The organism is Streptomyces sp. NPDC007983, assembly GCF_042958345.1.
Classification (GTDB): Bacteria; Actinomycetota; Actinomycetes; order Streptomycetales; family Streptomycetaceae; genus Streptomyces.
This window is the reverse complement of record NZ_JBIBJI010000002.1, coordinates 787,031-902,373: the sequence shown is the minus strand read 5'-3', so window position 1 is coordinate 902,373 and position 115,343 is coordinate 787,031. Positions and strand designations below refer to the sequence as shown.

Below are 115,343 nucleotides of genomic sequence, written 5' to 3'. Positions count from 1 at the left end.
CTTGGTGAGGACCGCGTGCACCTCGGGGACGACGTCCTCGCCGTCCACCGTGATGACCGCCGAGTGGGGCGCGCGCAGCGCGGTGTGGAGCACCGCGCGGTTCTCGGTCGTGTTGATCTTCTCGCCGCGGAACATCGCGTCCCGCAGCGCGGTCACTCCGGTAGCCCCTGCCAGCTCCCGCAGCAACCGCAGCGTCTCGTCCGTCACCAGGTGCTTGGAGTAGTCGACGTGGAGATCGCCGACCTGGAGCGTGAGCCTGCTCGCGCGCTCGGGGTCGTTCGCGAACAGCTCGCGCAGATGCGCGTCGCCCAGCGCCTTGCGGTGCTCGGCCAGTGCGTTCCACTCCGGCAGCTGATCGAGCCTGGTGCGGCCTTCTGCGTTCATCTCGGACATCAGCCCACTTCTCATCGGTGCCTGGCCCCCGTTGTCCACCAACCTAATTGACCGTAGCCCGCGGCACTGACAACGGCCCGGCCGGGCACCCCCGTAGGGTGCCCGGCCGGGCCGTCGTCACGCGCTGTCGCTGGGGTCCGGGCCGCGGTCCGGCTCAGATCTCGCCACGGAGCTTGGCGAGCGCCTCGGCGAGGATCGCCTCGCCGTCGGCGTCGCTGCGCCGCTCCCGCACATAGGCGAGGTGGGTCTTGTACGGCTCGGTGCGGGGCGGGTCCGGCGGGTTGTCCCGGTCCTTGCCGGCCGGGAAGCCACAGCGGGGGCAGTCCCACGTGTCCGGGATCTGCGCGTCGCTGGCAAAGCTCGGCACGGTCTCGTGCCCGTTCGAGCACCAGAAGGAGATGCGCAGGCGCGGCGCCGATTCGCCTCGCTCGGCTTCTCCCATCGGCCCCGCTCCGACCCGACTTCCACGGATCGCGTTGCCACTTGCCACGGTCGTAACTCCCTGCGTGATGGTGCCGCGAAGCATCGAAATGGCGGCCCCGCTGCCCGGCGCCCCAGTCTACGAAAGGCCCAACGCGCGTCCATCGACAGGAGTTACACCCGCCCTTGAGGACGCCACCCCCATGATAGGCCGCGAATCGGCCGCACTGACGACGGTACGTCAGTTATCGGGCCGGAATCGGGCCTCGACAGCACTTCGGTCGAACGTCAGTCGAGCTTCATCAACAACCCGAGCACGACGATGACGACGAACCACAGCAACCCGACCACGATGGTGATGCGGTCCAGGTTGCGCTCAGCGACCGAAGAGCCACCGACGGAGGACTGCATTCCGCCACCGAACATGTCGGACAGACCCCCGCCCTTCCCCTTGTGCATGAGCACCAGCATCATCATCAAAAGGCTCAAGATGATGAGGGCGATCGAAAACCCCATGATCACAGCTGGACCAACTCTCTCGGGCTCGTTACGGACGGTTTATTACGGGAGACGGGGGCCGGGGAGGCACGAAACGCGCCACCACGACCCCCGACAGAGTACGACGAGGCTCGGCTCAGGGCCTACTCACTGGTCGCGGAAACGAACGATCTTGACGAATTCGTCGGCGTCCAGCGCCGCGCCGCCGATCAGGGCGCCGTCCACGTCCGGCTGCGCCATGATCGCCGCCACGTTCCCGGACTTCACCGAGCCGCCGTACTGGATCCGGACCTTGTCGGCCAGCTCCTGGCTGTACAGCTCGGCCAGCCGGGCGCGGATGGCCCCGCAGACCTCCTGGGCGTCCTCGGGGGTGGCGACCTCGCCGGTGCCGATCGCCCAGACCGGCTCGTACGCGATCACGATGGTCTCGGCCTGCTCGGCCGGGACGTCCTTGAGGGCGCCGTCCAGCTGCGCGAGGGTGTGCGCGACCTGGTTGCCCGCCTTGCGGACGTCCAGGCCCTCGCCCACGCACAGGATGGGGGTGAGGTCGTTCCGGAAGGCCGCCTTGACCTTGCCGTTGCAGATCTCGTCGGTCTCGGCGTGGTACTGGCGGCGCTCCGAGTGGCCGATGGCCACATAGGTGCACTTCAGCTTGGAGAGCATCGGCCCGGAGATCTCGCCGGTGTACGCGCCGGAGTCGTGCGCGGAGAGGTCCTGGGCGCCATACTTGATCTTCAGCTTGTCGCCGTCGACCAGGGTCTGCACCGACCGCAGATCGGTGAAGGGCGGCAGAACCGCGACCTCGACGGCCTCGTAGTCCTTGTCGGCGAGCGCGAAGGCGAGCTTCTGGACGTGGGCGATGGCCTCGAGGTGGTTGAGGTTCATCTTCCAGTTGCCCGCCATCAGCGGGGTGCGGTCACTCACGGTTGTTCAGTCCTCCAGTGCGGCGAGGCCGGGGAGCGTCTTGCCCTCGAGGTATTCGAGGCTTGCACCGCCGCCGGTCGAGATATGGCCGAAAGCGGACTCGTCGAAGCCCAGGATGCGGACGGCCGCGGCGGAGTCGCCGCCGCCCACCACGGTGAAGGCCGGGCTGTCGAGGAGCGCCTGGGCCACGGCCTTGGTGCCGTCGGCGTAGTCGGGGTGCTCGAAGACGCCCATCGGGCCGTTCCAGAAGACGGTGGCCGTGTCGGCGAGCTTCGAGGCGTACAGCTTGCGGGTGTCCGGACCGATGTCCAGCCCCTCCAGATCGGCCGGGATGGCGTCCGCGGAGACGACCTGCGGATGCGCCGGAGCCTTGGTCTTGAGGTCCGGGAAGCCGTCCGCCGCGAGGACGTCGACCGGCAACACGAACTCCACGCCGCGCTCCTCCGCCCGCCGCAGGTAGTCCCGGACGACCGGAACCTGGTCCTCCTGGAGCAGCGACTTGCCGACCTCGTGGCCCTGGGCCTTGAGGAAGGTGTACGCCATGCCGCCGCCGATCAGGATGCGGTCGGCCTTCTCCAGCAGGTGGTCGATGACGCCGAGCTTGTCGGAGACCTTGGCGCCGCCGAGGACCACCGCGTACGGCCGCTGGACGTCCTCGGTGAGCTTCTTGAGGACGCCGACCTCGGTGGCGATCAGCCCGCCCGCGGCGTGCGGCAGCCGCGCCGGGAGGTCGTACACGGAGGCGTGCTTGCGGTGCACCGCGCCGAAGCCGTCGCCCACGTAGAGGTCGGCGAGGGCGGCGAGCCGATCGGCGAACGCGCCGCGCTCGGCGTCGTCCTTGCTCGTCTCACCGGCGTTGAAGCGCAGGTTCTCCAGCAGCGCGACCTCGCCCGCGGCGAGCCCGCCGACGGCGGTCCGGGCGCTGTCGTCCACGGTGTCCGTCGCGAACGCGACCTGCTTGCCGAGGAGTTCGCCGAGCCGCTTGGCGACCGGGGCGAGCGAGAACCGCGGGTCGGGCTCGCCCTCGGGGCGGCCGAGGTGCGAGGCGACGACCACCTTGGCGCCCCGCTCCAGGAGCGTGGCGATGGTCGGCGCGACGGCGCGGATCCGGCCGTCGTCGGTGATCGTCTCGCCGTCGAGCGGGACATTGAGGTCGGCGCGGACGAAGATCCGCTTCCCGTCGACCTGGAGATCGTCAATCGTCTTCACAGAGTGACTCCTTGATCATGGCACGGGGCCCGTTACGACGTGTGCCGTAGCGGGCCCCGTTCCTCGCTCGTTGCGGCAGGGTCAGAGCTTGCCGCCGACGAAGACGGTCAGGTCGACGAGGCGGTTGGAGTAGCCCCACTCGTTGTCGTACCAGCCGACGACCTTGACCTGCTTGCCCTGGACCATGGTCAGGGAGGAGTCGAAGGTGCAGGACGCCGGCCAGTTGACGATGTCCGAGGAGACGATCGGGTCCTCGGTGTACTCCAGGACGCCCTTGAGCTGACCCTGGGCGGCCTTCTGGAAGGCGGTGTTGACCTCGTCCTTGGTGACCTCGCGGTCCAGCTCCAGCACCAGGTCGGTGACCGAGCCGGTCGGGACCGGGACGCGCATCGCGATGCCGTCCAGCTTGCCCTTCAGCTGCGGCAGGACCAGCGCGGTGGCCTTGGCGGCACCGGTGGAGGTCGGGATGATGTTCTCCGCGGCGGCGCGGGCGCGGCGCAGGTCCTTGTGCGGGAAGTCCAGGATGCGCTGGTCGTTGGTGTACGCGTGGACCGTCGTCATCATGCCCTTGACGATGCCGAAGCTCTCGTCGAGGACCTTGGCCATCGGCGCCACACAGTTCGTGGTGCAGGAGGCGTTGGAGATGACGTGGTGCTGGGCCGCGTCGTACTTGTCGTTGTTGACGCCCATCACGATCGTGATGTCCTCGTCCTTGGCGGGCGCGGAGATCAGGACCTTCTTGGCGCCCGCGGCCAGGTGCTTGGCCGCGTCGTCACGCTTGGTGAAGATGCCGGTGGACTCGACGACGATGTCGGCCCCCAGCTCTCCCCACGGAAGGGCGGCCGGGTCACGCTCGGCCATGGTCTTGAAGGTCTGGTTGCCCACCGTGATGGTGTCCTCGGTGTGGCTGACCTCGTGCTTCAGCCGTCCGAGGATGGTGTCGTACTTCAGCAGGTGCACCAGGGTGGCATTGTCGGTCAGGTCGTTGACACCGACGATCTCGATGTCCGCGCCCTGCTCCAGGAGCGCGCGGAAATAGTTGCGACCGATGCGGCCAAAGCCGTTGATGCCTACGCGGATCGTCACGAACCGATCTCCTCGTTGGTGTGCCGGTCTGGACGCCGGCGAGCTGTATGGGATGTCCCCGACCGCCTCCGACCCTACCGCTATCACGGAACGTCCGTGACATTGGCGTCGGTGGCCCAAAGACCCCCGGAAAGGGGCATGGGCCACCGATTCAGTCACGATTCGTCACACTCTGTCAACGGCGCAGCGCACGCAGCGCGCTCCCCACGAGCTTCGCCCGCTGGTCGGCGTCGCGGACGTGTTCCAGGCCGAAGCCGAGCAGCACGGTGTCCCGGGTGGTGACCGCGGCCGCGGCGCGGAACAGCTCCTTGGACCGCGTCCAGTCCGCCGCGTTGCCGGGGCTGCCCTCCGGCGGACCCGGCACCGACCAGGGGCCGAGCGCGGTCTCGAAGCCCTCGCCGTCCCGCGTGTCGCCGCCGATGACGAGCGCGGTGCCGTCGACGAACGCGCCGCGGCCGCCGGTACTCGAATCGGTGACGTAGGAGAGGGCCAGTTCGACCTTCTTGCCCGCGTAGCGGCTGAGGTCCAGGGAGACCGGCTGCCAGCCGCCGGAGGAGCCTGTGAAGCTGTTCCAGGCGCCCGTGCCGCCGCTCGCCCGGCAGCCGTCGTCGGCGGCGGTCAGGTAGTGCTTCAGGAACGGGTGCGTGGTCAGCAGGAAGCCCGCCTCGCATTCGGCCGGGACCCGGTCCGAGCCGCCGCCGTTCGCGTCGGGCAGCGTGGTCCAGTCGTCCGCGCCCGCGGTGTGCGCCTCGGCGATCACATGGTCGTATCCGGGCTCGGTGTCGTAGCTGAGCCGGAAGGTCAGGCCCGGCTTGTCCGCGGCGCTCACCCCGGTCAGGTCGACGGTGCGGGACAGCCGCATCCAGGAGCTGTTCCGGTGGACGGCGGCGGCCATCCACTCGCCCTCGTACGGCTGGTACGGGGAGCGTGCGCCGGAGTACGCGCCCGCGCCCGCGCTGTCGAACTGCGGGAAGTCCTTCGGCGGCAGCACCTCGGAGGTCACGGTGTACGCGCCCGCGGCGTCCAGGGGGTTGCCGGGCGCGTCGCCGAGCGCCGCCGAGGCGCCGTCGAGCGCCCCGCCGCCCTGGTACGCGGGCGGCGACTGCACCGTGATGCGGCCGTCGGCGCCCAGGTAGTACTGGCTGAAGTCATCGGTGTCGGCCGGGCCCACCACGGAGCTGCCGCCCGCCTGCTCACCCGTGGTGATCAGCTTGCCGCCCTCGTTGAGGAAGTCGCGCACCGCGAGCAGGGTGGCGCCGCCGGGCTTCCCGGCGCCGGTGTACCAGAGCACGGTCCTGAAGTGACCGAGCACCCCGAGCGCGGACGGCGCTCCCCTGGTCGCGACGTCCCAGACGGCCGCCTTGACGCCGTTCCGGGCGAGCGCGCCGGTGTACGCGGCGGTGTGCCGGGCCGGGGCGTCGCCGCCCTCCTCGGCGATCACCAGGGTGTCGGCGCGGGGCCGCTCGGCGACGGTGTAGGTGAACGGCTCGCTCGCGGTCCGCTCGCCGTCCTTCGTGCGGCCGGTGAACCAGACCTTCACCGTGTCGCCGGGGTCCGCGCCCCTGACCGCGGCCCGGTACTGGTCGAAGCGGAGGTTGTCCTCGCCGCCGTAGGTCTCACCGCCCTTCCAGGGCCGCAGGGACGCGGTGTGGGTACGGCCGCCGTTCACCCGGTAGTTGAGCCTCTTGCCACGCACGCTCTTGCGGGCGGTGACGGCGACGTCCTGGGCGGCGCCGCGGGCGTAGGAGGTGGTGAAGGCGTCCGGGGTGAAGTCGGGCGCGGTCATGCCGACCGGGGACGACGGCTGGTCGGGGTGCCGGGCGGTCTCGGCGACCGAGAGCGCGAAGGGGATGTTCTTGGCGAACTCCTGCTGGATCAGCTTCTCGTCGTCGGGGAAGGTGAAGACGGACGCGCAGTCGCGCGGCTGCCAGGCGTCGTCGGGGTCGGCATTGGACGCGGTCTGACAGGTCGACATCTCCGGGGTGAACATCATCATCCCGTTGACGTTGGCCGCGTGGCCGTCGGCCTCGCCGTTGGTGGTGTACAGCTCCGAGGACACCTGCGGGTGGTAGCCGGGGATCGCGGAGTGCTCGGGGGTACCGGCGAGCGCCTTGTAGAGCACGTCGTCGGGGGTGGGGGTGGCGACCTGCCAGCCGACGCCGTAGAGCAGCAGTTCGGCGGCCGAGTGGTAGTTGATGCCGTACGCGAAGCCGATGCGCTTTTCGAAGCGGTCCAGCGCCTTGGTCTCGGGCTCGGAACCGGGGGCGGGGCCGCGGTAGGTCTCGTCGGCCGGGTCGGCGGACGAGCCCTCGTTGTCGTAGCCCCACTTGTAGGGGAAGTTGCGGTTGGGGTCGACGCCGTCGCCCGGGGTGATCCTGCCGTCGCCGTTGTTGTCCCGCAGGTTCTTGCGCCACTGCCGGGTCTCGGGCCCCTTGAAGGTGTAGTCGTACCCGTCCGGGTTGGCCGAGAGGACGAACCACAGCTCGGTGCGGTCCACGATCCGGGTGACGCGGTCGTCCTTGCCGTAGCGGTCCAGGTAGTAGTGCATCAGCCGCCGGGTCATCTCCGGGGTGATCCACTCACGGGCGTGCTGGTTGGACATGTACAGCACCGACGGCTTGCTGCCGTCCCGGCTCTTGGCGGCGCCCTTGGTGAGCTTGAGCGCGAGGATGTCCTTGCCCTGGGTGGTCTTGCCGATGCTGACCACCTTGGTGAGACCGGGGTGGGCCCGGCCGGTTTCGACGATCTCCCGCTGGAGCCCTCCGTCGCCGCTGTACGGGCGGAAGACGCCGTCGCCCGCGGCCTCGACGCGGCCCAGGGTCCGCTGCGAGAGCTTCTTCTCGGTGAGCGTGACGCCCTGGCCGCGCAGGGCGGCGGCCTGAGCGCCGGTCAGATACAGCTCGACGGCCCGGGTGCCCTTCCCGGGCACCTGCCTGCCGAGCTCCGTCCCGTCCACGCCCGCCCTCAGCAGCAGCGGGACCTGGGCCCGGGTGACCTGGGCGGTCCATACGGACAGCGCCTCGCCGGCGGTGCCGGGCGCCGGTTGTGCGTGGGCGGCGGGTGTGGCGGCCAGTCCCCCCAGTAACAGTGCGCTCGCCGCGAGGATCGATCTCGCCGTGCGTCTCTTCATAAGCCCCCCTGACTGTCGTTCCGACGTGTGGGTGCAGCGACGCATAAGCCTCATGTCGGCCCATGACCATGTCAACAGCGGCTCGCGGCGATGATCCGACAATGTGACCATCTGTACGCACCGCGCCCCCGGCTCCGCACGGGGAACCGGGGGCGTGAGGCGCGGGACGCGGGGTGTGGGGCGCGGGGCGTGGGACGCGGCGGCCGGTCAGCCGACCATGCCCTCGGCCATCTCGTCGGTCAGGGTCGACTCCGTACCCGGAATGCCCAGGTCCTGGGCCCGCTTGTCGGCCATGGCGAGCAGTCTGCGGATACGGCCGGCGACGGCGTCCTTGGTCAGCGGCGGGTCGGCCAGCGCGCCCAGCTCCTCCAGCGAGGCCTGCTTGTGCTCCATGCGCAGCCGCCCGGCCGCGGCCAGGTGCTCGGGCACCTCCTCGCCCAGGATCTCCAGCGCGCGCTGCACCCGCGCGCCCGCGGCGACGGCGGCCCGCGCCGAGCGGCGCAGATTGGCGTCGTCGAAGTTGGCCAGCCGGTTGGCGGTGGCCCGCACCTCGCGGCGCATCCGCCGCTCCTCCCAGGCGAGCACCGACTCGTGCGCCCCCAGCCGCGTCAACAGCGCGCCGATGGCATCACCGTCCCGGACGACGACCCGGTCCACTCCGCGCACCTCGCGCGCCTTCGCGGCGATCTGCAGCCGGCGGGCGGCGCCGACCAGCGCCAGCGCGGCCTCCGGACCGGGGCAGGTCACCTCCAGGGAGGACGAGCGGCCGGGCTCGGTGAGCGAGCCGTGGGCGAGGAAGGCCCCGCGCCAGGCGGCCTCGGCGTCACAGGTGGCACCGGAGACGACCTGCGGCGGCAGCCCGCGGATCGGCCGGCCGCGGCCGTCGACCAGACCGGTCTGGCGGGCCAGCTGATCACCGCCCGCCACCACCCGCACCACGTACCGACTGCCGCGGCGCAAGCCCCCCGGGGCCATCACCACCAGATCGGATGAGTGCCCGAAGATCTCCAGGATGTCCTTGCGGACCCTGCGGGCCGCGATGCCCGTATCCAGCTCCGCCTCGATCACGATGCGCCCGCTCACCAGGTGCAGGCCGCCCGCGAACCGCAGGATCGCCGAGACCTCCGCTTTCCGGCAGCAGGTGCGGGTGACGGGGAGCCGGGAGATTTCGTCCTTCACCGCTGCCGTCATCGCCATGGGCCGATCCTTCCATGCATCCGAAAAATACGGTCGTACGCGGCCGCCAGAAGCTCCGGGTCGTGCTTCGGGGAACCGTCGGTCGCGGCCACCGGCGCCAGCTCGACCGTGCCGCCCAGTCGCTTCGCGGCATCGCACAGACTGCTCTGGTCGGGGACGGCGGCCTCGTCGGCCAGCACCACGTCGAAGGCGAGTTTAGGGGCGTGTCGGGCCAAAACCTCCAAATGACGCTGCGGAGAGAAGCCATCGGTTTCGCCGGGCTGCGGCGCGAGATTCAGCGAGAGCACCCGACGGGCCTTGGTGTCGGTGAGCGCCCGCAGCAGATCGGGCACCAGGAGATGCGGGATGACGGAGGAGAACCAGGAGCCGGGGCCCAGCACCACCCAGTCCGCGTCCATCACCGCCTCGACCGCCTCGGGGACCGCCGGCGGGTCGTTCGGCACCAGGTGCACCGACTGCACCTCGCCGCGGGTGAGGGCGACCGTGGCCTGCCCGGCGACCGTCGACACCTCGTCCGGGCGCGCCGGGTCATGGCCCTTGACGTACGCCTGCAGCTCCAGCGGCACCGCCGACATCGGCAGCACCCGGCCGTGCGCGCCCAGCAGCTTGCCGACCAGGTCGAGCGCGGCCACATGGTCGCCCAGCTGCTCCCACAGGGCGACGATCAGCACATTGCCGACGGCGTGTCCGTGCAGCTCCCCCTCGCTGATGAAACGGTGCTGGATGACCCGGGCCCACGTCTGGCCCCAGTCGTCGTCGCCGCACAGGGCCGCCAGCGCCTTGCGCAGATCGCCGGGCGGCAGCACCCCCAGCTCGTCCCGCAGCCGCCCGCTGGAGCCGCCGTCGTCGGCCACCGTGACCACGGCGGTCAGATCACCGGTGATCCGGCGCAGCGCGGCGAGCGAGGCGGACAGGCCCATGCCGCCGCCGAGCGCGACCACCTTGGGCTGGGCGCTGCGGCCCGTACGGGCCCCGACGAGCCGCCGCAGCCGCCCGTTACGGATCGTCACTCGCGCCCCATGTCACGGTGGACGATGACGGTCTCGACCCCTTCGGCGCCGAGCCGGGCGGCCAGCCGCTCGGACATCGCGACGCTGCGGTGCTTACCGCCGGTGCAGCCGACGGCGATCGTCACATAGCGCTTGCCCTCGCGGCGGTAGCCCGCGGCGATCAGCTGCAGCAGCTCGGCATAGCGGTCCAGGAACTCCTTGGCGCCGGGCTGGTTGAAGACATAGCCCGACACCTCCTCGTTGAGCCCGGTGAAGGGGCGCAGCTCGGGCACCCAGTGCGGGTTGGGCAGGAAGCGGCAGTCCACCACCAGGTCGGCGTCGACGGGCAGCCCGTACTTGTAGCCGAAGGACATGACGGTGGCGCGCAGCTCCGGCTCCTCCTCGCCGGCGAACTGGGCGTCCATCTTGGCGCGCAGCTCGTGCACGTTGAGGCTGGAGGTGTCGATCACCAGATCGGCGTCGCCGCGCAGCTCGCGCAGCAGATCGCGCTCGGCCGCGATGCCGTCCACGATCCGCCCGTCGCCCTGCAGCGGGTGCGGGCGGCGCACCGACTCGAAGCGGCGCACCAGGGCCTCGTCGGACGCCTCCAGGAACAGCACGCGCCGCTTGACGTTCTTGGCGGCCAGGTCCGCGAGGGATTCGCGGAGGTTGTCGAAGAAGCGGCGGCCGCGGACGTCCACCACCACCGCGATGCGGGCCACGTTGCCCTGGGAGCGGGCGCCGAGGTCCACCATGGTGGGGATCAGCGCGGGCGGCAGGTTGTCCACCACGAACCAGCCGAGGTCCTCCAGACATTTGGCGGCGGTACTGCGGCCCGCGCCGGACATGCCAGAGATGATCACCAGCTCGGGAATGGCTGCCGCCTCGGCGGACTCTCCCGTCGTGCCCGTATTCACCTGCGCTCCGTCTCCGTGGATCTCGTGCTCTGTCATGATCTCGTCCCCCGGTTCGCGGACGGCGCCGACGCTGCGGCCTCGTCCTCAATGATCTCTCCTGTGGCGGTGTTCACCGCGGGCGCGGCCGGAGCCGCCCCGGCGAGCGCCGCCGCGACCGTCTCGGCCGTCTTCCGGCCCACGCCCGGCACCTCGCATATCTGCTCGACCGTGGCGGCGCGCAACCGCTTGACGGAGCCGAAATGCTTGAGCAGGGCCTGCTTACGGCTGTCGCCGAGGCCGGGTACGGAGTCCAGCGGCCCGGCCTTCAGCGACTTGGCGCGCTTGCTGCGCTGGTAGGTGATGGCGAACCGGTGGGCCTCGTCGCGGACCCGCTGCAGCAGATACAGCCCCTCGCTGCTGCGGGGCAGCACCACCGGGTCGTCGTCGTCGGGCAGCCAGACCTCTTCCAGCCGCTTGGCGAGGCCGCAGACGGCCACGTCGTCGACGCCCAGCTCGTCCAGCGCCCGCTTGGCGGCGGCCACCTGCGGCTGCCCGCCGTCGACCACGACGAGCTGGGGCGGATACGCGAACCGCTTGGGCCGGCCGTCGTCGTCGAGGGGATTGCCCCCGCCCTCCACGGCCTCGTCGGGCTCGGCGGGGGCCTGCCGGAGGGGCTCGCCGGGGACCTGCTGGCCGGGCTCCACGGGGGCCTGCTGGGCGGGCTCCACGGGAACGTCCTGGGCGGGCTCCACGGTCTCCTCCCACTCCCCCGTCTTCTGCTTCTCCTGCAGATAGCGGCGGAAGCGGCGGCCGACGACCTCGTGCATGGAGCGGACGTCGTCCTGCCCCGCGAAGCTCTTGATCTGGAAGCGGCGGTACTCGCTCTTCCGCGCCAGCCCGTCTTCGAAGACCACCATGGACGCCACCACGTCATCGCCCTGGAGATGGGAGATGTCGAAGCACTCGATGCGCAGCGGTGCCGAGTCCAGGCCGAGCGCCTCGGCGATCTCCTCCAGGGCACGGGAGCGGGTGGTGAGGTCGGAAGCGCGCTTGGTCTTGTGCAGCGCCAGCGCCTGCTGGGCGTTGCGCTGGACCGTCGCCATCAGGTCCTTCTTGTCGCCGCGCTGCGGGATGCGCAGATCGACCCGGGAGCCCCGGCGCTCACCGAGCCACTGGGCGACCGGCTCGGCCGGGTCCGGTACGGCGGGCACCAGGACCTCCTTGGGCACGGCGTCGCCCCACTCCTCCCCGTACAGCTGCTGCAGGGCGTGCTCGACCAGGTCGGCCGTGTCGACGGCCTCGACCTTGTCGGTGACCCAGCCGCGCTGGCCGCGCACCCGGCCGCCGCGGACGTGGAAGATCTGGACGGCGGCCTCCAGCTCGTCCTCGGCGACCGCTATCAGGTCGGCGTCGGTCGCGTCGGCGAGGACGACCGCGTTCTTCTCCATGGCGCGCTTGAGCGCCCCTATGTCGTCGCGCAGCCGGGCGGCCCTCTCGTACTCCATCTCCTCCGCGGCCTCCCGCATCCGCTGCTCGAGGCGGCGGATGTAGGTGCCGGTGCGACCGGCCATGAAGTCGCAGAACTCCTCGGCGAGTTCGCGGTGCTCCTCGGCGCTGACCCGGCCGACGCAGGGGGCCGAGCACTTGCCGATGTAGCCGAGCAGACAGGGGCGGCCGATCTGGGCGGAGCGCTTGAACACCCCGGCGGAGCAGGTGCGCACGGGGAAGACCCGCAGCATCAGGTCGACGGTCTCGCGGATCGCCCAGGCATGTGCGTACGGACCGAAGTAGCGCACGCCCTTCTTCTTGGGGCCGCGCATGACCTGGACCCGGGGGAACTCCTCGTTGAGGGTCACGGCGAGCGACGGATAGCTCTTGTCGTCGCGGTACTTGACGTTGAACCGGGGATCGAACTCCTTGATCCACGAATACTCGAGCTGCAGCGCCTCCACCTCGGTGGAGACCACGGTCCACTCGACGGCGGCGGCGGTGGTGACCATGGTCCGGGTGCGCGGGTGAAGGTTCGCCAGGTCCTGGAAGTACGAGGAGAGCCGCTGGCGCAGGCTCTTCGCCTTTCCGACATAGATCACCCGGCCGTGCTCATCACGGAACTTGTAGACCCCCGGCGACTCGGGGATCTGTCCCGGCTTGGGGCGGTAGCTGCTCGGGTCGGCCATGGTCACCACCCTACTTGCGGGCGGTGACAGTTCCGGGGTCTCAGGCCTCCGGCCCCGCGATGAGCTTTCCGCCCTTCGTCCTGACCGGCACGGACGGCAGCGGGGCGGTGGCGGGCCCCTGGAGGACCTTGCCGGTGCGGGCGTCGAAGACGCTGCCGTGGCAGGGGCAGCTGATCTTTCCGTCCTCGACGGCGTCCACGACGCAGCCCCGGTGGGTGCAGACCGCGCTGAACGCGGTGTAGCGGCCCCCGGCGGTCCGGGAGACGACCACCCGGTCCTCGCGGTAGATCTTCGCGCCACCGGCCGGGACGGCGTCGGCCGCGCCGAGCTCGACGGGGGCGGTGGGAGTCGGGGACGCCTTCTTGCCCGATCCCGTCGGTGAGCAGGCCGCCGCCCCGAGCCCGGCGGCTCCGGCCAGCGCCGCTCCGCACAGCACGGTTCGTCGGGAGGCGGGCTGGCTGGTCATGGGGGCTCCACGGGGCAGGGCGGTACGGGATGGTGCTGCCATACGACGATACCGGTACGGATCGGTCCGTTCGCGGGCGGATCCAGGGCTCGCGTAAACGTTTGCGTAAGCGTTTACGCGCGCTCGCCGGTGCGATACCTTCCTTCACGTTCCCGCAGCACGCCGAGAAGAGCAGCACACCGAGGAGAGGGGCGGGCGGATGGCGACCATGGTCGATGTGGCCCGGCGCGCGGGCGTCTCCGTGGCCACCGTCTCGCACGTACTCAACGAGACCCGCCGGGTGCGCCCGGACACCCGCCGGGCCGTCCTGGACGCCATCGACGACCTCGGCTACACCCCCAACACGCTCGCCCGCTCCCTCGTCACCGCCCGCACCCGCTCGATCGGGCTGGCCGTCTCGGCGATCAGCAATCCGTACTTCACCGAGATCCTGCAGGGCGTCGAGTCCAGCGCCCTCGAACACGGCTACAGCCTGCTGATCGCCGATCCGCACGACGACCCGGCCCATGAGCGGAAGGTCGTCCAGCTGCTCCATGAGCGGCGGGTGGACGGAGTGATCGTCGCGCCGTCCGCCGAGCCCGCCGAGCTGATCGGCTATCTGACCCGGCACGGGGTCCCGTGCGTCTTCCTCGACCGGCTGATCGGCGACGGGCACGACCATCCGTACGACCAGGTCGGCGCCGAGAACGCGTTCCACCTCGAACAGCTGGTGCGCCACCTCGCCGAGCTGGGCCACACCCGCATCGGCCTGGTCGCGGGTCTGCCGGGGCTGAGCACCACGTTCGAGCGGATCGACGGCTACCGCACCGGACTGCACCACAGCGGGCTGCCGTTCGACCCCGGGCTGCTGGCGGACGGCCACTCCGAGGCGCGCGGCGCGGAGGACGCCACCCACCGGCTGCTGGCCTCCGACGAGCCGCCCACCGCGATCGTCACCGCCAACAACGCGATGACGATCGGCGCGCTGCGCGCCCTGCGCGCGGCGGGCCGCACCGTGCCGGGCGATCTGGCGCTCGTCTGCTTCGACGACTTCTCCTGGGCCGATGTCTTCTCCCCGGGGCTCACCGCGATCTCCCAGCCCAGCCGGGAGATCGGCAGCACCGCGGTCCGGCTGCTGCTGGACCGGCTGGAGCATCCGGAGCGGCCGCCGCGCACCGTGCGGCTGCCCTGTGCCTTCGTCCACCGCACATCCTGCGGCTGCGCCCCCGAAACCGCGCCCGAACCCGCCGACCGCCCAGCACCTGGAAAGGACCCCGTCTCGTGATCGTCGTCGCCGGAGAAGCCCTGATCGATCTCGTGCCCGATCGCGCGGCCCCCGCCGCGACGGGCGACGAGCTGCCCGCGCTGCGTCCCGCACGCGGCGGCGGCCCCTACAACACCGCGATGGCGCTGGGGCGGCTCGGCGTGCCGACCGCGTTCTGCTCACGGGTCTCCACGGACGGCTTCGGCGAGGCGCTGCTGTCCCGGCTGCACCAGGACGGGGTGGACACCGCCCTGGTGCAGCGCGGGCCGGAGCCCACCACCCTCGCCGTCGCGTCGATCGGCGCCGACGGGTCGGCGGGCTTCGGCTTCTATGTGCAGGGCACCGCGGACCGGCTCTTCGAGCTGCCTCCGGCCCTGCCCGAGGGGACCACCGCGCTGTCGCTGGGGACCTGTTCGCTGGTGCTGGAGCCGGGCGCGAGCGCGTACGAGGCGCTGCTGCGGCGCGAGGCCGGGCGCGGCGTCTTCACCGCGCTCGACCCCAACGTCCGCACCGGGCTCATCCCCGACGCGGACGCCTACCGGGCCCGCTTCCGCGGCTGGCTGCCGTATGTCGGGCTGCTCAAGCTGTCGGTCGAGGACGCGCGCTGGCTGGCCGGTTCCGGGGACGCCCCGGCGGAGTCCGACGAGGCCGTCGAGGCGGCGATACGGGAGTGGGCGGCGGCCGGACCGGCGGCCGTGGTCTGCACCCGGGGCGGGGACGGGCTGAGCGTGCTGTGCCAGGACGGATCCCGCTGGGCCGTGCCCGGGGAGCGGGTGGAGATCGTGGACACCATCGGGGCGGGCGACACCGTGAACGCCGCGCTGCTGCACCGGCTGGCGGCGCATGACGCGCTGTCGGCGCCAGCGGTGGCCAAGCTGGGCGAGGCGGCCTGGCGGGACGTCCTGGGCTTCGCCGCCCGGGCCGCCGCGATCACCTGCTCCCGGGCGGGCGCCGAGCCGCCGTACGCCGCTGAGCTGGCGTAAGCATGTCAGCACGCGGTGCGCCGCGCCCGGACCCGGGCGCGGCGCACCGCGGCGTTACTTACCGGCTGTCCGCTTCGAGGCGGACTTCTTGGCCACCGTCTTCTTCGCGGCGGTCTTGTTGGCCGCGGCCTTCTTCGCGGCGGTCTTCTTGGCCGCCGCCTTGGCGGGGGCCTTCTTGGCGGCCGCCTTCGTGCCGCCGCCCGTGCGGGCCGCCGGCACCGTCGCGTCGCTCACCCGGTCGCCCAGCATGTCCCGCAGGAACTTTCCGGTGTGGCTGGTCGGAATCGAGGCCACCTCCTCCGGGGTGCCCTCGGCGATGACCAGACCGCCGCCGCTGCCGCCCTCCGGGCCCATGTCGACGACCCAGTCCGCCGTCTTGATCACATCGAGGTTGTGCTCGATGACGATCACGGTGTTGCCCTTGTCGACCAGTCCGGACAGCACGTTGATCAGCTTGTTGATGTCCTCGAAGTGCAGACCGGTGGTCGGCTCGTCCAGCACGTAGACCGTCCGCCCGGTGGACCGCTTCTGCAGCTCGCTCGCCAGCTTGACCCGCTGCGCCTCACCACCGGAGAGGGTCGGCGCGGGCTGGCCGAGCCGCACATACCCCAGGCCGACCTCGTTGAGGGTGCGCAGGTGGCGGGCGATCGTCGGCACCGCTTCGAAGAAGTCCAGCGCCTCCTCGATGGGCATGTCCAGCACCTCGGCGATGGACTTGCCCTTGTAGTGCACCTCCAGGGTCTCCCGGTTGTAGCGCGCGCCGTGGCAGACCTCGCACGGCACATACACATCCGGCAGGAAGTTCATCTCGATCTTGATGGTGCCGTCACCGGAGCAGTTCTCGCAGCGGCCGCCCTTGACGTTGAAGGAGAAGCGCCCGGGCATATAGCCGCGCACCTTCGCCTCCATCGTCTCGGCGAACAGCTTGCGCACATGATCGAAGACCCCGGTGTACGTGGCCGGGTTGGACCGCGGCGTACGGCCGATGGGCGACTGATCGACATGGACCACCTTGTCGACCAGGTCGTCCCCGGCGACCCGGGTGTGCCGCCCGGGGACGGTCTTCGCCCCGTTCAGCTCGCGGGCCAGATGGGTGTAGAGGATGTCGTTGACCAGCGTGGACTTCCCGGACCCGGAGACGCCGGTGACGGCGGTGAGCACGCCGAGCGGGAAGGACACATCGATGTCCTGGAGGTTGTTCTCCCGGGCGCCGTGCACCGTCAGCCGGCGCGACTGGTCCATGGGCCGCCGTGCCCGCGGCAGCGGGATGACCTTCTTGCCCGACAGATAGTGGCCGGTCGCCGACTCCTCGTTGACCAGCAGCTCGCTCAGCGGCCCGCTGTGCACCACCTTGCCGCCGTGCTCACCCGCGCCCGGGCCGATGTCCACCACCCAGTCCGAGGTCTTGATGGTGTCCTCGTCGTGCTCCACGACGATCAGGGTGTTGCCCAGGTCGCGCAGCCGCACCAGCGTCTCGATCAGCCGGTGGTTGTCGCGCTGGTGCAGGCCGATCGACGGCTCGTCCAGCACGTACAGCACCCCCACCAGACCGGAGCCGATCTGGGTGGCCAGCCGGATGCGCTGGGCCTCACCGCCGGACAGCGTGCCCGCCGCCCGGTTGAGCGAGAGATAGTCCAGGCCGACGTCGACCAGGAACCGCAGTCGCTCGTTGACCTCCTTGAGGACGCGCTCGGCGATGGTCTTCTCGCGGGCGGTCAGCTCCATGTTCCGCAAGAACTCGGCGCATTCGCTGATCGACATCGCGGAGACGTCCGCGATGGACCGCTCCTGCACGGTGACCGCGAGGACGATCGGCTTGAGGCGGGTGCCCTCACACGTGGGGCAGGGCACCTCGCGCATATAACCCTCGAACCGCTCCCGGCTGCTGTCGCTCTCCGCCTCCGAGTGGCGCCGCTTGACGAACGGTACCGCGCCCTCGAACGCGGTGGTGTACGCGCGCTGGCGGCCGTAGCGATTGCGGTAGCGGACGTCGATCTGGGTGCGGTGCCCGTTCAGCAGGGCCTTCTTGGCCCGCTGCGGAAGCCCGGCCCAGGGGATGTCCGTGCGGAAGCCGAGCGCGTCGGCGAGCGCGCCGACCAGCCGCCCGAAGTAGTCCTTGGTGTGACCGTGGGACCAGGGGTGGATGGCGCCCTCGTCCAGCGACTTCTCCTCGTCCGGAACGATCAGCTCCGGGTCGACCTCCATCCGGGTGCCGATCCCGGTGCACTCCGGGCAGGCGCCGAACGGCGAGTTGAAGGAGAAGGAGCGCGGCTCCAGCTCCTCGAAGGACAGGTCGTCGTACGGGCAGTAGAGGTGCTCGGAGAACATCCGCTCGCGCTGCGGATCGTCCTCGTCGAGATCCACGAAGTCCAGGATGATCATGCCGCCGGAGAGGCCGAGCGCGGTCTCCACCGAGTCGGTCAGCCGCCGCTTGGCGCTGTCCTTGACGGTGAGGCGGTCCACGACCACCTCGATGGTGTGCTTCTCCTGCTTCTTCAGCTTCGGCGGGTCGGACAGCTGGATCGTCGTGCCGTCCACCCGGGCCCGGCTGTAGCCCTTGGTCTGCAGATCGGAGAAGAGATCGACGAACTCCCCCTTGCGCTCGCGCACCAGCGGGGAGAGCACCTGGAAGCGGCTGCCCTCGGGCAGCTCCAGCACCCGGTCCACGATCGCCTGCGGCGACTGGCGGGCGATCGGGCGCCCGCACTCCGGGCAGTGCGGCTTGCCGATGCGCGCGAACAGCAGCCGGAGGTAGTCGTAGACCTCGGTGATGGTGCCGACGGTCGAGCGCGGGTTGCGGGACGTCGACTTCTGGTCGATCGACACCGCCGGGGACAGGCCCTCGATGAAGTCCACATCGGGCTTGTCCATCTGGCCCAGGAACTGCCGGGCGTAGGAGGAGAGCGACTCGACGTAGCGGCGCTGGCCCTCGGCGAAGATCGTGTCGAACGCGAGGGACGACTTGCCCGACCCGGACAGCCCGGTGAAGACGATGAGGGAGTCGCGAGGGAGGTCGAGCGAGACGTTCTTGAGGTTGTGCTCGCGAGCCCCACGGACGATGAGACGGTCGGCCACGCCGGTCGGCACCTTTCTTGAGAAGAGGTGGGTGCGCCGGGCCCGCTCCCGAGTCCCCTCCCGACGGACAGGACGGAGCGGAGCGAAGCCCCCGACCCAGGGTATGGGGGCGCCACGGCGATGTCTTAAGGATGCAGCACACCGAGCCTATAGCACGCACATTCGATTTGCGGGACCAGCGTGCCTGGTTCACCCGATCGTGTGGCGGGTGCTACGGGATAAAACGGCGCATCACGCCCCTGGTATTCCCCGCCCGTCGCCTCGCCCCCGAGCCCACGCCGCCCGGCCTCCCGACGCTAGGGTGAGGTCATGACCTACAGCGGAGTGGTGACGGTCGGCGGACCGGCGGACGTGCACGAACTGCCCGATCTGATGATCTCGAAGGTCGCGGTCGGCCCCATGAACAACAACGCGTATCTGCTGCGCTGCCGGGCCACCGACGAGCAGCTGCTGATCGACGCGGCCGCCGATCCGCACACCCTGCTGTCACTGATCGGCGAGAGCGGCATCGCGTCCGTCGTCACCACCCACCGCCACCAGGACCACTGGAACGCGCTGCGCGAGGTGGTGGACGCCACCGGCGCCCGCACCCTGGCGGGCCGGTACGACGCCGAGGGCATCCCGGTCCCCACCGATGTGGCGGTCGATGACGGCGACACGGTGCGAGTCGGCCGGGTCGAGCTGACCGCCCGCCATCTGGTGGGCCACACCCCGGGCAGCATCGCCCTGGTCTACGACGACCCGCACGGCCATCCGCACGTGTTCACCGGCGACTGCCTCTTCCCGGGCGGCGTCGGCAACACCTGGAAGGACCCCGAGGCGTTCGAGAGCCTGATCAACGACGTCGAGACCAAGCTCTTCGACCGGCTCCCGGACGAGACCTGGGTCTACCCCGGCCACGGCGACGACACCACCCTCGGCGCCGAGCGCCCGCACCTCGCCGAATGGCGCAAGCGCGGCTGGTAGCACCGGCTGGCAGCACCCCCTCCGCGCCCGCACCACGACGCCTACGGCCGACCATCCGGCAAGCGGACGGTCGGCCGTAGGGGCGGGCGTCAGACGTCGGCGCCGTCCCTGTCCCGGGCCCGGCCCTCCTCGGCCTCCGCCTCCGCCAGCGCCTGCTTCTTCGAGGCGTAGAGGCTGGTGATCGTCGTGATCGCGAGCACCGCGCAGATCACACCCAGCGACACCGGTATGGAGATCTGCGGGACGTGCACCCCGGACTCGTGCAGGGCGTGCAGCACCAGCTTGACGCCGATGAAGCCGAGGATGACCGACAGCCCGTACGACAGGTGGACCAGCTTCTTCAGCAGCCCGCCGATCAGGAAGTACAGCTGGCGCAAACCCATCAGCGCGAAGGCGTTGGCGGTGAACACGATGTACGGATCCTGGGTCAGGCCGAAGATCGCGGGTATGGAGTCCAGCGCGAAGAGGACGTCCGTGGTGCCGATCGCCAGCATGACGATCAGCATCGGCGTCATCAGCCGCTTGCCGTTCTCCATGATGAACAGCTTGGTGCCGTGGTACTGGTCGGTGGACGGGAAGCGCTTCTCGACCGCCTTGAGCAGGCGGTTCTCCTCGAACTCCTCTTCCTCCTCACCGGCGCGGGCCTCCTGGATGAGCTTCCATGCGGTCCAGATGAGGAACGCGCCGAAGATGTAGAAGACCCAGGCGAAGTTCGCGATGATCGCGGCACCGGCGGCGATGAAGACCGCGCGCAGCACCAGCGCGATCAGCACACCCACCATCAGCACCCGCTGCTGGTAGATCGTCGGCACCGAGAACTTCGCCATGATCAGGACGAAGACGAAGAGGTTGTCGACGCTCAGCGACTTCTCGGTGATGAAGCCCGCGAAGAACTCGCCTGAGGGCTGGCCACCCGCGAAGACCAGCAGCCCCAGACCGAAGAGCCCGGCGAGGGCCATCCAGACGGTGGTCCAGATACCGGCCTCCTTGAGGGAGACCTCGTGCGGCTTGCGGCCGCCGATGAAGAAGTCGACGGCGATAAGGGCGCAGAGACCGACAATCGTCAGCCCCCACATGGCCACGGAAACGTCCACGGATCCTCCGGCATTCGTACGGCAATTTCAGCGTCGTCGCTGCCGGAGGTCTCTTCCGCCCGGGCTCGCGCCACGGACCGGTGCCCCGGGATCGCGCCCGACCCGACTCAAGGTGCTCGGGCGCGACCCGTGGTGACGGGAACACCGCTAAGGAGTACTCCCCTCCGCGTAAAGAAGAGTACAGGAAAACCCATGAAAGAGTAAAGAGAAAGGCAAATGCCCAGCTCAGGCTGGCTTTTGACGGGGTGACGGACGCTTGGTGATCTTCGATCGGACGTAGACGATCTTCAGGATCAGCGTCCGTACGCCTGCCGGGCCCGCCCCACCTGATCCAGCACCTGCCGCAACACGTCGCTGCCGGCCGGGACCAGCGACGGCTCGTACGTCCAGGCGTGGCCGACCCAGGGATCGGCGAGGTGATCGTCGGCGACCGGAGTGATCCGCAGCAGCGAGCGCCACAGCGGGTCCAGCACCGGCCCGTAGACCTGCGCGTCCTCGCGGTCGGCGACCATCATCAGATGCACCCCGGCCGAGGGCCCCTCGTCCGCGAGATAGCGCAGCTGGGTCACGGCCCGGTCGTCGAAGCCGTGCGGGAAGTCGTGGACGATCAGCAGCTGCTGGGCGAGGTCCAGATCGGGCGGCAGCGCGTCGGTGGCCCCGCTGCGGATCGCCATCTGCACCAGGTCGACGCGCCGGGTCAGCGCGGCGAGCACCTGGGACACCCCCGCCGCCCCGGCCGCGGGCGGCTCACGCAGCGCACCGGACGCCAGCAGCGGCGCCAGCGAGGTCGCGGCCGAGCCCGCCGGGTCGATCACCTGCACCGCGAACTCGTCCACCGGATACACCGCCAGCAGCCGCGCCGCGTGCGTCACCGCCGTCTCGGCGGCCAGCCTGCGCAGCTCACCGGAGTCCAGCAGCGCCCCGCGGGCCGAGCCGGTGCGCCCCGCGTCGATCCACAGACCGCGCTCCAGCGGCAGCCGCACCAGCATGGGGATGCGCAGCTCGGTGCGCTCCGGAAGGTGCAGATCGCCCAGGCGCAGTGCCATCGGGATCTCCATCGGCACCTGGTAGCCCTGCCAGACCGGGCTGTCCCATCGGGCGTACGCGGGCGGCAGCGCGGGCTCGACCACCTCGGACTCGGCGACCAGCTGCGCCAGGTCACGGTCGAGGGCGGCCCGGGCCTGCTCGACCAGACCGGCCTGCTTGGCGCGGGCCTGCGCACGGGCGGCGTCGGCCGCGGGGCCGACCCGGGTACGCGGATCGGAGAGCACCTTGTCCAGCTCCTGCTCCATCCGGGATTCGGCGAAGTCGACGGCGCTGCGATAGGCGGCCGCGGTGCGGGCCAGGTCCTCGAACATGCCCCAGACCTGGTTGTAGAGCCGCTCGTCCATGGTCCAGCCGGAGGCGTCACCCGCGACGGGCCGCGCGGGCTGTCCGGGCGGGGCGGGCGGCGCGGTGGGCGGGGGCGTGGGCGGCGCGGCGGTACGGCGCCGGGGGTGCTGGTAGTCGACCCGGCCGCCCGGGGCCGTGTCCCCCGCCGGGGACGGTGGCTGCGCGGCGGCCTGGGGCCCCGCCTGGGCCTGTGGCTGGGGCTGCGGCTGCGGCCGGGTCTGTGGCCGGGCCGGGGGCGGGGCGTCCGGTGCGGGCCCGGCACCCGCCGTGGCCGTCCGCACCCGGCCGTCGTCCCCGGCAGCACGCGGCGGGGGCTGGGCCACCGAACGGGCCATGCCGCGCGCCACCGCGTCGTTGATCTCGGCGGCCAGCTCGGCGGCCTGGGGCAGCCCCTGGTCCCGCAGCATCTCGGCCAGCCCGCCCGCGTACCCCTGGCCCACCGCCCGCACCTTCCAGACGCCCTGCCTGCGGTACAGCTCCAGGGCGATCACCGCGGACTCCGCGTCCAGGTCGGTGATGGTGTAACCGGCCACCCCGGTGCCGTCGAGGCCGGTGACGGCGACGGACGGCGCGGCCATGGCACCGAACCGGGCCGGGCCGCCGGACCCGCTCACCAGGGCGAGCAGCACATGCACCCGGTGGACGCCCTCGGGCAGCGCGTCGAGGTCGACGGCGAGCCGGTGGTCGGCCGCCGCCTGCTTGGACACTTCGACGCCGGGCAGCTGGGGCGAGGCGGGGTGCGCGACCCACTCGGCGCCCCGCACCGTGCCCCGCTCATCCCCGAGTGTCGCCCCGGCCACGATCGGATTGCCCGCCGAGATCCGGATCTCCAAACGGGTCTGCGGCAGCGGGTGGTTCTGCCCACGGACCAGCTCGGCCGTCATCGTGCGTCCCCCTCGTTGTGTTCCGTTGTGCTGCGTTGTACTGCGTGGTGGTGTGCGGACCGTGCCGCGTGAGCGCGTCGGCCCGGTGGGCATGCGCACCACCGGGCCGACGGGAGAACCGCTCCGCTTACAGGTGCGGCACGATGTGCGGCATCAGGTCCTGGAAGGTGCGGCCGTTGGCGGGCTCGCCCACGGCCTTCATCTGCCAGGCGCTGCCCGCGCGCTGCACGATGGCCATGATCTGCGCGGTGTACTGCCCGCCGCCGGTGAGGGTGTAGCGGGCCAGCTCCTGGCCGTTGGTCTCGTCGACGAGCCGGCAGAACGCATTCTGCACCTCGGCGAAGGTCTGGCCGGTGAAGGAGTTCACGGTGAAGACGATCTGGTCGATGTGCACCGGCACCCGCTGCAGGTCGACGAGGACGGCCTCGTCGTCGCCGCCCTGGCCGGCGCCGCCGACCAGGTTGTCGCCGGTGTGGCGCACCGAGCCGTCGTCGCTCACCAGATGACGGAAGAAGACGACGTCGGTCGGCTGCTTGTCGGCGAAGAGCACCGCCGACGCGTCGAGGTCGATCTCACGGGTGCGGGAGCCGAACAGTCCGCGGCGGGGCGCCGCCTGCCAGCCCAGTCCCATCCGCACCGCGGTCAGGGTGCCCCCGTCGGCCTTCTGCAGGCTGATGGCCTGTCCCTTGGACATGTTGACCGTCACGCGCTGTCCCTACTCTCGTCTCTCGGTTTCCCCGTGGCCACCGCCGCGGCGCGGCCGCGGCCGCGCCGTGTGCACGGCCCTCCCGAAACCCTATGCACGGCCGCAGGGGCTCCGGCCAGGCGAGCGGGCTTTTGTGTCGGTGTTGCAACACAGCGGGACCACAGCGGAACCTCAGCGAACCCCACCACCCCAGGGGTCAGGACAGCCCGGCCTCCCTCATCTGCCGCAGCTCCTTCTTCAGCTCCCCGACCTCGTCCCGCAGCCGGGCCGCGACCTCGAACTGGAGCTCCGCCGCCGCGGCCCTCATCCGGGCGGTCATCTCCTCGATCAGCTCGGCCAGTTCGGCGGCCGGACGGTCGGTCAGCGTGCCGTCCCCGGCCCCCTTCGCGGCCTTGCCGCCCGGCTTGTGGGACGCCAGGGCGGGCACCGGCGCCTTCGCCTGCCCCTTGCCCGCTCCCTTGCCCTGGTCCGCCGACTTGCGGTAGCCGGTTTCCAGCAGTTCCTTGGTGTCGATCTCCTCGCGCGCGAGGGTCGCCACGATGTCGCCGATCTTCTTACGGAGGGGCTGCGGGTCGATCCCGTTCTTCTCGTTGAACGCGATCTGCTTCTCCCGGCGGCGGTTGGTCTCGTCGATGGCCTTCTCCATCGCCGGGGTGACCTTGTCGGCGTACATGTGCACCTGGCCCGAGACGTTACGGGCGGCGCGGCCGATGGTCTGGATCAGGGAGGTGCCGGAGCGCAGGAAGCCCTCCTTGTCCGCGTCGAGGATGGCGACCAGGGAGACCTCCGGCAGGTCCAGGCCCTCCCGCAGCAGGTTGATGCCGACCAGGACGTCGTACTCGCCGGCGCGCAGCTCGCGCAGCAGCTCCACCCGGCGCAGGGTGTCCACGTCGCTGTGCAGATAGCGCACCTGGATGCCCAGTTCGAGCATGTAGTCGGTCAGGTCCTCGGCCATCTTCTTGGTGAGGGTGGTGACGAGGACCCGCTCGTCCTTCTCGGTGCGGGTGCGGATCTCATGGATCAGGTCGTCGATCTGGCCGTCGGTGGGCTTGACCACGACCTCGGGGTCGACCAGGCCGGTCGGCCGGATGATCTGCTCCACGAAGCCGTCGCCGCGGGACATCTCGTACGGCCCGGGGGTCGCGGAGAGGTAGACGGTCTGGTCGACCCGCTCCAGGAACTCCTCCCACTTCAGCGGGCGGTTGTCGAGCGCGGAGGGCAGCCGGAAGCCGTGCTCGATCAGCGTGCGCTTGCGGGACGCGTCGCCCTCGTACATCGCGCCGATCTGCGGCACGGTGACATGCGACTCGTCGATGACCAGGAGGAAGTCCTCCGGGAAGTAGTCGAGGAGGGTGTGCGGCGGGGAGCCGGTCTCGCGGCCGTCGATGTGCAGCGAGTAGTTCTCGATGCCCGAGCAGGTGCCGATCTGCCGCATCATCTCGATGTCGTACGTGGTGCGCATCCGCAGGCGCTGGGCCTCCAGCAGCTTGCCCTGCTTCTCCAGCCGGGCCAGGGTCTGCTCCAGCTCGGACTCGATCCCGGCGATGGCCTTCTCCATGCGCTCGGGCCCGGCCACATAGTGGCTGGCCGGGAACACGTACAGCTCCTGGTCGTCGCTGATCACCTCGCCGGTGAGCGGATGGAGCGTCGACAGCGCCTCGATCTCGTCGCCGAACATCTCGATCCGGACGGCCAGCTCCTCGTAGACCGGGAAGATCTCGATGGTGTCGCCGCGGACCCGGAAGGTGCCCCGGGTGAACGCCATGTCGTTGCGGGTGTACTGGATGTCCACGAAGCGGCGCAGCAGCTGGTCGCGGTCGATCTCCTCGCCGACCTTGAGCGGCACCATGCGGTCCACGTACTCCTGCGGGGTGCCCAGGCCGTAGATGCAGGAGACGGATGCCACCACGACCACGTCGCGCCGGGTGAGCAGCGAATTCGTCGCGGAGTGGCGCAGCCGCTCGACCTCCTCGTTGATCGAGGAGTCCTTCTCGATGTAGGTGTCCGACTGCGGTACGTACGCCTCGGGCTGGTAGTAGTCGTAGTACGAGACGAAGTACTCGACGGCGTTGTTCGGCAGCAGCTCGCGGAACTCGTTGGCGAGCTGGGCCGCCAGCGTCTTGTTCGGCGCCATGACGAGCGTGGGCCGCTGCAGCTTCTCGATCATCCACGCGGTGGTCGCGGACTTGCCGGTGCCGGTCGCGCCGAGGAGCACGACATCCTTCTCACCGCCACGGATGCGCCGGTCGAGGTCGGCGATGGCCGTCGGCTGGTCGCCGCTGGGCTGGTACGGGCTGACGACCTCGAAGGGCGCCACCTTGCGTTCGATCTGAGTCACGGGCCGCATGAGACCCACCGTACGACTCGCCACCGACAACGACCGGACGACCGGGTCCCGGGCCCCTCCCCCCTGCCGATCCGCGCCCAGGTCCGGGGCGTGGTCCGCGGTCCGGATCCGGGAGGGGTACGAGATGGATCAATGTACGGCTTTTCTGTGACTGTCCTCCGTACGGCAGGTCTGGCACGCTTCGGCCGTCCGCGAGTCAGACGACGCGAGGAGTCCGTATGCAGATCCGCCCCGCCGCCGCGTTATCCGGCGCTCTCCTGGGGGTCTCCGCGCTCTTGCTCCCCACGGCGGCGCAGGCCGCCCCCGGCATGTCGCACCACCACACCGTCACGGTGGCGCACCGGGGAGCCTCCGGCTACGCCCCCGAGAACACCCTGGCCGCCGTCGACGCCGCCGATGACCTGGGCATCGACTGGGTGGAGAACGATGTGCAGCGCACCCGGGACGGCGAGCTGATCATCATGCACGACACGACACTGAACCGGACCACCGACGTCGAGGAGGTCTTCCCGGACCGCGCCCCCTGGAACATCTCCGACTTCACCCTGGACGAGATCGAGAAACTGGACGCCGGGAGCTGGTTCGGGCCGAAGTTCGCGGGCGAGCCGGTGCCGACCCTGGAGGAGTACCTGGACCGGGTTTCGGACAACCACCAGAAGCTGCTCATGGAGATCAAGGCGCCGGAACTGTACCCGGGCATCGAGCGGCAGGCGCTGCGCGAGCTGCGCCGGGAGGGCTGGCTCGACCGCAAGCACCTCAAGCGGCTGATCGTGCAGAGCTTCAGCGCCGAGTCCGTCCAGACCGTCCACCGGCTGCGGCGGGACGTCAAGACCGGTTTCCTGGGCACCCCGGCCGTCGCCGATCTGCCGCGGTACGCGGAGTTCGCCGACCAGATCAACCCGAGCCACACGACGATCGACGCCTCGTACGTGAAGGAGATCCAGGCGGTGCGCGGTGCGCACGGGCGTCCGCTGGAGGTCTACACCTGGACGGTGAACGACGGCCCGACGGCGGTCAAGGTCGCGGACATGGGGGTGAACGGGGTCATCACCAACAAGCCCGATGTGGTGCGGGAGGCGCTGGACGACACCCGCTGACGCCCACCGACGGCGACGTGACGGCGGGGCGCTGTCGGACCCCCCGCCTACGCTGAGGGTGTGACGAACGAGCAGCGGCAGCCGGAGCGGCAGGAGACCCACGAGTGGTCCTGGGCAGTGTCCGACACGCCCATCGGTCCCCTGCTGCTCGCGGCCACCGGCCAGGGGCTGGTCCACGTGGTCTTCCACGCCGATCGCACGACGGCGGCCAGGGCCGTCGACCGGCTCACCCGCCGCCTCGGCACCGGGCCCGCGCCGGAGCCCGGTGCGCATCTCACCGAGGCGATAGGCCAGGTGGAGAGCTACTTCGCCGAGAAGATCCGCGCGTTCACCCTGCCGCTGGACTGGTCCCTGTCCGCCGGATTCAACCGCCGGGTGCTGCGCGAGCTGGCCGCCCACGTTCCGTACGGCACGGTCGTCGGCTACCAGGACCTGGCCCGCCGGGTCGGCGAGCCGGACGCCGCCCGCGCGGTGGGAGTGGCCATGGGCAGCAATCCGCTGCCGGTGGTGGTTCCCTGCCATCGCGTCGTGGAGAGCGGCGGCGGCATAGGCGGCTTCGGCGGCGGACTGGAGACCAAGCGGACCCTGCTGGCCCTGGAAGGGGTACTTCCGCAACCGCTTTTCTGACCGGACGGGTTCTCCGGTTACCGGGTTGGAAAATATTTTGCCGATGGAATGCGTCGCCACCTTGTCATGGCCACCTTCCCCCCTTACCTTGGGAGCGCTCGCGGGCCCCACCCCGGCGAGAATGTAACGCAAGCACATTCCGGCACGCGGCAAAGCTCTTTCGTTCTTCCGCTCTTCCGCTCTTCCGCTCTTCCTCGCTCGCGCCTTTCCCCGCTCACGCCCGAAAGGCGAACGCGTTCCTTCACGGCTCAACCACGTCCCCCGATGATCGAATTGGAGAGCCATGTCCGGTGTTCTGCTCGCCGGCGGCGCGGCCGCGGCGTTATTCGCCTCGGCCTTTTCCGCTCAAGGTGTTTCCTCGGCCCCCGATGCACCGCCGGAAAAGATCCAGATAAGCGTCAAGACCGTGAACGGCTCGGGCTGCCCGAAAGGGACCGCCGCGGTGGCCGTCGCCGGTGACAACACGGCCTTCACCGTGACCTACAGCGACTATCTCGCGCAGGTCGGGCCCAGCTCGGACCCCACCGACATCCGCAAGAACTGCCAGCTCAATCTGGGCGTTCACGTACCGCAGGGGTTCACCTACGCCATCGCCCAGGTCGACTACCGCGGCTACGGCTCGCTGCAAAAGGGCGCGAAGGGCACCGAGAAGGCGAGTTACTACTTCCAGGGGTCGTCGGAGACGGCATCGCGCACCCATGAGTTCGGCGGTCCGTACAACGACAACTGGCAGACCACCGACGCCACGGAATACAGCGCGCTGGTATGGGCGCCGTGCGGCCAGGACCGCAACTTCAACATCAACACCGAACTCCGGGTGAACGCGGGGACTTCCGCGAGCGGCACCACCAGCTTCATGGCCATGGACTCGACGGACGGCGGAGCCAACACCATTTACCACCTGGCCTGGAAGGAATGCCCGTAGTCCTTCCGGCCGGGCGGCCCCCACCAGCAGCGCGGGGAAATCCACCATCGAATGGAGAATCATGCCCGGTGTTCTGTACGCGGGCGGTGTGGCCGCGGCGTTATTCGCCTCGACGCTCACCTCCCAGGCATACGCGCAACCACCGTTCGAGACCGTGCCACCCGACAAGATCGTGATCACCGTCGCGACCGTCAACGGATCGGGCTGTCCGGCGGGAACGGCGGCGGTGGCGGTCTCTCCCGACAACACCGCGTTCACGGTGACGTACAGCGACTACCTGGCCCAGGTGGGCAAGGGGGCCAAGCCGACCGACTTCAGGAAGAACTGTCAGCTGAATCTGGTCACGCATGTCCCCCAGGGCTTCTCCTACGCCATCGCCAGCGTCGACTACCGGGGCTACGCCCACCTGGAAAAGGGCGCGTCCGCCACCGAGAAGGCCTCGTACTACTTCCAGGGACAGTCGCAGACGACATCGGCCGCGCATGACTTCGCCGGCGCCTACGACGACAACTGGCAGGTCACCGACAAGGCGGACATCGCCACCGTGGTCTGGTCCCCCTGCGGCGAGCTGCGGAACTTCAACATCAACACCGAGCTGCGGGTCAACGCCGGATCGTCCAACACCAAGGACACGACGAGCTTCATGACCATGGACTCGACGGACGGCGACGTGAGCACCACCTACCACTTCGCGTGGAAGGAGTGCCCGCAGAAGAAGTAGCGCGCGGGCGCGGGCGCAAGCGGACGGGCGGCCTACGGTCCCGGGCGGTGCCAGGCCGGATGCCGGGGGTCGTCCGCCCGCACCACCACGTCCGCGCTCTCCACGGGCCGCACCTCGTCCTCGTACCGCGCGAAGGCGGGCAGCGTCCAGCGCTCGTCCTCCTCGGTGCGGCGGCCGAGGGCGCCCGGCGTCAGCCACAGATGCACCGACAGGTCGAACGGAAACCAGTGCCCCAGCAGCAGCGCGCCGTGCAGCAGCAGCACCCCGCCCGGCGGCAGTTCGGCATAGGGGCTGCGGGTGGCCCGGTCGGTCGCCGGGTCCCACAGGTCGGGCAGCACCCGCCCGGTGCCGCCCGGTCCCGGCTCCAGCGGGGTGAACACCTCGCGCCACAGGGCCCCGGTGTCCAGCCAGCGGTCGTAGTACGCGTCGGCGTCCCGCTTCCCGTACTCGTAGCGCAGCGACGCGGGCCGCAGAAACCCCGCCGCCGCGACCACGAGCACCGGACGCCCGCGTATCCGCAGCGCCTCCGCCAGGTCCCGGGCCAGCTCCCCGGGACGCGCCGCGGGCGCGCCGTCGACCGCCACCCTGAGCCAGGGGCCGCCGTCCGCCGCCGTCATCCCGGCGATGCGATCGGCGGTCGCGTCGGTCAGCCGTTCCCAAGTGATCGCTTCCAGCCGCACGCCCCCATGATGCCGTGCCCTACCCGGCGCGGTGCGGGTACGCTCCCCGCAGGCCCACCGCACCGGCCACAGGCGTCAGGAGTTCCGCCCATGACATCCCATATAGCGCTGCTGCGCGGCATCAACGTGGGCGGCAACAAGAAGTTCCCGATGGCGCGGCAGCGCGCGCTGATGGCCGAGCTGGGGTTCGAGGGCGTCACCGTCCACCTGCAGAGCGGCAACATCGTCTTCGCCGACCCCGGCACCCCGCCCGACCACACGGCCCGCACGCTCGAGGACGCCTTCGCCGCCGACCTGGGCTTCTCCGTACCCGTGATGGTGCGGACCCGCGACGAGCTGGCCGCCGTCGTCGACGCCAACCCGTATCCCGCGGCCACGGCCGAGCCCAAGACCCTTCATGTGATCTTCCTGTCGGACGTGCCCACCGACACCTCGGCGCTGGACGCGCTGGACCCGGCCGCGTATGCGCCGGACGAGTTCCGGCTCGTCGGGCGCGAGATCTACCTCTTCTGCCCGGACGGAATCGGCCGCTCCAAGCTGGCCGCGAAGCTCGCCAACCCCCGGCTCGGAGTGACGGCCACCGCCCGCAACTGGAACACCGTCACCAAGCTGCTGGCGCTGGCCGACACCTGACCCGAGCCTCGTCGGCAGGAGCTCAGTGCCAGCCGTACCGCTGCCGCAGCCGCATCACGACCAGATCGAAGCGCGGCCGGTCCAGCGCACACGCCTCGCGCCGCATGCCGTCCGGATGCACCCGCAGCACGCGGTCCAGGTTGACCCAGGAGTCGCGCCCGGCCCGGTCCCACGGCCCGGCGCCGATCCCCACCCACTCGCGGTCGTCGTCATGCCGCTTGCTCGACAGCTGTACGGCCAGCAGCGTGCCGCCGCGCTCCCGCGCGACGACCACCACCGGCCGGTCCTTGCCGCGGCCGTCGTTCTCCTCGTACGGAACCCACGTCCAGACGATCTCCCCCGGGTCGGGGTCCCCGTCCGGATCCGGTGCGTACTCGGTCCGTACCCGCCCGACCTGGCGCGGCTCGGCTTCGACGGTGGCGGCGGGGCCGGTGCTCCCGGGCAGCGCCTCGTCGTCTTCGGTTCCCTTGAATGGCCTGATCACCCCGCACACGTTAACCCGTCCGAGGTGGCCGGGCGGCGTCGCGGTGCCCGTTCCGGGCGCAGCGGGAAGGGACAAGCATGTGCCTGATGCCCTCGACCCGGTGGCGGACCTCGTCAAGCGCCGCAACGCCCCCGTCGTCGTCCAGACCCTGCGTTCCGCGGCGGCCGCGACCATCTCCTACGTCGTCGCCCTCCAGCTGAGCAACGAATCGGCCCCGCTGACCGCCCCGCTCACCGCGCTGCTCGTGGTGCAGGTGACCCTCTTCGCGACTCTCACCACCGGAATCCGCCGGGTGAACGCCGTGGTGGTGGGCGTCCTGCTCGCCATCGCCTTCTCCATCCTGGTCGGGCTGACCTGGTGGAGCCTGGGTCTGATCATTCTCGCCGCGCTGACGGCCGGTCATTTCGCACGGGTGAGCGAGTTCGTCCCCGAGGTGGCGATCAGCGCCATGCTCGTCCTCGGCGTGAGCCAGGTGACCACCACCGCCTGGGACCGGGTGCTGGAAACCCTGATCGGGGCCACCGTCGGACTGGGCTTCAACTTCCTGTTCGCGCCGCCCGTCTGGGTCCGCACCGCCGGCGAGTCCATCGTGGACCTCGCCCGCCGGATGCGTCAGCTCCTGCTGCACATGGGCGAGGAGCTGGGCAGCCACACCCCGGTCGAACGCGCCGCCGCCCGCCTCCACGAGGCCCGCCGCCTCGACCACGACATCTCCCAGGTCGACGCCGCCCTCCGGCAGGCCGAGGACAGCGTCCGCCTCAACCCCCGGGTCAAGGAGGGCCTGCTGCACCGGGTGGTGCTGCGCACCGGGCTGGACACCCTGGAGATCTGCACGGTCGTCCTGCGCGTCCTGACCCGCACCCTCACCGACCTCGCCAAGAAGCGGACGGACGAACCCCTCTTCCCGGCGGACGTGGCCGAGGCGCTGGAGGACCTCTTCCGCTCCACCGCCGCCGCCGTCGAAAGCTTCGCCATCCTGGTCACCAGCCCGATCAGCGCCAACGCCGAGGAGGCCGAATCCCACCTGGCCACCGAGCTGTCCCGGGCCCACACCAGCCGCGACAAGGCCGCCCACCTCCTCCTCCGCCGCGTCCAGCGCCACCCGGGCCAGTGGCAGCTCCAGGGCGCCCTGCTCGCCGAGGTCGACCGCATCCTCGCCGAACTGGACATGGAGCAGCGCTCCCGCCGCCTCATGGAAGAACTCGACCGCAGCACCCGCGAAAACCGCGAGCGCTTCCCCGCCCTCCACAAACTCCGGCGCCGACTCCGCGGCGGGCGCCGGGACGGCGGCGGCACGGTGTGACCTGCGCTGCCCTTAACCAGCCAGTGGTTTCAAGCCCCCAGCCGCCCGGTCTTCACGGCATCGTCCAGGTCATGCGGCACGTCTACGCGATCTGCTGCCGAAACCACTCCAGAGCTTCTTGGAAGCGCTCCAGGCCGGTCCCGGTCAACGTCTCGACGGCGAAGCTCGGCCGTCTGCGGTGAAGCTCGTCATCAGCAACGTTGAGGTCCACTCCAGGGATCGCGTTCATACGGGTCAGCAGATCCTTGAGAAGGTTCGGCCGAGTGAAGGGCTCCCTGCGACTGAGGTATTCGAACACCACCTCCACCTTGCCCGAGCGCGGGTAGATCGCGACCGGCCAGATCGACCCCCTGGGACCATGCCCCTCCCTCAGCACAGGCGAGCAACTCGTTTCGGACGCGAAGCCGTATCCGAGCCGACCCCCTGTCGCCTCCCACTTCTCCAGCAGTGTCAGCAACCCGTCGGCAATGGACGGCTGGTGCTCAAGGAGCAGCGCACGGAAGTTGGCCGGGCGGTCCTCGACCAGCACCCGGTCGTTCGGCACTGCCTCCTGGTAGTCGGTCGGCAGCTCCATTCCCGCCAGTCCGGCGAGCGCGGGAGGGTGCATCCGTTGATCGGGGTCAGCGGTCACCTCACGGAAGCGCACCCCCTCGCGCTCCAAGACCTCCCGCTGCGACTCGGTACGGCCGTCGAGCCAGGCGAACTCCGTCGACGGAGCCCCCGATGACATGAGCACACGGTGGGCGTTGGGGACACCTCGGCGCGTGCCCAGGTACGTCCCGAGCGGCCGCGGGTGGATGCCGATGACCGCCGCCAGATCGCCGTACGTCGTCCAGGAGCCGGCTGGGAGGGCAGCCAGGATCTGCCGCAGGACGATCCATTCGGTCCGCTCGTCGGTCTCGGTGATCTCCGATGCCAGCGGGCCCGGCCACAGCTGTATCGCACGCTCGGCCAGTTGGTCGGAACGAGCGAGGATCTCCCGCTTCCCCCATCGCTCGGCGTCGGCGATCTCGCGGTTCATCCGCAGGGCGCTCTGATCGAAGATCTGCTGCTTGCGCTCGTACGGATGGTTCGACAGACGGGTGTTCTCCCCGGTCAGGGTGAGATTGCCGAGGGTGTGCACGAGCGTCTCGTGCAGCTCCTCCGGCTTGCTCTCGTCGTCGGCTTCCTCTGCGAGAACGCTGAGCCAGGCGTCGGTCGGTGTCTGCGGCATGATGTGTTCGACCGTGGCCCAGGGACGTGAGAAGTCGACCGGCTCGGGCCCGGCGTAGCTCTCCTCGAACCGTCGCAGGACATACGTGCGCTGCGGGTGCTTGCCATGCCAATAGAACGGCTGGGTACGGGCCGCTTCGCGGAGTTGTGCGTCGCCGGGCCAGTAGCGCCGAGGGCCCGACAGATACCGGTGGACCGCTTCGGGGAGCGGCCTGTCCCGTTCCATTTCGGAGGGGGCGGCGGAGAGCACCCGGTTGAGGTTGCTCGTCCGTACGTAGCAGATCATGCGGCGGACGAGGAAGCTCTCGAGGTAGAACAGCGCCTGGGTCGCCTCCGCGGCCGTGGCGGATCCCCGGTCGAGGTGGTCGAGGATGTGCAGGGCGAGCGGATAGTGCACTTCTCCGCCCCACTGATCCAAGCGGATCAGCGCCTCCCGCACATCTGGGTGTGGCTCTCGGCCGGGTTCGATGAGCCGGAGAAGAACGCTGCCGAGTCGACGCAGTCTGGCGATGTCCTCACGCAGCCCCTCTTCGCCTCCGGAGGCCGCGATCGCCGCCAGCCTGCGCTGCTGGCCCACGTACACCTCGCTGACCTTGGCCCGCGTCTGTCCCTGCAACACGAGGTCGAGCCAGGCCAAAGTCACCAGGCGGTCGGGGCCGAGTTCGGTCTGCATGGGTAGCCAGAGCTTCTCGTACACGTGCTCGCCGAGGCGGGGCAGCTGCATGAAGAGGTAGTTGCGCAGCAGGTCGGCCTGGGTGAGAGGGACGCCCGTGTTGTTCAGCGACTCGAAGATCCGGTAGACGTTGTCGCGTGGACCTGCCGTGATGGTCACGAGCGAGAGACGGCGGCGGAGGGCCTGATCGATATGGCGCACCGCATCCCATTCACCTCGCGGGTCGAGCTCGGTGAGGGCCGCGCGGAAGTAACTGTAGGCCCGGCCGACGCTGTCCTCGCCGCCGGCGGACGGCAGTCCGTCGACACAGGCGAGAAAGGAAGGACGATCGGCCTGAGTCGGCAGGAGCCGGTAGGCGTCGAGTCCGGTGTAGTCCTCTTCATTGATGAGATAGCGGCGATGGATCAGATCCGCTTTCGAGGAGTCGAAGGCGCGGACGTGATCGCGCAGCGCGCAGGCGAGGAGCATCAGCGTCGTCAGACGCTGCTGTCCGTCGATGACGACCCAGCGTTGCACCGTGTCGGGGAGCGGAGGCCGGGGGGCGAGGACCACCGAGCCGAGGAAATGCCGGACAGGGTCGTCACCGTCCATTCCATCAGCGGGTCCTGAAGGCTGGGCCAGCGCGGCCGCCTGCTCGCTGAGGTCGGCCCACAGCCGCTCGTGATCGTCACGCTTCCAGCTGTATGTGCGCTGGTAGAGCGGGATCTGAAACTGATTGTCCCCCTGAATCAGCTTCTCGAATGTCGTCTCTCTCGCTTCCATACCGCGAAGCAGCCCTCCCCGTCGTGCACGCGACAGACACGCCCCTCCCCGCCATCGGAACGATGACGGGGAGGAAGCCGGTCAGTGCTTGTCGCACGTCCACTTGGTGAAGTGGTGCAGGAGACAAGCGGCGGAAAACTCCACCGCCAGCCCCTCAATGTGCTCGAGCACGAACTGGCAGACGTCACGGAAGAACATTGGGTTCACTCCCCGCAAGACACAGGAACCGCCGTCACGTTCAGCGGGCCCCGGCTCTGTCCACGCGGGGCCTCGGAGAGGTTGCGGGAACCGGCGCGGGTCCGTGCCTTACGCCACGGGCGGACCTGACTGCGGGATGACGCACCGCATATTCAGCCGCGTTGTCGACCTTACGGCGTGGCCGTTACGGTCCGCAAGCACGTCCGCACCGGGCGCATCACTCGTCCGCGGCCTGTCACGCCTCACACCATTCCCACAGGCCGCGCATGCGCTCGCGCGCGTCCTCGGGAGCCGGCTCGCGTTCGAAGCTGCCGGGTCCCACGCGGTAGATGACGTCGATGCCGTAGTGATGCAGCAGGCTCCGCTCCTTCGGTGCGAGTTGTTCCGGGAACAGCGCCGAGAGTCGGTCGACCGCGTCCGGGACGTAGCGTGCATAGTCGAGGAGTTGGGCGAGCGCTTCGCGGACGTGGCCGCGCTCCACTCGGGACTTCGCCTCGATGAGCTCGTGCCTCTCGGGGTCTTCCACGTAGATGTCGCAGATGCCCGCCGCACTGGCGAAACGCTTTGGCTTCGGACCGGGGAAAGAGGCACAGAACTCGGCGACCAGCGCCGCCTCATCCCGGTTGAAGAGGAGCTGCCCGGCGGCTCGCTCGACGGTGGTGGAGCGCGTGTGCTGTCGCTCGACAGGCATCACACGAACGGAGCCGGGCGAAGTCTCGGCTCCCAGCCCCTCAAGGGCCGTACGGGTAGTGATGAGGAGACCGTCGATCCCCGCCCGTGCCTTGTCTCCGGAAAACACCATCTGCCCCGGGTATTTGAAGCCGGACTTATACCCGAGGAGGGCGTTCAGCGTCTCGTAGGGGACTTCTGTCGGCACGAACTGCCGGAGGCTGTAGACCGTGTGCCAGCTCTCCCCGCCCGGATTCGGTGGCCACATCGTGTCAGCGAAGGAGCTGTTCCGGAAGATCGCACCGACCTCGCCGACGGCCAGCACATGGTTTTGTCCCGTGAACAGCACGACATCCCCTGTGGTGACGTCCGCCATCTTTCGGTCGTGGCTCGCCGTCGCGCCCCAGAAGCGGGCTCGGCCACCGGGGTGCAGAGCGCTCAGGCTGCTCAACTCCCCGTCTGTCAGACTGCCGGCGTACTTCGGCTCGGTGAAGGGCACCGTGTGGTCCAGGGTGTCCGCCCAGTGCCGTCGCGACTCGGCTTTTCCGAACGCCGGTGACACCAGGAGACGGACGCCGAGGGACGGGGGCGTTCCCTCAACGGCCCGAGGTCCCTCGACATGAAACCCGAGGCCCGTCAATGCGGGAACGACGGTGGCCGCGCCTCCGGAGAAGTCACCGGAGCCCAAAGCACGACCGGTGACATGCCGGTGGGCCACTCCGACGATGGCTTTGGAGTCGTAGTGACGGCCGTTGTGCACGATCAGATAGCTCCGGGCCCTCTGATACCCGTAATGCGCGAGGAAGACCTCCCCGCCGAGGTCGTCGTATTCCTCCAGCGTCTTCAGTACGGCGTCACGAGTAACGTCCCCAATACCCATAAGTACGATCATATGAGTAGCCGTCAGCATGCCGGGGCCGGGGTCACATCACCGTGGAAGAGGAGCGGGCCCGGGAGCGTAGCCTGCCCCCGAGCCCTGGGATGCCACCCAATTGCGCACGCCGGCATCGTTTAAGGGCGTGGGTCAGTCATCATGTCGTCGTGTTCTGCCTTTGAACTACCGCGCATCGGAGAGAAGTAGCTGCGCGGGCCGGACTTGAACCGGCATCCGACGACGAGGGCCCAGCCCGGTCGATCCGGCGATCGGCGGCGAATGCTGAGTCTGGAGCGAGAGTCTGAGATTGATCGCGGCCTCCTCTGAGGGCGGACCGCGCCGTCACGACAAGCTTCAGCTTCAGCTTGCGCTCCTCGCGCACCCCGCCCGCGCTCGGGCGGACGGGGAGTCCATGACGCTACCCGAAGAGGTAGCCGAAGACCACGTCGCCCACCCTCTGATCGGTGGCCTCGATGCCATTGGCCTCCTCGCGGGCGAACTTCACCGCCTGCTGGAGCTTTTCGACGCGGTCGAGCAGCTCGTTGACCCTGCGGGCCGGGAGTGCGCCGGAGAACTTGACCGTAGTCCAGTAGCCGACCGGGATGTCCTCGTAGTAGACGTCAACCTGGGCCGGGTGCTTGTCGGTGGCCTCCGCCTTGACGTGGTTGCGGGGGGACCTTCTTCGTACGGACCGTACGCACCGGCTCGGTCTTCCAGGAGTCCGTGGACGGGTCCACGGACCAGGACTCGGCGGCGTCCAGGACGGGCAGCTTGCGGACGAAGGCCCCCAGGTCGGTCAGTTGCTTCTCCAGGAAGAGGAGGTAGGCGACCGGGACGTCGCGCAGCAACGTGCGGCCCTCGACCGTCACGTCCGCCTTCGCCGCGCAGTTCGACCAGTCCTTGGTAGCGGTGACGTCGAAGAGGCGGGTCAGGGTGGCCGCCGTGTCCCGCAGCACCTCCTCGGCCTTGACCTGGACGCGGGTGGACTCGGGCGGGAGCTGTTCACCCTCCTCGTCCTTCGGCTGGTACGTACGGGAAATCCCCGCGAGCAGGGCCGGCTTCTGCAGACCGTGGTGGACAGCCGTCAGGTCCTGGTGGGACTTGGCCTTGACGCCCTTCTCCACGGCGATGATCTGGTTGAGTTTCGCCACGTCAGGCACGCTAGCAAAGCCCGATCCGCACGCTCGACCGATTAATGACGGCGGTCAGTTGAGCGGATAGCGGTCGCGGGGGAAGACCGTGTCGTCGTGCGGCTCGGCGGAGGGGTGGAAGGCGAAGGCGAAGTCGTCGGCCAGCTCGGCTATCGTGCCGCGGCCCTCCACCTGCGCCAGCCAGGAGGGCGGCAGGCGCAGGTCGCCGTGGTGGACGCCGAGCAGGTTGCCGCAGATCGAGCCCGTCGAGTCGCTGTCGCCCGAGTGGTTGACGGACAGCAGCAGCGACGCCTTGGGCGAGGTGTGGGCCAGGGCGGCGTAGACCCCGATGGCCAGCGCCTCCTCGGCGATCCACCCGCCGCCGAGGGACTCGGCCTTCTCCGCGGTCGGGCCGCCGTCGGAGGCCAGGTCTATCGCGCGGCGCAGGGCGGTGGTGGTCTCCTCGTGGCGCGGGTAGGTCCGCAGGAGCTCCAGGGTGCGCAGGGCGGCGCCCTCCAGGGAGTCGCCTTCGAGGAGGTGGGCGACCAGCGCGGCCAAGGCGCCCGCCGCGAGGTAGCCGGTGGGGTGGCCGTGGGTGATCTGGGCGCAGCGGGCAGCGAGTTCGAAGCACTCGCGGGCGGGCAGGCCGGTGAGGCCGAACGGGGCCGACCGCATCACGGTGCCGCAGCCCTTGGAGCCGGAGTTCACCGGGCCCGGGGCGCCGTGGAGGGGGTGGTCCCCGGCGGGGACGTGGCCCTCGTGGAGGCCGGAGAGGCACGCGTTGCCGGGCGCGCGGCGGGCGTACAGCCACGGGTGGGTGCGCAGCCAGCCGGTGCGGCGGACGTCGTCCGCGGTCCTCGGGGGCGGCGGCTCGGGGTAGTTCTGGGTGTCGAGCCAGCGCAGATACGCCTGGCGCACGACGGCGATCTCGGCGCCCCCGATGCCCTTCACGGACGCGCGGGCGTGGGCCCGGATCAGCCCCTCGGCCGTGAACAAGGTCATCTGGGTGTCGTCGGTGATCCGGCCCGCGGTGCCGCTCTCGTCCGGGACGAGGCCGGTGACGCCCGTCTCGCCGTAGGCCGCCCGGATCCCCTGCAGGGAGCTGAACTCGATCGGGTTGCCGAGGGCGTCGCCGATCGCGCCGCCCAGCAGACAGCCGCGGATTCGGGACCGCCGGGCGGCCGATTCGTCCCAGGACTGGTGGATCACGTGCGGCTCCTCGTCGTGCGCGGTGGGTGCACACCTCCTGTGCTCAGCACATGATCGCAGGCCGCACCGACAAGGCTGTCGCGGTAGCGTCGAAGTGGGAGACGGTGTGATGTCGATGCGATTCATCCGGACGGGCGATGAGCCCGCCCATGCGCGCACCCCGCTGCGGCTGCGGCTGTGGCTCGCGTCCTGGGGACTGCTGTGGACCGTCGGCGGCACGGTGGCCTTCGTACTGGCGGGCAGGCCGGGCTGGGCGGCCGCCTGCGCGGCGCTCGCCGCCATCACGGTGATCGATCTGGCCCTGGTCATCCGGCACATCCGGCAGGGGCCCCACTACCAACCGGGGCGGGACGTGCCCCCGTACGCACCGGTCAGGGGGCGGCGGCGCTAGCGGCGCCACGCCACCACCCCCGGGTGCCACTCACGGGTCGGTTCAGGCCTGCTCGCCGAACCGCGCCGCCTCCACGAAGTCCGGGCGCGGATCGAGCGCCGCGGCGAGGCGGAAGTGGCGGGTGGCCTCCTCCCGGCGGTCGGCGCGCTCCAGCGTACGGGCGAGGGCGAAGTGGGCGAACGCGTTGTCCGGCTCACGCTCCAGGACGATGTGGAATTCGAGTTCCGCGGCGCGGAGCTGGGCCGATCCGAAGAACGCGCGAGCCCGCAGCAGCCGGGCCGCGGTGTTCTCGGGGTGGGCGGTGATGACCGAGTCGAGCAGCTTGACGGCGCCTCGCGGATCTCGGGCGGCGAGCAGCTGCTCCGCGGCGCGGTAGTCGATGACATGGGTCTCGGGCGTGGGCTCGGACACAGCCGCTTCCTTCCCCGGGCTTACGTGATCATTGGTCCCGTGTGCGGTGATCCCTCGGTGGTGATCAGTGGTGATCGTCGGTACGGGCGGCACAACAACCACCCGGTGCGCCACATTCCCCCTCGGCCCGCCCGGCAAGCACGGCCCGCCCCTTCAGTCCGTGGCGGCCGCCCGCTCCACCAGCTCCGCCCAGACCTTCCGGACCCGCGGCTCCAGCTGCTCCAGCGGGCCATCGTTGTCGATCACGACATCGGCGACGGCCAGCCGCTCCTCGCGGGTCGCCTGGGCCGCCATCCGGGCCCGCGCCTCGTCCTCGGTCATGCCGCGCAGCCGGACCAGCCGGTCGAGCTGGGTCTCGGGCGTGGCGTCGACGACCAGTACCAGGTCGTACAGGGACCCCAGACCGTTCTCGGCGAGCAGCGGGACGTCGTGGACGACCACCGCCTCCGGTCCGGCGTCCGCCTGCAGCTCGGCGGAGCGGTCGCGGACCAGGGGGTGGATGATTGCGTTCAGGGCGCGCAGCCGCTCGGGGTCGTTGAAGACGATGCCGCCGAGCTTCGGCCGGTCGAGCCGGCCGTCGTCCGTCAGCACATCGGGGCCGAACTCGGCGACGACGGCGGCGAGGCCGGGAGTTCCCGGCTCGACCACCTCACGGGCGATCCGATCGGAATCGATCAGCACCGCGCCGTAAGAGACCAAGATCCGCGAGACTTCGCTCTTGCCCGCGCCGATTCCGCCCGTGAGCCCCAGCTTCAGCATGGGGCCCACGCTATACCGCTATACGGACCGCCGCTCAGGCGCCGCTCTCGCCCTCCCGCTCGGCCAGGAAGCGCTCGAACTCGGCGCCCAGCTCGTCCGCCGACGGCAGCTCGGCCGACTCCGCGACCAGGTTGCCGCGGCTCTCGGCCCCGGCCACCGCGTCGTACTGGTGCTCAAGGCCCCGTACGAGCGCGACCAGTTCGTCGTCCCCCTCGGAGACCTGCCGCTCGATCTCCTCCTGCGTCTTCAGCGCCTCGTTGCGCAGCGCGTGGGCGGCGCCCGGCAGCACCAGGCCGGTGGCCGCGGTGACCGCCTCCAGCGCGGTGAGCGCCGCGTCGGGGTAGGCGGATCGGGCCAGGTAGTGGGGGACGTGGGCGGCGACCCCGAGGACGTCGTGGCCCGCCTCGCCGAGCCGGTACTCGATCAGCGACTCGGCGCTGCCGGGCACCTGGGCCTCGTCGAAGTAGCCGCGGTGGCCGGGCATCAGATCGGTGCGGTTGCCGTGCGGGGTGAGGCCCACCGGCCGGGTGTGCGGAACGCCCATCGGGATGCCGTGGAAGTTCACGGCGAGCCGCACGCCGAGCCGCTCGACGATCTGCCGCACCGCCGCCGCGAAACGCTCCCACTCCACGTCCGGTTCGGGCCCGCACAGCAGCAGGAAGGGTGCTGCGGTCGCGTCCCGCACCAGGTGGAGTTCGATCGCCGGAGTCTCGTAATCCGTCCAGTGGTCGCGCTGGAAGGTGAGCAGGGGGCGCCGGGCCCGGTAGTCGACGAGCCGGTCGTGATCGAAGCGGGCGACGACCTGCCGTGGCAGCCCGTCGAGCAGCCGCTCCACGATCTGGTCGCCGGTCTCCCCGGCGTCGATGTAACCGTCGAAGTGGTAGAGCAGCACCAGCCCGGCCGAATCCCGGGAGGCTATCGCGTCGACTTCCGCGAGCCCGCTCGGTTCCCACGCGTACAAATCCTGCGGATCAAGCACTGTGACCGCTCCTCCTTGTGTTCCGTACGCGAAAACACCACACGGGGGCGGGCGCATTCCCGGACCCCGGCCACAACTCCTGTGCGCATCATGGCCGTCCGCGCCCCGGAACATGCGAGGACATGCAAGGACATGCGTGAGGACATGCATGAGGCCCGCTCCCCCGGAGGGGAACGGGCCTCACACTCGATCTAACCGATGCCGCCGGCGCTCAGGTCAGCGGCACAGCGGTTCAGCTCTGGCCACCGGCCAGCTTCTCGCGGAGCGCGGCCAGCGCCTCGTCCGACGCCAGGGCGCCGGAGTTGTCGGCCGACTCCGAGGAGTACGAACCGCCGCCGGAGGCCTGCCCGCCGGGCGCCGGGGCAGCGCTGCCCGCACCCTCGGCAGCGGCCTGCTCGTCGGCCTCGCGGGACTTGATGACCTGCGCCTGGTGCTGCTCGAAGCGGGTCTGCGCGTCGGCGTACTGACGCTCCCACTCCTCGCGCTGCTTCTCGTAGCCCTCGAGCCAGTCGTTGGCCTCGGGGTCGAAGCCCTCGGGGTAGATGTAGTTGCCCTGGTCGTCGTAGGACGCGGCCATGCCGTACAGGGTCGGGTCGAACTCGACCGCGGACGGGTCGGCACCGAAGGCCTCGTTGGCCTGCTTCAGCGAGAGGCTGATGCGGCGGCGCTCGAGGTCGATGTCGATGACCTTGACGAAGATCTCGTCGTTGACCTGGACGACCTGCTCCGGGATCTCCACGTGGCGCTCGGCCAGCTCGGAGATGTGGACCAGACCCTCGATGCCCTCGTCCACGCGGACGAACGCACCGAACGGCACGAGCTTCGTGACCTTACCCGGGACGACCTGACCGATCTGGTGGGTCCGGGCGAACTGCTGCCACGGGTCTTCCTGGGTCGCCTTGAGCGACAGGGAGACGCGCTCGCGGTCCATGTCGACGTCGAGGACCTCGACCGTGACCTCCTGGCCGACCTCGACGACCTCGGACGGGTGGTCGATGTGCTTCCAGGACAGCTCGGAGACGTGGACCAGACCGTCGACGCCACCCAGGTCCACGAAGGCACCGAAGTTGACGATGGAGGAGACGACGCCGGAGCGCACCTGACCCTTCTGGAGGGTGGTGAGGAAGGTCTGACGGACCTCGCTCTGGGTCTGCTCCAGCCAGGCGCGGCGGGACAGGACCACGTTGTTGCGGTTCTTGTCCAGCTCGATGATCTTCGCCTCGAGCTCCTTGCCCACGTAGGGCTGGAGGTCGCGGACGCGGCGCATCTCGACCAGGGAGGCGGGGAGGAAGCCGCGGAGGCCGATGTCGAGGATGAGACCACCCTTGACGACCTCGATGACGGTACCGGTGACGATCCCGTCCTCTTCCTTGATCTTCTCGATGGTGCCCCAGGCACGCTCGTACTGGGCGCGCTTCTTCGAGAGGATCAGGCGGCCTTCCTTGTCCTCCTTCTGGAGAACCAGGGCCTCGATCTCATCGCCGACGGCCACGACCTCGTTCGGGTCGACGTCGTGCTTGATCGAAAGCTCGCGGGAAGGGATGACGCCTTCGGTCTTGTAACCAATGTCGAGCAGGACCTCGTCCCGGTCGACCTTCACGATGACGCCGTCGACGATGTCGCCGTCGTTGAAGTACTTGATCGTCTCGTCGATCGCGGCGAGGAAGGCTTCCTCGGAACCGATGTCGTTTACCGCCACCTGCGGGGTGGTGCGGGTTGCCTCGGTGCTGCTCGTCATGTGGGAAAGGGCTCCGGTACGGACATTGAGTCGTAGGTACTGCTACGCCGAGGACCCTTTATCGCACCGCCGAAGCCGGACAGCCTGTGAGGCGTGATCTTTCCGGAACCTTCCGAGAGACCGAAAACGCCTCGACAACCGAGGGGACATACAACAGATGCGAGCGCGGCCTGCTCCGTCTGAGTCGCACAGGCCCGCAGCGCAACTTGTAGCATACGGGGGCGGCCGGGCATGGTCAATGCACGAAGAGCGCACGTGGGGCTTAACGCCCCGAACCCGGCAATTTGCAAGTCACTGCTGCGACGCGGTCCCTTGCCGTGCCCCGCGGCCACAGGTCGATACAGAGAGTACGACGACGCGCCCCATGGTCCAAGAACACGAGCCCAGCGGTGCCTTCGAGGCCCCCGAGAGCGCCCCCGAGGCCCTCGGAGCCCCCGACACCCCCGATGCCCTCGACGCCCTCGAACCCACCGCCACCCGCCGGATCGCCGACGACACCGAGAGCAGCCGGGCCAGCCGCGGCTGGTGGGACCGCAACGCGGACGAGTACCAGGAGGAACACGGCGCCTTCCTCGGCGACGACCGCTTCATATGGGGCCCGGAGGGGCTGGACGAGGAGGAGGCCGGGCTGCTCGGCCCCGCGGACCGGCTGAAGGGCCGCGACGTGCTGGAGGTGGGCGCGGGCGCGGCGCAGTGCTCGCGCTGGCTCGCGGCGCGCGGGGCCCGCCCGGTGGCGCTCGACATCTCCCACCGGCAGCTGCGGCACGCCCAGCGGATCGACACCGAGACCCCTGCCCCCGGCTCGTCCGGAATCGCGCTGGTCCAGGCCGACGCGACCGCGCTCCCCTTCCGGGACGGTTCCTTCGACCTCGCCTGCTCGGCGTACGGGGCGGTGCCCTTCGTGGCGGAGCCGGTACGGGTGATGCGCGAGGTGCGCCGGGTGCTGCGGCCGGGCGGCCGGTGGGTGTTCTCGGTGACGCATCCGGTGCGGTGGGCGTTCCCCGACGAGCCGGGGCCCGAGGGGCTGAGCATCTCCGGCTCGTACTTCGACCGCACCCCCTATGTGGAACAGGACGACGCGGGCCGTGCCGTCTATGTCGAGCACCACCGGACGCTCGGTGACCGGGTACGGGACGTCGTGGCCGGAGGCTTCCGGCTGATCGACCTCGTGGAACCGGAATGGCCCGCCTGGAACCGTCAGGAGTGGGGCGGCTGGTCCCCGCTGCGCGGTGGCCTCATCCCGGGCACGGCCGTCTTCGTCTGCGAGCGGGACTGAGCCGGGGGGCGGGCATGCGTACGGACGTCCTCGAACAGCTCCCCGTCCGCGAAGCCGTACCCGAGCTGCTGAGCGCGCTCGACCGGCGGGGGTCGGCGGTGCTGTGCGCACCGCCCGGGACCGGCAAGACCACGCTGGTGCCGCTCGTCCTGGCCGGGCTGCTGGACGGCGCCGAACTGCCGGAGGGTGGCGGCGCGACGGTGCGGCGGCGGGTCCTGGTGGCCGAGCCGCGCCGGATCGCGGCGCGGGCCGCCGCGCGGCGCATGGCGTGGCTGCTCGGCGAGCGGACCGGCGAACGGGTCGGCTTCACCGTGCGCGGGGAGCGGCAGGCCGGGCCCCGCACCGTGGTCGAGGTGGTCACCACGGGGGTGCTGGTGCAGCGGCTGCAGCGGGACCAGGAGCTGGCCGGGGTCGACGCCGTCGTGCTGGACGAATGCCATGAGCGCCACCTGGACGCCGACACGGCGGCCGCCTTCCTGCTGGACGTCCAGGCCACCCTGCGTCCGGAGCTGCGGCTGATCGCCGCGTCGGCGACGACCGACGCGGAGGGGTGGGCGCGGCTGCTGGGCGAGGGGAGTGACAGCGGGCAGCCCGCGCCGGTCGTCTCGGCCCCGGGCGTGTCGCACCCCGTCGAGGTGGTGTGGACGCCGCCCGTACGCCCCGTACGCCCGCCGCACGGGATGCGCGTCGACCCGGCGCTGCTCGAACACGTCGCGGACGTGGTGCGGCGCGCGCTGCGGGAGCGTTCCGGCGACGTCCTGTGCTTCCTGCCCGGCGTCGGCGAGATCGGCCGGGTGGCGGGCCTGCTGGGCGGTGTCGACGCCGACGTCCTCCAGGTCCACGGCCGGGCCCCCGCCGCCGTACAGGAAGCCGTGCTCGCGGGCGCGGACGGCGGTCGGCGGCGGGTGGTGCTGGCGACCTCGGTCGCCGAGTCGAGCCTGACCGTGCCGGGCGTACGGATCGTCGTCGACAGCGGTCTGGCCCGTGAGCCGCGCATGGACCACGCGCGGGGGCTGAGCGCGCTGACGACCGTACGGGCGTCGCGGGCCGCGGCCCGGCAGCGCGCGGGCCGGGCCGGGCGCGAGGCGCCGGGGACGGTCTACCGCTGCTGGCCGGAGGCCGAGGACGCCCGGCTGCCGCGCTTCCCGTCCCCGGAGATCGCCGAGGCCGACCTGACGGCCTTCGCCCTCCAGGCCGCGTGCTGGGGCGACCCGGACGCGTCCGGCCTCGCCCTGCTCGACCCGCCGCCCGGCGGGGCCATGACGGCCGCGCGGGAGGTGCTGACGGCGATCGGCGCCGTCGACGCGGGCGGCCGCGCGACCGGGCGCGGCCGCCGCATGTCCCGGCTCGGCCTCCACCCCCGCCTCGCCCGCGCCCTCATCGACGGCGCCCCCGAGGTCGGCGCCCGCCGGGCGGCCGAGGTGGTGGCCCTGCTGAGCGAGGAGCCGCCACGGGATTACGGCGACGACCTGGCCGCCGCCTGGCGCACCGCCCGCCGCGCCGGCGACCCGTACGCGACCCGCTGGCGCCAGGAGGCCCGCCGCCTGGAGCGCGCGGTGGCCGGAGACGACACCCCTACCAGCACCGGCCAAACGGACCGCGGCGGCTCGGCGCGGGGCGATGACGCTGTCGCCGGGCTGGTCGTCGCGCTGGCGTTTCCCGAGCGGGTGGCTCGGCTGCGGGGCGGGCGGTCGTACCTCATGGCGGCCGGGACCGGGGCCGAGCTGGGTGACGGGTCGCGGCTGGGCGGCGCGCCGTGGCTGGCCGTGGCGGTCGCGGACCGGCCGGTGTCCGCCGCGTCGGCGCGGGTCCGGCTCGCCGCCGTCACCGACGAGGAGACGGCCCGTACGGCGGCCGCGGCGCTGGGGTCGGACGGCGAGGAGGTGCACTGGGCCGACGGGGACGTCGTCGCCCGCCGGGTGTCCCGGCTCGGGGCGATCGAGCTGGTGGCCCGGCCGCTGGCCGCGCCCGACCCGGCGCTCGTGCACGCGGCGCTGCTGGAGGGGCTGCGCCGGGAGGGGACCGGGCTGCTGCGCTGGTCCGGACAGGCCACGGCGGTACGGCAGCGGATGGCGTTCCTGCACCGGGAGCTGGGGGCGCCCTGGCCGGATGTGTCGGAGGCGGCGCTGCTGGCGGACCCGGACGCGTGGCTGGGCGTGGAGCTGGGCCGGGCCCGGCGGCGGGCGGATCTGGAGCGGGTGGACGCCGGTCAGGCGCTGGCCCGGCTGCTGCCGTGGGCGACGGGCGACGCCGCGCGCTTCGAGGAGCTGGCGCCGGAGCGGGTCGAGGTGCCGAGCGGGTCGCGGGTGCGGGTGGAGTACGGGGACGGGCAGCCGGTGCTGGCGGCGAAGCTGCAGGAGCTGTTCGGCTGGCAGGAGTCGCCGAGGATCGCGGGCGGGCGGGTGCCGCTGCTGGTGCACCTGCTGTCACCGGCGGGGCGTCCGGCCGCGGTCACGGCCGATCTGGCGTCGTTCTGGCGGGACGGCTACCGGTCCGTACGGGCCGAGCTGCGCGGCCGCTACCCCAAGCACCCGTGGCCGGAGGACCCGACGGAGGCCGAGCCGACGCGGCGCACCAACGCCCGCCGCTGAACCGCAGCCGCCGGTTCATACGGCCCAGGCGCGCAGCCGCCGGGCGGTCTCGCTGAGGCGGAGCCCGTTGTCCCGTATGTCGCGGATGAGCCCCACCATCGCGCCGGGCGGCGGGGCGATCGCCTCGCCGGACTCCTCCAGGTACATCTGGGCGCAGGCCGCGCCGATCACCGCGTTGTAGTCGGAGAACGGTTCCAGGATCAGCGAGGTGTGGAGGAAGGTCGCGGCGCGCGCCGCGGCCTCCTCGTAGTACGGCTCACCCGCGAACCGTTCGTAGCGGTGCCGTTCGCTCATGCAGTGGAGTGCGCCCCAGTCACGCACGGGGGTGTTCACCGGGGAGACGTCGACCTGGACGTTGAGCACCCAGCCGGCGTCGACGTACAGGATCAACGCAGCCCTTCCGGGAACTCCCGCTCGAACTCGGCCTTGTAGCCCATGGCGAAGCGCACGGCGCCCTCGACGAAGCGCTGCTTCTGACGCCGCCGCACGACGTCCTCGGTCAGTATGTCGTGCGCGAGGCGCTTGATGGCCACGCCCTTCTCCTTCGCCTCCGCGCGCAGCTCGGCCAGTTCCTGCTCGGTGAATTCGATCGTGATACCCGGCATGGAGCGCATGCTAGCCAGCCGGCTACCGAGATCACTACCGGCGTCACTATCAGGAGGGAACGCGGGGACGGAGGTTGACGAGCCGTCGCCGACCGCCTCGCGAGGGCACCCCGGACGACGAGGCCCGGCCGCGCGCCTCCAGTAGCAGCGCGAGCGCGAGCAGTCCGGTGCCCAGCACGCCGAAGCCCCAGGGCACGTACGTCGTGAAGGCGAGGACCAGCTGCCGCTGGGAGGTGACCATGTCGATCGTGTGGGCGATGTAGTCCTCGCGCATCTTCACGTGGCCGGAGAAGACGGTCACCCGGTCCCGGCCGCCCAGCAGGGTGCCGCCGCGCAGTTCCTCGCGGTGGATCTCCTGCCCGTTGACGGGCGCGCCGGTGGTGGGTTCGACCCAGAACATGCGCTTGGTGGTGTACCAGCGGGAGGTTCCGGCCTTGCGGACGGTCTCGGGGGTGATGCCGTCGACCGGCATGGTCTTGGGCAGCGGGACCTTGGTCCAGGGGATGGTCTGCTCGAAGTAGTACACCGTCAGGCCGCGGAAGTTCCGGGTGCCCTTGTAGTGGATGGGCGCGGAGGTGCGGGTCTGAGCGTCGAAGTAGCGGTAGTCGCGCTTCTCGGTGAGGAAGGGCCACTTGTACTCGATGCCCTCGCGGCGCACCGCGTCGCCGTCGACGTGCTCGCCGCCCGCGTGCACCGGGTCCTGGGAGTGGGCGTCGAAGACGTAGCGCTCGGGGATGCGGGAAACCATCTTGCCGTCGGGGCCCTGGATGTACGACAGGGCGTCCCACACGACGACATCGCGCCCGGTCTTCTTCCCGACCTTCTTCGCGGCCGGCACGTTCCCGCGCAGGGTCTGAACGATGCTGACCTTGGGGACCGTGCGGGGCTTCATGGTGGCGTAGTCGAGCAGGGTGGCGGGGCGGGCCTCCAGGACGGCCGTCTGGTACTCGCTGGGCGGGATCTTGGCGAGCCGGGGGAAGGCGTACCAGCGCACCAGCGGGGCGAGGGCGGCGAAGAAGACGGCGAAGGCGAGCAGTACCAGGCTGGCTTTGCGGCGCATGGCGGGGCGTCCCTCCCTCAGGGGTGCTCGGGGACGGTGGTGAGCAGCGGCTTGGGGGAGGTGGTGCCGCCGGGGGTGCCGATGGCCGTCACCGTGAGGACGAGGGCGAGGGCGGCGGCGAGTCCGATCGCGGCGGCGACGAGGGCGCGCATGCGGGCCTCCCGTGGTTCCGGTACGAGGCGGCCTGGACCTGACGCGACGTCAGCTCGGCCGGGGCTGGGGCACCGTAGCAACGGGGGGCGCAGATGAGAACACGAAAGCCCGAAACGCGAACGCGCGCCGCCCCCGGGCCCGGTGGGGCTCGGGGGCGGCGCGGTGTGCCCGGGCGGCGGCCCGCTAGGAGGCGGCGGCCGGGGTGACGGTCAGCTCGACGTCCAGGACGGTGCCGTTCGCCGTGGTGAGGCGGAGCAGATAGGTGCCCGCGTGCTCATCGGTGAGGATCTTCGGAAGCGTGAGCCGGCCGAGGGCGTCCGTCTTCAGACCGGTCAGGGTGCGGACCGGCTTGCCCTTGGCGTCGAGGAAGTACGGGCCCTTGTCGTTCGGCTGGGGCTTCTTGGCGTCCGTGATCATGGTCGCGGTGACCGGGACGCCCGCCGCGACCTTGCCCTTGTTGGTCGCCTTGACGGTGAGGAGATCGGCGAACGAGCCGCCGGTCCCGGCCTTCAGGACGCTGTCACCGAGGCGGGCCAGCGCGTCGGCCTGCGGTACGGGGCGGGCCTTGACGGTCCCGGCGAAGTCGACCGGGGCCACCTGCTCGCGCCCGACGGCCGTGGCGCGCAGGGTGAAGGAGCCGGTCTGCTCGCCCGCGAGCAGCTTGGGGGCGGTGGCGGTGCCGTCCACGCCGGTGAGCACGGTGACGGAACGGACGAGGCCGAGGAAGCGGGCGCCCGTCTCGCCGCGGATCTCGTACTTCACGCGCGCCGCGGCCACCGGCTTGCCCTCGGCGTTCACCGCATGGACCTTGGGGGTGCCGGTGAACGTCTCACCGGCGGTGGCGGTGAACTGCTTGGCGCCGACCGCGGTCAGCTTGGCGGTGCCGGTGGGCTTGGGGGCGGGGGTGGTGGGCGGCGTGGTCGGCGGCTTGGGGAGCTGCTGGCCGGGCGTCTGCCCCGGGTCCTCGTCCGGGTCGGTCGAGGGAGGGGTGGTGGAGCCGTCGGGCTTGTTGTCGTCGGGCTTGGGCAGGGTGTGCACACCGCCGTTGCCCTTGCCGGAACCGTTGCCCTTGCCGGACTCCTTGGAGCCGGGCTTCGAGCCGTCACCCGACGGGCCGCTCTTCTCCGAGGGCAGCACGCCGGCGCCGTCGGGCACCTCATGGGTGCCGCGCTTGTAGTACTCGAACCACGACAGGACGGTGTTCAGATACTCCCGCGAGTGGTTGTAGCCCAGGATCGCCTTGTCGATGTCCTCCTGGACGGACAGATCACGGTTGTTGGCGCACAGGTAGAAGCCCGCGGCGAGCGCCGCGTCATAGATGTTGTTCGGGTCCGAGCGGCCGTCGCCGTTGCCGTCCTGGCTCCAGTTCGCCCAGGTCGACGGGATGAACTGCATGGGCCCGACGGCCCGGTCGTGGGTGGTGTCCCCGTCGAACTCGCCGCCGTCGGTGTCCTTGATCATGGCGAACCCGTTGCCGTTGAGGGCCGGGCCGAGGATGGGACTGACGGTCGTCCCCTCCCGGTCCACGCTGCCGCCGCGGGCCTGGCCGGACTCGACCTTGCCGATCGCGGCCAGCAGTTGCCACGGCAGGTTGCAGCCGGGCTTGGCCTCCCGGAGCGCCGCCTCCGCCTTCTTGTACGCGGCGAGCACGCTCGCCGGTATCCCCGCCTCGGCCTTGGTGCTGCTGCCCGGGAACCCCGGCAGGTCGATCGAGGAGCCCGGCTTGTCCGGCTTGGTCAGGGGCGGCAGATCGGTGTGGTACGAGGAGCCGCCGTCGATCGGCGTATCGGGCGACGGCGCCCCACTGGCCCGGTCCCGGTCCCGGTGATCCCGGTCGCCGTGCTCCTGGGCGGCGAACCCGGGCGCCTGGGATGCGGTGAGGGCGGCCATCGCGGCCGCCGCCACCGCCGTCGTGGCCGCCCCCTTACGCAAACGTCGGCCGATAAGCGGTGCCATCCGTGTGTCCCTCCCGTCGAACACGATGCGCTCCCCCGCGCGTCAACCCTGGTGACACTACGACAACTTAGGGCCCGCGACCACCGCTGCCTACCGCCTGTCAGCGGCCATTCGGGGGTGAACACTTGGCCGATTCCGCCAGTTCCGCCAGCCGCCCCTCAGTGCGCGGCCGACTCCCAGTCGGCGCCGACGCCCACCGACACATCCAGCGGAGCGCGCAGTTGGAAGGCACCGGCCATCTCGCGCCGCACCAGCTCCTCGACCCGCTCCCGCTCCCCCGGCGCGATCTCCAGCACGATTTCGTCGTGCACCTGGAGCAGCATCCGCGACGAGAGTTCGCCCGCCGTCAACGCGGCGTCCACCTTCAGCATCGCGATCTTGACGATGTCGGCGGCGGTGCCCTGGATCGGGGCGTTGAGCGCCATCCGCTCGGCCATCTCGCGGCGCTGCCGGTTGTCGCTGTTGAGATCGGGGAGGTAACGGCGGCGGCCGAGCATGGTCTCCGTGTAGCCGGTGGCGCGCGCCTCCTCCACGACCCGCTGCAGATAGTCGCGGACGCCGCCGAACCGCTCGAAGAAGTTCTCCATCAGCCGCCGCGCCTCGTCCGCGCCGATGCCCAGCTGCTGGGAGAGGCCGAACGCCGAGAGCCCGTACGCCAGGCCGTACGACATGGCCTTGATCTTGCGCCGCATCTCCGGGTCGACCTCGGACTTGTCGACGGAGAACACCTGGGAGGCGACCGTGGTGTGCAGGTCCTCACCGGAGGTGAACGCCTCGATCAGGCCCTCGTCCTCGGAGAGATGGGCCATCACGCGCAGCTCGATCTGGCTGTAGTCGGCGGTCATCAGCGATTCGAAGCCCTCGCCGACGACGAAGCCGCGCCGGATCGCCCGGCCCTCGTCCGTACGCACCGGGATGTTCTGCAGGTTGGGGTCGGTCGACGACAGCCGGCCGGTCGCCGCCACGGTCTGGTTGAAGGTGGTGTGGATGCGGCCACTGGGGGAGATCGTCTTGATCAGCCCCTCCACGGTGGAGCGCAGCCGGGCCTGCTCCCGGTGGCGCAGCATGATCACCGGGAGTTCGTGGTCGGTCTGCGCGGCCAGCCACGCGAGCGCGTCGGCGTCCGTGGTGTACCCGGTCTTGGTCTTCTTGGTCTTGGGCAGGCCCAGCTCGCCGAAGAGCACTTCCTGGAGCTGCTTGGGCGAGCCGAGGTTGAACTCGTGGCCCACCGCGGCGTGCGCCTCCTTCACCGCCTGCTGGACGGCGCCCGCGAACTGCTGCTCCATGCGGTCCAGCCAGCCGCGGTCGGCGGCGATACCGGAGCGCTCCAGCCGGGACAGCAGCTCGGAGGTGGGCAGCTCCACATCGCTCAGCAGCCCGGCAGCGCCGACCTCCGCCAGCCGCCCCCGGAACGCCTCGCCGAGGTCGAGGACCGTACGCGCCTTGATCATCAGGGCGTCCTGCTCGGCCTGTTCGTCGGCGCCGAAGGCGAGCTGCCCGCTGTCCGCTGCCGCCGCCGGGGACAGCTCACGGCCCAGGTACTCGACCGACAGCGCGTCCAGCTCGAAGGAACGGCGGCCCGGCTTGACCAGATAGGCGGCCAGCGCGGTGTCCATCGAGACGCCCGCGACGGACCAGCCGTGCTCGGCGAAGACCCGCATGGTGCCCTTGGCGTTGTGCAGCACCTTCGGCCGGTCCGGATCCGCGATCCAGGCCGCGAAGGCCCGCTCGTCGGTCTCGTCCAGCTCCGAGGGGTCGAAGCAGACGGCGGGCCCGCCCGCGGAGGCCAGCGCGATCTCGCTGACGCTGCCGCTGCCCAGCGCCCAGGTGTCCACGGCGGCCAGACCCAGCGGCTCGGCGCCGCGCTCCGTCAGCCAGGGCGCCAGCTCGCCCGCGCCCAGAGTCACCCCGTCGACCTCGACGCCGGGGGCCGCGGCGGCCGGCTCCTCCTCGGCCGCGCCGGGGTCGACGGCCAGGATGCGGTCGCGGAAGTTCTGGTGGCGGAACTCCAGCGCGTCCATGACCACGGCCATCGCGGCCCGGTCGTACGGGACGCGCTTGAGACCGTCCGGGCCGACGCCCAGCTCGACGTCCCTGACCAGCTCGGTCAGCTGCCGGTTGAGCTTCACGGCCTCCAGGTGGTCGCGCAGCTTCTCGCCGACCTTGCCCTTGACCTCGTCGACCCGCTCCACCAGCTCCTGGAACGACCCGAACTGGTTGATCCACTTCGCGGCGGTCTTCTCGCCGACCCCCGGGATGCCGGGCAGGTTGTCCGACGGGTCGCCGCGCAGCGCCGCGAAGTCGGGGTACTGGCGCGGGGTGAGCCCGTACTTCTCCTGGACCTTCTCCGGGGTGAACCGGGTCAGCTCGGAGACGCCCTTGGTCGGGTAGAGGACCGTGACATGGTCGCTGACCAGCTGGAACGAATCGCGGTCACCGGTGACGATCAGCACCTCGAAGCCCTCGGCCTCGGCCTGGGTGGCCAGGGTGGCGATCACATCGTCCGCCTCGAAGCCGTCCACCGCGAAGCGCGTGACGTTCATCGTGTCCAGCAGCTCGCCGATCAGCTCGACCTGCCCCTTGAACTCGTCCGGGGTCTTGGAGCGGTTCGCCTTGTACTCCGTGAACTGCTCGGAGCGCCAGGTCTTGCGCGAGACGTCGAACGCCACCGCCAGGTGCGTGGGCTGCTCATCACGGAGCGTGTTCGCCAGCATCGAGGTGAAGCCGTAGATCGCGTTGGTCGTCTGGCCGGTGGTCGTGCTGAAATTTTCCGCCGGCAGCGCGAAGAACGCCCGGTATGCCAGGGAATGCCCGTCCAGCAGGAGCAGGCGGGGACGGTCCCCCGGGCGGTCGGGCGCGGGCGCTGCGGTCTTCTTCGATGCTTTCTCTGCCACGACCCCGATCCTGCCACGCCCCACCGACAACGCCTCCCGCCTCCCACTCCCTCCGGCCCACCGCACCGGGTGGTCCCAAAGTCCGTGACTCATGAAAGGATCGAGGGGGGACAGGCACCCAACCACGGCGGAAAAAGGGGAGCGACATGGCAGCCAAGCCACCCGCAGGCGATCCGGTCCAGGACGCGCCCGAGGTCGCACCCCCGCAACACGCCGCCGCCGGGCTCCCCGCGGTCGGTCACTCACTGCGCATCGCCCAGCAGCAGATGGGGGTGCGCCGCACCGCGCTCACCCTCCTCCAGGTCAACCAGAAGAAGGGCTTCGACTGCCCGGGCTGCGCCTGGCCCGAGCCGGACAAACGGCACGCGGCCGAGTTCTGCGAGAACGGCGCGAAGGCCGTCGCCGAGGAGGCGACCCTGCGCCGGGTCACCCCCGACTTCTTCGCCGCCCACCCGGTGGCCGACCTCGCCACCCGCAGCGGCTACTGGCTGGGCCAGCAGGGCCGGCTCACCCAGCCCATGTACCTGCCCGAGGGCGCCGAGGCCTACGAGCCGGTCAGCTGGGACCGCGCGTTCGACATCATCGCCGACGAACTGCAGGCCCTGGCCTCCCCCGACGAGGCCGTCTTCTACACCTCCGGCCGCACCAGCAACGAGGCCGCCTTCCTCTACCAGCTCTTCGCCCGCGAGTTCGGCACCAACAACCTGCCGGACTGCTCCAACATGTGCCACGAGTCCTCGGGCTCGGCGCTCACCGAGACCCTGGGCGTCGGCAAGGGCAGCGTGCTGCTGGAGGACCTCTACAAGGCCGACCTGATCGTCGTCGCCGGGCAGAACCCGGGCACCAACCATCCGCGCATGCTCTCCGCGCTGGAGAAGGCGAAGACCAACGGCGCGAAGATCATCTCCATCAACCCGCTGCCCGAGGCGGGTCTGGAGCGGTTCAAGAACCCGCAGAACGCCAAGGGGCTCGCGGGCGGCGGCACCTCGCTCACCGACCTCTTCCTGCAGATCCGGATCGGCGGCGACCAGGCCTTCTTCCGCCTCCTCAACAAGCTGATCCTGGAGGCTTCCGACAACGCCCCGGGCGTCATCGACGAGGACTTCATCGCCAAGCACACCCACGGCTTCGAGGACTTCGCCGCCGCCGCCCGCGACGCCGACTGGGACGAGACGCTGCGCGCCACCGGCCTGGAGCGGGCCGACATCGACCGCGCGCTGAGCATGGTCCTCGCCTCGAAGCGCACCATCGTCTGCTGGGCCATGGGCCTGACCCAGCACAAGCACTCGGTGCCCACCATCCGGGAGGTCGTGAACTTCCTGCTGCTGCGCGGCAACGTCGGCCGCCCCGGCGCCGGGGTGTGCCCGGTGCGCGGCCACAGCAATGTGCAGGGCGACCGCACCATGGGCATCTTCGAGCGGCCCGCGCCCGCCTTCCTGGACGCCCTGGAGAAGGAGTTCGGCTTCGCGCCGCCGCGCGAGCACGGCTTCGACGTCGTCCGCGCCATCCGCGCGATGCGCGACGGCGAGGCCAAGGTCTTCTTCGCCATGGGCGGCAACTTCGTGGCCGCCTCCCCCGACACCGACGTCACCGAGGCCGCGATGCGCGCCGCCCGGCTGACCGTCCACGTCTCCACCAAGCTCAACCGCTCCCACGTGGTCACCGGCGCCCGCGCCCTGATCCTGCCCACCCTCGGCCGCACCGAGCGGGACGTCCAGGACGGCGGACCGCAGTTCGTCACCGTCGAGGACTCGATGGGCATGGTGCACGCCTCGCGCGGACGCCTGGAGCCCGCGAGCCCCCACCTGCTCTCCGAACCGGCCATCGTCGCCCGGCTGGCCCGGCGCGTGCTCGGCCCCCGGAGCACCACCCCGTGGGAGGAGTTCGCCAAGGACTACGCCGCGATCCGTGACCGCATCGCGGCCGTCATCCCCGGCTTCGAGGACTTCAACGCCAAGGTGAGCGACCCGTCCGGGTTCGCCCTGCCGCACGCCCCCCGGGACAGCCGCAGCTTCCCCACCACCACCGGCAAGGCCAACTTCACCGACGCCCCCGTCGAGTACCCGACCGCCCCCGAGGGCCGGCTGCTGCTGCAGACCCTCCGCTCCCACGACCAGTACAACACCACCATCTACGGCCTGGACGACCGCTACCGCGGCATCAAGAACGGCCGTCGCGTGGTCCTGGTGCACCCCGAGGACGCCCGCGCCCTGGGGCTCGCCGACGGTTCGTACGCCGACCTGATCAGCGAGTGGACGGACGGCGTGGAGCGCCGCGCCCCCGGCTTCCGGGTGGTCCACTACCCGACCGCGCGCGGCTGCGCCGCCGCGTACTACCCGGAGACCAACGTGCTGGTCCCGCTGGACGCCACCGCCGACACCAGCAACACCCCGGCCAGCAAGTCCGTGGTGGTCCGGCTGGAACAGACCCGCCCCGCCTGATGGACCACCCCGTCTAAGCGTTCGCTCAGTCGCCTGATATGAAGGTGGCCATCACCAGCAGGTGGCCACCGTCAGCGCGGGTGGTCACCGTCAGCAGACGAACGGAGCCGGTCCCGATGGGCGAGCAGGCCAGCGTGAAGTTCCCGCAAGAGGTCATCGACGAGTACGCGGCACTCGGCGTCGACCTCCTCGCGCTGTTCTCCGCGGGTCACCTCGGCACCCGCATGGGCGTGCAGATCCTCGAGGCCTCCGCGGAGCGGGTGGTGGGCACCATGCCCGTGGAGGGCAACACCCAGCCGTACGGACTGCTGCACGGCGGCGCCTCCGCCGTGCTGGCCGAGACCCTCGGCTCGGTCGGCTCGATGCTGCACGGCGGCAGCGGCCGGATCGCCGTGGGCGTCGACCTCAACTGCACCCACCACCGCGGGGTGCGCTCCGGCCTGGTCACCGGCGTCGCCACGCCCGTCCACCGGGGGCGCTCGACCGCCACGTACGAGATCGTCATCAGCGACGAGCAGGACCGCCGGGTGTGCACCGCCCGGCTGACGTGCCTGCTGCGCGAGGCGGAGGGCCTGCCGAAGCCGTAACACCCCACCTCACCCAGCGGAAGCGGCACCCCGGACTGTCCGGGGTGCCGCTTCCGTTTGCGCGCAGGTCTGGATGCGGGCGGCTGGAATCACTCGCACCAGTTGTAACAATACGTAATCTCTGCGCAATACAAGATCGAGCGATTTCACTCCGCGACGTCATCCATGAGACCCCCCGTCGCCGCCACGGGCACGCGCCTCCACACTTCGTTCACGAGTGCCCGCGACTCCTTAGCGGAACTGCAGCTTCTCACTATCTGGACCTCACGAGTTGTCCGTAAACACCGGCTTCGTCCTTTCCGTTCCGCTACACCGACACACGAACGTGACCTGGGTCATAACAAGACAGTCACATCATGGCCCGCACCCTGCCCTCCGTTGCGCCCCGCGCTTACATTCACAGCCAGTCACGACCCCCGACAGGTGTTCGCCAGCACCTGTACGGCTGTAACAGATCCACCGGCGCGGACACGGCGTCCCATCCCGAGGGGCGGCCGGGCCAGGGAAAGGATTCTTCGTGCGACAGCGTTCCTTGCTCATCCTGACGACCGCGATCACCGCGGGAGCCCTCACTCTCAGCGCCTGCGGTTCGCGCGGCCAGACCGACAGCGGCGACAAGAACAAGAAGACCACCGTCGTCATCGGCGTCGACGCCCCGCTCACCGGCTCGCTGTCGGCACTCGGCCAGGGCATCAAGAACTCCGTCGACCTCGCCGCCAAGGTGGCCAACAAGCAGAAGGAGGTCCCCGGCGTCACCTTCAAGATCAAGTCCTATGACGACCAGGCGGTGCCGTCCTCCGGCAAGCAGAACGCCACCTCGATGGTGGACGAGGACGCCATCCTCGGCACGGTCGGCCCGCTGAACTCCGGCGTCGCCCAGTCCATGCAGGGCGTCTTCGCCAAGGCGGACCTGGCCGAGGTCTCCCCCGCCAACACCAACCCGGCGCTGAGCCAGGGCGACGCCTGGGCCTCGGGCAAGAAGTCCCGCCCCTTCAAGACCTACTTCCGCACCGCGACCACCGACATCATCCAGGGCCGCTTCGCCGCGCAGTACTACTACAAGGACGCGAAGAAGCGGAAGGTCTTCGTCATCGACGACAAGCAGACCTACGGCGCCGGACTCGCCAAGATCTTCGCCCAGGAGTTCAAGCGCCTCGGCGGCACGGTCGTCGGCACCGATCACCTCACCGTCAAGGAGACCGACTTCTCCGGCATCGCGGGCAAGGTCAGGTCCAGCGGCGCCGACTCGGTCTACTTCGGCGGCCAGTACCCCGAGGGCGGGCTGCTGTCCGACCAGGTCAAGCAGGCCGGCGCGCAGGTCCCCGTGATGGGCGGCGACGGCATCTACGACCCCGCCTTCATCAAGGCGTCCGGCACCAGCAACGACGGTGACCTCGCGACCTCCGTCGGCTACCCCGTCGAAGACCTCGCCTCCGCCAGGACGTTCGTCAAGAACTACGCGGCCCAGAACTACAAGGACCCGTACGGGGCGTACGGCGGCTACTCCTACGACGCCGCCTGGGCCATCATCCAGGCCGTCAAGGCCGTCGTCGCGGACAACGACGGCAAGCTCCCCGACGACGCCCGCGCCAAGATCACCGAGGCGCTGAACAAGGTCTCCTTCGACGGCGTCACCGGCAAGGTCTCCTTCGACCAATACGGCGACACCACCAACAAGCAGCTGACCGTCTACCAGGTGAAGAACGGCGCCTGGAAGGACGTCAAGAGCGAGACCTTCAAGGACTGACCCCGGGGCAACCCCCCGCCCACCAGCAACGCAACCGCGCGAGGGCGCACACCAGCGCCCTCGCGCGGCGTCATATCCGACACGCTCATCGGAGGCCCTGCGGTGCACGAACTGCCGCAAACGCTGGTCAACGGCCTGACCCTCGGCGCCCTCTACGGTCTGATCGCCATCGGGTACACCATGGTCTACGGCATCGTCCAGCTCATCAACTTCGCCCACGGCGAGATCTTCATGATCGGGGGCTTCGGCGCCCTCACCGTCTACCTCTGGCTGCCCAGCGGCACCGCGCTTGCCCTGGCCCTGCCGCTCATGCTCATCGGCGGCATCCTCGCCTCGGTCGCCATCGCCACGGCCGCCGAACGCTTCGCCTACCGGCCCCTGCGCGGCGGCCCCCGGCTGGCCCCCCTGATCACCGCGATCGGCCTGTCCATCGCCCTCCAGCAGGCCGTCTGGGCCTTCTACCCCGACGCCAAGAAGGCCCGCAGCTTCCCCCAGTTCGAGGGCAGCTCATTCGAGATCACGGGCAGCCTGCACATCCAGCGCGGCGACGCGTTCCTGCTCATAGCCGCCCCGCTGTGCATGCTCGCCCTGGGGCTGTTCGTCTCCAGGAGCCGGGCCGGGCGCGCCATGCAGGCCACCGCGCAGGACCCCGACACCGCCAAGCTGATGGGCATCAACACCGACCGCATCATCGTGATGGCCTTCGCCATCGGCGGCGCGTTCGCCGCCGTCGCCGCCCTCTCCCACGGCCTCAAGTACGGCCAGATCAACTTCGAGATGGGCTTCATCGCCGGACTCAAGGCCTTCACCGCCGCCGTCCTCGGCGGCATCGGCAACATCTACGGCGCCATGCTCGGCGGCGTCGTCCTCGGCATCGCCGAGGCCCTGGCCATCAAATACATCCAGGACATCCCCGGAATGGACCAACTCGGCGGCGGGGCCTGGAAGGACGTCTGGGCCTTCACCCTGCTCATCGTCGTCCTGCTCGTCAGGCCCCAGGGGCTGCTCGGCGAACGCGTAGCGGACCGGGCGTGAAGGGAGTGAACCGATGACCACCGACCTCGGGAAGACCGCAGGGAGCACCCCGGCCCCGCGCACCACCCCGCTCAGGGCGCTCACCGCGGCCGGCGGCCTCGCCGCCATGGCCTCCACCTTCCTCGCCTGGACCTGGACCTCCGACTTCCCCGGCGACCTCACCGTCTACGGCTACCCCGGCGGCCTCCAGGTCCTCACCCTCGTCCTCGGCCTGGCCACCCTGCTGTTCGCGCTCGCCGCCCTGGACGTCCGGGGCTTGCGCTGGCTCACCCCCGCCGGCTCCACCCGGGCCCTGCGGCTGCTGGCCCTCGGCACCTTCGCCACCACCTGGTTCACCCTCATCGCCATCGCCGTCGACCAAGGCGGCCTGGTCAACCTGGAACCGGGCGGCTGGGTCGCCGCCGTCGCCTCCGCCGCGCCCGTCGCCACCGCGTATCTGCTCACCGACGACACGCGGCCCGTCCGCCGCCCCCGGCAGCTCCCCTCCTGGGCCGACATCCTCATCATCGCGGCCGTCTTCACCCTCGGCCTCTACGTGGTCAACTACGGCATCCAGACCGACGAGGACAACCCCGAACCGTTCATCGGCTACCTCATCGCGCTCTGCTTCGCCACCACCGCGCTCCTCAAAGCCGGACTCATCACCCGGCTCAGCGGACTCACCAGCACCTACCGCTCCCTCACCCTGGTCGCGGCCCTGGTCACCGCGCTGGTCTTCCCCTTCACCCAGGACAAGGCCAGCTACACCGAACTCGGCGTCAACATCGCCATCTTCGCGACCGTCGCCCTCGGCCTGAACATCGTCGTCGGACTCGCCGGCCTCCTCGACCTCGGCTACGTCGCCTTCCTCGGCGTCGGCGCCTACACCGCCGCCCTGGTCTCCGGAACCGCCGCCTCCACCATCCACGTCACCTTCCCGTTCTGGGCCGCCATGCTCACCGGGGCCGCGGTCTCCCTCATCTTCGGCGTCGTCATCGGCGCCCCCACCCTGCGGCTGCGCGGCGACTACCTCGCCATCGTCACCCTCGGCTTCGGAGAGATCTTCCGCATCGCCGTCAGCAACCTCGACGGCACCTCGGGCCCCTCCGTCACCAACGGCCCCAACGGCGTCCCCAACATCCCGGCCCTGGAGATCTTCGGCTTCAACTTCGACGACGACCACAGCTTCGCCGGACTCACCCTCGACTCCAACAGCAACTACTACCTGCTGATGCTGCTCGTCACCGTCATCGTCGTCCTCATCTTCAGCCGGGCCGGGAACTCCCGCATCGGCCGCGCCTGGGTCGCCATCCGCGAGGACGAGACCGCCGCCACCGCCATGGGCATCAACGGCTTCCGCGTCAAACTCATCGCCTTCGCCCTCGGCGCCACCCTCGCCGGAGTCGCCGGCACCATCTGGGCCCACGTCCAGACCACCGTCGTCCCCGAGCAGTACGTCTTCGCCGGACCCGTCCCGCCCAACTCCACCTTCCTGCTCGCCGCCGTCATCCTCGGCGGCATGGGCACCATCGGCGGCCCCCTGCTGGGCGCGGCCCTGCTCTTCCTCATCCCCGAGAAGCTGGAATTCCTCCAGGACTACCAGCTCCTCGCCTTCGGCATCGCGCTCATCCTGCTGATGCGCTTCCGCCCCGAAGGGATCATCCCCAACCGGCGGCAGCAGCTCGAATACCACGAGACGGGACAGCTCGACGTGCCCGACCAGACCGCCCTCAGCGGCAGCGCCGTCGGCGTCACCAAGGCGGAGGCATGACAGACATGACCACGACCACCGTGGCGAAGGCCGCCCCCGTACTCACCGCGACCGGCGTCACCATGCGCTTCGGCGGACTCACCGCCGTACGCTCCGTCGACCTCGACGTCCACCCCGGGGAGATCGTCGGCCTCATCGGCCCCAACGGCGCGGGCAAGACCACCTTCTTCAACTGCCTCACCGGCCTCTACGTCCCCACCGAGGGCCGCGTCTCCTACCGGGGCACCGTCCTGCCGCCCAGACCTCATCTGGTCACCCAGGCCGGCATCGCCCGCACCTTCCAGAACATCCGCCTCTTCGCCAACATGACCGTCCTGGAAAACGTCCTGGTCGGCCGGCACACCCGCACCAAGGAAGGACTGTGGTCCGCCCTCCTGCGCGGCCCCGGCTTCAAACGCGCCGAAGCCGCCTCCACGGCACGGGCCATGGAACTCCTGGAGTTCACCGGCCTCGCCGCCAAGGCCGACCACCTCTCCCGCAACCTCCCCTACGGCGAACAGCGCAAGCTGGAGATCGCCCGCGCCCTGGCCAGCGACCCCGGACTGCTGCTCCTCGACGAGCCGACCGCGGGCATGAACCCCCAGGAGACCCGGGCCACCGAAGAACTCGTCTTCGCCATCCGCGACACGGGCACCGCCGTCCTCGTCATCGAGCACGACATGCGCTTCATCTTCCACCTGTGCGACCGGGTCGCCGTCCTCGTCCAGGGCGAGAAGCTGATCGAGGGCACCTCCGACGTCGTCCAGCGCGACGAACGCGTCATCGCCGCCTACCTCGGCACCCCCTTCGAGGGCGCGCCCGGCGCCGAGGAGGCCGCGGCGGTCGAGGCGGCCGAGGGCCACCACGTACGGACGGAGGACGGACAGTGACCGCACTGCTCGAGGTCGAGGACCTGAGGGTCGCCTACGGCAAGATCGAGGCCGTCAAGGGAATCTCGTTCAGCGTCGAGGCCGGCCAGGTCGTCACCCTCATCGGCACCAACGGCGCGGGCAAGACGACCACCCTGCGCACCCTCTCGGGCCTGCTCACCCCGCTCGGCGGCACCATCCGCTTCAACGGCAAGCCCCTGAGCGGCGTCCCCGCGCACAAGATCGTCGCCCTGGGCCTGGCCCACTCCCCCGAGGGACGCCGCATCTTCCCCCGGCTGACGATCGCCGAGAACCTGCAGCTCGGCGCGTTCCTCCGCAAGGACGCCGACGCGATCGCCGCCGACGTACGGAAGGTGTACGACCTCTTCCCCATCCTCGGCGAACGCCGCACCCAGGCGGCCGGCACCCTCTCCGGCGGCGAACAGCAGATGCTCGCCATGGGCCGCGCCCTGATGTCCCGCCCCAAGCTGCTGATGCTCGACGAACCCTCGATGGGCCTCTCGCCGATCATGATGCAGAAGATCATGCAGACCATCGCCGAACTGAAGGCACAGGGCACCACGATCCTGCTGGTCGAGCAGAACGCCCAGGCGGCGCTGTCCCTCGCCGATCACGGCCATGTGATGGAGATCGGCAAGATCGTGCTGTCCGGCACCGGGGATGCGCTGCTGCACGACGAGTCCGTGCGCAAGGCGTACCTCGGCGAGGACTGAACGGGGGTGAGGGGAGGCCCGCCCGGGCCTCCCCTCACCCCCTTGATCACTGTTCCTTGGGCTCCTTGGCCTTCTTCTCCGCGGCGTCCTCGATGACCGCCTCGGCCACCTGCTGCATCGACAGCCGCCGGTCCATCGACGTCTTCTGGATCCAGCGGAACGCGGCCGGCTCGGTCAGCCCGTACTGGGTCTGCAGAACGCTCTTGGCCCGGTCCACCAGCTTGCGGGTCTCCAGCCGCTGGGAGAGGTCGGCGACCTCCTGCTCCAGCGTCTTCAGCTCGGTGAAGCGGGAGACGGCCATCTCGATGGCGGGCACCACGTCGCTCTTGCTGAACGGCTTCACCAGGTACGCCATCGCCCCGGCGTCCCGGGCCCGGTCGACCAGTTCGCGCTGCGAGAACGCGGTCAGCATGAGGACGGGCGCGATGCGGTCGGCCGCGATGCGCTCGGCGGCGGAAATCCCGTCCAGGACGGGCATCTTCACGTCGAGGATCACGAGGTCGGGCCGGTGCTCCCGAGCGAGCGCGACGGCCGTCTCGCCGTCTCCCGCCTCACCGACGACGGAGTACCCCTCCTCTTCGAGCATCTCCTTGAGGTCGAGACGGATGAGGGCCTCGTCCTCGGCGATGACGACGCGGGTCGTCATCGGTGGGACGTGCGACTGCGCGTCGGGGGCGTCAGCGGTACTCACTGTGCTCCTCGGGTTCCTGACAGGTGGGGCACCCCGAGCCTACCTAGCTGCGGTAAGGTGGACGCGCAGCGGGTCGTTGGTGACCTTCGAACCGTTGGCCCCGGTAGCCCAATTGGCAGCAGGCAATGGATTCAAAACCCATACAGTGTCGGTTCGAGTCCGACCCGGGGCACTTTTCCTTCGATTCCAAGGTCACCGGAGAATTGGCCCCTCTCACTCGATGAAGTGAACAATTCTTCGAGCGGGCATATGGCTGCCACGCTACCGCCAGGCTCGCAATCGTGTACGACCTCGAAACGCGTCAGCGGGCCCTCGCTCTCGTCGCCCAAGGCCGAAGCCTGAACTCCGTAAGCAAACAGACGGGGATATCCCGTTACGCGCTTCGCGCATGGCGGATCCAGCTGGAGCCGACGTCCCGTACGACCGCTTGCCCCAGATGCGCGCCCGCACCACGGCCGCCGGAAGACATCGCCGCCTACGCCTATCTACTGGGGCTCTATCTCGGCGACGGATGCGTAAGCCACCTGCGAAAGGGCGTGTACTTCCTGCGCATCGCGTGTGCGGATGCCTGGCCAGGCCTCATCGATGCTTGCGAGAGCGCGATGCGCGCCGTGCGCCCTGACAACAGTGTCTGCCGCGTCCAGCGTCAGGGCTGCGTCATGGTGACCGGCTACAGCAAGCACTGGCCATGCCTGTTTCCCCAGCACGGGCCGGGCAAGAAGCACCAGCGGCCCATCGTCCTGGAAGCCTGGCAGCGGGAGATCGTCGTGTCCCATCCCTGGGAGTTCATCCGGGGGCTGGTGCACTCCGACGGCTGCCGGATCACCAACTGGACAACCAAGATCATCGCCGGGGAGACCAAGCGCTATGAGTATCCCCGGTACTTCTTCACCAACCGGTCCGACGACATCCGGAAGCTCTGCACCGGCACGCTCGACCGGGTCGGGGTCGCATGGCGGCAGACCAACGCGTGGAACATCTCCGTCGCCCGCCGCGCCTCCGTCGCGCTCATGGACGCCCACGTCGGGCCGAAGTACTGAGTGCGGCACTTCGGCCCCGGGGTGCGGGATCAGCGGAGGTCGTCGGCGCCGATGTGGTGGACGCGGACCAGGTTGGTGGAGCCGGAGACGCCGGGCGGGGAGCCTGCCGTGATGACGACGAGATCGCCCTTCTGGCAGCGGCCCAGGCGGAGGAGCTCCTCGTCGACCTGGGCGACCATCTCGTCCGTGGAGTCGACGGTCGGGCCGAGGAAGGTTTCGACGCCCCAGGTCAGGTTGAGCTGGGAGCGGGTGTTGGGGTCCGGGGTGAAGGCCAGCAGGGGGATCGGGGAGCGGTAGCGGGAGAGGCGGCGGACGGTGTCCCCGGACTGGGTGAAGGCGACCAGGAACTTGGCGCCGAGGAAGTCGCCCATTTCGGCCGCCGCGCGGGCGACCGCGCCGCCCTGGGTGCGGGGCTTGTTGCGCTCGGTGAGCGGGGGGAGCCCCTTGGCGAGGATGTCCTCCTCGGCGGCGGTGACGATGCGGCCCATGGTCCGGACCGTGGCGATCGGGTATTTGCCGACGCTGGTCTCGCCGGAGAGCATCACCGCGTCCGTGCCGTCGATGACGGCGTTGGCGACGTCGGAGGCCTCCGCGCGGGTGGGGCGGGAGTTGTCGATCATCGAGTCGAGCATCTGCGTCGCGACGATCACCGGCTTCGCGTTCCGCTTCGCCAGCTTGATCGCGCGCTTCTGGACGATCGGCACCTGCTCCAGCGGCATTTCGACGCCGAGGTCGCCGCGGGCGACCATGATGCCGTCGAAGGCGTCGACGATCTTCTCCAGGTTCTCGACCGCCTGCGGCTTCTCGATCTTGGCGATGACGGGGAGCCGGCAGTCCTCCTCCTGCATCACCCGGTGCACGTCCACGACGTCGTCCCCGTTGCGGACGAAGGACAGGGCGATGATGTCGGCCCCGGTGCGCAGCGCCCAGCGCAGGTCCTCGATGTCCTTCTTGGAGAGGGCGGGGACGGAGACGGCCACGCCGGGCAGGTTGAGGCCCTTGTGGTCGGAGATCATCCCGCCTTCGATGACGATCGTGTGCACGCGCGGTCCGTCGACGTCGACGACCTCGAGGGTGACGCGGCCGTCGTCGACGAGGATGCGCTCACCCTTGCTGACGTCGTTGGCCAGCCCCTCGTAGGTGGTGCCGCAGCGAAAGCGGTCGCCTTCGATCGGCTCGACGGTGATGGTGAACTCGTCTCCGCGTTCAAGGAGTACGGGCCCCTCGTGGAAGCGGCCGAGCCGAATCTTCGGGCCTTGAAGGTCGGCGAGGATGCCGACGCTGCGACCGGTTTCCAGCGAGGCCTTGCGGACTCGCCGGTAACGCTCCTCGTGCTCGGCATAGGTGCCGTGGCTGAGGTTGAAGCGGGCCACGTCCATTCCGGCTTCGACGAGCGCCTTGATCTGCTCGTACGAGTCGGTCGCGGGTCCCAAAGTACAGACGATTTTTGCTCGGCGCATGCAGCCGAGCCTATGACTTACTCGCGGGTAAAGAACCGGAAAGTGGACACTCCCCCATGGCCTTTGCGTGGCGGGTTATCGACAACTAATGAAACGTGCGCGGGGGTGCTCCGATGAGCGATTCGGGGCCGGCGCACGGCCACCCTGTGCCGGGCGCTCGGCGTGCTCTGATCGCAACCTTTCGGGGGTGTCGCGGGCGGGTGCGGCTGCGCCAGAATCTACGCGCGTTGTGCTCATTTCGCAGGTATCCCAGGGGAGTTCAGCCATGCCGCTCGACCGTCGGACGTTTCTGGGCCGCACCGCGGCCACCAGCGCGGCGGCCGCGCTCGCCTCGGGCGCGGCCGCCGCTCCGGCCGAGGCGCGGGGCCACGGGCACGGGCGCGGGCGCGGGCGCGGACGTGAGCGGTACGAGTTCACCGTCATGGGCACCACCGATCTGCACGGCAACGTCTTCAACTGGGACTACTTCACGGACGCCGAGTTCGACGACGCGGTGCACAACGATGTCGGGCTCGCCAAGATCTCCACCCTGGTCGAGCAGGTCCGCCGGGAGAAGGGGCGGCGCAATACGCTGCTGATCGACGCGGGCGACACCATCCAGGGCACCCAGCTGTCGTACTACTACGCCAAGGTCGACCCGATCACCGGCGAGGGCGGCCCGGTGCATCCGATGGCGCAGGCGATGAACCTCATCGGCTACGACGCGGCGGCGCTCGGCAACCATGAGTTCAACTACGGCATCCCGGTGCTGCGGAAGTTCGAGGAGCAGTGCGACTTCCCGCTGCTGGGGGCGAACGCGCTGGACGCCACGTCGCTGCGGCCCGCCTTCCCGCCGTACTGGATGACCCGGCTGCGTACGCCCTGCGGCCGTGGGGTGAAGGTGGCGGTGCTGGGGCTGACGAACCCGGGGATCGCGATCTGGGACAAGGCGCATGTGCGGGGCAAGATGACGTTCCCGGGTCTGGAGGAGCAGGCGGCGAAGTGGGTGCCGCGGCTGCGTTCGATGGGCGCGGACGTGGTGCTCGTCTCGGCGCATTCGGGTACCAGTGGGACGTCGAGTTACGGCGATCAGCTGCCGTACGTGGAGAACGCGGCGGCGCTGGTGGCCGAGCGGGTGGCGGGTATCGACGCGATCCTGGTCGGGCACGCGCATGTGGAGATCGCCGAGCGCCGGGTGGTGAACAAGGAGACGGGCCGGGAGGTCGTGCTGTCCGAACCGCTCAAGTGGGGGCAGCGGCTGACGTGCTTCGACATCGGGGTGGAGTGGGCGCGGGGCCGCTGGCAGGTGGAGTCGGTGTCGGCGAAGGTGCTGAACTCCGCCTCGGTGGCGGAGGACCCGCGGCTGGTGGAGCTGCTGGGCGATGAGCACAGACGAGTCGTCGGGTACGTCAATCAGGTCATCGGCACCTCCACGGCGGCGATGACGGCCACGGAGGCGCCGTACAAGGACGCGCCGATCATCGACTTCATCAATCACGTGCAGCAGGAAGCCGTGAAGGCGGCGCTGGCGGGCACGGAGCACGCGGGGCTGCCGGTGCTGTCGCAGGCGTCGTGTTTCTCGCGCACGGCGCGGATCCCGGCCGGGGAGGTCACGATCCGGCAGGTGGCGGGGTTGTATCCGTTCGAGAACACGCTGGAGGCACGGGTGCTGACGGGCGCCCAGGTCAAGGACTATCTGGAGTTCTCGGCGCGGTATTACGCGCGGACCCCGGCGGGCGGCGATGTGGATCCGTCGAAGCTGACGAACGCCGACGACATCCCCGACTACAACTACGACGCGGTCAGCGGTCTGAGTTACGAGATCGACATCGCGAAGCCGGTGGGTTCGCGGATCGCCGCGCTGCGCTTCGACGGCAAGCCGGTCGAGGAGTCGGCGCGGTTCGTGCTGGCGGTGAACAACTACCGGGCGAGCGGCGGGGGCAACTTCCCGCATGTGGCCGCCGCCCAGCAGGTGTGGGCCAACTCGGAGGAGATCCGTAACACGATCATCGCGTGGGTGAAGGCGAACGGGACGATCGACGGGGCCGGGTTCGCGTCGGTGGACTGGAGGCTGACGCGCGACGGCACGCCGGTGTTCTGAGCAACGGCCGGCGCGGAGGTCAGGTCCGGGTGCGGGTCAGGCCGCTGCGCTGGTCGGGCAGGTACATGCGGCCGCTGCCCCGGGCGACCGGCGCCGACGGGGCGGCGGGCCGCTGCGGGGCGGCGGCGCCGGGCCGGGAGGGCTGGAGGCCGAAGGTGGTGAAGGCGGTGCGGGGCGGCAGGGGGTAGACCGGCGTGTCCGTGAGCGAGTTGAGGATGACGGCGGAGCGCCAGGCGGCGAGTCCGAGGTCGGGGGTGCCGACGCCGTGGGTGTGCCGCTCGGCGTTCTGGACGTGCACGGAGCCGGTGACGAGGGGGTCGAGGACCAGCCGGTGCTGGTCGTCGACGCGGGGCCGCTCGGAGGAGTCGCGCCGGATGTACGGGTCGAGGGCGGCGAGCAGGGTGTCGACGCGGCGCTCGCGGTAGCCGGTGGCGAGGACGACGGCCTCGGTGGTGTGGCGGGTGCGGGTGCCCTGCTGTTCGTGCTCCAGGTGGAGTTCGAGCCGGGCGGCGGCGATGCGGCCGGCGGTGCGGACGGTGACGCCGGGGGTGAGGACGGCGCCCGGCCAGCCGCCGCCCTGCTGGGCGCGGCGGTACAGCTCGTGGTGGATGGCGGTGATGGTCTCCTGCGCGATGCCCTTGTAGAGCTGCCACTGTCCGGGGAGGAGCTGGTCGCGGACGGCCTCGGGGAGGGCGTGGAAGTAGCGGGCGTAGTCGGGGCTGAACTGTTCCAGGCCGAGCTTGCTGTACTCCATGGGGGCGAAGGACGGCGTACGGGCGAGCCAGTGCAGCCCTTCGGCGCCGAGCGGCCGGTTGCGCAGCAGGTCGAGGAAGACCTCGGCGCCGGACTGGCCGGAGCCGACGACGGTGATGTGGCCGGTGTTCAGCAGCCGTTCGCGGTGTTCGAGGTAGTCGGCGGCGTGCAGGACGGGGACGTTGGGGGCGTCGGCGAGGGGGCGCAGGGGTTCGGGGACGTGGGGTTCGGTGCCGACGCCGAGGACGAGGTGGCGGGCGTGGGCACGGCAGGGTGACACGGCTTCGCCGTCGGGTCCGAGCCGGCTGATGTCGATTTCGAACAGTTCGTGGTCGTGGTCCCAGCGGACGGCGTCGATCCGGTGGCCGAAGTGGAGGCCGGGGAGTTGTTCGCTGACCCAGCGGCAGTAGGCGTCGTATTCGGTGCGCTCGATGTGGAAGCGCTCGGCGACGTAGAAGGGGAAGAGCCGTTCGCGGGCCTTGAGGTAGCTGAGGAAGCTCCAGGGGCTGGCGGGGTCGGCGAGGGTGACGAGGTCGGCGAGGAAGGGGACCTGGACGGTGGCGCCGTCGATGAGGAGGCCGGGGTGCCAGTGGAAGGCGGGCCGCTGTTCGTAGAAGGCGGTGCGCAGGGTGGGGACGCCGTGGGCGAGCGCGGCGAGGGAGAGGTTGAACGGGCCGATGCCGATGCCCGCGAGGTCCAGGGGCTGTTCCGGTGTGGTGGGGCCGGGTTCGGCGGCGGACGGTCGCGTGGGGGGCTGTGCGGTGCTCATGGGGTGGTGTTGCCTTCCACGAGGTCGAGCAGCCGGCGCAGATCGCCGGGCTGGATGTGCGGGTTGAGGAGGGTGGCCTTGAGCCACAGCCCCTCGGGGGTGGCCGCGCGGCCGAGGACGGCGGTGCCGCGGTGCAGGAGGCGGCGGCGCAGCGCGGCGACGGCGGCCGGTCGGGCTCCCGTGGGGCGGAAGAGGACGGTGGAGAGAGTGGGGCGGGCGTACAGCTCCAGGGCGGGGCGGGCCTGGATGAGGTCGGCGAGGGCTCCGGCGTGTGCGCAGACCCGGTCGACGAGGTCGCCGAGGCCGTGGCGGCCGAGGGCGCGCAGGGTGACGGCGATTTTGAGGATGTCGGCGCGGCGGGTGGTGCGCAGGGAGCGGCCGAGCAGGTCGGGGAGTCCGGCGTCGGTGTCGTCGTCGGCGTTGAGGTAGTCGGCGCGGTGGTTCAGGGGGGCGAGGGCGGTGGTGTCGGGTACGGAGAGCAGTCCGGCGGCGGCCGGTTGCCAGCCGAGTTTGTGCAGGTCGAGGGCGACGGTGTGGGCGCGGTCGAGTCCGTCGAGCCGCTTGGTGAGGGTGTCGCTGAACAGGAGCGGTCCGCCGTAGGCGGCGTCGATGTGGAGGGTCGCTCCGTGGTCGTCGCAGAGGTCGGCGAGGTGTGGGAGGGGGTCGATGGCGCCGGTGTCGGTGGTGCCCGCGGTGGCGATGAGGAGGGTGGGGTGGTCGTGATATTTGCTGAGCGTGTCGTGGACCCGGGCCGGGTCGAGGACGCCGGTGGGGGTGGGGAGGGTGTGGGGTGGCCGCAGGCCGAGCAGCCAGGCGGCGCGGTGGACGCTGTGGTGGGCGTTGGCGCCGCAGATGACGCGGAGGGGTGCGCCGTGGGCGGCTTCGCGGGCGAGCAGCAGGGCGAGCTGGTTGGATTCGGTGCCGCCGGTGGTGACGAGGGCGTCGGGGGCGGGGCCGTGCGGGTGGACCAGCTCGGCGAGGGCGCGGCAGGTCAGCGCCTCCAGCTCGGCGGCGGCGGGGGCCTGGTCCCAGGAGTCGAGGGAGGGGTTGAGCGCGGAGACGGCGAGGTCGGCGGCGGCCGCGACGGCGAGCGGCGGGCAGTGCAGATGGGCGGCGCAGTGCGGGTCGGCCGGGTCGGCGGCTCCCTCGGTGAGGGCGGTCACGAGGGTGCGCAGCGCGTGGTGCGGTCCTTCCCCGTGGTCGGGGATGGCGGGCCGGGCCGCGTGGTGTACGCGGTGGGCGACGGCGCCTGGTCCGCCGGCGGGGAGGGGTCCGCCGCGGTCGGCGGCGCCGTGGGCGAGGGCGTCGAGGACGGTGTCGAGCATCGGGCGAAGCGCGCCTGGTCCCTCGCTCCCCCCGGCGAGGAGGCGGGCGGTGCCGGAAGCGGGCATGGGGGGTGCCCCTAGGAGGTGTCTGGTTTCGGGCAGCTGGGTGCGGCTCGGACGGATGTCGGAGCTGCCTCAAGCTACTTCGCCCGCAAGCGGTTCGGCCGGGGTCGGCCCGAAGTGCACCCGTTCGTGGTACGGGCCGGTGGTGTGGGTTGATCGACGATGGGGTCGGGTGGCCGTCTCAGCGGGAGGTCCGGCGTTGCCGCCGGGGAGGGGTGTCCGGGTTGGTGAGGGCGGGGTGGTGGTAGGGGCGGGCGGGGGTGCGGGAGCGGTAGACGACGTAGGGCCGGGCGAGGTAGCCGAGGGGGGCGGTGAAGGCGTGGACGAGGCGGCTGAACGGCCAGAGGGCGAACAGGGCCATGGCGAGCAGGGCGTGGATCCGGTAGACGAGGGGCGCGCCGGTCATGGCGGGCACGTCGGGGTCGAGGGTGAACAGGCTGCGGAACCACAGGGAGACGCCTTGCCGGTAGTCGTAGGCGTGGGGGCCCGCGCCGGTGGCGGTGGCGGTGAGTCCGGCGAGCAGGACGGTGGCGAGCAGCGGGTACACGGCGCGGTCGCTGCGGCTGGTGGCGGCGCGTACGGCGGGGACGCGCAGCCGCCGGTACAGCAGGATGCCCAGGCCGGTGGCGGTGGCGAGGCCCGCGGTGCCGCCGACGAGGAGGGCGTTGGCCCGGTAGAGGCTTTCGCTGACGTGGAGTCGTTCGGTGAGGGTTTCGGGGACGATCAGCCCGACGACGTGTCCGGCGATCACGAACAGCAGCCCGTAGTGGAAGAGGGGGCCGCCGATGCTGAGCAGGCGGTGTTCGTGCAGCTGGCTGGAGCGGGTGGTGAAGCCGAAGCGGTCGTAGTGGTAGCGCCAGGCGGTGCCCACGGTGAAGAGGGCGAGGGCGAGGTAGGGCAGCACGCCCCACAGGGCGATGTGCAGGTGGTTCATCGGCCGCTTCCTTCCGCGACGGGGTTCGTGCCGAAGGGCATCAGTCCCACGGTTTCGGTGGGTGGTCCGCCGCGGGCGAGGGCGAGGGCCGCCGCGCGGTCGGCGGGTGAGGGGCCGGGGAGGGTGTCGCAGACGGCGCGCAGGATGTCGGCGTAGGGGCCGCCGTGGTCGGTGAGGGCGAGCCGCAGGAGTTCGAGGGCGGCGCGGTGGTCGCCGAGGAGCCGGTGGCCGGGGGCGGGGCAGCGGGCGGCGAACTCCAGCATCAGGGGCAGGTGGTCGGGGAGTTCGTCCTCGGGGGGTTCCCAGCCGTGGGCGCGGTAGCGGGCCTTGAGGCCGGCGAGGGTGCCGCCGCGGCGGCGGGTGTCGCCGTCGGTGTAGTAGGTGAGGTGGAGGGTGCGGCGGCGGCTGCGGTCGAAGGTGGTGACGTACGCGGCGGCCAGGTCGAGCACCGGGACGCGGTCGACGGCGGCGCAGAACCGGAGCAGGGGTGCGGCGGCGGGGGCGGCGAGTTCGGTGAGGGAGTCCCGTACGAGGGTGTGGCGGGCGGGCCAGTCGGGGCCGGGGTAGCCGAGGAGGAGGGCGGCGGCCTGGTGGATCGCGGGGGTGGCGGCGTTCACCGGGTGTCCTCGTTCCGCTTCGGGAACAGTCCGGCGGGGCGTCCGCGGCCGTTCCAGTTCAGGAGGTTGACCCGGCCGGCGAGACCGGTTCCGGCACCGGCGGGTTCGGGTGCCGGGGGTGCGTGGAAGGCGTCGGCGGCGTCGTGCGGCATCATGCCGGGCAGCCCGTCGCCGTCGAGGCTGCAGGTGTCGGTGAGGTCGCCGCCGCCGGGTCCCGCGGTGTAGCTGGTGGGGATGACGTACCGCTCCTCGTATTTGGCGAGGGCCAGCAGCCGGTACATGGCCTCGATGCCGTTTTGGTCCAGGCCGACGGCCTCGGCGATGGCGGGGTCGCGGTCCTCGCCGAGGTTGACGCGCCGCATGTGGCTGCGCATGGCGGCGAGCCGGCACAGGGCGGCTTCGACGGGTGCGGGGTCGCCCGCGGTGAAGAGTTCGGCGAGGTATTCCAGCGGGATGCGGAGGCTGTCGATGGCGCCGAAGAGGTTGACGGGGTCCTCGCCGTCGTGGCCGGTGGCGGTGAGCGCGTCGACGACCGGGGACAGCGGCGGGACATACCAGACCATGGGCATGGTGCGGTATTCGGGGTGCAGGGGCAGGGCGACGCGGTAGCGGCTGATGAGGGCGTGCACCGGGGAGCGGCGGGCGGCCTCGATCCAGTCGTTCGGGATGCCGGAGTCGGCGGCGGCGCGGGCGACGGCGGGGTCGTGGGGGTCGAGGAAGCAGCGGAGCTGGGCCTCGTAGAGGTCCTTCTCGTCGGGGGTGGCGGCGGCCTCGCCGACCTTGTCGGGGTCGTAGAGGATGACGCCGAGGTAGCGCAGCCGTCCCACGCAGGTCTCGGAGCACACGGTGGGTTCTCCGGCCTCGATGCGCGGGTAGCACAGGGTGCACTTCTCGGCCTTGCCGGTGCGGTGGTTGAAGTAGACCTTCTTGTACGGGCAGCCGCTGACGCACATGCGCCAGCCGCGGCAGCGGTCCTGGTCGACCAGGACGATGCCGTCCTCGATCCGCTTGTACAGGGCGCCGGAGGGGCAGACGGCGACGCAGGAGGGGTTGAGGCAGTGTTCGCAGATGCGCGGCAGGTAGAACATGAACGCCTGCTCGTACTCCAGCCGGACCTTGTCGCTCATCTTCGCCAGGACCGGGTCGCCGGCGAGGTGTTCGGGGCCGCCGCCGAGGTCGTCGTCCCAGTTGGGGCCCCAGGTGATGTCGGTGGGGCGGCCGTCGATGAGGGAGCGGGGCGGGGCGGTGGGCACGTCGTCGCCGAGCGGGGCGGTGGTGAGGGTGTCGTAGTCGTAGGTCCAGGGCTGGTAGTAGTCGTCGAGGCCGGGCAGTTCGGGGTTGGCGAACAGCCGGGCGAGGCGGCGGGCGCGGCCGCCGGTGCGGGGCACGAGGTTGCCGTTCTTGAGCCGCCAGCCGCCCTTCCAGGTGTCCTGGTCCTCGTAGCCGCGGGGGTAGCCCTGGCCGGGGCGGGTCTCGACGTTGTTGAACCAGACGTATTCGGTGCCGGAGCGGTTGGTCCAGGTCTGTTTGCAGGTGACCGAGCAGGTGTGGCAGCCGATGCACTTGTCGAGGTTCATGACCATGGCGACCTGGGCCATCACCCGGGGGCTGCGCGGCGGTCGGCGCGGCATGTCAGTACTCCACGTTCTGGGAGCGGCGCCGGATGACGGTGACCGCGTCCCGCTGGTTGCCGGTGGGGCCGTAGTAGTTGGGGGCGAAGCAGAGCTGGGCGTAGCCGCCGATGAGGTGGGTGGGTTTGATGAGGAGTTTGGTGAGGGCGTTGTGGACGCCGCCGCGGCGGCCGGTGGCCTCGGATTTGGGCACGTTCACCAGCCGTTCCTGTACGTGGTACATGAAGACGGTGCCGGTGGGCATGCGGTGGGAGACCACGGCCCGGGCGACGACGACGCCGTTGGCGTTGACGGCCTCGATCCAGTCGTTGTCGGATACGCCGATGGCCTGGGCGTCGGGGACGCTGAGCCAGATGACGGGGCCGCCGCGGGCCAGGGTCTGCATGATGAGGTTTTCCTGGTACTCGGAGTGGATGGACCACTTGGAGTGCGGGGTGACGTAGCGGACGGTGACGGCGCGTCCGGTGTCGTCGCCCGCGCCGGGTCCCCCGGGCGGGGCCTCGCCGAGGGCGGCGAGGTCCAGGGGCGGCCGGTAGACGGGGAGTTGTTCGCCGAGTTCGGCGATCCAGGCGTGGTCGAGGTAGAAGTGCTGGCGGCCGGTGAGGGTGTGCCAGGGCTTGCGGTGTTCGGTGTTGATGGTGAACGGGGCGTAGCGGCGGTCGGGGGCCTCCTTGCCGGACCATTCGAAGCTGGCGCCGACCTGGACGGGCCGGGCCTGGGTGTCGGAGAACACCACGCGGCGTTCGGCGACGGATGCGCCCAGTTCGGTGAGGCCGGAGCCGGGTCCGCAGCGCTCGGCGAGCCGGGCGAAGCCTTCGGCGGCGAGGCGCCCGTTGGTGGTGCCGGACAGGGCGAGGATGGCTTCGCACATCTTGGCGTCGGTGTCGAGCAGGGGCCTGCCCTCGGCGGCGCCCCGGGTGGCGGCGCCGCAGCGGTCGGCGAGCCAGGCGGCTTCCGGCCCTGGGTGCACGGTGACGCCCTTGACCTGCATGCCGTGCCGCTGGGGCAGGGGGCCGAGGGCGGCGAGGCGGTCGGCGACGGCGGTGTAGTCGCGTTCCACGAGGGTGACGTTCGGCAGGTTGACGCCCGGCGCGGCCGGGGTGTGGCCGTCGCGCCAGTCCGGTACGGTCCCGCCGGGCTGGGCGGTCTCGCCGGGGGTGTCGTGCATGAGGGCGGTGGCGACCAGGTCGTGGGCCGTCTCCAGCCGTCCGGCGGCGAGTTCGCTGAGCTTGCGGGCGAGGCCGTGGAAGATGTCGAAGTCGGTGCGGGCCTGCCAGGGCGGGTTGATGGCCGGGGTGAAGGCGTGCACGTAGGGGTGCATGTCGGTGCTGGACAGGTCGTGTTTCTCATACCAGGTGGCGGCAGGGAGGACGAGGTCGGCGAAGAGGGTGGTGGAGGTCATCCGGAAGTCCAGCGCGAGCAGCAGGTCGAGCTTGCCGCGGGGCGCCTCGTCCTGCCAGGTGACGTCGGCGGGGCGGTGGCCGGGCGGGGTCTCCTCGGCGGTGGCGTTGTCCTGGGCGCCGAGGAGGTGGCGCAGGAAGTATTCGTTGCCCTTGGCGGAGGAGCCGATGAGGTTGGCGCGCCACACGGTGAGGACGCGGGGCCAGTTCTCGGGCGCGTCGGGGTTCTCGCAGGCGAAGTCCAGTTCTCCCGCGGCGAGTTGTTCGGCGACCCACTCCCCCGCCGAGCGTCCGCTCTCCTTCACCCGGCGGCCCAGGTCCAGGGGGTTGGCGGCGAAGGTGGGGTACGAGGGCATCCAGCCCAGCCGCATGGACTGGGCGACCAGGTCGGCGGTGTGGCGGCCGGTGAACAGCCCCTGGCCGGTGGGCGAGGCGAGCGCGTCGGCGCCGTAGCGTTCGTAGCGCCACTGGCCGGTGTGCAGGTACCAGTACGGGGTGCCCGCCATCTGCCGGGAGGGGCGGTGCCAGTCGGCGGCGGTGGCCAGCTGCTGCCAGCCGGTGTACGGGCGCACCTTCTCCTGGCCCACGTAGTGGGCCCAGCCGCCGCCGTTGACGCCCTGGCAGCCGGTGAGCAGCAGCAGGGTGAGGAAGGAGCGGTAGATGGTGTCGGAGTGGAACCAGTGGTTGGTGCCGGCGCCCATCACGATCATGCAGCGGCCGCGGGTCTTCTCGGCGGTGCCCGCGAACTCCCGGGCCGCGCGGATCACGGCCGCGGCCGGTACGGAGGTGAGGGCCTCCTGCCAGGCGGGGGTGCAGGGCACGGTGGCGTCGTCGTAGCCGGTGGGCCACTGGCCGGTCAGGCCGGGGCGGCCCACCGCGTACTGGGCCAGGAGCAGGTCGTAGACGGTGGTGACCAGTCGTCCGCCGATCCGGCGCGCGGGCACGGCGTGCCGGACGGTGGCGCCGGGTTCGTCGAAGCGGGGCAGTTCGACCTCGATGGTCTCGGCGCCGGGCGTCCGGTGGAGGGTGAGCCGTGGGGTGATGCCCTCCAGATCGAGGTTCCAGCGGCCCTCGCCGCCCTTGCTCCAGCGGTCGCCCAGGGTGCCGTTCGGGACGACGGGCCGGTCGGTTTCCGCGTCGCACAGCACCGGCATCCAGCGCCGGGCCTCATCCTCGGCATGGGCGCCCAGGCCCGGTTCGACGTCCTCCAGGGCGGCGGCGGTGAGGAAGGCGCCGGGGGTGCGGCGCCCGTTCCGCTCGGTCAGTTCCACCAGGAACGGCAGGTCGGTGAAGCGCCGTACGTAGTCGGTGAAGTAGGGGACCTCGCGGTCGACGAAGCACTCCTTGAGGATGACGTGGCCCATCGCCATGGCGACCGCGCCGTCGGTGCCGGGGTGGGGGTGGAGCCATTCGTCGGCGAACTTGGTGGCGTCCGCGTAGTCCGGGGAGACCACCACCACCTTCTGTCCCCGGTAGCGGGCCTCGGCCATCCAGTGGGCGTCGGGGGTGCGGGTGACCGGCACGTTCGATCCCCACAGCATCAGATACGCCGCGTCCCACCAGTCCCCCGACTCGGGTACGTCGGTCTGGTCGCCGAAGACCTGCGGGGAGGCGATCGGCAGATCCGCGTACCAGTCGTAGAACGAGATCATGGGCGCGCCGATCAGCGACATGAAGCGGGCGCCGACGGCGTGGGAGGCCATGGACATGGCGGGGATGGGGGAGAAACCGGCGATCCGGTCCGGGCCGTGGGCGCCGAGGGTGTGGACGTGGGCGGCGGCCGCGATCTCCAGGGCCTCGTCCCAGCCGATCCGCACCAGCCCGCCCTTGCCCCGGGCGGACTGGTAGCGGCGCCGCTTGTCCGGGTCGCCGGTGATCTCGGCCCAGGCGGCGACGGGGTCGCCGAGCCGGTCCCGGGCCTCCCGGTACAGCTCGGCCAGCACCCCGCGGATCAGGGGGTAACGCACCCGGGTGGGCGAGTAGGTGTACCAGGAGAAGGAGGCACCGCGCGGGCAGCCGCGCGGTTCGTATTCGGGCCGGTCCGGTCCGACGGAGGGGTAGTCGGTCTGCTGGGTCTCCCAGGTGATGAGCCCGTCCTTGACGTAGACCTTCCAGGAGCAGGACCCGGTGCAGTTGACGCCGTGGGTGGAGCGCACCACCTTGTCGTGCGCCCAGCGTTCGCGGTACGGGGAGTCCTCGACGGTCTGGTCGGTCCGGTAGACGGCCCGCAGGTCGGGGGTGGTCGGGACGCGGCGGAGGGAGGCTCCGGCGGTGAGCAGTCGTTCCGTCACCGCGGAGGCGAGGGTCCCGTTCTGGCTGTCTGCGGTGCGGCGCGCCACGGTCCACTCCTTCGGCGGTGGCTCCGCGCCGGGTGTGCCGGCCGGGGCCCTGGATGGATGTCGCGCGACAGCATCACTCGGGATTCGGCCATAAAGCCGCAGGTCTTTCGGCCATTTAGCATCACCTAGGGTGGTTTTTCCTTGTGGTTTGCCTTTTCTCTAACGGACATGGGTCAACCGGGAATATGACGGTGGACCAGTCCGGCCACGGACAGCGACCACACCCCCAGCGCCACCCAGGCCCCCAGGTGCCCGAGGAGCACCAGGGGGCGCAGGGCTTCGGCCTTGCCGAGGGCGGTCGTGGACATCGCGTACATGCCGGTGGGGAAGACGATCGTCCACCAGGTGGGTTCGTACGTCAGCGGTATGCGGTGCCACAGATGCCGCCAGGCCCCGGCGGCCAGCAGCGGTGGCACCAGACAGGTGGCCCAGAGCCACAGGGCGAGGAGGATGTCGCGGGCCAGTGCGGGGCCCAGGGCGGCGTCGAGCCCCGGGTGGGCGAGGCGGGCGCCGGCCAGGAGGCTGATGGCGCAGGCCCCCATGGAGATCCAGTAGGGCGGTGACAGCTCCCTCGGCGGGATGCCGAACTGCAGCAGCCTGCGGGCCACCAGGGTGGCCACCGCCGCGTACAGCAGCAGCCCGGCCGCCCAGGCGATCGCCGTGCCCGGCAGGCCGCGGCCGGGCGCCGGTCCGGCCACCGCCAGCACCGCGGACTGGACGCCCACCACGCACAGGAACCAGGTGCCCTCGGCCCGCCGCACCGCGCCGCCCGCGCCGTCCGCGCCGATCCGGCGCACCACGCGCGCCGCGCACCCCAGCAGGACGGCGCAGGCGGGGACGGCGACCAGGGTCAGGGCCGCCGCGGCCGCCCGCCACGGCCCGGGCGCCAGCCGGGCGGCGAGCACATCGGAGCCCGCGACGAAGGTGAAGAAGCCGAACACCCGTCCCGTGTCACCCAGATCGGCGGCCACCTCCCGCGGATAGCGCGCCACGCGCCACACCAGCCCCGCCAGCAGCCCGGCGTACAGCGCCACGGCCACCGCCAGCAGTGCGCCCGATATGCGTGGCGCGCCCGCCGCCGCGAGTCCCTGGGACACGATCCCGGTCGCCATCACGGGGGCGAAGGCAGCGGGTGGCAGGTTACGGGCTGTCGCCCCGTTCGTCGTCCGCGTCACGGCAGCAGGCTGCCATGGGCCGCGGTTCCGCAGATTTCTCCTTAAGCGGAGTTGGTTCGAGTTGGTTAATGGTGACCCATGTGTTGGTCTGTGCTTGACCTAACGCGGCTCTTCCCCCGGCTCGACCGGTCGCGGCCGGGGGGAAGGGTGGGGCCGTTGAGGCGTGAAGTATCTCTACGAACAGGTGTCTCCCCCCGGCCGGGCACGGTCCGCGGTGGCTACTTGTCCTGTTTCTGCCGCACCAGCAGGGCGCGGCGCAGGTCGTCGAGCTGGTCTTCGAGGCGGCGGCGCAGGGCGGGGAGGAGGTCGGGGGCGGCCAGGCATTCCTCGCCGAGCCGCAGGGTCGTCGCGTCCACCGTCGTCGGGAAGCCGGAGCGGGCGATGGCGTCGGCGATGGCGGGTCCGCGCCGGGCGGCGGTGGTGGCGGCGTCGGTGAAGTAGCGCGGTACGTAGCCGGTGAGCACGTCGTGGTGTTCGGGCTGCCAGAAGCCGGTGGCGGTCGCGGTGACCAGGTAATTGGAGAGTGGGGTAAGCGCGGCGGTCTCGCCGAACAGGGCCTCCCAGGCGGCCTGTTTGGCGTCCGGGTCGGGAAGCGCGGCGCGGCAGCGGGCGGCGCCCTCCTGTCCGGTGGCGCTGGAGTCGCGGGCGAGTTCGGCGTCGATGTCGGCGGGGCCGGCGGCGCCGAGGACGGCGAGCCGGCCGAGGATCTGCCAGCGCAGTTCGGGGTCGAGGGCGGGGCCGCCGGGGACGGTGTCGCCGTCGAGCCAGTCGCTCAGCTCGGCGGGGACGGTGGCGCTGGCGATGTGGACGCGTACGGCGGAAAGCCGCAGCCCGGGCCCGGAGCCGTCCTCGGTGCGGCGCAGCAGGTCGCGGCAGGTGGCGGCGATGGTGTTGAGGGCGGCGGGGCGCTGGTCCGCCGGCAGGTAGCGGTCGGCGATCTGGAGGCGGGCGAAGGCGAGGACGCCCTGGACGATCGCTATGTCGGTCTCGTGCGGGAGGTGGGCGCGGACGGCGTCGAGGTAGTCGGCCGCCGGGAGGTCGCCGTCGCGCACCATGTCGCGGGCGGCGTTCCAGAGGGTGGCGCGGCTGACGGCGTCGGGGAGGCCGGAGAGGGCACGGACGGCGGCCTCCCAGGAGCCGGGGTCGAGGCGGACCTTGGCGTAGGTCAGGTCGCCGTCGTTGAGGAGGAGCAGATCGGGGCGGGGGCCGGAGAAGGAGAGGTGGGCGGCGGAGTCGGCGCCGTCGAGTTCGACCTCGACGCGGTCGCGCAGCACGAGCTGGTGCGGGGCGGCGGGTGCGTGGTCGTAGAGGCCGATGGCGAGGCGGTGCGGGCGCCGGGGGGCGGGGTGCGGTCCGTCGTGGCCGCCGCCGTCGTGACGGATCTCGGCGCTCCACCGGTCGCCGTGCGTGGTGACGGCGGGGGTGAGGGTGTCCACTCCGGTGGTGCGCAGCCAGGCGTCGGCCCAGGCGTGGACGTCGCGGTCGGAGGAGCGGGCGAGGGAGTCGAGGAAGTCGGCGAGGGTGGCGTTGCCGAAGCGGTGCCGGGCGAAGTGCTCGTTGATTCCGGCGAGGAAGTCCTTTTCGCCGAGCCAGGTGACGAGCTGGCGCAGCGCGGAGGCGCCCTTGGCGTAGGAGATGCCGTCGAAGTTGAGGCGGGCGGCGGCGGTGTCGGGGACGAGTTCGGGCGCGGGGGCGACGGGGTGGGTGGAGGGGCGCTGGTCGGCGTCGTACCCCCAGCTCTTGCGGCGGACGCCGAAGTCGGCCCAGGTGTCGGTGTAGCGGGTGGCCTCGGTGAGGATCTGGAAGCCCATGTACTCGGCGAAGGACTCGTTGAGCCAGATGTCGTCCCACCACCGCATGGTGACGAGGTCGCCGAACCACATGTGGGCCATCTCGTGGGCGATGACCATGGCGCGGGTCTGGCGTTCGGCGTCGGTGACGGCGGAGCGGAAGACGAACTCGTCGCGGAAGGTGACGAGGCCGGGGTTCTCCATGGCGCCGGAGTTGAACTCGGGGACGAACGCCTGGTCGTAGGAGTCGAAGGGGTACGGCTCGTCGAAGATCTCGTGGTAGCGGTCGAAGCAGCGCCGGGTGATGTCGAACAGCTCGTCGGCGTCGGCTTCGAGGTGGGGGGCGAGCGAGCGGCGGACGTGCAGTCCGAAGGGCAGCCCGGCGTGCTCGGTGTGCACGGAGTGGTACGGGCCCGCGGCCAGCGCGACCAGATAGGTGCTGATGGGCGGGGTGGACGCGAGCGTCCAGCGGCCGCCTGTGGGGTCGCCGTCGCGGGTGGCGATGCCGTTGCCGAGGACGGTCCACCGGGGCGGGGCGGTGACGCGCACGTCGAAGACGGCCTTGAGGTCGGGCTGGTCGAAGGCGGCGAAGACGCGGGGGGCGTCGGCCATGCAGCACATGGTGTAGAGGTACGTCTCACCGTCGGCGGGATCGGTGAAGCGGTGCATGCCCTCGCCGGTGTGCGAGTACGCCATGTCCGTCTCGACGCGCAGCTCGTGCTCGCCCTCGGCGAGGCCGGTGAGCGGGAGCCGGCCGTCGGCGATGACCCCTGCGGGGTCGAGCACGAGGTCGTGTCCGTCGAGCACCGCCCGGTGCAGGGCGGCGGGGCGCAGCTCCACGAAGGTGTCCGCCCCGGCCTCGCGGGTCTGGAAGCGGATGGTCGTGGTGGAGCCGAAGTGTTCGTCGCCGCGGGTGAGGTCGAGGTCGATCGTGTAGCGATGGACCTCGATGAGGCGGGCTCGGATCTGCGCTTCCTCGCGCGTCAGTACGGACATGGGGACATGCTGCCCTACCGGCGGTGGGCGGCACACGGGTGTTCAGGGTCTGCCGGGTGCGGGCGCGGACGGGGGCGCACCACCGGTGTGCGCCCGTGCCGTACGCCCGGCGGGCGGGGTCCGCGCCGGGCTCAGGAGCGCGCGATCGTCTCGTGGTGGCGGATGACCTCGGCGATGATGAAGTTGAGCAGCTTCTCGGCGAAAGCGGGATCGAGTTTGGCGCTTTCCGCCAGTTCGCGCAGCCGGGTGATCTGGCGGGCCTCGCGGGCGGGGTCGGCCGGGGGAAGCTTGTGGGCGGCCTTGAGGTGACCGACCTGCTGGGTGCACTTGAAGCGCTCGGCGAGCATGTGGACCACGGCCGCGTCGATGTTGTCGATGCTGTCGCGCAGCCGGGCCAGCTCGGCACGTACGGCGTTCTCCGCCTCGTCGGTCGTGCTGGTCGGGTCCGGCTGGCCGGGGCGGTCGGCGGGGTCGGTCTCGCGGTGCGTCATGGCCCCCGACCCTATGTCAGCGGGACCGGAACCTCCGCTCCGGGACCGCCCCGCCCCCGGTGGGGGGTTGTGAAGGGGACGGGGCGCTCTCCCCGGAGCGCGCTGCCCCCGGTGCAGCGTCTCCACCCTGCATGAGCCGTAAACGCGAGACGGGGTTCCTTCTGCGCCGGGATTTTCGCCGCCGGGTGTGTCTGCGCCGGGCGTTAGGGTCACGGCATGATCGCGACGCTTCAGTGCACCGTCATCGACTGTCCGGACCCCGCCGCGCTGGCCGCCTTCTACGGCGCGATCCTGGGGTGGCGGGTGGATGACAGCGACCCGGAATGGGCGACCCTGACCTCGGCGGACGGGCAGCGGATCGCCTTCCAGCTGGCGCTGGACCACCAGCCGCCGCGCTGGCCGGACCCGGCGCGTCCGCAACAGATGCATCTGGACTTCGACGTGCCGACGATCGAGGACGCGGAGCGGGCGCAGCGGGAGGTGATCGCGCTGGGGGCGACGTTCCTGCACGACAGCCGCGGGGAGCGGTCGGGCTTCCGGGTCTTCAGCGACCCGGCCGGGCACCCGTTCTGCCTCTGCTACGGACAGATGTGACCGGGGCCCGGCCCGGCGGCGTGTGCCGTGCCGGGCCGGGCCGCGTACGTGGGGTGGGTCAGCCGCCGAGCTGGGACGCCGCGGTCTTGATGTTCTGGGCGAAGGTGCTCACCTCGGTGTAGACACCGGGCTTGCCGGGCCGGGCGCAGCCGTCGCCCCAGCTGACGATGCCGACCTGGATCCACTGACCGGCGTCGTCCTTGCGGAACATCGGGCCGCCGGAGTCGCCCTGGCAGGTGTCGACGCCGCCGGTGTCCATCTTGCCCGCGCAGATCTCCTCGCCGGGGACGAGTTCGTCGTACGCCGACCCGCAGGTGGCGTCGTCGACGAACGGCACGGTGGCCTTGAGCAGGTAGCGCTGCTGGGCGCCGCCCTCGCGGGCCGCGCCCCACCCGGCGACGGTGAAGTCGCCCTTGTTGTACGCGGTGGTCTCGGCGATCTTCAGCGTGGGCTGGTTGATCGGCTTGGCGAGCTTGATGAGGGCCCAGTCCTTGCCGGTGCCGTTGTAGCCGGGGGCCTGCAGGACGCGGGTGGACTTGACCTTGACGGCGCTGGAGCTCTGGAGGTCGACGACGCCCGCGGTGGCGGTGATGGAGGTGTTGGCGCCGCTGCCGTCCACGCAGTGGGCGGCGGTGAGCACGATGTCCTGGGTGTAGAGCGCGCCGCCACAGCCCATGGAGAGCCGGACCATGAAGGGGAATTCACCCTGGGCGGCGCGGGTGCCGCCGACGACGGAGGGGCCGGGCTCGGGGCCGGTGGGCTGGGCCGTCGCGGTGCCCGGGGTGAGGCTGAACGCGGCGAGGGCGACCGCGCCGAGGGCCGCGGATCTCTTCAGGTGGTTCAGAACGTTTCGCAACGGAAGTCCTCTCGTGGGGGGTTGCGCAAAAATGTCAGGCCCATGCCAAATGGCAAGGCCTGCGTATGCCCTGCGATTATGTGAAGTCCGCGAACAGCCTGACAAGAGTGGCGTTCCGGCCAAGCGCCCGTCCGGCCGCTGCCCGCGCCCCGCCACCACCGCCCCGCGCGGCCTCCGCGCCGCCGCGCCCGGCCGCCCGTACAGTGGGCACGTGGCGGCACCGGGCAGCGACATCGAACACGGCTATCCGCACCTGGACATGGTCCGGGCCGCGATCACCGCGCTCTACCGGCGGCTCTCCCGCGACACGGTGGACACCTTCGGGCTCAGCGTGGCCCCCGGCGACGTCGCCTTCGCCGACCAGGACGATCTGCATCTGGGCGTCCAGCGGGTGGCCCGGGTGATGGTCAAGCACATGCGGCTGCCGGACGCCCGGATGATCGTGAGCTTCCGCGAGATGCGGCACGCGGGGAACGTGGAGCTGGCGGCCGGGCCGGAGTACTTCATCGAGCTGAACTCCCGCTTCAAGACCCACCGCCGCGACATCGGGGCGGCCCTCGCCCACGAGGTCACCCACGTGTATCTGCACCGGCTCGACCTGGCCTTCCCCGGCACCCGCGACAACGAGATCCTCACCGACACCGCCGCCGCCTACCTCGGCACCGGCTGGCTGCTGCTCGACGCGTACCGCCAGGACGCGGTCACCAGCCAGAAGCTGGGCTATCTGACGCCGGAGGAGTTCGGCTACGTCCTCGCCAAGCGGGCCCGGCTCTTCGGCGAGGACCCGGCCCCCTGGTTCACCAGCCCGCAGGCGTACGAGGCGTACACCAAGGGGCTGGAGCTGGCCCGGCGCGACGAACGGCAGCCGCCGCTCGTCGCGGCCGGGTGGACGGGCCGCCACCGGTACGCCAGGGACCGCCGTTCGGCCCAGTCCGGTCACCCCTCCCCCACCGGCGGCGACTACGCCTTCGAAAGCGGTCCGCCGTTCAGCGTGTCGTTCCCCTGCCCGACCTGCCGTCAGCGCATTCGGCTCCCGGTGCGCGGCAGGCTGCGGGCGCGCTGCGGACTGTGCCGTACGGTCCTGGAGTGCGACACCTGAGCGACCGTGACGGGGGCGGGGCGACGCCGGGGCGCACTCCACGTCGTACCCTCGCCTGCATGAGCCCCTCCATCGCCACCAACACCCGTGTCGCCCGGGACGAGCTGCTGGAGTTCGTCCGCCCGCGCCACCGCGCCATCCTGATGACCCGCCGGACCGACGGCTCCCCGCAGGCCTCCCCGCTGACCTGCGGCGTCGACGACTCGGGCCGTATCGTCATGTCCACCTACCCCGAGCGGGCCAAGGTCCGCAACGCCAAGCGCGACACGGCCGTCAGCCTGATCGTGCTGTCCGACGAGTGGAACGGCCCGTGGGTCCAGATCGACGGCACCGCCGAGGTGATCGACACCCCCGACTCGGTCGAACCGCTGGTCGAGTACTACCGCAACATCGCCGGTGAGCACCCGGACTGGGACGAGTACCGCTCGGCGATGCGCAAGCAGGGCAAGTCGCTGATCCGGGTCACGCCCGAGCGCTGGGGCCCGATCGCCACCGGCGGCTTCCCCGCCCGGCTGGTGGAGGGCGACAAGTGAATCAGCAGCGGCCGGGGCGCCCGTAGAGCACGATCCGCATCCCGGTGACGTCCCTGACGGTGCATCGGTGGAAGTACCGCGCCAGCACCTCGCGCTTCACCCGCTCCTGCGGGGTGCCGTCCAGCGGCCGGCCAGGCGGGTCGTTCACCGTGACGATCCGCCCGGCCGTCAGCATCCGGGCGCGGATGGCGGGCGCGGGCAGCTCGATGCCGTGCAGGGTGCCCGAGGGGATCGCGTGCCGGGCCAGGGCCAGTTCCATCAGGCCCCGGAAGTCCGCCGGGCTGGACATGATCGGCTCGCGGCGGCGGGCGGGCAGGAAGAGCGCCCCGTCGCCGGGCCGGGTCAGCTCCCGTACGGCACGGGCCGCCGCCACGGTGTCGTCGAGTCTGCTCCGCGGGGTGCGCAGCTGCGCCGAGTACGGCAGCAGGGCGGCCACGGCCAGCACCGCCAGTCCCCCGGCCACCACCCGAGGGGCGGGGACGAGGCGCGGCAGCCGGTCCAGCGCCGCGCCCAGCAGCAGCGCGAGGCCGACGTACGCGTACAGCACATACCGGTCGACGTAGAGCGGATGCACATACGACGCCGCGATCAGCGTCGCCGGGGGTACGAGCAGCAGCGGCAGCGCGAGCGCGCGCAGCGGCAGCGGCCCCCGGGAGGCCAGCGGGGCGCGGGCGCAGCCGAGCCCGGCCAGCGCGAGCACGCCGAAGCCGAGCAGTTCCGGCGGGCCGGGGTACGGGATCCAGCCGACCAGGGCGGCCTGCTGCTCGCTGACGATCACCAGCGGCGACAGGACGACGGCCACCACGGAGGCCGCCCGGCCCCACGCCCAGCCGACCGCCGCGGGCACCCGGGCCCGGTGGAGCGCGACCCCATGGGCGAGGACGGCCAGGACCGCGAACTCGTGCAGCAGGCAGGCCAGCGACGTGACCGCCGCGTACGCCGTCCAGGTCCGTTTGCGGGGCCGGGCCACCGCGCTCAGCAGCAGATGGGTGGAGCCGATGACGACGGCGCAGACCAGCGCGTAGGAGCGGCCCTCCTGCGCATACCGCTGCACCGCCGGGGCCAGCGGGAACACCAGCCCGGCGGCGAGCCCGGCCCGGGGGCCGGCCAGCCGGTGCCCGAGCAGTCCCACCCCGGCGGCCGCGGCCGCCGTCGCCAGCACCGACGGCAGCCGCAGCGCGAGCAGTCCGCCGTCCCAGAGGGTGAACACGGCGTGCATGAGGAGGTAGTAGAGGCCGTGCGCGACATCGGCGTTGCCGAGCAGCCGGACGATCTCGGGCACGTCGCGGTGGGCGATCTGATACGTCGTCGACTCGTCCCGCCACATGCTGTCCCCGCGGCGGATCCCCCACAGCCCGAGCGCGAGCGCCAGCGCGGCCGGGGCCAGGGTGACCAGAGACGGCCGGATGACCGGGCGCGGCCGCGTCGCGTCGCGGGTGCGCGGGGCGGCGACGGGCGCGGTGAGCGTATGGCTCTGGCTCATGCGGGGCGCCGCCGGATCCGCCATACGCAGCAGGCGGCGAGCGCGGCGGCCAGCGCCAGGCACAGCCCGGCCTGGGTCCACTGCACAGCCCAGAACGCGCCGGGCCGGGGGCGCGGGCGCAGCGCGCCCAGGGCGTAGAGGAGACCGGTGGTGACGGCGAGGGTGGCGGCCATGGCGGGCAGGGTGCGCGCGATGAGCAGTCCGAGCGCCGTGCCGAGGAAGAAGGACAGCACGGTGAGCGCGACGGCGGCCGGTCCCACGGCGTCGAAGGGCACGGTGGCGTACCGGTCGAGGTGCGCGAACTGGCCGCGTGCGGGCCACCACCACCAGGTGAAGAGCGCGGACAGGACCGCGGCGCCCGCCACGGCGGCGGTGAGCGGGAGGGCGAGCATCGCGGCGAACCAGCGGGTTCGGCCCGCCGACTGGGACCACACCAGCTGGTGCGTACCGCTCTCCAGCTCGCGCGCGAGCAGCGGGGCGGCGGTGAAGGTGCCGACCAGGATCGGGACCGCGAGCAGCAGCCGTCCGGTCTGCAGCAGCGGTGTGCGGTAGGCGTCTAGGCGTTCGTACGCGTCGCGCAGCGGGCCGGGGGCGCCCTCGGGTGTCAGCCGCGTGCCGTGGCACGGGTTCTGCCAGATGCGGCAGCCCGCGATGCCCTGGTCGCGCAGCAGGGAGACCATGCCCGCGCGCTGGTGGACCACGTACCCGGCGAGGGCGAGGAGCAGCGCTCCCCCGGCGGCGAGGGTGGCCCGGTGCCGCCGCCAGGCCAGCCACAGCAGACCGCGGGTGGTGGTGACGGTGCCGGTCATGCCGCCGCCTTTCCGGTGGGCCGCCGCCGGATCCACCGGACGCAGAACGCGGCGAGGGCGAGGGCGGCGGCGAGACAGATCCCGGCCTGGATCCACTGCAGGGGCCAGAAGTGGCTCGCGGGGTGGATGTCCTCATAGTGCCGTCCGGTGGAGCCGAGACGGGTGAAGCAACTGACCATCGCGTCCGCGCCGTCGGCGAGCGAGCAGCGGTCCCACGGGATCTTCTGCCCGGACCGGGTGAGATAGCCGTGGCCAATGCCGCGCCAGGAGGTGTAGAAGACGTGCCGTGGGATGGCGCCGAAGTCGCCGTGGGCGTTGGAGACCAGGGTCCGCGTGGGCATCAGATTCGGCCGCAGCGCACCCAGGCCGTACAGCACGCCCACCGTGGCGGCCAGGGTCGCCGCCATGGCTGGCAGGGTCCGCCGGATCACCAGCCCGAGCGCCGCGCCGAGCAGGAAGCAGAGCGCGGTGAGGGAGACCAGCGCGGGTCCGGAGGCGTCGAAGGGTACGGCGGTGCCCCAGGCCACGTCGGTGACGGTGATGGCGCGGGCGGTCCGCCACCACCAGGTGTAGAGGGCGGCCAGGACCGCGGTGCCCGCCAGGAGGGCGGCGGTGGGGAGGGCCAGCTTGGCGGCGAGCCAGCGGGTCCGGGAGACGGACTGGGTCCACACCAGCCGGTACGTACCGCTCTCCAGCTCCCGCGCGATCAGCGGCGCGCCGGCGAAGACACCGGCCACCACGGGCAGCGCGAGGAGCAGCCGTCCGGTGCCGAGCAGGCGCGGCCGGTAGGTGTCGTAGACGTGGAAGTACGCGTCGGCCAGTGGGCCCGAGCCCCGTTCACCCGTTATCCGCTTGCCGTGGCAGTACGTGCGCCAGTCCGCGCAGCCGTCGATGCCGTGGTCGCGCAGATAGCCGGCCATCTCGACGCGCTGCCACACGATGTACGCGGCGATCGCCACGACCAGCGCGGCGAAGGTCCACAGGAAGGCGCGCTGCTGCCGCCGGACCAGCCATATCACTCCGGTCACCCCTTCGCTCCGGTGATCAGCGGCGGGGCGTCGGGCGAGCGCAGATAGCCGAGGAGGACGTCCTCCAGGGACGGTTCGCGGACGATCCAGCCGTCCCCGACGGGGGTGGCCGCGGGCCGTATCAGGGCGGTGAGCTGACGTCCCGTCGTACGCCGTTCGACCACCGTGTGGCCGCCGGTGCCCGGGTCGGAGCCGTCGCGCGGGCCGGTGATCAGGCGGTGGGCGGACTGGATGGCGTCGCTGTCGCCCGCCAGCCGGACGCGGCCGTCGCCGATGAGCAGCAGATGGTCGCAGACGCCGTCGAGTTCGGCGAGCACATGGGTGGAGATGACGACGGTGGTGCCGTGTTCGGCGGCCTCGGCCATCAGGGCGCCCATCATGCGGCGGCGGCGCAGCGGGTCCTGGTCGGACATGGGTTCGTCGAGGAGCAGCAGTTCGGCCCGTTTGCCGAGGGCGAGGGCCAGGGCGACGCAGGTGCGCTGACCGCCGGAGAGCGAGCCGACGCGGGCGGACAGCGGGACGTCGGCCTCGGCCACGATCCGTTCGGCGGCCCGCTGGTCCCAGCGGGGGTTGAGTTCGCGGCCCAGGCGCAGGGTGTCGGCGACGGTGAAGCGCGGATAGAGCGGCTTCTCCTGGGCGACGAAGGCGATGCGGGCGCGGGCCTCGGGCGCCGAGGGCGCGTGGCCGAAGATCCGTAAGGTGCCGGTGGTGGGGGCCAGCAGGCCGGCGGCGAGGGAGAGCAGGGTGCTCTTGCCGGAGCCGTTGGGCCCGAGGAGGGCGCAGACGCGCCCGGCGGGCAGCCGGAAGGCGACGTCCCTCAGGGCCCAGCCGCGCCGGTACTTCCTGCCCAGCCCGGCCGCCTCCAGGGCGCTGGGCACCTCGATGTCGCCGGTTTCGTCGGTCACCGTCACCCGTTCTCCCCGTTCGCCACTGCGTTCCGACTGGTGGTGGCCTCGGTCGTACCGCCGTCGCGGAACCGCTCGTCGAGCACCGAGGTGATCAGCGCCGTCACGTCCTCGCGGTCGAGTCCGGCGGCGCGGGCCCGGTCCGCCCAGGCGGCCAGTTCGGCGCGCAGGGGTGAGTCGGCGGCGGCCTCGGGGCGGGCAAGGGAGCGGCGTACGAAGGTGCCGAGGCCCGGTCGCGGCTCGACCAGCCCTTCGCGCTCCAGCTCGCGGTAGGCCTTCAGGACGGTGTTGGGGTTGATGGCGGTGGCCGTGACGACCGCCTTGGCGGTGGGCAGCCGGTCGCCGGGCTGCAGCAGGCCGAGCCGCAGCGCCTGTTTGGTCTGCTGGACGATCTGCAGATAGGTGGCGACGCCGCTGTGCCGGTCGATGTGGTACTCGACCATCCCCTCACCACCCTTTCACTAATCAGTTAGTGGAATGATGGTGCGATGGGCCTGAGGGAATGTCAATCGGGGGACCCGGCGGGAAACGCCACGCGGCGCCCGCCCCCGGTCGGGTGGGGGAGGCGCCGCGCGGCCGGTCCGTACGCCGTTGTACGGGCGGAGACCTGGAAGGACTGTCAGACCATGAGGGCCCGGTCGGTGGGGCGGATCGGGGCGGGCAGGGCGCTGGCCCCGGCCAGGTAGCGGTCCACGCCGCGCGCCGCGGAGCGGCCCTCGGCGATGGCCCAGACGATCAGCGACTGGCCACGGCCCGCGTCACCGGCGACGAAGACACCCGGCACGTTGGTGGCGAAGTCGGCGTCGCGCGCGACGTTGCCGCGCTCGTCCAGCTCCAGGCCGAACTGCTCGACGAGGCCGTTCTCCCGGTCGGTGCCGGTGAAGCCCATGGCCAGGGTGACCAGCTGGGCCGGGATCTTCCGCTCGGTGCCCGGCTTCTGCTCCAGCTTGCCGTCCTTGAACTCCACCTCGATCAGGTGCAGCCACTGGACGTTGCCGTCCTCGTCGCCCTCGAAGTGGGTGGTGGAGACGGAGTAGATCCGCTCGCCGCCCTCCTCGTGCGCCGAGGTGACCTTGTAGAGCATCGGGAAGGTGGGCCATGGCTGGCCCGCCGCGCGCTCCTCGCCCGGCTTGGGCATGATCTCCAGCTGGGTGACGGAGGCGGCGCCCTGCCGGTGGGCGGTGCCGACGCAGTCGGCGCCGGTGTCACCGCCGCCGATCACCACGACGTGCTTGCCCTCGGCGGTGATGGGGGGCGTTGTGAGGTCACCCTCCTGCACCTTGTTGGCGAGCGGCAGGTACTCCATCGCGAAGTGGATGCCGTTCAGCTCGCGGCCCGGGACCTTCAGGTCGCGGGAGGTGGTGGCACCGGCCGCGATCACGACGGCGTCGTACCGCTTGCGCAGCTTGGCCGCGTCGATGTCGCGCCCGATCTCCGTCTCGGTGCGGAACTTGGTGCCCTCCGCGCGCATCTGCTCGATGCGGCGGTTGATGTGGCGCTTCTCCATCTTGAACTCGGGGATGCCGTAGCGCAGCAGCCCGCCGATGCGGTCGGCCCGCTCGTAGACGGCGACCGTGTGCCCGGCGCGGGTCAGCTGCTGGGCGGCGGCGAGCCCCGCCGGGCCCGAGCCGATGACGGCGACGGTCTTGCCGCTGAGCCGCTCGGGGGGCTGCGGGGTGACGTCGCCCGAGTCCCACGCCTTGTCGATGATGGTGACCTCGACGTTCTTGATGGTCACCGCGGGCTGGTTGATGCCGAGGACACACGCGGACTCGCACGGGGCGGGGCACAGCCGCCCCGTGAACTCCGGGAAGTTGTTGGTCGCGTGCAGCCGCTCGCTGGCCTCGCGCCAGTCCTCGCGGTAGGCGTAGTCGTTCCACTCGGGGATGAGGTTTCCGAGCGGACAGCCGTTGTGGCAGAACGGGATGCCGCAGTCCATGCACCGGCCGGCCTGCTTGCTGATGATCGGCAGCAGCGAACCGGGGACGTAGACCTCGTTCCAGTCCTTGACCCGCTCGTCCACCGGACGCGTCTTCGCGACCTCGCGGTCGGTGGTCAGGAAGCCCTTGGGGTCAGCCATTGGTCGCCGCCTCCATCATCTTCTCGGTGGTCTCGGACTCGGAGAGTCCGGCTCGCTCGGCGGCGTCCTTGGCGGCGAGCACGGCCTGGTACGTAGCGGGGATGATCTTGCTGAAGCGGGTCAGGGCGCGGTCCCAGTCGTCGAGCAGCGCGGCCGCGACGGTGGAGCCGGTCTCCTCCTGGTGGCGGCGCACAGCGTCGTGCAGCCACTGCTTGTCGGTGTCGTCCAGCTCACCGAGGGCATCGAGGAGAGCGCCGTTGACGTTGTCCCGGTCGAGGTCGATGACGTACGCGATGCCACCGGACATCCCGGCCGCGAAGTTGCGCCCGGTCGGGCCGAGGACGACGGCCCGGCCGCCGGTCATGTACTCGCAGCCGTGGTCGCCCACGCCCTCGGAGATCACGGTCGCGCCCGAGTTGCGGACGCAGAACCGCTCGCCGACCTTGCCGCGCAGGTACATCTCGCCGCCGGTCGCGCCGTACGCGAGGGTATTGCCCGCGATGGTCGAGTACTCGGCGAGGTGGTCGGCGCCCCGGTCCGGGCGGACGATCACGCGGCCGCCGGACAGGCCCTTGCCGACGTAGTCGTTGGCGTCGCCCTCCAGCCGCAGCGTGACCCCGTGGGGCACGAACGCGCCGAAGGACTGGCCGGCCGAGCCGGTGAAGGTGATGTCGATGGTGTCGTCCGGCAGGCCCGCGCCGCCGAACTTCCGGGTCACCTCGTGGCCGAGCATGGTGCCGACGGTCCGGTTGATGTTGCGGATCGCGACCTGGGCCCGGACCGGCTGGGCGGCCTCGGCGGAGTCGGCGTTCAGCGCGTCAGCCGCGAGCTTGATCAGCTCGTTGTCCAGGGCCTTCGCCAGGCCGTGGTCCTGCTCGACCACCTGGTGGCGGACCGCGCCATCCGGCAGCTCGGGGACGTACAGCAGCGGGCCGAGGTCCAGGCCCTGCGCCTTCCAGTGCCGCACGGCCCGGCTGGTGTCCAGCAGCTCGGCGTGGCCGATGGCCTCGTCGAGGGTGCGGAAGCCCAGCTCGGCGAGGAGTTCGCGGACCTCCTCGGCGATGAACCGGAAGAAGTTGACCACGAACTCGGCCTGGCCGCTGTAGCGCTCGCGCAGCACCGGGTTCTGGGTGGCGATGCCGACCGGGCAGGTGTCCAGGTGGCACACGCGCATCATCACGCAGCCGGAGACGACCAGCGGCGCGGTCGCGAAGCCGAACTCCTCGGCGCCGAGCAGCGCGGCGATCACCACGTCGCGGCCGGTCTTCAGCTGGCCGTCGGTCTGCACGACGATGCGGTCGCGCAACCCGTTGAGCAGCAGCGTCTGCTGGGTCTCGGCGAGACCCAGCTCCCAGGGGCCGCCCGCGTGCTTGAGCGAGGTGAGCGGCGAGGCGCCGGTGCCGCCGTCGTGGCCGGAGATCAGCACGACATCGGCGTGGGCCTTGGAGACGCCCGCGGCCACGGTGCCGACGCCGACCTCGGAGACCAGCTTGACGTGAATGCGCGCCTTGGGGTTGGCGTTCTTCAGGTCGTGGATCAGCTGGGCGAGGTCCTCGATGGAGTAGATGTCGTGGTGCGGCGGCGGGGAGATCAGGCCGACGCCGGGCGTCGAGTGCCGGGTCTTCGCCACCCACGGGTACACCTTGTGGCCGGGCAGCTGGCCGCCCTCGCCGGGCTTGGCGCCCTGCGCCATCTTGATCTGGATGTCATCGGAGTTGACCAGGTATTCGCTGGTCACGCCGAAGCGGCCGGAGGCGACCTGCTTGATGGCGGAGCGCCGCGCCGGGTCGTGCAGCCGCTCGGAGTCCTCGCCGCCCTCACCGGTGTTGGACTTGCCGCCCAGCTGGTTCATGGCGATGGCCAGGGTCTCGTGCGCCTCCTGGGAGATGGAGCCGTAGCTCATGGCGCCGGTCGAGAACCGCTTGACGATCTCCTCGACCGACTCGACCTCCTCGATCGGGATCGAGGGCCGCTCGCCGTCCTTGAAGGAGAACAGGCCGCGCAGCGTCATCAGCCGCTCGGACTGCTCGTTCACCCGCTCGGTGTACTTCTTGAAGATGTCGTAGCGGCGCGCGCGGGTGGAGTGCTGGAGCCGGAAGACCGTCTCCGGGTCGAACAGGTGCGGCTCGCCCTCGCGCCGCCACTGGTACTCGCCGCCGATGTCCAGCGCACGGTGCGCGGAGGGGATGCCGGTGGCCGGGTACGCCTTGGCGTGCCGGGCGGCGACCTCCTTGGCGATGACGTCCAGGCCCGCGCCGCCGATCTTGGTGGCGGTGCCGTGGAAGTAGGTCTCCACGAAGGACTCGTCCAGGCCGACCGCCTCGAAGACCTGGGCGCCGCGGTAGGAGGCCACGGTGGAGATGCCCATCTTGGACATCACCTTCAGGACGCCCTTGCCGAGCGCCTTGATCAGGTTCTTGATCGCGGTCTCGGCCTCCGTCTCCGGCAGGAAGGTTCCCGCGCGGACCAGGTCCTCGACCGACTCCATCGCCAGGTACGGGTTGACGGCCGCGGCACCGTAGCCGATGAGCAGCGCGACATGGTGCACCTCGCGCACGTCGCCCGCCTCGACCAGCAGCCCCACCTGGGTGCGCTGCTTGGTGCGGATGAGGTGGTGGTGGACCGCGGAGGTGAGCAGCAGCGAGGGGATCGGCGCGTGCTCGGCGTCGGAGTGGCGGTCGGAGAGCACGATCAGCCGGGCGCCGTCCTCGATGGCGGCCTCCGCCTCGGCGCAGATCTCGGCCAGCCGTGCGGCGAGTGCGTCGCCACCGCCGCCGACCCGGTAGAGACCGGAGAGGTTGGCGGCCTGCAGGCCCGGCATGTCGCCGTCGGCGTTGATGTGGATGAGCTTGGCCAGCTCATCGTTGTCGATCACCGGGAAGGGCAGGGTGACGCTGCGGCAGGAGGCCGCGGTGGGCTCCAGCAGATTGCCCTGCGGGCCCAGCGAGGAGATCAGCGAGGTGACCAGCTCCTCGCGGATCGCGTCCAGCGGCGGGTTGGTGACCTGCGCGAACAGCTGGGTGAAGTAGTCGAACAGCAGCCGCGGCCGGTCGGAGAGGGCGGCGATCGGCGAGTCCGTGCCCATCGAGCCGATCGGCTCGGCGCCGGCCTTGGCCATCGGCGCGAGCAGGACCCGCAGCTCCTCCTCGGTGTAGCCAAAGGTCTGCTGGCGGCGGGTGACCGAGGCGTGGGTGTGCACGATGTGCTCACGCTCGGGCAGGTCCGCCAGGTCGATCAGCCCGGCCTCCAGCCAGTCGCCGTACGGCTGCTCGGTGGCCAGCTCGGCCTTGATCTCGTCGTCCTCGATGATCCGGTGCTCGGCGGTGTCCACCAGGAACATCCGGCCCGGCTGCAGCCGGCCCTTGCGGACCACCTTGGCCGGGTCGATGTCCAGGACGCCGACCTCGGAGGACAGCACGACCAGCCCGTCGTCGGTGACCCAGTAGCGCCCGGGCCGCAGACCGTTGCGGTCCAGCACGGCGCCGACCTGGGTGCCGTCGGTGAAGGTGACACAGGCCGGGCCGTCCCAGGGCTCCATCATCGTGGAGTGGTACTGGTAGAAGGCGCGCCGGGCCGGGTCCATCGAGGGGTGGTTCTCCCACGCCTCGGGGACCATCATCAGCACCGAGTGCGGCAGCGAGCGGCCGCCGAGGTGCAGCAGCTCAAGGACCTCGTCGAAGGTCGCGGAGTCGGAGGCGTCCGGGGTGCAGAGCGGGAAGATCCGGTCCAGCCCCTTCTCCCCGAACAGGTCGCTGACCAGCTGGGATTCGCGTGCCCGCATCCAGTTGCGGTTACCCTGCACGGTGTTGATCTCACCGTTGTGGGCGACGAAGCGGTACGGGTGGGCCAGCGGCCAGCTCGGGAAGGTGTTCGTGGAGAACCGGGAGTGGACCAGCGCGATGGCCGTGGCGAAACGGCGGTCGGACAGATCCGGGAAGAACGGCTCCAGCTGACCGGTGGTCAGCATCCCCTTGTACACCAGGGTGCGGGAGGACAGCGACGGGAAGTACACGTCGGCCTCGCGCTCGGCGCGCTTGCGCAGCATGAACGCCTTGCGGTCCAGGGCCAGCCCGCTGCTGGTCCCGTCCGCGACGAAGAGCTGACGGAAGGCGGGCATGGTGGTGCGCGCGCCGTTGCCCAGCAGCTCGGGCGCGACCGGCACCTCGCGCCAGCCGAGGACGGTCAGCTCCTCCTCGGCGGCGAGCCGCTCGATGTGCTCCGCGGCCGCCTCGTCCCCTGTCTCGGGGAGGAACGCGATGCCCACGGCGTACGAACCGGCCTCGGGAAGCTCGAAGTCGGTCACGTCCCGCAGGAAGGCGTCCGGGACCTGTACGAGAATGCCCGCGCCGTCACCCGAGTCGGGCTCCGAACCGGTGGCTCCGCGGTGCTCAAGGTTCCGTAGAACGGTGAGAGCCTGCTCAACGAGCTCGTGGCTGGCCTCGCCGGTGAGGGTCGCCACAAAGCCGACGCCACAGGCGTCGTGCTCATTGCGCGGGTCGTACATCCCCTGTCGGGCGGGGTGGGATGCGGAACGCATCGGCTCTCCCGTCGTCGTCATGGCATTTTGCGTGTGCCGAGGGACGACGTTGGCCCTCCGCGAGAATTTCGTGCAGGTTACATGATGAGCCGGTTCTCGGGAAGTGGATATTCCGTTTCACCATGCGGACACCCCTGCACGGGGGTGAGTCGGGCGATGGGGACTGTTCGACCACCGTCGCCCCGGCGCGAGACGGGCCACACTGCCCGAGCGCTTCGGCTTTATGCCCGCTGGTAAACGGATCGAAACCGCCGAGTAACAGCGTAATTATGCGGTTACTCGCATGAGAGGCCGGCCGAGGGGTCAGCCTACGGCCGTACCGAAGAATGTGCCCAGGGCATATGTCACACCCGCCGCCGCGCCGCCCAGCGCGAGCTGCCGCAGTCCGCTGTACCACCAGGGCCGGGCCGTCACCCGGGCCACCACCGCACCGCAGGCGAACAGGCCGATCAGCGCCAGCAGCACCGCGGGCCACAGCGCCACCGCGCCCAGCAGATACGGCAGCACCGGCAGCATCGCGCCCAGCGCGAACGAGCCGAACGAGGACACCGCGGCGACCAGCGGCGACGGCAGATCGTCCGGATTCACCCCCAGCTCCTCGCGGGCGTGTATCTCCAGCGCCTGCTCCGGATCCTTCGACAGCTGCGCGGCCACCTCGCGGGCCAGCGCCGGCTTCACGCCCCGCGACTCGTACAGCGCCGCCAGCTCCGCCATCTCGTCCGCGGGATGCTTGCGCAGCTCACGCCGCTCGACCTCCAGCTCGGCCTCGACCAGCTCGCGCTGGGAGGCGACGGAGGTGTACTCACCGGCCGCCATCGAGAACGCACCTGCGGCGAGCCCCGCCAGCCCGGTGATCACGATGGTCTGCCGGTCCACGGCCCCGCCGGCGACTCCGGTCATCAGCGCGAGGTTGGAGACCAGCCCGTCCATGGCCCCGAAGACGGCCGGGCGCAGCCAGCCGCCGTTCACATCCCGGTGCGTGTGGTTGTCGCGGTGGGCGATATGCGGTGACTCGATGGTGTCGATGACGGACATAGGTGACGTGCTCCCTTCGCGGGCGCAAGCCTGCCGCCCGCGCCCCAATGACTCGAAGGTAGCCACGCGATCCCTTGTCGCGCCAGCAAGGAAGGCCGAACTTACCCTTCTGACCTGCGAAAACGTAAAAAGGCCGCCGAAACCCGAGGGGTTCGGCGGCCTCGTGGCGCGGGTGTCAGGGCTTCTTGGTGGCCTCCGCCTCGGCGGGGGCCTCCGCCTCGCCACCGCCCCCGGCCTGTGTCTCGCTCTCGGCCTTCGTCCCGGGCTCGGCCTTCGTCCCGGCCTCGGCCGTCGTCCCGCCGTCGGTCTCGGCCTCGGCTTCGGTGGCCTCCGCGGCATCCCCCGCCGCGCCGTCCTCCACCGCGGCGGGTTCGACGACCGCCTCCCGGCCGGGGGCCTTCTTCGCGGAGATCACCAGGTACGCCACCGCGCCCAGGAAGACGACGATGGCCGTCCAGCCGTTGAGCCGCAGGCCCAGGAAGTGGTGGGCCTCGTCCACCCGCAGGTATTCGGTCCAGAAGCGCCCGACGGTGTAGGCGGCCACATAGAGGGCAAACGCCCGGCCATGGCCCAGCTTGAAGCGGCGGTCCGCCCAGATCACCAGGAGCGCCACGCCGACGCACCACAGCGACTCGTACAGGAACGTCGGGTGGTACGTACCGGCGACGCGCCCGGTGTCCGGGTCGGCGTCGATCTTCAGCGCCCAGGGCAGGGTGGTCGGCTTGCCGTACAGCTCCTGGTTGAACCAGTTGCCCCAGCGGCCGATCGCCTGGGCGAAGGCGATACCGGGCGCGATCGCGTCCGCGTACGCCGGGAGCGGGATGCCGCGGCGGCGGCAGCCGATCCAGGCGCCCACCGCGCCGAGCGCGATCGCCCCCCAGATCCCCAGGCCGCCCTGCCAGATCTTGAAGGCGTCGACCCAGTCCCGGCCCGCGGTGAAGTACAGCTCGTAGTCGGTGATGACGTGATAGAGCCGCCCTCCCACCAGGCCGAAGGGCACCGCCCAGACGGCGATGTCGGCAACGGTGCCGACCTGGCCGCCGCGGGCGACCCAGCGCCGACCACCGAGCCAGACGGCGACGAAAACGCCGATGATGATGCAGAACGCGTAGCCGCGCAGCGGGATCGGACCGAGGTGGATCACGCCGGAAGACGGGCTGGGAATGTAAGCGAGGTTCATGACAGGGTCGACGCTACCGTGCCGGGCGGCGGATCCGGCAACCTGCCCGGCACAACGTGTGGATAACGGGTCTCAGCCCTTGGCCGCCGCGGCGACCATCCGCTTCAGCTTGTTGGGCGACAGCGGGGTCTTCGGACCGTAAATCGACTTTCCGTCGAGCAATACGGTCGGAGTCGAAGCGAAACCGGCACGGTTGAAGTCGGCGTGGGACTTCCTGACCCATCCGTCGTGCCGGCCGTCCTCGACACACTTCTTGAACGCCGCCGTGTTCAGCCCGGGCACCTTGTCCGCCAGCCGGATCAGCCTGGCGTTCTTCGCGTACGCGTCCCGGGTCTCCTCCGGCTGGTTCCGGAACAGCACGTCGTGGTACGCCCGGAACTTCCCCGCGTCCTGGGCACACGCGGCCGCGTTCGCCGCGCGCACCGAGCCGGTGCCGCCCAGGTTGCCGTCGATGATGGCCACGAGGTGGTACCGCACCCGCATCCGGCCGCGGTCCTCCAGCTGGTTCACGGTCCGGTGGAAGACGTCCTCGAACTGCTTGCAGCCGGGGCAGCGGAAGTCCTCGTACACGGTCAGGGTGGCCGGGGCGGCCCGCTTCCCGGCCGGAATGACCAGATCGCCCTTCCCCGTCGCGCCCCGGGGCGGCTCGGCGGAGCTGCCCGACTTCCCCGAGTCCTGGTTCACCTTGGTCGCGAACACGCCCACACCGCCGGCCACCGCGAGGACGGCGACCACCGCCCCGGCCACGCCGAGCGTCCGCTTCCGCTTGCCGCGCGCCCTGTCCTTCTCGCGCTGTTCCCGCAGTCGCTCCCGGGCGCTGCGCTTTCCCTCACGGTTTTTCTGGCTCACGCCCTCGCCTAACGAGGCGGAGGGGCACCGCTCGGCCCCTCCGCCCCGTTTTCCCTCTAACGAGGGACTAACGAGCGGTCCTGACGCCCTCCGCCAGCTCGCCCGCGAGCCGGCGCACGCCGTCCAGCCCGGCCTCCGGGCTCTCGGCGTCCAGCAGCCGCTTCACGAAGGCCGAGCCCACGATGACCCCGTCCGCGAACGCGGCGACCTCGGCCGCCTGCGCGGGGTTGGAGACCCCGAGGCCCACGCACACCGGCAGCGCGGTGGTCGCACGGGTGCGCGTGACCAGCTCGCGCGCCTCCTGTCCCACCGATTCCCTCGTTCCGGTGACGCCCATCAGGGACGCGGCGTAGACGAAGCCGCTGCCCGCCGCCGTGATCTTCGCCAGCCGCTCGTCCCGGCTGCTCGGCGCGACCACGAAGACCGTGGCCAGCCCGTGCTGCTCGGCGGCCTTCCGCCACACCTCGGACTCCTCGACCGGCAGATCCGGCAGGATGCACCCGGCGCCGCCCACCGCGGCCAGATCCGCGGCGAAGCGCTCGACGCCGTACCGGTCGACGGGGTTCCAGTAGGTCATGCACAGGATCGGCGCGCCCGTAGCGGCGTGCACCTCCCCGACCGTCCGGATCACGTCGCGGATCTTCACCCCGCCCTTGAGGGCGATGTCGTCCGCGGTCTGGATCACCGGCCCGTCCAGCACCGGGTCGCTGTGCGGCAGCCCGACCTCGACGACGTCGCAGCCGCCCTCGATCATGGCGGTCATCGCGGCCACGCCGCCGTCCACGGTCGGGAAACCGGCGGGCAGGTAGCCGACGAGCGCCGCGCGGTCCTCGTCCTTGGCCTTGGCCAGTACGGACCCCAGCAGCTCCAGATTTCCGGCCATCACTTGGCTCCCTCGTCGTACAGCCCGAAATACCGCGCCGCGGTGTCCATGTCCTTGTCGCCCCGCCCGGACAGGTTCACCAGCACCAGCCCCTCACTGCCCAGCTCCCGCCCGAGGTCCAGCGCCCCGGCCAGCGCGTGCGCGCTCTCGATCGCCGGGATGATCCCCTCGGTCCGCGAGAGCAGCCGCAGCGCCTGCATCGCCTGGTCGTCCGTGACGGCCCGGTACTCGGCCCGCCCGGCGTCCTTCAGATAGGCGTGCTCGGGGCCGACCCCGGGGTAGTCAAGACCGGCCGAGATCGAGTACGGCTCGGTGATCTGCCCGTCCTCGTCCTGCAGCACGTACGAGCGCGACCCGTGCAGAATCCCGGGCTCGCCCTGGCTCAGCGTCGCGGCGTGCTCACCGGACTCCACGCCGTGCCCGGCGGGCTCGAACCCGACGATGCGCACGCTCTCGTCCGGCAGGAACGCGTGGAACAGCCCGATCGCGTTCGACCCGCCGCCCACGCACGCCGCCACCGCGTCCGGCAGCCGCCCGGTCCGCTCCAGGATCTGCCGCCGCGCCTCCACGCCGATCACCCGGTGGAAGTCCCGCACCAGCGCCGGGAACGGATGCGGCCCGGCGACGGTCCCGAACAGGTAGTGCGTACGGTCCACATTGGCGACCCAGTCGCGGAACGCCTCGTTGATGGCGTCCTTCAGCGTCCTGCTGCCCGACTTCACGGCGATGACCTCGGCGCCCAGCATCCGCATCCGCGCCACGTTGAGCGCCTGCCGCTCGGTGTCGACCTCGCCCATGTAGATCGTGCAGTCGAGCCCGAACAGCGCACACGCGGTCGCCGTGGCCACCCCGTGCTGGCCCGCGCCGGTCTCGGCGATGACCCGGGTCTTGCCCATGCGCCGGGTGAGCAGGGCCTGCCCCAGCACGTTGTTGATCTTGTGCGATCCGGTGTGGTTCAGGTCCTCCCGCTTCAGGAAGACACGGGCACCCCCGGCATGCTCGGCGAACCGCGGCACCTCGGTCAGGGCACTGGGCCGCCCCGTGTAGTTGACCAGCAGATCCTCGAGCTCGGCGGCGAAGGCCGGGTCGGCCTTCGCCTTGGCGTACTCCGTGGCGACCTCATCGACCGCGGCGACGAGCGCCTCGGGGATGAACTTGCCGCCGAACGCACCGAAATACCCCTCGGTGCTGGGGACCTGACCCTCGGGGTCCGGAATGAAGAAATCAGAGGACATCAGACGTACTCCGCGAAGTCGTGATGCACGGAACGGCCCACCGGACGGGTGGCCGCCTACGAAACGGGAGGGGACGGGGTCGCGGGGCGCCTGGACGCCGACGTGGACGCAGCGGTGCCGTGGCACCGCGCTGTCAGCGCATACGGCAACGCACCGTCAGCGCACCGGCGACGAACCCCGGCGCACCCCGCGACACCCCGTCATCAACGCCATCGGCGCCCGTTGACCTGTCCCGGCTCGCATCCGATGTGATAGCGCACGCGACGCCCCCGCACCCGCCGGGCGGGTGCGCGGCAACCCCGGGGGCGGCACCCCCGCGCCAGGCGCGCGAACACGTCCATGATCCTCAGTCCCGCCCGTGCCGCAGCGCCGGATGAGCGCCCGCCGCCACCAGATCGGCGACCGCGCCCTTGGGGTCGCGGCCCGTCACCAGGGACTCCCCCACCAGCACCGCGTCCGCGCCGTCGTTCGCGTAGGCGATCAGGTCGTGCGGCCCGCGCACACCCGATTCCGCGATCTTGACGATGTGGTCCGGGATCTCCGGCGCGACCCGCGCGAAGTTCCCCCGGTCCACCTCCAGCGTCTTCAGGTTGCGCGCGTTGACGCCGATCAGCCGCGCCCCGGCGGCCACCGCCCGCTCGACCTCGTCCTCGTCGTGCACCTCGACCAGCGGGGTCAGCCCGATCGACTCGGCCCGCTCGATCAGCGAGACCAGCGCGTCCTGCGGCAGCGCGGCCACGATCAGCAGCACCACGTCGGCGCCGTACGCCCGTGCCTCCCACAGCTGGTAGGAGGTGACGATGAAGTCCTTGCGCAGCACCGGGATGTCGACCTTGGCCCGGACGGCCTCCAGGTCGGCCAGCGATCCGCCGAAGCGCCGCTGCTCGGTGAGCACGCTGATGACCGACGCGCCGCCCGCCTCGTAGTCGGCGGCGAGCGCGGCCGGGTCGGCGATCGCGGCGAGCGCGCCCTTGGACGGGCTGGACCGCTTGACCTCGCAGATCACCTTGACGCTGTCGCCCTTGAGGGCCGCCACGCCGTCCTTCGCCGGCTGGGCCCTGGCCGCCCGCTCCTTGAGCTCGTCGAGGGTGACGCGCGCCTGCCGCTCCGCGAGGTCGGCACGGACACCCTCGATGATCTCGTCGAGCACACTCACGCGAGCGGCCCCCTTCCGGGACGGGGATGGAGCTTCTGGTCGAATGCGATGGTAGCTGTCGAAGGACCGAGGTCCCGCATCCGGTTGACGCCGCGTCCCACCACGTGGTCGAACGCACCGTCATGCACAACAAGGGTCAGGGTGCCAGTAGTCCCCCGAAGGGGAAATTCCGGATGACGGTGAAGGCGAGGACCGCGCCCCCGATGGCCCAGGCGTGCCACGCCCGCCATGTCCACGCCGCGCGGCGCCGCCGCCATCCCAGAGCCCGGGCGCACCACACCGCCCACCCCACGCAGAACACGCCCGCGCACGCCACGACCAGCGCGTTGTCGCTCAAGCCCCGCAGCAGCTCGCCGTGCGCGAGGGCGTGGGCGCCGCGCAGCCCGCCGCACCCGGGGCAGTAGAGGCCGGTCAGCCGGAACAGCGGGCAGACGGGGTAGTGGCCGGGCTGATGGGGGTCGACGGCGCCGACGTACCCGAAGGCGGCGACGACACCGGCGAGCACGCCCAGGGGAGCGAGGAGCCGGCGTACCGCGGGAGACAGGACCACATCGCCAAGTCTCCCCGGGAAACCACGAAGGCGCAGCTCAGGGCCGTGCCCGATGACCCGTACGGGTCATCGGCACCGGCCCCGCGCCGCGCCCGGGCTGCGTCACTCCTGGGTCTGCACCTGCTTCTCGCCCACCATCCGCAGCGGCTTCGCCTTCGGGGCGCCGAGCCCGGCCGCGCGCATCCCCAAGGTGACGACACCGCCGAGGAGAGCGATGACCATGCCCGCCCAGAAGCCGAGCGGGTTCGCCAGCACGGTGAACGCGCCGGAGACGCAGAAGCCGATGAAGGCGATGGTGACACCGGTCCAGGCGGCCGGGGTGTGCCCGTGGGCGTTGGACATGAATACTCCTCGTAGCTCTACACAGCGCCTGGGTCCGGGCGCGTGGGGCGAAGCTCCCACGCCATTGTCCCCGATGCCGGAAGCGCCCTTGAGCGGGGGTGCCCACCGGGTGCGCACCGGGTGTCCACCCGCTGTCTACCGCGAAAGCGTCGGGTCCTCGCCCCGGTCCAGGGCCTTCCACAGCTCCTCGGGGCGGTCCGGGTCGGGTGCGGCGGGGGCGCGGCGCCCGCGCCGGCTCCCCTCCGCGCCGGCCCGCTCGTACCGCCCGGACATGGCGGGCCAGTGGCGCCCGTACGCCAGCGCGAGCACGCCCGCGAGCAGCAGCAGCACACCGCCCGCCAGGGCGACCCATGGCCAGGGTGTGTACGTCACGTCGTGGATGGCGCTGCCGGCCACGCCGGTCACCTTGGACGCCTTCTCCTTGAGCGCCGCCTTGTCGGAGGCCCCGAGGGCGGCGCTGATGACGATGCCCGTACCGCTGAGGGCGAGCAGCAGGGAGACGACGACGCGGCCGACGCGTCGTACGGCGAAGACGGCCACCAGCGCGGCGAGGCCGACGACGGCGAGGGCACCGGGCAGCCCGGTGATGTCGTCGCCGTTGGCGCTCTGCGCCAGGGAGCCCTGGGCGACGCTGGCCGTGCCCTGGGCCCACTTGCGGCTGGTGGCGAGCAGGACGAGTGCCGCGCCGAGGGCACCGCACAGCAGCGCGACGGCGAGGCTGCCGCGCGCCGCTCGGCGGCCGCGCGCGGCGGGGGCGGAGGGCTCGTTCTCGGCCCGGGGCGGGGGTACGGCTGCTGCACTCACGCCTACCACTATCCCCCACGCCGAACGCACGCCCGTCCGAGGGCCACCCGGGGGCGGGGACGGGGCGGGCGCGGGCGCGGGGCTACCCCTGCCGGCCGCCCAGGCGGTTGGCCGCGTGCACCGCGCGCAGCACCGCCGCCGCCTTGTTGCGGCACTCCGCGTCCTCGGCCGTCGGGTCGGAGTCGGCGACGACACCGGCGCCCGCCTGCACGTAGGCCGTGCCGTCGCGCAGCAGCGCGGTGCGGATGGCGATGGCGGTGTCGGAGTCGCCCGCGAAGTCGAGGTAGCCGACGCAGCCGCCGTACAGCCCGCGTCGGCTCGGCTCCAGCTCCTCGATGATCTGCATCGCGCGCGGCTTGGGGGCGCCGGAGAGGGTGCCCGCGGGGAAGCAGGCGGTGAGGACGTCGTAGGCGGTGCGCCCCTCCGCGAGCCTGCCGGTGACGGTGGAGACGATGTGCATGACATGGCTGTAGCGCTCGACCGACATGAAGTCGACCACCTCGACGCTGCCGGGTTCGCAGACCCGCCCCAGGTCGTTGCGGCCGAGGTCGACCAGCATCAGGTGCTCGGCCCGCTCCTTGGGGTCGGCCATCAGCTCCTCGGCGAGGGCGGCGTCCTCCTGCGGGGTGGCGCCGCGGGGCCGGGTACCGGCGATGGGGTGCAGCATGGCGCTGCCGTCCTCGACCTTGACCAGCGCCTCGGGGCTGGAGCCCACCACGTCGAAGCCCTCGAAGCGGAAGAGGTACATATAGGGGCTGGGGTTGGTGGCCCGCAGCACCCGGTAGACGTCGAGCGCACTGGCCGAGCAGGGCGTCTCGAACCGCTGCGAGGGGACGACCTGGAAGGCCTCGCCCGCGCGGATGCGCTCCTTGATGTCGTCGACGGCCGTCATGAAGTCCGGGCCGCCCCACAGCGCGGTGTACTCGGGCACCTCGGACGGGGGCAGGGCGGTGGGGTCGGTGGGAACGGGTCGTACGAGGTCGGCGGCCATCGCGTCGAGCCGGGCCACGGCGTCCGCGTACGCCTCGTCGACGCCGGTGTCGAGGTCGTTGTGGTTGATCGCGTTGGCGATCAGCAGCACCGTGCCGTCCCAGTGGTCGAGGACGGCGAGGTCCGAGGTGAGCAGCATGGTCAGCTCGGGGAGCCGCAGATCGTCCCGCCCATGCTCGCCGATCTTCTCCAGGCGGCGGACGACGTCGTAGCCGAGGTAGCCGACCATGCCGCCGGTGAAGGGCGGCAGAGGGACGAGACCGCCCAGGTCACGCGGGGTGTGCAGGGTTTCGACCGTGGCGCGCAGCGCGGCGAGCGGGTCGCCCTCGGTGGGGACGCCGACGGGCGGGGTGCCCAGCCAGTGGGTGCGGCCGTCGCGCTCGGTGAGGGTGGCGGCGCTGCGGACGCCGACGAAGGAGTAGCGGGACCAGGAGCGGCCGTTCTCGGCGGACTCGAGCAGGAAGGTGCCCGGGCGCTCGGCGGCGAGTTTGCGGTAGAGGCCCACCGGGGTGTCGCCGTCCGCGAGCAGCTTGCGGGTGACGGGGATGACACGGCGGTCGGCCGCCAGCTTGCGGAAGGTCTCGAGGTCCATCGTGGCAGCGTCCTGGGTCATGGCTGGGGAGCCTAATGGGCGATCTTGGGGCCGGGCGCGGTTCCGGGGGCGCTACTCGCCCAGCGGGAGGACGTCGGCGTCGAAGCAGGTACGGTCGCCGGTGTGGCAGGCGGCGCCGGTCTGGTCCACCCGGACGAGCACGGTGTCGCCGTCGCAGTCGAGCGCGACGGACTTGACCAGCTGGATGTGGCCCGAGGTGTCGCCCTTGACCCAGTATTCCCGGCGGCTGCGGCTCCAGTAGGTGCAGCGGCCGGTGGTGAGGGTGCGGTGCAGCGCCTCGTCGTCCATCCAGCCGAGCATCAGCACCTCGCCGGTGTCGTACTGCTGGGCGATGGCGGGGACGAGGCCGTCGGCGCCGCGCTTGAGGCGGGCGGCGATGGCCGGGTCGAGGGCGGAGGGACGATCGGAGCCGGTCATGCGACCATTCTGCACTGCCGGGAGGAGCGGGCCCGATGGTCGGGATACGGGGGTGATGGGGCATGCTTCGGGCATGACGTTTCCGCCGCCGTCGAACGACCCCAACCGGCCTGGAAACGGCGGGGGGTTCGGTCCGCCGCCGCAGCCGCAGCAGGAGCCACAGCAGTCACAGCAGCCGCCGGAGGGTTTCGGTCCGCCGATCGATCCGGCCCCCTCGGCGCAGCCCGGTCCGCCCGCGCTCCGCGGCGGCTTCGGACCGCCCCCGCCGCCCCTGCCGCCCCCGGGGGCGCTGCCTCCGGGAATGTCTCCGGGAGCGTCTCCGGGGATGCCTCCGGGCGGTCCGCAGCCCGGCACCGGCCGTTCCAGGACCGCCGCGATCGTGACCGGCGTGGCGGTGGGCCTGGCGGTGGTCGCCGGGGTGGCGTTCTTCGGCGCGCAGGACGACGGCGGCGACGACAAGGCGGCCGGCGCGCCCGCCACCTCGAACCGTCCCCTCTCCTCGCCGTCGGGCGCCGCGTCCGCCTCGGCGGGTGGTTCGGAGGACCCGGGCCAGGGCGCGCCGCTGGGCGGCGGGGACGACCAGGCTCCGCCCTCCCCCGACGCCTCGGAGTCCGCCCCGTCCGACCGCAGGATGCCGTATGCCGTGCTCAAGCCGGGCACCTGCTTCGACCACCCGGCGATGGACAGCAGCGTGACGAAGATCGAGAAGCGCTCGTGCGACCGCGCGCACGACGGCGAGGTGATCTCCAACGAGACGCTGAGCGGGGACTTCGCCTCCGAGCGGGCGCTCCAGCGCAAGGCGCTCTCGCTGTGCGCGGCGGACGCCGAGAAGCGGCTGAAGAGCGTCCCCAACGACGGCCGGGAGTATTACTACTACGCGCTCTACCCGGCCCTGGGCACGTACACGGAGCACGGCAAGGACCGGGTCTCGTGCGCGCTGACGGTGAGTACGGGCAAGGACGGCGCCAAGCTGAAGGAACCCATACCGGAGTAGCGCCCTCCGGGTCCTTACGGGGCGCTTCGGGGCCTTCTCATGGCGGGCGGCGGGCGTCGGCCGTAGGGTGGGCGGTATGTCCACTCACGCGAAGCGCGAACGCCTGCTCCTCGCCGATCTCTTGGAGAACGCGGGCCCCGACGCCCCGACGCTGTGCGAGGGCTGGACCACCCGCGACCTGGCGGCCCATCTCGTGGTGCGCGAGCGGCGCGCCGACGCGGCCGGCGGCCTGGTGATCAAGCCGCTGGCGCAGCGGCTGACCCGGGTGCAGGCCGAGTTCGCCGCGAAGCCGTACGAGGAGCTGGTGCAGCTCTTCCGCACCGGCCCGCCGCGGATGTCACCCTTCGCGATGAAGCAGGTGGACGAGGCGGCCAACACCGTGGAGTTCTACGTCCACGCCGAGGACGTCCGCCGCGCGCGGCCGGACTGGACGCCGCGCGAGATCGACCCGGTCTTCGCCGACGCACTGTGGTCCCGTATCGAGCGGGTCGCGCGGGTGTTCGGCCGCAAGTCCCCGGTCGGTCTGGTGCTGCGGCGCCCAGACGGCCGCACGGCGGTCGCCCACCGCGGCGTCCCGGTGGTCACGGGCACCGGCGAGCCCGGCGAGCTGGCGCTGTTCCTGTACGGGCGGCAGAAGGCGGCCCGGGTCGAACTGGACGGCGACAAGGAGGCCGTGGCGGCGGTGCGGGAAGCCACGCTCGGCATCTGAGGCGTCCGCGGCATCCGAGGCATCTGCGGCATCCGGCCCCCGGCCGCCGGGCCGCCGCCGGCTCCGCGCACCGTCACTGCGCGCTGCCGAGGTTGAGCGTGATGACGCCGCCGATCACCAGGGCCACGCCCAGCGCCTTCACCGCGGTGAGCGGTTCACCCAGGAAGAGCAGACCGATCAGCACGATCAGGGCCGTGCCGAGGCCCGACCACAGGGCGTACCCCACGCCGACCTGCATCCCGTCGTGGATCGCCCGCGCCAGCAGGAAGCACGCCACCGCGTACGAGGCGAGGCAGGCCAGGGCGGGCCCGGGGCGGGAGAAGCCCGCGGTGGATTTGAGGAGACTGGTGCCGATCAATTCGGCGGTGATGGCGGCCAGAAGGAGGAGGTAGGCCATGCCGACAGTCTCCGAGCGGCGGGAAGTAGCCGTCAAACCTGTCGGCAGGGGCCTGAGACCCCCGAAATGTGTCGCTCGCCATTGCCCGGCCGGCCGGGCGCCGCGTAGCGTCGCCGACCGTGCGTACGCCCCTCCCTCCGCTGGCCGGCCTGCTGGCCTACGAGGCGACCGCGCGGCTCGGCAGCATCACGGCGGCCGCCGATGAGCTGGGTCTGTCGTCCTCGGCGGTGAGCCAGCGCATCCGGGTGCTGGAGACGCATCTGGGGATCGCCCTGTTCGAGCGCCAGGCGCGCAGCATCCGGCTGACGCCGATGGGCCAGGCGTATCTGCCCACCGTCCGGGGCGCGTTCGACGATCTGTCGGCGGGCACCACCGGGCTGTTCGGCCCGGCAGCGGGGCGTGGCCGGCTGACCGTGCGGGTGCAGGTCTCGTACGCCATGACCTGGCTGATGCCCCGCCTCCAGGACTTCCACGACTGCTATCCGCACATCGACCTGCGGGTGGTGACGGCGATCTGGGCGAACGAGGTCCCGCCGCACGAGGTGGACCTGGAGATCCGTCACGGCAACGGCCGCTGGGCCGGATTCACCGCCGATCTGCTGCACGAGGACCAGGCCGTGGTGGTCGGCTCCCCCGCCCATCTGGAGGCCTACGGCCCGCTGACCGGGCCCGCCGACCTGGAGCACCGGCCGCGGGTGCACGTCATCGGCTACGACGACCTCTGGCAGCGGCTGTTCCCGCACACCCCGCCGCCCTCGCGGGGCGCGGAGGCGACCATCACGCTCGACACGACCGTGGCCGCGGCCCAGTTCGCCGCCACCGGGCTGCACTGCGCCTTGGTCCCCGAGCGCTTCGCGCGCGCCGCCGTCCGCGACGGCCGGCTCGTCGTGCTCCACGACCGTCTGGTGCCGCTGCGCCAGGCCCACTATCTGCTGCAGCGCGAGGGCGAGGCCCATATGACCCCGGAGGGGCGCACGTTCGTCCAGTGGCTCATCCGCCAGGACATCGAGGACCCACCGCTCCAGCCGGGCGGCTAGTACGTTCTAGGAACTCCTGGGGGCCGGGCCGGTGGTGGCGCGCTCCACCAGGTGGGGCGCGAACACGCTCTCGACCGCCTCCCGGCCCGCCACGAGGTCCAGCGCCCCGTCCACCGCGGCCTCCGCGAGCCGGGCCGCGTCCTGCGAGACCGTCGTCATCCGCACATGCGGGAACTTGGCCAGCCGCGAGTCGTCGTACCCGACCACCGAGATCTCCCCGGGCACCGCGCGCCCCTCCCGCCCGAGGACGTCCAGCACCCCCGTGGCGCAGCGGTCGTTGAAGGCGACGACGGCCGTGGGCGGGGTCTCGCGGGCCAGCAGATAGCGCATGCCCTGCGCCCCCGCGGTCTCGGTGAGCCCGCCGGTCAGCACCTCGGCCGAGTCCTGCAGCCCGTGCCGCCCCATGGCCTCCAGGAAGCCGAAGCGACGGTCGGAGCTTCCGGGGGCCCCGGCCCCGTCGATGTGCGCGATGTGCCGGTGGCCGAGGGCGGCGAGGTGGTCGACGGCGAGCGCGACGCCGGCGTGGTCGTCGCCGCGTACGACGCCCACGCCGGGGACATCGGTGTGGCGGGCGACCAGCAGCGTCGGCAGCCGGCCGGCCAGCCGGGCCAGCTCCTCCGTGCCGAGCCCGCTGCCCAGCAGGATGGCCGCCTCGCACCGCTCGCGCAGCAGGGCGCTCACCGCGGTGGTCTCCTCGCGGCTGGGCGCCACGGCGCTGAGCGTCACGTCGTAGCCGCGCCGGGCCGCGGCGGCGTAGATCTGCTCCACGAGGTCGCCGTGGAAGGGCTGCTGGAGTTCGAAGGTGACGCCGAGCAGCCGTGAACTGCTCTGGCGCAGCTTGCGGGCGCGCTGGTCGGGGACGTACCCCATCTCGTCGGCGATCTTCAGCACGCGTTTGCGGGTGGCGTCGCTGGCGCCCGGCACGCCGCGCATCACGATCGAGACCAGCGCGGTGGAGATACCGGCGGCCCGTGCGACATCGGCCATGGTCGGCCGCCCGCCGCCCGCCTCCTCGGTCACTCCTGTCACTCCCGCCCTGCCGAAACGCCATCCTGGCCGATGCCCTGCCCGATGTCCTGCCCGATGCCCTGGCCAATGCCCTGGCCGGCCGCGTCCGAGCATATCGATCTCTTGACCGGCTCCCCGTCCTCGCTCTACGGTCCTGGAACTAGAACGTACTAGTTCTTCTTCCACGGTACGAGGCCCCAGGGGAGTTACGCATATGACCGTCACCGACACCGTGCGGCTGGCCACGATCGGCGCGGGCCGCATCGGCACCCACCACGCCGGGCTCGTAGCCCGGCACATCCCCGGCGCCGCGCTGGCCGCCGTCGCCGATCCGGTGCCCGGTGCCGCCGAACGCCTCGCGGCCGCCCTCGGCGCCCCGTCGGCCACCACCGACCCCGGTGCCGTCCTCGGCCGGGACGACATCGACGGCGTGCTGATCACCGCCCCCGCCCGGGCCCACGCCGGCCTGGTCGTGGCGGCGGCCGAGGCCGGAAAGCATGTGTTCGTGGAGAAGCCGATGGCGGTGACCCTGGCGGACGCCGACCGCGCCATCGCCGCCGCGCGGCAGGCGGGCGTCGTCCTGCAGGTGGGGTTCAACCGCCGGTTCGCCCCCGGTTTCGCCGCCGCCCGCGCCGCAGTCGACGACGGCCGGACCGGCACCCCGCAGCTGCTGCGCTCCCTCACCCGTGACCCGGGCCCGTTCACCGCCGACCCGGCCCGTATCCCCCGGTGGACGATCTTCCTGGAAACCCTCATCCACGACTTCGACACCCTGTGCTGGCTCAACCCCGGCGCCGTCCCCGTCCGCGTCCACGCCACCGCCGACGCCCTGATCCGCCCCGACGCCAAGGCCGACGGCCACCTCGACACCGCCGTGGTGACGATCCGCTTCGACAACGGCGCCATCGCCACCGCCGAGGCGTCCTTCTCCGCGCTGTACGGCTACGACGTACGCGCCGAGGTCTTCGGCTCGGGCGGCATGGTCAGCGCCGGAAGCAGCCGCAGCAGCGACATGACCTACTACGGCCCCGACGGCCTGCACGCCGACACCGCCCGGCGCGATACGGACCTCCTGCGCGCGGCCTACCTCGCCGAACTCACCGCCTTCACCGACGCCATCCGCCACGGCACGCCCCCGCCCGTGACCGGCGCCGACGCCCACCGGGCGCTGTCCGTCGCCCTGGCCGCCATCCGCAGCGTCGAGACCTCGGCCCCCGTCGACCTCGCCGAGGTGACGGCATGAGCGCCTTCACCCTCGCCGCCAGCGCCGAAATGCTCTACCTCGACCTGCCGTTCACCGAACGGGTCCGCCGCATCGCCGACCACGGGTTCCAGGTCGAGATCTGGGACTGGTCCACCAAGGACATCGACGCCCTCGCCGCCACCGGCGCCACGTTCTCCTCCATGACCGGCTACCTCACCGGCGATCTCACCGACCCCGACGGCATCGACGCCCTGCTCGCCTCGGCCCGTCGATCCCTCGCCGTCGCCGAGCGCCTGGACTGCCCCCGCCTCAACCTCCACGGCACCGGTCTGGACCCCCACGGCCTGCCCGTACGCCCCGTCCACCGGACCACCCCCGCGATGTGGCTCACCGCCGCCGACACCCTGCGGCGCGTCGCCGGCCTCGGCGCGGCCGCCGGACGCGTCTTCACCCTCGAAAACCTCAACCTCGCCGTCGACCACCCGGGCACCCCCTTCGCCCGCGCCGCCGACACCCTCGCCCTGGTCCGCGCCGTGGACAGCCCCTTCCTGCGGCTGAACCTGGACCTCTACCACGCCCAGATCGGCGAGGGAAACCTCATCGAACTCTGCCGTGAGGCCCTGCCCCACGTCGGCGAGATCCAGGTCGCCGACGTCCCCGGCCGCTGTGAACCGGGCACCGGGGAAATCCACTACCCCGCCATCGCCGCCGCCCTCCACGACCTCGGCTACACCGGCGTCGTCGCCCTCGAGGCCTGGGCCCGCCACGACCCCGACGATGCCCTGACCGCCTTCCGCACCGCTTTCGCCACGGACCGGCCGGAGGGGGTGGGATCATGAGCGCCCACCACGGCCGTGAGGAGCAGCAGACCGATGGGAAAACAGCACGCTTACCGCACCACCGTCCGCTGGACGGGCAACACCGGGACCGGCACCGGCAGCGGATACCGGGCCTACGGGCGGGCGCACGATGTCATCGGTGACGGCAAGCCAACCCTCCAGGGCAGCGCCGATCCGGCGTTTCTCGGCGATCCGGAGCGCTGGAATCCGGAGGAGTTCCTGGTCATCGCGCTCTCGCAGTGCCACATGCTGACGTATCTGTCCGTCTGTGCCCGCGACGGCGTGACGGTGACGGCGTATGAGGACGTGGCCACCGGGGTCATGGAGGAGACGGCGGGGTACAGCGGCCACTTCACCGAGGTGGTGCTGCGTCCGGTGGTCACCGTCGGGGACGCGGCGATGGTGGAGCGGGCCCGTACGGCGCACCACGACGCGCATCAGACGTGTTTCATCGCCAACTCGGTCAACTTCCCCGTCCGTCACGAGCCGACGATCCGGGTGGGCGGCTGAGCACGCCCCTTCTGTGGCACAGGTCACGGGAACCTCACACCTCGTGCGGAGAGGCACGGGTGTGAGGTGTAAACGACATGACTGAGGGCCTGCGCGAGCGGATACGGGCGGGTGACCGCGAGGCGTTCGCGGAGCTGTACGAGGAGCATGCGCGGAGCGTCTACAACCACGCCTTCCGGCTGACCGGCGACTGGTCGGTCGCGGAGGAGGTGATGGGGGATACGTTCCTCGACGCCTGGCGCGGCCGGAAGCAACTGGAGCCGGGCGACGCCACGCTGAAGCCGTGGTTACTGGGCGTGGCGACGAACAAGGCGCGCAACGCCAACCGGGGCCTCGGCCGCCGCCTGGCCTTTCTGGCCCGCCGCCCCGCGCCCGCCCCGGTGGCGGACTTCGCGGAGGAGACGGCGGGCCGGATCGACGACGCCCGCCAACTGGCCGCCGTACGGGAGGTGTACGGCCGTCTGCGGCGCGGGGAGCAGGAGGTCCTGGCGCTGTGCGTGTGGTCGGGGCTGGACTACGCGCAGGCGGCCGAGGCGATGGGGATTCCGGTGGGGACGGTGCGTTCGAGGCTGTCCCGGGCCCGCGCCCGGCTGCGCAAGCTCGCCGAACAGCGGCTCGCGGAAGAAGGGAAGGAACCGCCGCGCCGCCGCGGAGAGGTACAGGGCGAGGCCGCGTTCGCGGCCCTGCCGTTTCAGGAGTTTCAGGAGGACCCCCGATGAGGCCCGAGCGCGAGGACGCCACGTACGAGAACACCGCGTGCGAGGAACTTGCCCGGCTGCTTCCTCCCGTCCCGGGAGAGCGGGACGTGCCCTCCGCTCCGTACCTCCACCACAAGGACCGTTTGATGCAGCTGATCAACGACGACGCCGCCGCCGACGCCGCCGACCGGAAGAACAACCCCGCCCCGGCCCGGAAGGCCCGGCCGCGGCTGCTGCGCCCGGCCGTGCTGATGCCCGCGGCGGCACTGGCGCTGACCGGGGCGCTGGCCGTCACCTTCACCGGGGGCGGCACGTCCGGCGACACCACCGCCCAGCCGCGCGAGACCGCCACCGTCCTGCTCGACCGGATCGCCGGGACCGCGGCGAAGTCGGACGTCGAGCCGGTGCGCGAGGACCAGTTCGTCTACGTCAAGAGCCTGACGGCGGGGGCCGAGATGAAGGAGGACGGCTCCTCCACCATGGAGCCGCTGAGCAAGCTCGAGGTCTGGAAGTCGCAACAGGTGAAGCGGATCCACAAGACCGGCGAGTTTTATGAGGACGGGGACTACGGCAACACATACGAACTGGGCGGGTCTCCGGCGGGCATCGACCGTGCCACGTACCAGTGGCTGGCGTCCCTGCCGACCGACCCGGACGTCCTGCTCAAGGAGCTGGACCGGATGACCGAGGCGAGCGAGGGGCAGGAGAAGGCACAGGCCGTCTTCGAGCAGATCGGCTCCCTGGTGGGGACGGTGATGCCGCCGCGGAACGCCGCCGCCCTCTACAAGGCCGCCGCGAAGATCCCCGGGGTGAAGCGGCTCGATGACGCGGTGGACGCGGCGGGCCGCCATGGGGTCGGCATCGCCCGCGTCGACAAGCGGACGGGGATCATCACCGAGTGGGTCTTCGACCGGGACAGCCTCGCCTACCTCGGCGAGCGCAGCTACCGGACGAAGGACTTCGGGGCGGGCAAGAAGGGCGACATGCTGGAGGAGTTCGCCGTCCTGAAGCGCGGGATAGTCGACCACTACCGCGAGCGGCCGTAACGCTGACACGAACCGCGGCGGGGGGCCCCCGACGGTGGGCCCCCCCCCGGTTAGGCACCTCCACACCCGACCCGGGGGCCCGGGTCCCCCCGCGCGCCCCTTACCCACCCGCAGGCCCGGGAGCCCGAATGGGAGACCGTGG

General features: G+C 71.2%; 97 protein-coding genes, 1 tRNA gene and 1 pseudogene (1 of these 99 cut by a window edge). 33 read left to right on the top strand and 66 right to left on the bottom strand.

The genetic code is table 11. The features are described 5' to 3' along the window. The 12 genes from pgi to ACFZCY_RS08410 form a co-directional block, all read right to left on the bottom strand. Window positions 1-384: the 5' end (the start) of a glucose-6-phosphate isomerase gene (gene pgi, locus ACFZCY_RS08465; RefSeq protein WP_391170440.1), read on the bottom strand. The gene continues 1,269 nt to the left of window position 1, outside the view; 384 of the gene's 1,653 nt are visible here — the first part of the coding sequence; its start codon is at window positions 382-384; the stop codon falls past the left edge of the window. A 163-nt stretch (window positions 385-547) separates the two neighbouring features. Beyond that, a complete protein-coding gene (locus ACFZCY_RS08460; RefSeq protein WP_009718803.1) occupies window positions 548-883 on the bottom strand; it encodes an RNA polymerase-binding protein RbpA in 336 nt (111 codons plus the stop codon). A gap of 218 nt (window positions 884-1,101) precedes the next feature. Further along, complete coding sequence (secG, locus tag ACFZCY_RS08455) at window positions 1,102-1,329, bottom strand: preprotein translocase subunit SecG (protein WP_039942143.1); 228 nt, start codon at window positions 1,327-1,329, stop codon at window positions 1,102-1,104. Window positions 1,330-1,458: 129 nt separating this feature from the next. Next, the gene (gene tpiA, locus ACFZCY_RS08450; RefSeq protein WP_391170225.1) at window positions 1,459-2,235 is read right to left on the bottom strand and encodes a triose-phosphate isomerase; all 777 of its coding nucleotides are present in this window, start codon (window positions 2,233-2,235) and stop codon (window positions 1,459-1,461) included. 6 nt (window positions 2,236-2,241) lie between these two features. Further along, window positions 2,242-3,444 (bottom strand): phosphoglycerate kinase, encoded by a 1,203-nt coding sequence (locus tag ACFZCY_RS08445; RefSeq protein WP_391170224.1) that lies wholly within the window; start codon window positions 3,442-3,444, stop codon window positions 2,242-2,244. Between the two features lie 81 nt (window positions 3,445-3,525). Next, on the bottom strand, window positions 3,526-4,530 hold the full coding sequence (gap, locus tag ACFZCY_RS08440) for a type I glyceraldehyde-3-phosphate dehydrogenase (RefSeq protein WP_391170223.1): 1,005 nt from the start codon (window positions 4,528-4,530) through the stop codon (window positions 3,526-3,528). Between the two features lie 175 nt (window positions 4,531-4,705). Further along, window positions 4,706-7,660: a M14 family zinc carboxypeptidase gene (locus ACFZCY_RS08435; protein WP_391170222.1), complete on the bottom strand. Its 2,955-nt coding sequence runs from the start codon at window positions 7,658-7,660 to the stop codon at window positions 4,706-4,708. A gap of 207 nt (window positions 7,661-7,867) precedes the next feature. Further along, window positions 7,868-8,857, bottom strand: coding sequence for a DNA-binding protein WhiA (gene whiA, locus ACFZCY_RS08430; RefSeq protein WP_055554275.1), 990 nt, complete (start codon window positions 8,855-8,857; stop codon window positions 7,868-7,870). Then, entirely contained in the window at window positions 8,848-9,867 is a 1,020-nt protein-coding gene (yvcK, locus tag ACFZCY_RS08425) for a uridine diphosphate-N-acetylglucosamine-binding protein YvcK (RefSeq protein ID WP_391170221.1), read from the bottom strand. Before yvcK ends, whiA begins: the two co-directional genes overlap by 10 nt. Next, on the bottom strand, window positions 9,864-10,799 hold the full coding sequence (rapZ, locus tag ACFZCY_RS08420; protein ID WP_199831033.1) for an RNase adapter RapZ: 936 nt from the start codon (window positions 10,797-10,799) through the stop codon (window positions 9,864-9,866). Before rapZ ends, yvcK begins: the two co-directional genes overlap by 4 nt. After that, a complete protein-coding gene (gene uvrC, locus ACFZCY_RS08415) occupies window positions 10,796-12,919 on the bottom strand; it encodes an excinuclease ABC subunit UvrC (RefSeq protein WP_391170220.1) in 2,124 nt (707 codons plus the stop codon). The genes rapZ and uvrC overlap by 4 nt, the downstream gene beginning before the upstream one ends. 40 nt (window positions 12,920-12,959) lie before the next feature. After that, window positions 12,960-13,385: a Rieske 2Fe-2S domain-containing protein gene (locus tag ACFZCY_RS08410; protein ID WP_391170219.1), complete on the bottom strand. Its 426-nt coding sequence runs from the start codon at window positions 13,383-13,385 to the stop codon at window positions 12,960-12,962. 199 nt (window positions 13,386-13,584) lie between these two features. On the opposite strand from ACFZCY_RS08410, the gene ACFZCY_RS08405 reads away from it, so the two are divergent. Beyond that, complete coding sequence (locus ACFZCY_RS08405) at window positions 13,585-14,649, top strand: substrate-binding domain-containing protein (RefSeq protein ID WP_391170218.1); 1,065 nt, start codon at window positions 13,585-13,587, stop codon at window positions 14,647-14,649. Further along, window positions 14,646-15,611, top strand: a complete 966-nt coding sequence (locus ACFZCY_RS08400; protein ID WP_391170217.1) for a PfkB family carbohydrate kinase — start codon at window positions 14,646-14,648, stop codon at window positions 15,609-15,611. The genes ACFZCY_RS08405 and ACFZCY_RS08400 overlap by 4 nt, the downstream gene beginning before the upstream one ends. A gap of 54 nt (window positions 15,612-15,665) precedes the next feature. Here the strand turns inward: ACFZCY_RS08400 and uvrA are convergent, their stop codons facing one another. Beyond that, window positions 15,666-18,686: an excinuclease ABC subunit UvrA gene (gene uvrA, locus ACFZCY_RS08395; RefSeq protein ID WP_391170216.1), complete on the bottom strand. Its 3,021-nt coding sequence runs from the start codon at window positions 18,684-18,686 to the stop codon at window positions 15,666-15,668. 309 nt (window positions 18,687-18,995) lie between these two features. Here uvrA and ACFZCY_RS08390 point away from each other — a divergent pair, with 309 nt between their 5' ends. After that, the gene (locus ACFZCY_RS08390) at window positions 18,996-19,652 is read left to right on the top strand and encodes an MBL fold metallo-hydrolase (protein ID WP_391170215.1); all 657 of its coding nucleotides are present in this window, start codon (window positions 18,996-18,998) and stop codon (window positions 19,650-19,652) included. 89 nt (window positions 19,653-19,741) lie between these two features. On the opposite strand, the gene ACFZCY_RS08385 is transcribed toward ACFZCY_RS08390, so the two are convergent. The 4 genes from ACFZCY_RS08385 to uvrB form a co-directional block, all read right to left on the bottom strand. Beyond that, the gene (locus ACFZCY_RS08385; protein ID WP_391170214.1) at window positions 19,742-20,746 is read right to left on the bottom strand and encodes a TerC/Alx family metal homeostasis membrane protein; all 1,005 of its coding nucleotides are present in this window, start codon (window positions 20,744-20,746) and stop codon (window positions 19,742-19,744) included. Window positions 20,747-21,039: 293 nt separating this feature from the next. Beyond that, on the bottom strand, window positions 21,040-23,022 hold the full coding sequence (locus ACFZCY_RS08380; RefSeq protein WP_391170213.1) for a TerD family protein: 1,983 nt from the start codon (window positions 23,020-23,022) through the stop codon (window positions 21,040-21,042). A 127-nt stretch (window positions 23,023-23,149) separates the two neighbouring features. Next, complete coding sequence (locus tag ACFZCY_RS08375; protein WP_391170212.1) at window positions 23,150-23,728, bottom strand: TerD family protein; 579 nt, start codon at window positions 23,726-23,728, stop codon at window positions 23,150-23,152. Between the two features lie 196 nt (window positions 23,729-23,924). Next, entirely contained in the window at window positions 23,925-26,075 is a 2,151-nt protein-coding gene (uvrB, locus tag ACFZCY_RS08370) for an excinuclease ABC subunit UvrB (protein WP_391170211.1), read from the bottom strand. Between the two features lie 218 nt (window positions 26,076-26,293). Between uvrB and ACFZCY_RS08365 the strand changes: the two genes are divergently transcribed. From ACFZCY_RS08365 to ACFZCY_RS08350, 4 genes are all read left to right on the top strand, one after another. Continuing rightward, the gene (locus tag ACFZCY_RS08365) at window positions 26,294-27,172 is read left to right on the top strand and encodes a glycerophosphodiester phosphodiesterase family protein (protein WP_391170210.1); all 879 of its coding nucleotides are present in this window, start codon (window positions 26,294-26,296) and stop codon (window positions 27,170-27,172) included. 60 nt (window positions 27,173-27,232) lie between these two features. Continuing rightward, window positions 27,233-27,799 carry a methylated-DNA--[protein]-cysteine S-methyltransferase gene (locus tag ACFZCY_RS08360; RefSeq protein ID WP_391170209.1) on the top strand — a complete coding sequence of 189 codons (567 nt, stop codon included), beginning with the start codon at window positions 27,233-27,235 and terminating at the stop codon, window positions 27,797-27,799. Window positions 27,800-28,082: 283 nt separating this feature from the next. After that, entirely contained in the window at window positions 28,083-28,724 is a 642-nt protein-coding gene (locus ACFZCY_RS08355; protein WP_391170208.1) for a DUF4360 domain-containing protein, read from the top strand. 61 nt (window positions 28,725-28,785) lie between these two features. After that, window positions 28,786-29,445 carry a DUF4360 domain-containing protein gene (locus ACFZCY_RS08350; RefSeq protein WP_391170207.1) on the top strand — a complete coding sequence of 220 codons (660 nt, stop codon included), beginning with the start codon at window positions 28,786-28,788 and terminating at the stop codon, window positions 29,443-29,445. 32 nt (window positions 29,446-29,477) lie between these two features. On the opposite strand, the gene ACFZCY_RS08345 is transcribed toward ACFZCY_RS08350, so the two are convergent. Next, window positions 29,478-30,125 (bottom strand): uridine kinase, encoded by a 648-nt coding sequence (locus ACFZCY_RS08345; RefSeq protein WP_391170206.1) that lies wholly within the window; start codon window positions 30,123-30,125, stop codon window positions 29,478-29,480. Window positions 30,126-30,215: 90 nt separating this feature from the next. Here ACFZCY_RS08345 and ACFZCY_RS08340 point away from each other — a divergent pair, with 90 nt between their 5' ends. Beyond that, window positions 30,216-30,758, top strand: a complete 543-nt coding sequence (locus tag ACFZCY_RS08340) for a DUF1697 domain-containing protein (RefSeq protein WP_391170205.1) — start codon at window positions 30,216-30,218, stop codon at window positions 30,756-30,758. 22 nt (window positions 30,759-30,780) lie between these two features. Here the strand turns inward: ACFZCY_RS08340 and ACFZCY_RS08335 are convergent, their stop codons facing one another. Then, window positions 30,781-31,242, bottom strand: a complete 462-nt coding sequence (locus ACFZCY_RS08335) for a type II toxin-antitoxin system PemK/MazF family toxin (RefSeq protein ID WP_361485384.1) — start codon at window positions 31,240-31,242, stop codon at window positions 30,781-30,783. A gap of 79 nt (window positions 31,243-31,321) precedes the next feature. Between ACFZCY_RS08335 and ACFZCY_RS08330 the strand changes: the two genes are divergently transcribed. Continuing rightward, window positions 31,322-32,545 (top strand): aromatic acid exporter family protein, encoded by a 1,224-nt coding sequence (locus ACFZCY_RS08330; RefSeq protein WP_391170204.1) that lies wholly within the window; start codon window positions 31,322-31,324, stop codon window positions 32,543-32,545. An 82-nt stretch (window positions 32,546-32,627) separates the two neighbouring features. On the opposite strand, the gene ACFZCY_RS08325 is transcribed toward ACFZCY_RS08330, so the two are convergent. The 4 genes and pseudogenes from ACFZCY_RS08325 to ACFZCY_RS08310 form a co-directional block, all read right to left on the bottom strand. Continuing rightward, a complete protein-coding gene (locus ACFZCY_RS08325; RefSeq protein WP_391170203.1) occupies window positions 32,628-35,192 on the bottom strand; it encodes a DUF262 domain-containing protein in 2,565 nt (854 codons plus the stop codon). Between the two features lie 433 nt (window positions 35,193-35,625). Further along, window positions 35,626-36,939 carry a hypothetical protein gene (locus ACFZCY_RS08320; protein WP_391170202.1) on the bottom strand — a complete coding sequence of 438 codons (1,314 nt, stop codon included), beginning with the start codon at window positions 36,937-36,939 and terminating at the stop codon, window positions 35,626-35,628. Window positions 36,940-37,351: 412 nt separating this feature from the next. Next, window positions 37,352-38,084 (bottom strand): annotated as a pseudogene (locus tag ACFZCY_RS08315) (hypothetical protein). Between the two features lie 54 nt (window positions 38,085-38,138). After that, window positions 38,139-39,272, bottom strand: coding sequence for an ADP-ribosylglycohydrolase family protein (locus ACFZCY_RS08310; protein WP_391170201.1), 1,134 nt, complete (start codon window positions 39,270-39,272; stop codon window positions 38,139-38,141). Window positions 39,273-39,381: 109 nt separating this feature from the next. Here ACFZCY_RS08310 and ACFZCY_RS08305 point away from each other — a divergent pair, with 109 nt between their 5' ends. After that, a complete protein-coding gene (locus ACFZCY_RS08305) occupies window positions 39,382-39,663 on the top strand; it encodes a DUF6343 family protein (RefSeq protein ID WP_391170200.1) in 282 nt (93 codons plus the stop codon). A gap of 42 nt (window positions 39,664-39,705) precedes the next feature. Here the strand turns inward: ACFZCY_RS08305 and ACFZCY_RS08300 are convergent, their stop codons facing one another. The 4 genes from ACFZCY_RS08300 to rpsA all read right to left on the bottom strand — a co-directional run bounded on the left by ACFZCY_RS08300 (window position 39,706) and on the right by rpsA (window position 43,550). Then, on the bottom strand, window positions 39,706-40,074 hold the full coding sequence (locus tag ACFZCY_RS08300) for a tetratricopeptide repeat protein (RefSeq protein ID WP_391170199.1): 369 nt from the start codon (window positions 40,072-40,074) through the stop codon (window positions 39,706-39,708). Between the two features lie 153 nt (window positions 40,075-40,227). Further along, window positions 40,228-40,833, bottom strand: a complete 606-nt coding sequence (coaE, locus tag ACFZCY_RS08295; RefSeq protein WP_391170198.1) for a dephospho-CoA kinase — start codon at window positions 40,831-40,833, stop codon at window positions 40,228-40,230. A 34-nt stretch (window positions 40,834-40,867) separates the two neighbouring features. Further along, window positions 40,868-41,812: a PAC2 family protein gene (locus ACFZCY_RS08290; RefSeq protein ID WP_391170197.1), complete on the bottom strand. Its 945-nt coding sequence runs from the start codon at window positions 41,810-41,812 to the stop codon at window positions 40,868-40,870. 232 nt (window positions 41,813-42,044) lie between these two features. Further along, complete coding sequence (gene rpsA / locus ACFZCY_RS08285; RefSeq protein ID WP_391170196.1) at window positions 42,045-43,550, bottom strand: 30S ribosomal protein S1; 1,506 nt, start codon at window positions 43,548-43,550, stop codon at window positions 42,045-42,047. Window positions 43,551-43,914: 364 nt separating this feature from the next. On the opposite strand from rpsA, the gene ACFZCY_RS08280 reads away from it, so the two are divergent. After that, window positions 43,915-44,826: a methyltransferase domain-containing protein gene (locus ACFZCY_RS08280; protein ID WP_391170195.1), complete on the top strand. Its 912-nt coding sequence runs from the start codon at window positions 43,915-43,917 to the stop codon at window positions 44,824-44,826. A 14-nt stretch (window positions 44,827-44,840) separates the two neighbouring features. After that, window positions 44,841-47,417, top strand: a complete 2,577-nt coding sequence (gene hrpB / locus ACFZCY_RS08275) for an ATP-dependent helicase HrpB (protein WP_391170194.1) — start codon at window positions 44,841-44,843, stop codon at window positions 47,415-47,417. A 15-nt stretch (window positions 47,418-47,432) separates the two neighbouring features. Here the strand turns inward: hrpB and ACFZCY_RS08270 are convergent, their stop codons facing one another. From ACFZCY_RS08270 to polA, 6 genes are all read right to left on the bottom strand, one after another. Next, window positions 47,433-47,807 carry a hypothetical protein gene (locus tag ACFZCY_RS08270; protein WP_391170193.1) on the bottom strand — a complete coding sequence of 125 codons (375 nt, stop codon included), beginning with the start codon at window positions 47,805-47,807 and terminating at the stop codon, window positions 47,433-47,435. Then, window positions 47,804-48,022, bottom strand: coding sequence for a hypothetical protein (locus ACFZCY_RS08265; RefSeq protein ID WP_234357101.1), 219 nt, complete (start codon window positions 48,020-48,022; stop codon window positions 47,804-47,806). The genes ACFZCY_RS08270 and ACFZCY_RS08265 overlap by 4 nt, the downstream gene beginning before the upstream one ends. A 49-nt stretch (window positions 48,023-48,071) precedes the next feature. Beyond that, a complete protein-coding gene (locus tag ACFZCY_RS08260) occupies window positions 48,072-49,082 on the bottom strand; it encodes a porin PorA family protein (protein WP_391170192.1) in 1,011 nt (336 codons plus the stop codon). A 17-nt stretch (window positions 49,083-49,099) separates the two neighbouring features. Further along, window positions 49,100-49,234, bottom strand: coding sequence for an SPW_0924 family protein (locus tag ACFZCY_RS08255; RefSeq protein ID WP_391170191.1), 135 nt, complete (start codon window positions 49,232-49,234; stop codon window positions 49,100-49,102). A gap of 184 nt (window positions 49,235-49,418) precedes the next feature. After that, window positions 49,419-51,191, bottom strand: coding sequence for a lytic transglycosylase domain-containing protein (locus tag ACFZCY_RS08250; RefSeq protein ID WP_391170190.1), 1,773 nt, complete (start codon window positions 51,189-51,191; stop codon window positions 49,419-49,421). Window positions 51,192-51,349: 158 nt separating this feature from the next. After that, entirely contained in the window at window positions 51,350-54,085 is a 2,736-nt protein-coding gene (gene polA / locus ACFZCY_RS08245) for a DNA polymerase I (protein ID WP_391170189.1), read from the bottom strand. A gap of 146 nt (window positions 54,086-54,231) precedes the next feature. Between polA and ACFZCY_RS08240 the strand changes: the two genes are divergently transcribed. From ACFZCY_RS08240 to ACFZCY_RS08210, 7 genes are all read left to right on the top strand, one after another. Further along, window positions 54,232-56,526, top strand: coding sequence for an FdhF/YdeP family oxidoreductase (locus tag ACFZCY_RS08240; protein ID WP_391170188.1), 2,295 nt, complete (start codon window positions 54,232-54,234; stop codon window positions 56,524-56,526). Window positions 56,527-56,642: 116 nt separating this feature from the next. Next, complete coding sequence (locus tag ACFZCY_RS08235; RefSeq protein WP_123106570.1) at window positions 56,643-57,113, top strand: hotdog fold thioesterase; 471 nt, start codon at window positions 56,643-56,645, stop codon at window positions 57,111-57,113. A gap of 517 nt (window positions 57,114-57,630) precedes the next feature. Then, entirely contained in the window at window positions 57,631-58,860 is a 1,230-nt protein-coding gene (locus ACFZCY_RS08230) for an ABC transporter substrate-binding protein (protein ID WP_391170187.1), read from the top strand. A 102-nt stretch (window positions 58,861-58,962) separates the two neighbouring features. Next, entirely contained in the window at window positions 58,963-59,895 is a 933-nt protein-coding gene (locus ACFZCY_RS08225; RefSeq protein ID WP_361485412.1) for a branched-chain amino acid ABC transporter permease, read from the top strand. Between the two features lie 13 nt (window positions 59,896-59,908). Then, window positions 59,909-61,645: a branched-chain amino acid ABC transporter permease gene (locus ACFZCY_RS08220; RefSeq protein WP_391170186.1), complete on the top strand. Its 1,737-nt coding sequence runs from the start codon at window positions 59,909-59,911 to the stop codon at window positions 61,643-61,645. Continuing rightward, window positions 61,642-62,514, top strand: coding sequence for an ATP-binding cassette domain-containing protein (locus tag ACFZCY_RS08215; protein ID WP_391170185.1), 873 nt, complete (start codon window positions 61,642-61,644; stop codon window positions 62,512-62,514). Before ACFZCY_RS08220 ends, ACFZCY_RS08215 begins: the two co-directional genes overlap by 4 nt. Further along, on the top strand, window positions 62,511-63,227 hold the full coding sequence (locus ACFZCY_RS08210) for an ATP-binding cassette domain-containing protein (RefSeq protein ID WP_391170184.1): 717 nt from the start codon (window positions 62,511-62,513) through the stop codon (window positions 63,225-63,227). Before ACFZCY_RS08215 ends, ACFZCY_RS08210 begins: the two co-directional genes overlap by 4 nt. Before the next feature lie 46 nt (window positions 63,228-63,273). On the opposite strand, the gene ACFZCY_RS08205 is transcribed toward ACFZCY_RS08210, so the two are convergent. Then, on the bottom strand, window positions 63,274-63,873 hold the full coding sequence (locus tag ACFZCY_RS08205; RefSeq protein ID WP_391170438.1) for a response regulator: 600 nt from the start codon (window positions 63,871-63,873) through the stop codon (window positions 63,274-63,276). Between the two features lie 142 nt (window positions 63,874-64,015). On the opposite strand from ACFZCY_RS08205, the gene ACFZCY_RS08200 reads away from it, so the two are divergent. Further along, a tRNA-Leu gene (locus tag ACFZCY_RS08200) sits at window positions 64,016-64,090 on the top strand. A gap of 109 nt (window positions 64,091-64,199) precedes the next feature. Continuing rightward, complete coding sequence (locus ACFZCY_RS08195; RefSeq protein WP_391170183.1) at window positions 64,200-64,958, top strand: transcriptional regulator; 759 nt, start codon at window positions 64,200-64,202, stop codon at window positions 64,956-64,958. A gap of 29 nt (window positions 64,959-64,987) precedes the next feature. Here the strand turns inward: ACFZCY_RS08195 and pyk are convergent, their stop codons facing one another. Beyond that, entirely contained in the window at window positions 64,988-66,418 is a 1,431-nt protein-coding gene (gene pyk, locus ACFZCY_RS08190; RefSeq protein WP_391170182.1) for a pyruvate kinase, read from the bottom strand. Between the two features lie 265 nt (window positions 66,419-66,683). Between pyk and ACFZCY_RS08185 the strand changes: the two genes are divergently transcribed. After that, window positions 66,684-68,498, top strand: coding sequence for a 5'-nucleotidase C-terminal domain-containing protein (locus ACFZCY_RS08185; protein ID WP_391170181.1), 1,815 nt, complete (start codon window positions 66,684-66,686; stop codon window positions 68,496-68,498). A 19-nt stretch (window positions 68,499-68,517) separates the two neighbouring features. Here the strand turns inward: ACFZCY_RS08185 and ACFZCY_RS08180 are convergent, their stop codons facing one another. From ACFZCY_RS08180 to ACFZCY_RS08140, 9 genes are all read right to left on the bottom strand, one after another. After that, on the bottom strand, window positions 68,518-70,020 hold the full coding sequence (locus tag ACFZCY_RS08180) for a SidA/IucD/PvdA family monooxygenase (protein WP_391170180.1): 1,503 nt from the start codon (window positions 70,018-70,020) through the stop codon (window positions 68,518-68,520). Further along, complete coding sequence (locus ACFZCY_RS08175; protein WP_391170179.1) at window positions 70,017-71,411, bottom strand: aminotransferase class V-fold PLP-dependent enzyme; 1,395 nt, start codon at window positions 71,409-71,411, stop codon at window positions 70,017-70,019. The genes ACFZCY_RS08180 and ACFZCY_RS08175 overlap by 4 nt, the downstream gene beginning before the upstream one ends. Before the next feature lie 178 nt (window positions 71,412-71,589). Further along, entirely contained in the window at window positions 71,590-72,342 is a 753-nt protein-coding gene (gene narI / locus ACFZCY_RS08170; protein ID WP_391170178.1) for a respiratory nitrate reductase subunit gamma, read from the bottom strand. Next, a complete protein-coding gene (gene narJ / locus ACFZCY_RS08165) occupies window positions 72,339-72,959 on the bottom strand; it encodes a nitrate reductase molybdenum cofactor assembly chaperone (RefSeq protein ID WP_391170177.1) in 621 nt (206 codons plus the stop codon). The genes narI and narJ overlap by 4 nt, the downstream gene beginning before the upstream one ends. Further along, window positions 72,956-74,590 (bottom strand): nitrate reductase subunit beta, encoded by a 1,635-nt coding sequence (narH, locus tag ACFZCY_RS08160; RefSeq protein ID WP_391170176.1) that lies wholly within the window; start codon window positions 74,588-74,590, stop codon window positions 72,956-72,958. The genes narJ and narH overlap by 4 nt, the downstream gene beginning before the upstream one ends. Window position 74,591: 1 nt before the next feature. Then, entirely contained in the window at window positions 74,592-78,329 is a 3,738-nt protein-coding gene (locus ACFZCY_RS08155; protein WP_391170175.1) for a nitrate reductase subunit alpha, read from the bottom strand. 173 nt (window positions 78,330-78,502) lie between these two features. Continuing rightward, the gene (locus ACFZCY_RS08150; RefSeq protein WP_391170174.1) at window positions 78,503-79,504 is read right to left on the bottom strand and encodes a tellurite resistance/C4-dicarboxylate transporter family protein; all 1,002 of its coding nucleotides are present in this window, start codon (window positions 79,502-79,504) and stop codon (window positions 78,503-78,505) included. 218 nt (window positions 79,505-79,722) lie between these two features. Next, window positions 79,723-82,290, bottom strand: a complete 2,568-nt coding sequence (gene pepN, locus ACFZCY_RS08145; RefSeq protein ID WP_391170173.1) for an aminopeptidase N — start codon at window positions 82,288-82,290, stop codon at window positions 79,723-79,725. 131 nt (window positions 82,291-82,421) lie between these two features. Beyond that, window positions 82,422-82,781, bottom strand: coding sequence for a chorismate mutase (locus ACFZCY_RS08140; RefSeq protein ID WP_055554365.1), 360 nt, complete (start codon window positions 82,779-82,781; stop codon window positions 82,422-82,424). Window positions 82,782-82,997: 216 nt separating this feature from the next. On the opposite strand from ACFZCY_RS08140, the gene ACFZCY_RS08135 reads away from it, so the two are divergent. Further along, entirely contained in the window at window positions 82,998-83,375 is a 378-nt protein-coding gene (locus tag ACFZCY_RS08135; RefSeq protein ID WP_391170172.1) for a VOC family protein, read from the top strand. Between the two features lie 58 nt (window positions 83,376-83,433). Here ACFZCY_RS08135 and ACFZCY_RS08130 read toward each other — a convergent pair whose 3' ends face one another. Beyond that, window positions 83,434-84,231 carry a trypsin-like serine protease gene (locus ACFZCY_RS08130; protein ID WP_391170171.1) on the bottom strand — a complete coding sequence of 266 codons (798 nt, stop codon included), beginning with the start codon at window positions 84,229-84,231 and terminating at the stop codon, window positions 83,434-83,436. A gap of 259 nt (window positions 84,232-84,490) precedes the next feature. Between ACFZCY_RS08130 and ACFZCY_RS08125 the strand changes: the two genes are divergently transcribed. Together ACFZCY_RS08125 and ACFZCY_RS08120 are read left to right on the top strand one after the other, a co-directional pair. Continuing rightward, window positions 84,491-85,330 (top strand): hypothetical protein, encoded by an 840-nt coding sequence (locus ACFZCY_RS08125; protein WP_391170436.1) that lies wholly within the window; start codon window positions 84,491-84,493, stop codon window positions 85,328-85,330. A 59-nt stretch (window positions 85,331-85,389) separates the two neighbouring features. Continuing rightward, on the top strand, window positions 85,390-85,863 hold the full coding sequence (locus ACFZCY_RS08120; protein WP_391170170.1) for a TIGR03618 family F420-dependent PPOX class oxidoreductase: 474 nt from the start codon (window positions 85,390-85,392) through the stop codon (window positions 85,861-85,863). Between the two features lies 1 nt (window position 85,864). Here the strand turns inward: ACFZCY_RS08120 and ACFZCY_RS08115 are convergent, their stop codons facing one another. The 19 genes from ACFZCY_RS08115 to hisI form a co-directional block, all read right to left on the bottom strand. After that, the gene (locus ACFZCY_RS08115; protein ID WP_391170169.1) at window positions 85,865-87,346 is read right to left on the bottom strand and encodes a glycosyltransferase family 39 protein; all 1,482 of its coding nucleotides are present in this window, start codon (window positions 87,344-87,346) and stop codon (window positions 85,865-85,867) included. After that, window positions 87,343-88,155: a hypothetical protein gene (locus tag ACFZCY_RS08110; RefSeq protein ID WP_391170168.1), complete on the bottom strand. Its 813-nt coding sequence runs from the start codon at window positions 88,153-88,155 to the stop codon at window positions 87,343-87,345. Before ACFZCY_RS08110 ends, ACFZCY_RS08115 begins: the two co-directional genes overlap by 4 nt. Further along, window positions 88,152-89,183, bottom strand: a complete 1,032-nt coding sequence (locus ACFZCY_RS08105; protein WP_391170167.1) for a translation initiation factor IF-2 — start codon at window positions 89,181-89,183, stop codon at window positions 88,152-88,154. The genes ACFZCY_RS08110 and ACFZCY_RS08105 overlap by 4 nt, the downstream gene beginning before the upstream one ends. Beyond that, a complete protein-coding gene (locus tag ACFZCY_RS08100) occupies window positions 89,180-90,088 on the bottom strand; it encodes an ATP-binding cassette domain-containing protein (RefSeq protein WP_391170166.1) in 909 nt (302 codons plus the stop codon). The genes ACFZCY_RS08105 and ACFZCY_RS08100 overlap by 4 nt, the downstream gene beginning before the upstream one ends. A gap of 2 nt (window positions 90,089-90,090) precedes the next feature. After that, a complete protein-coding gene (locus ACFZCY_RS08095; protein ID WP_391170165.1) occupies window positions 90,091-90,531 on the bottom strand; it encodes a GntR family transcriptional regulator in 441 nt (146 codons plus the stop codon). Between the two features lie 176 nt (window positions 90,532-90,707). Further along, on the bottom strand, window positions 90,708-92,168 hold the full coding sequence (locus tag ACFZCY_RS08090) for a glutamate synthase small subunit (RefSeq protein WP_391170164.1): 1,461 nt from the start codon (window positions 92,166-92,168) through the stop codon (window positions 90,708-90,710). Then, window positions 92,161-96,672 carry a glutamate synthase large subunit gene (gene gltB, locus ACFZCY_RS08085; protein ID WP_391170434.1) on the bottom strand — a complete coding sequence of 1,504 codons (4,512 nt, stop codon included), beginning with the start codon at window positions 96,670-96,672 and terminating at the stop codon, window positions 92,161-92,163. The genes ACFZCY_RS08090 and gltB overlap by 8 nt, the downstream gene beginning before the upstream one ends. Window positions 96,673-97,008: 336 nt before the next feature. After that, window positions 97,009-97,740, bottom strand: coding sequence for a VIT1/CCC1 transporter family protein (locus ACFZCY_RS08080; protein WP_391170163.1), 732 nt, complete (start codon window positions 97,738-97,740; stop codon window positions 97,009-97,011). A 175-nt stretch (window positions 97,741-97,915) separates the two neighbouring features. After that, a complete protein-coding gene (gene lgt / locus ACFZCY_RS08075; protein WP_391170162.1) occupies window positions 97,916-98,920 on the bottom strand; it encodes a prolipoprotein diacylglyceryl transferase in 1,005 nt (334 codons plus the stop codon). A 72-nt stretch (window positions 98,921-98,992) separates the two neighbouring features. Beyond that, entirely contained in the window at window positions 98,993-99,769 is a 777-nt protein-coding gene (locus ACFZCY_RS08070; RefSeq protein ID WP_391170161.1) for a thioredoxin domain-containing protein, read from the bottom strand. Between the two features lie 67 nt (window positions 99,770-99,836). Beyond that, window positions 99,837-100,652: a tryptophan synthase subunit alpha gene (trpA, locus tag ACFZCY_RS08065; RefSeq protein ID WP_391170160.1), complete on the bottom strand. Its 816-nt coding sequence runs from the start codon at window positions 100,650-100,652 to the stop codon at window positions 99,837-99,839. After that, window positions 100,652-101,887, bottom strand: coding sequence for a tryptophan synthase subunit beta (trpB, locus tag ACFZCY_RS08060; protein ID WP_391170159.1), 1,236 nt, complete (start codon window positions 101,885-101,887; stop codon window positions 100,652-100,654). Before trpB ends, trpA begins: the two co-directional genes overlap by 1 nt. A gap of 203 nt (window positions 101,888-102,090) precedes the next feature. Continuing rightward, window positions 102,091-102,228 carry a tryptophan biosynthesis modulator TrpM gene (trpM, locus tag ACFZCY_RS08055; RefSeq protein ID WP_391170158.1) on the bottom strand — a complete coding sequence of 46 codons (138 nt, stop codon included), beginning with the start codon at window positions 102,226-102,228 and terminating at the stop codon, window positions 102,091-102,093. A 5-nt stretch (window positions 102,229-102,233) separates the two neighbouring features. Then, complete coding sequence (gene trpC, locus ACFZCY_RS08050) at window positions 102,234-103,043, bottom strand: indole-3-glycerol phosphate synthase TrpC (RefSeq protein ID WP_391170157.1); 810 nt, start codon at window positions 103,041-103,043, stop codon at window positions 102,234-102,236. Window positions 103,044-103,179: 136 nt separating this feature from the next. Then, window positions 103,180-103,593, bottom strand: coding sequence for a DUF2752 domain-containing protein (locus ACFZCY_RS08045; protein WP_391170156.1), 414 nt, complete (start codon window positions 103,591-103,593; stop codon window positions 103,180-103,182). A 102-nt stretch (window positions 103,594-103,695) separates the two neighbouring features. Continuing rightward, a complete protein-coding gene (locus ACFZCY_RS08040) occupies window positions 103,696-103,935 on the bottom strand; it encodes an HGxxPAAW family protein (protein ID WP_391170155.1) in 240 nt (79 codons plus the stop codon). A 135-nt stretch (window positions 103,936-104,070) separates the two neighbouring features. Next, entirely contained in the window at window positions 104,071-104,739 is a 669-nt protein-coding gene (locus ACFZCY_RS08035; protein ID WP_391170154.1) for a TIGR02234 family membrane protein, read from the bottom strand. Window positions 104,740-104,821: 82 nt separating this feature from the next. After that, window positions 104,822-106,342: an anthranilate synthase component I gene (locus ACFZCY_RS08030; RefSeq protein WP_391170153.1), complete on the bottom strand. Its 1,521-nt coding sequence runs from the start codon at window positions 106,340-106,342 to the stop codon at window positions 104,822-104,824. Window positions 106,343-106,393: 51 nt separating this feature from the next. Next, window positions 106,394-106,759: a phosphoribosyl-AMP cyclohydrolase gene (gene hisI, locus ACFZCY_RS08025; protein ID WP_361485476.1), complete on the bottom strand. Its 366-nt coding sequence runs from the start codon at window positions 106,757-106,759 to the stop codon at window positions 106,394-106,396. A 325-nt stretch (window positions 106,760-107,084) separates the two neighbouring features. On the opposite strand from hisI, the gene ACFZCY_RS08020 reads away from it, so the two are divergent. Together ACFZCY_RS08020 and ACFZCY_RS08015 are read left to right on the top strand one after the other, a co-directional pair. After that, on the top strand, window positions 107,085-107,753 hold the full coding sequence (locus ACFZCY_RS08020) for a hypothetical protein (RefSeq protein ID WP_391170152.1): 669 nt from the start codon (window positions 107,085-107,087) through the stop codon (window positions 107,751-107,753). A gap of 76 nt (window positions 107,754-107,829) precedes the next feature. Beyond that, window positions 107,830-108,462: a TIGR03085 family metal-binding protein gene (locus tag ACFZCY_RS08015; protein ID WP_391170151.1), complete on the top strand. Its 633-nt coding sequence runs from the start codon at window positions 107,830-107,832 to the stop codon at window positions 108,460-108,462. Window positions 108,463-108,535: 73 nt separating this feature from the next. On the opposite strand, the gene ACFZCY_RS08010 is transcribed toward ACFZCY_RS08015, so the two are convergent. Beyond that, window positions 108,536-108,859 carry a multidrug efflux SMR transporter gene (locus tag ACFZCY_RS08010; RefSeq protein ID WP_055554404.1) on the bottom strand — a complete coding sequence of 108 codons (324 nt, stop codon included), beginning with the start codon at window positions 108,857-108,859 and terminating at the stop codon, window positions 108,536-108,538. A gap of 119 nt (window positions 108,860-108,978) precedes the next feature. On the opposite strand from ACFZCY_RS08010, the gene ACFZCY_RS08005 reads away from it, so the two are divergent. Further along, on the top strand, window positions 108,979-109,896 hold the full coding sequence (locus ACFZCY_RS08005; RefSeq protein WP_391170150.1) for a LysR substrate-binding domain-containing protein: 918 nt from the start codon (window positions 108,979-108,981) through the stop codon (window positions 109,894-109,896). Window positions 109,897-109,902: 6 nt separating this feature from the next. Here ACFZCY_RS08005 and ACFZCY_RS08000 read toward each other — a convergent pair whose 3' ends face one another. Further along, window positions 109,903-110,916, bottom strand: coding sequence for a substrate-binding domain-containing protein (locus tag ACFZCY_RS08000; protein ID WP_391170149.1), 1,014 nt, complete (start codon window positions 110,914-110,916; stop codon window positions 109,903-109,905). A 202-nt stretch (window positions 110,917-111,118) separates the two neighbouring features. On the opposite strand from ACFZCY_RS08000, the gene ACFZCY_RS07995 reads away from it, so the two are divergent. The 5 genes from ACFZCY_RS07995 to ACFZCY_RS07975 all read left to right on the top strand — a co-directional run bounded on the left by ACFZCY_RS07995 (window position 111,119) and on the right by ACFZCY_RS07975 (window position 115,201). After that, entirely contained in the window at window positions 111,119-112,147 is a 1,029-nt protein-coding gene (locus tag ACFZCY_RS07995) for a Gfo/Idh/MocA family oxidoreductase (RefSeq protein WP_391170148.1), read from the top strand. Further along, window positions 112,144-112,947: a TIM barrel protein gene (locus ACFZCY_RS07990; RefSeq protein WP_391170147.1), complete on the top strand. Its 804-nt coding sequence runs from the start codon at window positions 112,144-112,146 to the stop codon at window positions 112,945-112,947. Before ACFZCY_RS07995 ends, ACFZCY_RS07990 begins: the two co-directional genes overlap by 4 nt. Before the next feature lie 33 nt (window positions 112,948-112,980). Next, window positions 112,981-113,457 (top strand): OsmC family protein, encoded by a 477-nt coding sequence (locus tag ACFZCY_RS07985; RefSeq protein ID WP_391170146.1) that lies wholly within the window; start codon window positions 112,981-112,983, stop codon window positions 113,455-113,457. A 77-nt stretch (window positions 113,458-113,534) separates the two neighbouring features. Further along, entirely contained in the window at window positions 113,535-114,176 is a 642-nt protein-coding gene (locus ACFZCY_RS07980) for a sigma-70 family RNA polymerase sigma factor (protein WP_391170145.1), read from the top strand. Then, window positions 114,173-115,201 carry a CU044_5270 family protein gene (locus ACFZCY_RS07975; RefSeq protein WP_391170144.1) on the top strand — a complete coding sequence of 343 codons (1,029 nt, stop codon included), beginning with the start codon at window positions 114,173-114,175 and terminating at the stop codon, window positions 115,199-115,201. The genes ACFZCY_RS07980 and ACFZCY_RS07975 overlap by 4 nt, the downstream gene beginning before the upstream one ends. Window positions 115,202-115,343 lie beyond the last annotated feature (142 nt).

Bases quoted from the DNA above. Each gene is read 5' to 3' on its own strand.
- secG (WP_039942143.1), bottom strand. From the start codon at position 1,329: ATGGGGTTTTCGATCGCCCTCATCATCTTGAGCCTTTTGATGATGATG.
- ACFZCY_RS08435 (WP_391170222.1), bottom strand. From the start codon at position 7,660: ATGAAGAGACGCACGGCGAGATCGATCCTCGCGGCGAGCGCACTGTTA.
- whiA (WP_055554275.1), bottom strand. From the start codon at position 8,857: ATGGCGATGACGGCAGCGGTGAAGGACGAAATCTCCCGGCTCCCCGTC.
- rapZ (WP_199831033.1), bottom strand. From the start codon at position 10,799: ATGACAGAGCACGAGATCCACGGAGACGGAGCGCAGGTGAATACGGGC.
- uvrC (WP_391170220.1), bottom strand. From the start codon at position 12,919: ATGGCCGACCCGAGCAGCTACCGCCCCAAGCCGGGACAGATCCCCGAG.
- ACFZCY_RS08410 (WP_391170219.1), bottom strand. From the start codon at position 13,385: ATGACCAGCCAGCCCGCCTCCCGACGAACCGTGCTGTGCGGAGCGGCG.
- ACFZCY_RS08405 (WP_391170218.1), top strand. From the start codon at position 13,585: ATGGCGACCATGGTCGATGTGGCCCGGCGCGCGGGCGTCTCCGTGGCC.
- ACFZCY_RS08390 (WP_391170215.1), top strand. From the start codon at position 18,996: ATGACCTACAGCGGAGTGGTGACGGTCGGCGGACCGGCGGACGTGCAC.
- ACFZCY_RS08380 (WP_391170213.1), bottom strand. From the start codon at position 23,022: ATGACGGCCGAGCTGGTCCGTGGGCAGAACCACCCGCTGCCGCAGACC.
- uvrB (WP_391170211.1), bottom strand. From the start codon at position 26,075: ATGCGGCCCGTGACTCAGATCGAACGCAAGGTGGCGCCCTTCGAGGTC.
- ACFZCY_RS08365 (WP_391170210.1), top strand. From the start codon at position 26,294: ATGCAGATCCGCCCCGCCGCCGCGTTATCCGGCGCTCTCCTGGGGGTC.
- ACFZCY_RS08355 (WP_391170208.1), top strand. From the start codon at position 28,083: ATGTCCGGTGTTCTGCTCGCCGGCGGCGCGGCCGCGGCGTTATTCGCC.
- ACFZCY_RS08350 (WP_391170207.1), top strand. From the start codon at position 28,786: ATGCCCGGTGTTCTGTACGCGGGCGGTGTGGCCGCGGCGTTATTCGCC.
- ACFZCY_RS08340 (WP_391170205.1), top strand. From the start codon at position 30,216: ATGACATCCCATATAGCGCTGCTGCGCGGCATCAACGTGGGCGGCAAC.
- ACFZCY_RS08325 (WP_391170203.1), bottom strand. From the start codon at position 35,192: ATGGAAGCGAGAGAGACGACATTCGAGAAGCTGATTCAGGGGGACAAT.
- ACFZCY_RS08320 (WP_391170202.1), bottom strand. From the start codon at position 36,939: ATGGGTATTGGGGACGTTACTCGTGACGCCGTACTGAAGACGCTGGAG.
- ACFZCY_RS08305 (WP_391170200.1), top strand. From the start codon at position 39,382: ATGTCGATGCGATTCATCCGGACGGGCGATGAGCCCGCCCATGCGCGC.
- coaE (WP_391170198.1), bottom strand. From the start codon at position 40,833: ATGCTGAAGCTGGGGCTCACGGGCGGAATCGGCGCGGGCAAGAGCGAA.
- rpsA (WP_391170196.1), bottom strand. From the start codon at position 43,550: ATGACGAGCAGCACCGAGGCAACCCGCACCACCCCGCAGGTGGCGGTA.
- ACFZCY_RS08280 (WP_391170195.1), top strand. From the start codon at position 43,915: ATGGTCCAAGAACACGAGCCCAGCGGTGCCTTCGAGGCCCCCGAGAGC.
- hrpB (WP_391170194.1), top strand. From the start codon at position 44,841: ATGCGTACGGACGTCCTCGAACAGCTCCCCGTCCGCGAAGCCGTACCC.
- ACFZCY_RS08265 (WP_234357101.1), bottom strand. From the start codon at position 48,022: ATGCCGGGTATCACGATCGAATTCACCGAGCAGGAACTGGCCGAGCTG.
- ACFZCY_RS08260 (WP_391170192.1), bottom strand. From the start codon at position 49,082: ATGCGCCGCAAAGCCAGCCTGGTACTGCTCGCCTTCGCCGTCTTCTTC.
- ACFZCY_RS08255 (WP_391170191.1), bottom strand. From the start codon at position 49,234: ATGCGCGCCCTCGTCGCCGCCGCGATCGGACTCGCCGCCGCCCTCGCC.
- ACFZCY_RS08250 (WP_391170190.1), bottom strand. From the start codon at position 51,191: ATGGCACCGCTTATCGGCCGACGTTTGCGTAAGGGGGCGGCCACGACG.
- ACFZCY_RS08240 (WP_391170188.1), top strand. From the start codon at position 54,232: ATGGCAGCCAAGCCACCCGCAGGCGATCCGGTCCAGGACGCGCCCGAG.
- ACFZCY_RS08235 (WP_123106570.1), top strand. From the start codon at position 56,643: ATGGGCGAGCAGGCCAGCGTGAAGTTCCCGCAAGAGGTCATCGACGAG.
- ACFZCY_RS08220 (WP_391170186.1), top strand. From the start codon at position 59,909: ATGACCACCGACCTCGGGAAGACCGCAGGGAGCACCCCGGCCCCGCGC.
- ACFZCY_RS08215 (WP_391170185.1), top strand. From the start codon at position 61,642: ATGACAGACATGACCACGACCACCGTGGCGAAGGCCGCCCCCGTACTC.
- ACFZCY_RS08205 (WP_391170438.1), bottom strand. From the start codon at position 63,873: ATGACGACCCGCGTCGTCATCGCCGAGGACGAGGCCCTCATCCGTCTC.
- pyk (WP_391170182.1), bottom strand. From the start codon at position 66,418: ATGCGCCGAGCAAAAATCGTCTGTACTTTGGGACCCGCGACCGACTCG.
- ACFZCY_RS08185 (WP_391170181.1), top strand. From the start codon at position 66,684: ATGCCGCTCGACCGTCGGACGTTTCTGGGCCGCACCGCGGCCACCAGC.
- ACFZCY_RS08180 (WP_391170180.1), bottom strand. From the start codon at position 70,020: ATGAGCACCGCACAGCCCCCCACGCGACCGTCCGCCGCCGAACCCGGC.
- ACFZCY_RS08175 (WP_391170179.1), bottom strand. From the start codon at position 71,411: ATGCCCGCTTCCGGCACCGCCCGCCTCCTCGCCGGGGGGAGCGAGGGA.
- narI (WP_391170178.1), bottom strand. From the start codon at position 72,342: ATGAACCACCTGCACATCGCCCTGTGGGGCGTGCTGCCCTACCTCGCC.
- narH (WP_391170176.1), bottom strand. From the start codon at position 74,590: ATGCCGCGCCGACCGCCGCGCAGCCCCCGGGTGATGGCCCAGGTCGCC.
- pepN (WP_391170173.1), bottom strand. From the start codon at position 82,290: ATGTCCGTACTGACGCGCGAGGAAGCGCAGATCCGAGCCCGCCTCATC.
- ACFZCY_RS08140 (WP_055554365.1), bottom strand. From the start codon at position 82,781: ATGACGCACCGCGAGACCGACCCCGCCGACCGCCCCGGCCAGCCGGAC.
- ACFZCY_RS08135 (WP_391170172.1), top strand. From the start codon at position 82,998: ATGATCGCGACGCTTCAGTGCACCGTCATCGACTGTCCGGACCCCGCC.
- ACFZCY_RS08125 (WP_391170436.1), top strand. From the start codon at position 84,491: ATGGTCCGGGCCGCGATCACCGCGCTCTACCGGCGGCTCTCCCGCGAC.
- ACFZCY_RS08120 (WP_391170170.1), top strand. From the start codon at position 85,390: ATGAGCCCCTCCATCGCCACCAACACCCGTGTCGCCCGGGACGAGCTG.
- ACFZCY_RS08115 (WP_391170169.1), bottom strand. From the start codon at position 87,346: ATGAGCCAGAGCCATACGCTCACCGCGCCCGTCGCCGCCCCGCGCACC.
- ACFZCY_RS08110 (WP_391170168.1), bottom strand. From the start codon at position 88,155: ATGACCGGCACCGTCACCACCACCCGCGGTCTGCTGTGGCTGGCCTGG.
- ACFZCY_RS08095 (WP_391170165.1), bottom strand. From the start codon at position 90,531: ATGGTCGAGTACCACATCGACCGGCACAGCGGCGTCGCCACCTATCTG.
- ACFZCY_RS08090 (WP_391170164.1), bottom strand. From the start codon at position 92,168: ATGGCTGACCCCAAGGGCTTCCTGACCACCGACCGCGAGGTCGCGAAG.
- gltB (WP_391170434.1), bottom strand. From the start codon at position 96,672: ATGTACGACCCGCGCAATGAGCACGACGCCTGTGGCGTCGGCTTTGTG.
- ACFZCY_RS08080 (WP_391170163.1), bottom strand. From the start codon at position 97,740: ATGTCCGTCATCGACACCATCGAGTCACCGCATATCGCCCACCGCGAC.
- lgt (WP_391170162.1), bottom strand. From the start codon at position 98,920: ATGAACCTCGCTTACATTCCCAGCCCGTCTTCCGGCGTGATCCACCTC.
- trpA (WP_391170160.1), bottom strand. From the start codon at position 100,652: ATGGCCGGAAATCTGGAGCTGCTGGGGTCCGTACTGGCCAAGGCCAAG.
- trpB (WP_391170159.1), bottom strand. From the start codon at position 101,887: ATGTCCTCTGATTTCTTCATTCCGGACCCCGAGGGTCAGGTCCCCAGC.
- trpM (WP_391170158.1), bottom strand. From the start codon at position 102,228: ATGGACGTGTTCGCGCGCCTGGCGCGGGGGTGCCGCCCCCGGGGTTGC.
- ACFZCY_RS08040 (WP_391170155.1), bottom strand. From the start codon at position 103,935: ATGTCCAACGCCCACGGGCACACCCCGGCCGCCTGGACCGGTGTCACC.
- ACFZCY_RS08030 (WP_391170153.1), bottom strand. From the start codon at position 106,342: ATGACCCAGGACGCTGCCACGATGGACCTCGAGACCTTCCGCAAGCTG.
- hisI (WP_361485476.1), bottom strand. From the start codon at position 106,759: ATGACCGGCTCCGATCGTCCCTCCGCCCTCGACCCGGCCATCGCCGCC.
- ACFZCY_RS08020 (WP_391170152.1), top strand. From the start codon at position 107,085: ATGCCTCCGGGCGGTCCGCAGCCCGGCACCGGCCGTTCCAGGACCGCC.
- ACFZCY_RS08015 (WP_391170151.1), top strand. From the start codon at position 107,830: ATGTCCACTCACGCGAAGCGCGAACGCCTGCTCCTCGCCGATCTCTTG.
- ACFZCY_RS08010 (WP_055554404.1), bottom strand. From the start codon at position 108,859: ATGGCCTACCTCCTCCTTCTGGCCGCCATCACCGCCGAATTGATCGGC.
- ACFZCY_RS07995 (WP_391170148.1), top strand. From the start codon at position 111,119: ATGACCGTCACCGACACCGTGCGGCTGGCCACGATCGGCGCGGGCCGC.
- ACFZCY_RS07990 (WP_391170147.1), top strand. From the start codon at position 112,144: ATGAGCGCCTTCACCCTCGCCGCCAGCGCCGAAATGCTCTACCTCGAC.
- ACFZCY_RS07985 (WP_391170146.1), top strand. From the start codon at position 112,981: ATGGGAAAACAGCACGCTTACCGCACCACCGTCCGCTGGACGGGCAAC.
- ACFZCY_RS07980 (WP_391170145.1), top strand. From the start codon at position 113,535: ATGACTGAGGGCCTGCGCGAGCGGATACGGGCGGGTGACCGCGAGGCG.
- ACFZCY_RS07975 (WP_391170144.1), top strand. From the start codon at position 114,173: ATGAGGCCCGAGCGCGAGGACGCCACGTACGAGAACACCGCGTGCGAG.